The 115,343-nt window shown below is 72.7% G+C and carries 88 protein-coding genes (2 of these 88 cut by a window edge); 39 read left to right on the top strand and 49 right to left on the bottom strand.

What is annotated here, in order from left to right; all coding sequences use genetic code 11:
* The 3 genes in view from WMF26_RS13935 to WMF26_RS13925 are tightly spaced (at most 30 nt apart) and all read right to left on the bottom strand, a layout consistent with a single transcriptional unit that may run on beyond the window.
* Positions 1-1,300, bottom strand: partial view of a DUF6603 domain-containing protein gene (locus WMF26_RS13935; RefSeq protein WP_438000737.1) — the 5' portion only. 1,766 nt of this gene lie to the left of the window's left edge; only the first 1,300 of its 3,066 coding nucleotides appear in the window; the start codon lies at positions 1,298-1,300; its stop codon lies beyond the left edge, outside the window.
* Between the two features lie 30 nt (positions 1,301-1,330).
* Complete coding sequence (locus WMF26_RS13930; protein WP_438000736.1) at positions 1,331-3,322, bottom strand: phage tail protein; 1,992 nt, start codon at positions 3,320-3,322, stop codon at positions 1,331-1,333.
* Positions 3,323-3,352: 30 nt separating this feature from the next.
* The gene (locus tag WMF26_RS13925; protein WP_438000735.1) at positions 3,353-7,318 is read right to left on the bottom strand and encodes a hypothetical protein; all 3,966 of its coding nucleotides are present in this window, start codon (positions 7,316-7,318) and stop codon (positions 3,353-3,355) included.
* Between the two features lie 971 nt (positions 7,319-8,289).
* Between WMF26_RS13925 and WMF26_RS13920 the strand changes: the two genes are divergently transcribed.
* From WMF26_RS13920 to WMF26_RS13905, 4 genes are all read left to right on the top strand, one after another.
* The gene (locus tag WMF26_RS13920; RefSeq protein WP_438000734.1) at positions 8,290-9,255 is read left to right on the top strand and encodes a hypothetical protein; all 966 of its coding nucleotides are present in this window, start codon (positions 8,290-8,292) and stop codon (positions 9,253-9,255) included.
* Between the two features lie 251 nt (positions 9,256-9,506).
* Positions 9,507-10,724 (top strand): RNA polymerase sigma factor, encoded by a 1,218-nt coding sequence (locus WMF26_RS13915; RefSeq protein WP_438000733.1) that lies wholly within the window; start codon positions 9,507-9,509, stop codon positions 10,722-10,724.
* Positions 10,721-11,860 (top strand): hypothetical protein, encoded by a 1,140-nt coding sequence (locus WMF26_RS13910; RefSeq protein WP_438000732.1) that lies wholly within the window; start codon positions 10,721-10,723, stop codon positions 11,858-11,860. Before WMF26_RS13915 ends, WMF26_RS13910 begins: the two co-directional genes overlap by 4 nt.
* Positions 11,861-11,999: 139 nt before the next feature.
* A complete protein-coding gene (locus WMF26_RS13905) occupies positions 12,000-13,151 on the top strand; it encodes a hypothetical protein (protein WP_438000731.1) in 1,152 nt (383 codons plus the stop codon).
* Positions 13,152-13,181: 30 nt separating this feature from the next.
* Here the strand turns inward: WMF26_RS13905 and WMF26_RS13900 are convergent, their stop codons facing one another.
* From WMF26_RS13900 to WMF26_RS13890, 3 genes are all read right to left on the bottom strand, one after another.
* A complete protein-coding gene (locus tag WMF26_RS13900; RefSeq protein ID WP_438000730.1) occupies positions 13,182-13,799 on the bottom strand; it encodes a Uma2 family endonuclease in 618 nt (205 codons plus the stop codon).
* Positions 13,800-14,200: 401 nt separating this feature from the next.
* Positions 14,201-15,958, bottom strand: coding sequence for a DUF4041 domain-containing protein (locus tag WMF26_RS13895; RefSeq protein WP_438000729.1), 1,758 nt, complete (start codon positions 15,956-15,958; stop codon positions 14,201-14,203).
* A 158-nt stretch (positions 15,959-16,116) separates the two neighbouring features.
* Positions 16,117-16,293, bottom strand: coding sequence for a hypothetical protein (locus WMF26_RS13890; protein WP_438000728.1), 177 nt, complete (start codon positions 16,291-16,293; stop codon positions 16,117-16,119).
* A gap of 235 nt (positions 16,294-16,528) precedes the next feature.
* On the opposite strand from WMF26_RS13890, the gene WMF26_RS13885 reads away from it, so the two are divergent.
* Complete coding sequence (locus WMF26_RS13885) at positions 16,529-18,562, top strand: WD40 repeat domain-containing protein (RefSeq protein ID WP_438000727.1); 2,034 nt, start codon at positions 16,529-16,531, stop codon at positions 18,560-18,562.
* A gap of 189 nt (positions 18,563-18,751) precedes the next feature.
* On the opposite strand, the gene WMF26_RS13880 is transcribed toward WMF26_RS13885, so the two are convergent.
* On the bottom strand, positions 18,752-21,067 hold the full coding sequence (locus tag WMF26_RS13880; protein ID WP_438000726.1) for a hypothetical protein: 2,316 nt from the start codon (positions 21,065-21,067) through the stop codon (positions 18,752-18,754).
* A gap of 396 nt (positions 21,068-21,463) precedes the next feature.
* Between WMF26_RS13880 and WMF26_RS13875 the strand changes: the two genes are divergently transcribed.
* The 3 genes from WMF26_RS13875 to WMF26_RS13865 all read left to right on the top strand — a co-directional run bounded on the left by WMF26_RS13875 (position 21,464) and on the right by WMF26_RS13865 (position 25,358).
* On the top strand, positions 21,464-22,660 hold the full coding sequence (locus WMF26_RS13875; protein ID WP_438000725.1) for a lipase family protein: 1,197 nt from the start codon (positions 21,464-21,466) through the stop codon (positions 22,658-22,660).
* 217 nt (positions 22,661-22,877) lie between these two features.
* Positions 22,878-23,396: a peptidylprolyl isomerase gene (locus tag WMF26_RS13870; RefSeq protein ID WP_061629217.1), complete on the top strand. Its 519-nt coding sequence runs from the start codon at positions 22,878-22,880 to the stop codon at positions 23,394-23,396.
* 378 nt (positions 23,397-23,774) lie between these two features.
* Positions 23,775-25,358 (top strand): carboxylesterase/lipase family protein, encoded by a 1,584-nt coding sequence (locus tag WMF26_RS13865; protein ID WP_438000724.1) that lies wholly within the window; start codon positions 23,775-23,777, stop codon positions 25,356-25,358.
* A 183-nt stretch (positions 25,359-25,541) separates the two neighbouring features.
* On the opposite strand, the gene ureG is transcribed toward WMF26_RS13865, so the two are convergent.
* The 11 genes from ureG to WMF26_RS13810 form a co-directional block, all read right to left on the bottom strand.
* Positions 25,542-26,186 carry an urease accessory protein UreG gene (gene ureG, locus WMF26_RS13860; protein WP_438000723.1) on the bottom strand — a complete coding sequence of 215 codons (645 nt, stop codon included), beginning with the start codon at positions 26,184-26,186 and terminating at the stop codon, positions 25,542-25,544.
* Complete coding sequence (locus tag WMF26_RS13855) at positions 26,183-26,863, bottom strand: urease accessory protein UreF (protein ID WP_438000722.1); 681 nt, start codon at positions 26,861-26,863, stop codon at positions 26,183-26,185. Before WMF26_RS13855 ends, ureG begins: the two co-directional genes overlap by 4 nt.
* Positions 26,860-27,513: an urease accessory protein UreE gene (locus WMF26_RS13850; protein WP_438000721.1), complete on the bottom strand. Its 654-nt coding sequence runs from the start codon at positions 27,511-27,513 to the stop codon at positions 26,860-26,862. Before WMF26_RS13850 ends, WMF26_RS13855 begins: the two co-directional genes overlap by 4 nt.
* Position 27,514: 1 nt before the next feature.
* On the bottom strand, positions 27,515-29,236 hold the full coding sequence (gene ureC / locus WMF26_RS13845; RefSeq protein ID WP_438000720.1) for an urease subunit alpha: 1,722 nt from the start codon (positions 29,234-29,236) through the stop codon (positions 27,515-27,517).
* 12 nt (positions 29,237-29,248) lie between these two features.
* Positions 29,249-29,560, bottom strand: coding sequence for an urease subunit beta (locus tag WMF26_RS13840; RefSeq protein ID WP_438000719.1), 312 nt, complete (start codon positions 29,558-29,560; stop codon positions 29,249-29,251).
* Between the two features lie 18 nt (positions 29,561-29,578).
* Positions 29,579-29,929, bottom strand: a complete 351-nt coding sequence (locus WMF26_RS13835) for an urease subunit gamma (RefSeq protein ID WP_438000718.1) — start codon at positions 29,927-29,929, stop codon at positions 29,579-29,581.
* A gap of 10 nt (positions 29,930-29,939) precedes the next feature.
* Entirely contained in the window at positions 29,940-30,794 is an 855-nt protein-coding gene (locus WMF26_RS13830) for an urease accessory protein UreD (protein WP_438000717.1), read from the bottom strand.
* Positions 30,795-31,418: 624 nt separating this feature from the next.
* Entirely contained in the window at positions 31,419-32,525 is a 1,107-nt protein-coding gene (locus WMF26_RS13825; protein WP_438000716.1) for a phytanoyl-CoA dioxygenase family protein, read from the bottom strand.
* 196 nt (positions 32,526-32,721) lie between these two features.
* A complete protein-coding gene (locus WMF26_RS13820; RefSeq protein ID WP_061629207.1) occupies positions 32,722-33,534 on the bottom strand; it encodes an SRPBCC family protein in 813 nt (270 codons plus the stop codon).
* 200 nt (positions 33,535-33,734) lie between these two features.
* Entirely contained in the window at positions 33,735-34,532 is a 798-nt protein-coding gene (locus WMF26_RS13815) for an N-formylglutamate amidohydrolase (protein ID WP_438000715.1), read from the bottom strand.
* Between the two features lie 102 nt (positions 34,533-34,634).
* The gene (locus WMF26_RS13810) at positions 34,635-35,171 is read right to left on the bottom strand and encodes an RNA polymerase sigma factor (RefSeq protein ID WP_020734746.1); all 537 of its coding nucleotides are present in this window, start codon (positions 35,169-35,171) and stop codon (positions 34,635-34,637) included.
* Between the two features lie 100 nt (positions 35,172-35,271).
* Here WMF26_RS13810 and WMF26_RS13805 point away from each other — a divergent pair, with 100 nt between their 5' ends.
* Positions 35,272-35,646, top strand: coding sequence for a thioredoxin family protein (locus tag WMF26_RS13805; RefSeq protein ID WP_044988165.1), 375 nt, complete (start codon positions 35,272-35,274; stop codon positions 35,644-35,646).
* 260 nt (positions 35,647-35,906) lie between these two features.
* On the opposite strand, the gene WMF26_RS13800 is transcribed toward WMF26_RS13805, so the two are convergent.
* The 4 genes from WMF26_RS13800 to WMF26_RS13785 form a co-directional block, all read right to left on the bottom strand.
* Positions 35,907-36,272: a hypothetical protein gene (locus WMF26_RS13800; protein WP_061629219.1), complete on the bottom strand. Its 366-nt coding sequence runs from the start codon at positions 36,270-36,272 to the stop codon at positions 35,907-35,909.
* 528 nt (positions 36,273-36,800) lie between these two features.
* The gene (locus tag WMF26_RS13795; RefSeq protein ID WP_437337507.1) at positions 36,801-37,271 is read right to left on the bottom strand and encodes a hypothetical protein; all 471 of its coding nucleotides are present in this window, start codon (positions 37,269-37,271) and stop codon (positions 36,801-36,803) included.
* 22 nt (positions 37,272-37,293) lie between these two features.
* Positions 37,294-37,791, bottom strand: a complete 498-nt coding sequence (locus tag WMF26_RS13790) for a hypothetical protein (RefSeq protein ID WP_438000714.1) — start codon at positions 37,789-37,791, stop codon at positions 37,294-37,296.
* Between the two features lie 513 nt (positions 37,792-38,304).
* Positions 38,305-39,717: a sigma 54-interacting transcriptional regulator gene (locus WMF26_RS13785; RefSeq protein WP_438000713.1), complete on the bottom strand. Its 1,413-nt coding sequence runs from the start codon at positions 39,715-39,717 to the stop codon at positions 38,305-38,307.
* Between WMF26_RS13785 and WMF26_RS13780 the strand changes: the two genes are divergently transcribed.
* From WMF26_RS13780 to WMF26_RS13760, 5 genes are all read left to right on the top strand, one after another.
* Positions 39,698-40,012, top strand: a complete 315-nt coding sequence (locus WMF26_RS13780; RefSeq protein WP_438000712.1) for a hypothetical protein — start codon at positions 39,698-39,700, stop codon at positions 40,010-40,012. The genes WMF26_RS13785 and WMF26_RS13780 overlap by 20 nt on opposite strands.
* 63 nt (positions 40,013-40,075) lie before the next feature.
* Positions 40,076-40,615 (top strand): RNA polymerase sigma factor, encoded by a 540-nt coding sequence (locus WMF26_RS13775; RefSeq protein WP_437337503.1) that lies wholly within the window; start codon positions 40,076-40,078, stop codon positions 40,613-40,615.
* A complete protein-coding gene (locus WMF26_RS13770) occupies positions 40,612-41,439 on the top strand; it encodes a hypothetical protein (RefSeq protein WP_438000711.1) in 828 nt (275 codons plus the stop codon). The genes WMF26_RS13775 and WMF26_RS13770 overlap by 4 nt, the downstream gene beginning before the upstream one ends.
* 179 nt (positions 41,440-41,618) lie before the next feature.
* Positions 41,619-42,482 (top strand): EamA family transporter RarD, encoded by an 864-nt coding sequence (gene rarD, locus WMF26_RS13765; RefSeq protein WP_438000710.1) that lies wholly within the window; start codon positions 41,619-41,621, stop codon positions 42,480-42,482.
* A gap of 263 nt (positions 42,483-42,745) precedes the next feature.
* On the top strand, positions 42,746-43,582 hold the full coding sequence (locus WMF26_RS13760) for a matrixin family metalloprotease (RefSeq protein ID WP_438000709.1): 837 nt from the start codon (positions 42,746-42,748) through the stop codon (positions 43,580-43,582).
* 94 nt (positions 43,583-43,676) lie between these two features.
* On the opposite strand, the gene WMF26_RS13755 is transcribed toward WMF26_RS13760, so the two are convergent.
* Positions 43,677-43,817 carry a hypothetical protein gene (locus WMF26_RS13755; RefSeq protein ID WP_438000708.1) on the bottom strand — a complete coding sequence of 47 codons (141 nt, stop codon included), beginning with the start codon at positions 43,815-43,817 and terminating at the stop codon, positions 43,677-43,679.
* 138 nt (positions 43,818-43,955) lie between these two features.
* Between WMF26_RS13755 and WMF26_RS13750 the strand changes: the two genes are divergently transcribed.
* Together WMF26_RS13750 and WMF26_RS13745 are read left to right on the top strand one after the other, a co-directional pair.
* The gene (locus tag WMF26_RS13750; RefSeq protein WP_438000707.1) at positions 43,956-45,056 is read left to right on the top strand and encodes a TauD/TfdA family dioxygenase; all 1,101 of its coding nucleotides are present in this window, start codon (positions 43,956-43,958) and stop codon (positions 45,054-45,056) included.
* 198 nt (positions 45,057-45,254) lie between these two features.
* Positions 45,255-46,322: a lysylphosphatidylglycerol synthase domain-containing protein gene (locus tag WMF26_RS13745; protein ID WP_438000706.1), complete on the top strand. Its 1,068-nt coding sequence runs from the start codon at positions 45,255-45,257 to the stop codon at positions 46,320-46,322.
* Between the two features lie 49 nt (positions 46,323-46,371).
* Here WMF26_RS13745 and WMF26_RS13740 read toward each other — a convergent pair whose 3' ends face one another.
* Both WMF26_RS13740 and WMF26_RS13735 read right to left on the bottom strand, forming a co-directional pair.
* A complete protein-coding gene (locus WMF26_RS13740; protein WP_438000705.1) occupies positions 46,372-47,253 on the bottom strand; it encodes a Uma2 family endonuclease in 882 nt (293 codons plus the stop codon).
* Positions 47,254-47,793: 540 nt separating this feature from the next.
* Positions 47,794-48,591, bottom strand: coding sequence for a Uma2 family endonuclease (locus WMF26_RS13735; RefSeq protein WP_438000704.1), 798 nt, complete (start codon positions 48,589-48,591; stop codon positions 47,794-47,796).
* Between the two features lie 830 nt (positions 48,592-49,421).
* Between WMF26_RS13735 and pepN the strand changes: the two genes are divergently transcribed.
* Positions 49,422-52,034, top strand: a complete 2,613-nt coding sequence (pepN, locus tag WMF26_RS13730) for an aminopeptidase N (protein ID WP_438000703.1) — start codon at positions 49,422-49,424, stop codon at positions 52,032-52,034.
* A gap of 33 nt (positions 52,035-52,067) precedes the next feature.
* On the top strand, positions 52,068-52,715 hold the full coding sequence (locus WMF26_RS13725) for a class I SAM-dependent methyltransferase (RefSeq protein WP_061627518.1): 648 nt from the start codon (positions 52,068-52,070) through the stop codon (positions 52,713-52,715).
* A 63-nt stretch (positions 52,716-52,778) separates the two neighbouring features.
* Here WMF26_RS13725 and WMF26_RS13720 read toward each other — a convergent pair whose 3' ends face one another.
* Positions 52,779-55,025, bottom strand: a complete 2,247-nt coding sequence (locus WMF26_RS13720; RefSeq protein ID WP_438000702.1) for a molybdopterin oxidoreductase family protein — start codon at positions 55,023-55,025, stop codon at positions 52,779-52,781.
* Positions 55,026-55,337: 312 nt separating this feature from the next.
* On the opposite strand from WMF26_RS13720, the gene aroE reads away from it, so the two are divergent.
* Both aroE and WMF26_RS13710 read left to right on the top strand, forming a co-directional pair.
* Positions 55,338-56,162 (top strand): shikimate dehydrogenase, encoded by an 825-nt coding sequence (gene aroE / locus WMF26_RS13715; RefSeq protein ID WP_438000701.1) that lies wholly within the window; start codon positions 55,338-55,340, stop codon positions 56,160-56,162.
* Positions 56,163-56,464: 302 nt separating this feature from the next.
* Entirely contained in the window at positions 56,465-57,694 is a 1,230-nt protein-coding gene (locus tag WMF26_RS13710) for a vWA domain-containing protein (RefSeq protein ID WP_438000700.1), read from the top strand.
* Between the two features lie 75 nt (positions 57,695-57,769).
* Here WMF26_RS13710 and WMF26_RS13705 read toward each other — a convergent pair whose 3' ends face one another.
* The 3 genes from WMF26_RS13705 to WMF26_RS13695 form a co-directional block, all read right to left on the bottom strand.
* A complete protein-coding gene (locus tag WMF26_RS13705) occupies positions 57,770-58,258 on the bottom strand; it encodes an N-acetyltransferase family protein (protein ID WP_438000699.1) in 489 nt (162 codons plus the stop codon).
* Positions 58,259-58,327: 69 nt separating this feature from the next.
* A complete protein-coding gene (locus WMF26_RS13700) occupies positions 58,328-59,278 on the bottom strand; it encodes a hypothetical protein (protein WP_438000698.1) in 951 nt (316 codons plus the stop codon).
* A gap of 209 nt (positions 59,279-59,487) precedes the next feature.
* Positions 59,488-61,359, bottom strand: coding sequence for a DUF4041 domain-containing protein (locus WMF26_RS13695; protein ID WP_438000697.1), 1,872 nt, complete (start codon positions 61,357-61,359; stop codon positions 59,488-59,490).
* A 428-nt stretch (positions 61,360-61,787) separates the two neighbouring features.
* Here WMF26_RS13695 and WMF26_RS13690 point away from each other — a divergent pair, with 428 nt between their 5' ends.
* From WMF26_RS13690 to WMF26_RS13680, 3 genes are all read left to right on the top strand, one after another.
* Entirely contained in the window at positions 61,788-63,905 is a 2,118-nt protein-coding gene (locus WMF26_RS13690; protein ID WP_438000696.1) for a hypothetical protein, read from the top strand.
* Positions 63,902-64,531: a hypothetical protein gene (locus WMF26_RS13685; protein WP_438000695.1), complete on the top strand. Its 630-nt coding sequence runs from the start codon at positions 63,902-63,904 to the stop codon at positions 64,529-64,531. The genes WMF26_RS13690 and WMF26_RS13685 overlap by 4 nt, the downstream gene beginning before the upstream one ends.
* Before the next feature lie 77 nt (positions 64,532-64,608).
* Entirely contained in the window at positions 64,609-64,980 is a 372-nt protein-coding gene (locus tag WMF26_RS13680; RefSeq protein WP_061626487.1) for a hypothetical protein, read from the top strand.
* 86 nt (positions 64,981-65,066) lie between these two features.
* On the opposite strand, the gene WMF26_RS13675 is transcribed toward WMF26_RS13680, so the two are convergent.
* Positions 65,067-65,507 (bottom strand): CBS domain-containing protein, encoded by a 441-nt coding sequence (locus WMF26_RS13675; protein WP_437946612.1) that lies wholly within the window; start codon positions 65,505-65,507, stop codon positions 65,067-65,069.
* Between the two features lie 256 nt (positions 65,508-65,763).
* On the opposite strand from WMF26_RS13675, the gene WMF26_RS13670 reads away from it, so the two are divergent.
* Entirely contained in the window at positions 65,764-66,255 is a 492-nt protein-coding gene (locus tag WMF26_RS13670; protein WP_438000694.1) for an N-acetyltransferase family protein, read from the top strand.
* A 48-nt stretch (positions 66,256-66,303) separates the two neighbouring features.
* On the opposite strand, the gene WMF26_RS13665 is transcribed toward WMF26_RS13670, so the two are convergent.
* The 4 genes from WMF26_RS13665 to WMF26_RS13650 are packed head-to-tail and all read right to left on the bottom strand — an operon-like array spanning position 66,304 to position 70,074.
* Entirely contained in the window at positions 66,304-67,194 is an 891-nt protein-coding gene (locus WMF26_RS13665; RefSeq protein WP_438000693.1) for a hypothetical protein, read from the bottom strand.
* A gap of 19 nt (positions 67,195-67,213) precedes the next feature.
* Positions 67,214-68,224, bottom strand: a complete 1,011-nt coding sequence (locus tag WMF26_RS13660; protein WP_438000692.1) for a hypothetical protein — start codon at positions 68,222-68,224, stop codon at positions 67,214-67,216.
* The gene (locus WMF26_RS13655; protein ID WP_438000691.1) at positions 68,221-68,811 is read right to left on the bottom strand and encodes an RNA polymerase sigma factor; all 591 of its coding nucleotides are present in this window, start codon (positions 68,809-68,811) and stop codon (positions 68,221-68,223) included. The genes WMF26_RS13660 and WMF26_RS13655 overlap by 4 nt, the downstream gene beginning before the upstream one ends.
* 36 nt (positions 68,812-68,847) lie before the next feature.
* Positions 68,848-70,074 carry a hypothetical protein gene (locus WMF26_RS13650; RefSeq protein ID WP_438000690.1) on the bottom strand — a complete coding sequence of 409 codons (1,227 nt, stop codon included), beginning with the start codon at positions 70,072-70,074 and terminating at the stop codon, positions 68,848-68,850.
* A gap of 295 nt (positions 70,075-70,369) precedes the next feature.
* On the opposite strand from WMF26_RS13650, the gene WMF26_RS13645 reads away from it, so the two are divergent.
* Together WMF26_RS13645 and WMF26_RS13640 are read left to right on the top strand one after the other, a co-directional pair.
* On the top strand, positions 70,370-74,578 hold the full coding sequence (locus tag WMF26_RS13645; RefSeq protein ID WP_438000689.1) for a DUF6531 domain-containing protein: 4,209 nt from the start codon (positions 70,370-70,372) through the stop codon (positions 74,576-74,578).
* Positions 74,571-76,244 (top strand): hypothetical protein, encoded by a 1,674-nt coding sequence (locus WMF26_RS13640; RefSeq protein WP_438000688.1) that lies wholly within the window; start codon positions 74,571-74,573, stop codon positions 76,242-76,244. Before WMF26_RS13645 ends, WMF26_RS13640 begins: the two co-directional genes overlap by 8 nt.
* On the opposite strand, the gene WMF26_RS13635 is transcribed toward WMF26_RS13640, so the two are convergent.
* A complete protein-coding gene (locus WMF26_RS13635; RefSeq protein WP_438000687.1) occupies positions 76,241-76,660 on the bottom strand; it encodes a hypothetical protein in 420 nt (139 codons plus the stop codon). The two genes, WMF26_RS13640 and WMF26_RS13635, sit on opposite strands and share 4 nt — an antisense overlap.
* Positions 76,661-77,058: 398 nt before the next feature.
* Here WMF26_RS13635 and WMF26_RS13630 point away from each other — a divergent pair, with 398 nt between their 5' ends.
* Positions 77,059-81,111: a serine/threonine-protein kinase gene (locus tag WMF26_RS13630; protein ID WP_438000686.1), complete on the top strand. Its 4,053-nt coding sequence runs from the start codon at positions 77,059-77,061 to the stop codon at positions 81,109-81,111.
* Positions 81,112-81,120: 9 nt separating this feature from the next.
* Here the strand turns inward: WMF26_RS13630 and WMF26_RS13625 are convergent, their stop codons facing one another.
* Positions 81,121-84,009, bottom strand: coding sequence for a PQQ-dependent sugar dehydrogenase (locus WMF26_RS13625; RefSeq protein ID WP_438000685.1), 2,889 nt, complete (start codon positions 84,007-84,009; stop codon positions 81,121-81,123).
* 631 nt (positions 84,010-84,640) lie between these two features.
* Between WMF26_RS13625 and WMF26_RS13620 the strand changes: the two genes are divergently transcribed.
* From WMF26_RS13620 to WMF26_RS13605, 4 genes are all read left to right on the top strand, one after another.
* Complete coding sequence (locus WMF26_RS13620; RefSeq protein WP_020734683.1) at positions 84,641-85,165, top strand: hypothetical protein; 525 nt, start codon at positions 84,641-84,643, stop codon at positions 85,163-85,165.
* On the top strand, positions 85,146-85,523 hold the full coding sequence (locus WMF26_RS13615) for a hypothetical protein (protein ID WP_061622602.1): 378 nt from the start codon (positions 85,146-85,148) through the stop codon (positions 85,521-85,523). Before WMF26_RS13620 ends, WMF26_RS13615 begins: the two co-directional genes overlap by 20 nt.
* A 17-nt stretch (positions 85,524-85,540) precedes the next feature.
* The gene (locus WMF26_RS13610) at positions 85,541-88,012 is read left to right on the top strand and encodes a SpoIIE family protein phosphatase (protein ID WP_438000684.1); all 2,472 of its coding nucleotides are present in this window, start codon (positions 85,541-85,543) and stop codon (positions 88,010-88,012) included.
* A 359-nt stretch (positions 88,013-88,371) separates the two neighbouring features.
* A complete protein-coding gene (locus tag WMF26_RS13605) occupies positions 88,372-89,934 on the top strand; it encodes a 4-hydroxyphenylacetate 3-hydroxylase N-terminal domain-containing protein (protein WP_437337472.1) in 1,563 nt (520 codons plus the stop codon).
* Here the strand turns inward: WMF26_RS13605 and WMF26_RS13600 are convergent, their stop codons facing one another.
* On the bottom strand, positions 89,935-90,582 hold the full coding sequence (locus tag WMF26_RS13600; RefSeq protein WP_438000683.1) for a hypothetical protein: 648 nt from the start codon (positions 90,580-90,582) through the stop codon (positions 89,935-89,937).
* 31 nt (positions 90,583-90,613) lie between these two features.
* On the bottom strand, positions 90,614-92,827 hold the full coding sequence (locus WMF26_RS13595; protein ID WP_437946595.1) for a serine/threonine protein kinase: 2,214 nt from the start codon (positions 92,825-92,827) through the stop codon (positions 90,614-90,616).
* 156 nt (positions 92,828-92,983) lie between these two features.
* On the opposite strand from WMF26_RS13595, the gene WMF26_RS13590 reads away from it, so the two are divergent.
* The 4 genes from WMF26_RS13590 (at position 92,984) to WMF26_RS13575 (ending at position 96,779) form a co-directional block, all read left to right on the top strand.
* Positions 92,984-93,922, top strand: a complete 939-nt coding sequence (locus WMF26_RS13590) for an SIMPL domain-containing protein (protein WP_438000682.1) — start codon at positions 92,984-92,986, stop codon at positions 93,920-93,922.
* A 255-nt stretch (positions 93,923-94,177) separates the two neighbouring features.
* The gene (locus WMF26_RS13585) at positions 94,178-94,870 is read left to right on the top strand and encodes a hypothetical protein (RefSeq protein ID WP_438000681.1); all 693 of its coding nucleotides are present in this window, start codon (positions 94,178-94,180) and stop codon (positions 94,868-94,870) included.
* A 58-nt stretch (positions 94,871-94,928) separates the two neighbouring features.
* Positions 94,929-95,819 carry a tRNA1(Val) (adenine(37)-N6)-methyltransferase gene (locus WMF26_RS13580; protein WP_438000680.1) on the top strand — a complete coding sequence of 297 codons (891 nt, stop codon included), beginning with the start codon at positions 94,929-94,931 and terminating at the stop codon, positions 95,817-95,819.
* 111 nt (positions 95,820-95,930) lie between these two features.
* Positions 95,931-96,779 (top strand): PhzF family phenazine biosynthesis protein, encoded by an 849-nt coding sequence (locus tag WMF26_RS13575; RefSeq protein ID WP_061622005.1) that lies wholly within the window; start codon positions 95,931-95,933, stop codon positions 96,777-96,779.
* Between the two features lie 14 nt (positions 96,780-96,793).
* On the opposite strand, the gene WMF26_RS13570 is transcribed toward WMF26_RS13575, so the two are convergent.
* Positions 96,794-97,480: a hypothetical protein gene (locus WMF26_RS13570; protein WP_438000679.1), complete on the bottom strand. Its 687-nt coding sequence runs from the start codon at positions 97,478-97,480 to the stop codon at positions 96,794-96,796.
* Positions 97,481-97,692: 212 nt separating this feature from the next.
* Here WMF26_RS13570 and WMF26_RS13565 point away from each other — a divergent pair, with 212 nt between their 5' ends.
* Positions 97,693-98,130, top strand: a complete 438-nt coding sequence (locus tag WMF26_RS13565; RefSeq protein WP_438000678.1) for a nucleotide triphosphate diphosphatase NUDT15 — start codon at positions 97,693-97,695, stop codon at positions 98,128-98,130.
* Positions 98,131-98,459: 329 nt separating this feature from the next.
* Here WMF26_RS13565 and WMF26_RS13560 read toward each other — a convergent pair whose 3' ends face one another.
* The 9 genes from WMF26_RS13560 to WMF26_RS13520 form a co-directional block, all read right to left on the bottom strand.
* Entirely contained in the window at positions 98,460-98,651 is a 192-nt protein-coding gene (locus tag WMF26_RS13560; protein WP_438002406.1) for a type VI immunity family protein, read from the bottom strand.
* 85 nt (positions 98,652-98,736) lie between these two features.
* The gene (locus tag WMF26_RS13555; RefSeq protein WP_438000677.1) at positions 98,737-99,513 is read right to left on the bottom strand and encodes a PP2C family protein-serine/threonine phosphatase; all 777 of its coding nucleotides are present in this window, start codon (positions 99,511-99,513) and stop codon (positions 98,737-98,739) included.
* 123 nt (positions 99,514-99,636) lie between these two features.
* Complete coding sequence (locus WMF26_RS13550; protein WP_438000676.1) at positions 99,637-99,930, bottom strand: hypothetical protein; 294 nt, start codon at positions 99,928-99,930, stop codon at positions 99,637-99,639.
* 4 nt (positions 99,931-99,934) lie between these two features.
* On the bottom strand, positions 99,935-101,542 hold the full coding sequence (locus WMF26_RS13545) for a hypothetical protein (RefSeq protein ID WP_438000675.1): 1,608 nt from the start codon (positions 101,540-101,542) through the stop codon (positions 99,935-99,937).
* Positions 101,543-101,574: 32 nt separating this feature from the next.
* Positions 101,575-102,711: a PEGA domain-containing protein gene (locus WMF26_RS13540; protein ID WP_438000674.1), complete on the bottom strand. Its 1,137-nt coding sequence runs from the start codon at positions 102,709-102,711 to the stop codon at positions 101,575-101,577.
* 1 nt (position 102,712) lies between these two features.
* Complete coding sequence (locus WMF26_RS13535) at positions 102,713-103,453, bottom strand: hypothetical protein (RefSeq protein WP_438000673.1); 741 nt, start codon at positions 103,451-103,453, stop codon at positions 102,713-102,715.
* 26 nt (positions 103,454-103,479) lie between these two features.
* A complete protein-coding gene (locus WMF26_RS13530; RefSeq protein ID WP_438000672.1) occupies positions 103,480-104,178 on the bottom strand; it encodes a sigma-70 family RNA polymerase sigma factor in 699 nt (232 codons plus the stop codon).
* The gene (locus WMF26_RS13525; RefSeq protein ID WP_437946566.1) at positions 104,175-104,465 is read right to left on the bottom strand and encodes a hypothetical protein; all 291 of its coding nucleotides are present in this window, start codon (positions 104,463-104,465) and stop codon (positions 104,175-104,177) included. The genes WMF26_RS13530 and WMF26_RS13525 overlap by 4 nt, the downstream gene beginning before the upstream one ends.
* A gap of 161 nt (positions 104,466-104,626) precedes the next feature.
* Positions 104,627-106,555 carry a serine/threonine-protein kinase gene (locus tag WMF26_RS13520; protein ID WP_438000671.1) on the bottom strand — a complete coding sequence of 643 codons (1,929 nt, stop codon included), beginning with the start codon at positions 106,553-106,555 and terminating at the stop codon, positions 104,627-104,629.
* 704 nt (positions 106,556-107,259) lie between these two features.
* Here WMF26_RS13520 and WMF26_RS13515 point away from each other — a divergent pair.
* On the top strand, positions 107,260-108,159 hold the full coding sequence (locus WMF26_RS13515) for a hypothetical protein (protein ID WP_438000670.1): 900 nt from the start codon (positions 107,260-107,262) through the stop codon (positions 108,157-108,159).
* A gap of 368 nt (positions 108,160-108,527) precedes the next feature.
* Entirely contained in the window at positions 108,528-114,023 is a 5,496-nt protein-coding gene (locus WMF26_RS13510) for an AAA family ATPase (RefSeq protein ID WP_438000669.1), read from the top strand.
* Here the strand turns inward: WMF26_RS13510 and WMF26_RS13505 are convergent.
* The gene (locus tag WMF26_RS13505) at positions 113,992-114,474 is read right to left on the bottom strand and encodes a response regulator (RefSeq protein WP_438000668.1); all 483 of its coding nucleotides are present in this window, start codon (positions 114,472-114,474) and stop codon (positions 113,992-113,994) included. The genes WMF26_RS13510 and WMF26_RS13505 overlap by 32 nt on opposite strands.
* A 677-nt stretch (positions 114,475-115,151) precedes the next feature.
* Here WMF26_RS13505 and WMF26_RS13500 point away from each other — a divergent pair.
* Positions 115,152-115,343 carry the 5' end (the start) of a metal-dependent hydrolase gene (locus WMF26_RS13500; protein ID WP_438000667.1) on the top strand. Its footprint extends 636 nt past the window's final position, so only the first 192 of its 828 coding nucleotides appear in the window; the start codon lies at positions 115,152-115,154; its stop codon lies beyond the right edge, outside the window.

Here is a 115,343-nt window from a genome sequence, read left to right as displayed (position 1 = left end):
CCGCGAGGCCGATGGACGCGGGCGGCTTGCCGCCGCTCGCCTTGAGGCGGAGCTCCAGCGCGGCCATGCCGGCGTACTCTTCGTACCCGTCGCGCTCGCTGCGCAGGAACGCGCCGCCGACCCGCAGCGCGTCGTTCTCGTAGGCGAGGCCGAAGCCGTCGAGACGGAGCTCCGGGTCGCCCCCGGGCAGCGGGAGGCGCACCGAGACCCCGTTCAGCAGCAGGCGGAGGGGGCCCACCGAGAGGACGACCTCCGGGACGAGCTCCGCGGCCCCGTCGCTGTACGTCAGGCCGAGCCGCGCGAAGTGCACCGGGCCGACGGCGCGCTGCACGTCGATCCAGGCGCCGTTCTGGCCGACGGTGACGAGCGCGTCGTCCGGCGCGCTCCGCGGCGCGCGCCCGGCCGACCGCCCCGCCGCCGCGAGGAACGGGTTCCACGATCCCGAGCGCGGCCGGAGCGGCGTGTACCACGTCTGCCGGATGTCCCCGAACGCGGCGTACCCGACGAGGTGCGCCCCGCGCGTGAGGTCCTGCGCGCTGGAGCTCGACGGCCGGATGAGGAACGGAGACTCCAGGTCCTCCAGCACCCCGTTCAGCGCCTTGAGCTCCTTGTGCGTCCAGTCGTGCGTCGTCGCGAGCAGCTCGAGCGTGAAGTCGGCCTGCGCCTTCCCGTCCTCGAAGTACAGGCCCACGAGCGGCAGCTGCCCGAGGTTCACGCCGGCGTGGAAGCCCACGCCCACGAGGATCCTGCTCCCCAGGCCGCTGCCGGCGCGACCCGAGAGGACCGCGACGACGTTGCCCCCGAGGGGGATCGCGAGCTCCTCCGGGATCAGCGCGGCGAGGCCCGGCGCGACGCCGCCGAACAGGGCGTGCAGGGGGATGGCCGGCTCGCCGGTGACGTTGAGCTGGGCGACGTACATGTCGCCCATCTTGCTGGTGAACTGCCCCTCGAACGCGAGCCGGACGTCGTCCGAGACGGGGATATCGATCTTGCCCCCGTACTCGGCGGGGCGCTTCCCCCCGGTGTTCTTGTCCGGCTTGATAACGATGTTCATCCCGAGGATCAGGTGCTGGGCCTCGCCCTCGTCGTCCTCGGAGACCTTGATGCCGATCGCGAAGGCGATCTCGTACTGGTTCTTCTGGTGGTTGGCGTAGAACTCCGCGCTCTGGAGCGGGACATGCTCGTCGAGGGTGTCCAGGAAGCCGGGGAAGAAGTCCACCTGGAACTGGGCGTGCAGCGCCTCGCGCAGCGTCCGGATGCTGGCGAGATCGTCTTCGCCGATCACGATATCGAGGGCCATGGTCTGCCTCCTGGGTCCGCTGGCTGGGGGTCAGTATTTGATGATGTAGTTGACGACCAGGTACGGCGGCATGTTGTTGTGGGCCCGCCCTCCGCCGGCGCTGGCGAGCGTGATGCCCGTCGTTGCGCTCTCCGTTCTGGCGTGGCCGTCGGGACCACTGTCATCCCCGTCTGAATGTGTCGAATTGTCCCCGCTCCCGTGATACACAGGGCTGCGATGAGAATGCCCTGGATCTGTGAGTGTGTGATTGTGGTTCGGCATCTCGTCGATGGTCAGGGTATGCGTAGCCGATCCCCCGCTCGCCGCCAGCGCGAAGCCTGAACCGACCCCGACCGGGACTCGAGTCCTCAGGTCGGGGACACGGAACTTGCCCGCAGCGGCGGTTCCATAGGTCTCGCCGATGACGGCGAACAGATCCCCATAGGTCTGGCGCGACTCCTCTTGACCATGGCACATCAGCCATCCCTCGGGGGCCGTGCTGCCGCCGTAGGCGACGATGGTGCCCACCGGGGCCACGAAGCCGGTCTTGTCCTTGACCCGGCCGTTCGCGGTCAACGTCCCATCGCTGCGCAGCTCCATCAGGGCAGCCGTCTCGTTCTTCTTGAAGAAGCGCGCCGCGATCTCGTCATCGGCCCCGCCGTTCGTGGCCACGTCGGTACGGAACACGAACGGGCGCGCGCTCTGAAACTCCGAATAATACGGGTTCAAACGCAGCTTCCCGTAGGAGGACAGCTCCATCACGGGAGTCTCGCTGTCCCCGTGATAGAAGCTCGCGGCCTCCGAGCGACTGCTGCCCCTCGTATTGGACCGGAACGTCAACATGTCCACATGCTGGAGCTCCCCTGACTCGACCCGGATGTTCCCGTTGCGCACGTGGAGCTCGGCGTCGGGCTCGCTCACCCCCATCCCGACGCGGAGGCGCTTGTCGCCCCGGCCGAAGATCAGCGGCACCTTTTCGATCGGGCAGAGGATCTCCCCGTCCCAGTAGCCGGGCACGGCGCTGTAGCGGAGCTCGAGGTGCGCCGTCCCGCTCGGTTCCCCCGGCATCAGGTTGCTCAGCTTCAGCTCCAGAAACTCCTGCGGCGCCAGCGCCACGTCGCTCGCGGGGGTGAGCACCCACTCGAGCAGGTCGCCGTCGGCGTTCAGCACGGGCTCGGAGACCGTCCAGCCGGCGAGCGCGATCACCGCGTCGTCCAGCCAACTCGCCGTGCCGAGCGCCCACGGCTGGGTCCCCACCGGCAGCGCCACCACGAGGCGGGAGCTCTTCTCCGGCTCGCTCGCGTCGTGGCGGAAGCGCAGGATCTCCTGGGTCCGGGGCGAAGCGCTGTTCACCAGGCGAAGGGTCACCATGCTCTTCGCGTAGCTCCTGCTGAGGAGCGCCTGGTTCGGCCCGTCGAAGCGCGCCCGCAGCGGGATGTCCGGCCTCCCCCGCCGGTCGCGCACCCCGAGGGAGAGCTTGTCGGCCAGGAGGTAGTCCGAGCCCTGCCCGGGGCCGAGCGGGATGAGGACAAAAACGTCGGCATCGGTGAGGCTCTGCGCCACGGTGAGCTTCGGCCAGGCGAGGTCCAGCACCACCTCCGCGCCCGCGTCGGGCGTCGCGGACACGCCGTGTAGCAGCAGCACCAGCCGCTCCCCCGGGGCGATCTGGATCTCCGGGCTGCGCCAGGCCAGGTACACGTCCGTCGTGCCGTCCTGGCGGTCGATGCGCAGGACGTCCCAGTCCTCTCCGGCGACGCCCGTCTTGCGCCCGGCCAGCGCGCCCGCCGGGAAGTGCAGCCGGAAGTGGTGCTGGCCATTGGCCTCGCCCGCGGACCCCCGCTGCTTCAGGACGATCGCCGCGTCCGTCAGGATGTTGACGATGTCGAGCTGGAGCGCGTTGCCGGAGCCCGGGTTCTCGATGAGCAGCACGTTCCGCAGCCGCTCGCCGCGCGCGTTGAACAGCTCGTAGCTCACCTCGAACCCGAACGGCATCGGCTTCTCGGCCCCTTCGCTCACGGTCGCCGTCTCGGTCGCTTCACTCATGGTCGTTCCCTCTCCTCCAAACACGCCTGCTCAACCGCCCGATGCCTCGGTGCGCCGCAGCATCAGCCATCCCTCGCGGAGCTCCTGCGGCGCGGCGAACGCGGCGCGGGCGTTCGGCGGCGCGAGCTCGCTCGTCTCGGCCCAGCCGCCGCCGGCCTCCTGCGTCACCCACGACCACGCGTGCCCCGGCTGCCGCGGCACCTCCAGCCGGAGCGCCCCCTGGTCCGTGAGCAGCGGCGCCGTCAAGAAGCTCACCTCCATCGCGTCGAGCGCCTCGCGGTAGTGCGCCGGCGACAGGCGGAGCTGCGAGCTCGGCAGCACGCCCGTGGTCGCGTGCACCTGGCCCCCCGGGTCGAGCAGCAGCGTCACGCGCTGCTCCGGCCCGTCGGGCGTCCGCTCGACGTGCAGCGATCCGTCGGCGTAGGTGCGGATCTTGTCGTGCCCGATCGCGCGGAGCTGCGGCGAGTAGAACACCCCGTCCGCGTACGACCCGTCGTCCTGCTCCAGGAAGTAGCCCACGAGGCCGTCGTCGAGCTGCGCGAACTCGCCGAGGCGCACGGGGATCTTCACCTGCTCCAGCCCGCGGGTCGTGGTCGTGCCCTCGCCCGCCACCGCGCTCGGATCGAACGCCGGCGGACCCTGGAGCTCCAGGGCGAACGCGGCCCGCACCACCGCCACGGGCCGCGCCACGAGCAGCGCCCGGCCCGGGTTCGCGGCGGACGCCTCGGGATCGATGGTGTCGAGCGCCGTCCGCTGCGCCGAGAGGAAGAGGCGTAGGAACGCCGGGCCCTGAGCGCGCACGTGCTTGACCACCCGATCGAGGTGAGCGTTCGGGAGCTGGAAGTCGCCGCGCGCGTCCATCCGCACCCGGCCGCCGCTCTCCGGCGCGGTGCGCCACGTGCCGCCGCGGTCGACGGCGCCGAGCGCGCGGCCCTCCTTGTCGTAGACCGCGAGCGCGCCGTCCAGGGTATTGACCAGCAGGAAGCCACAGACCGGATTCGTGTCCGGGTGCTCGCTCGTGCGCTGGCGCGCGCCCTCCAGCGGCTCCGCCGGCAGCCACTCGAAGCGCAGGCGCGCCGGCTGCGACAGCCGGGGCGTGAGCAGGACGTGGTAGAGGAGCCCCGCGGGCGGCGTCTGGTCGGTCGTGGTGATGACCTTCGCGTCGCCGGACGACTCGATGTCGACCACGTCCTTCGCCTGCCCGAACGTGTCCACCAGCGTCAGGCCGGTGATCGACATGGCCCCGGCGCGCAGCGGGTTGAAGCGGTCGAACGCGAGCGGCCGGCGCTGGATGCTGCCCCCCATCGCGTCGCGCGCCGTGTCCGTGTAGAAGAGGTCCTCCGAGTCGTCGTAGGCCGTGGGCAAGGCGATCCCGAGCTGCATCGTCGGCTCGCGGAGGAGCAGCACCTTGTTGAAGTTGCCGAGCGACTGGGCCAGGCACGGCGCCTCTTGCAGCTCCTCGTAGGCCCACAGCGCGGTGAACACGGGGTCCTCGATCCCCGGCGCCGGCGTCGTCTGCCCGAGGTACCACGCCTTGATCTCGGCGAAGTGCTGCTCGAGGTAGCCCTTGCCTCGCTCGTCGTCGGGGACGTCGTGCGCCTCGTAGTAGTCCTGGACCACGCCGTGATCGAGGTAGTGGACGAGGCGCTCGCGCACCTCCAGGCCCGCCGAAGGCGTCAGCAGGCTGACGCCCGTGTAGCTGCTGACCATCGACGAGAAGCTGTCCTCCTGCCCCGGCAGGAGGGCGTGATCCACCGCCTGCGTGTCGAGCTTGTAGTGCGCGCGCACGAGCTCGGGGTCGTAGTCGCCGTTCTCGTCGCGGCCGCAGGAGGCGACGTGGAAGGACCAGTGCATCAGGAACGGGTTCCACGGCGGCTCCGCCCAGACGTTCCCCTCATCCACGCCGAGCCCCGCGAGGTAGGCCTGCAAGGCGGCGACGGTGGCGTCCGGCAGCGCCGCGAGGTCGAGCGCCGCGTCCACGCGGTCGCACGGGAGCAGATCGTCGTCTGCGCCGCCCTTCCAGATCGCGCCCGCCGCCGCCTCGCCCGTGATGAGCAGGACCGGATCGGCCGGCTCGTAATAAGGCGCCGCCGGCAGCGTGCGCACGGCGAACGGCGCGGCCGCCCCCGCCTCGGTCGCGTTGTACGCCAGCACGGCCGATTGCAGCGCCTCGAGCGCCGCCGCGAGCCGCCCTGCGATCGACGACGCCGACGCCGGGATCTCCAGCAGGAGCCCCTCGGCGTCCGCGCGCACGGGATAGACGACGCCGCGGTCGTGGATCTCCCACGCCTCGTCCCGCTGCAGCACCGCGACCGTGTGATCGGCGGACAGCTTGAACGCCTCGTCGATGCAGTTGGGGAACTCGACGGGCCAGACCCAGTAATCGTCGCCCGACTCGTCCAGATCGAAGGGGGCCCCCGCGTTGAGGCTCGCCACGTAGTCGGCGTAGTAGCTGCTCAGGCGGGAGACGATCCGGTGGACCACGGGCTCGACGCGGGCGTGGAAGCCGCCGGTCGCCTCGCCCTGCTCGAGCGCCAGCTGCCCCAGCGAGGTGCGCCGTCGCCGCACGGGCACGACGTAGCCCTCGAAGAAGTTGACGCCCACGACCTCCCTCGCGTTCACGAGGGCGTGCCAGCGGACGTACATCCGCTGGCGCAGGTGCTCGAGCTCGTCGAGCGCGCGCTGGTGCTCGTCCTGGAGCGTGTTCAGCGCCTCGAGCAGGCCCGCCCATTCGGGCGGCTGCGCCCGCGCCGCGCGCGCCGGCGCCCGGCGCAGCCGCGCGAACAGGTCCCCCGCGCCCTCGGTCTCCGGCTGGACCGCCCACCGGACGCCGGCCGCGTGCGAGGCGAACCCCCGCTCGTGGCGCGCCTCGTAGAGGATCGCGTCGAGGTCGAGCCGGTGCCCCTCCAGCCGATCCGCGAGCTGCAGCGCCTCGAGCTGGTCCTCGACGAGGCGGCGCTTCGCGAGCGCTTCCTCGTTTGTCTCGCCCGCATGCAGGTAGGCGAGGTAGGCGGCCAGCGCCTCCGTCTCGGTCTGCCCCACGGCGAGCGCGGGCGGGGGCAGATCGCGGACGACATCCCGCGCGGCCCGCGCGCCCGGCGCGAACGTGAGCCGCGCGTGGAAGAGCGTCGCCTGCGGCAGCGCCTCGCCCGGCGGGGCCGCCGCGAGCGTCCACTCGAGCTTCTCCTCGAGCAGCGCCTTGAGCTTCGCCGGCGTGTCGGCCGCGGCGAGCAGCGGGGCCAGGCAGTCGCGCTGCGGGTCGCCGTACCAGCCGATGACGTCGTAGCGCAGCCCCGCTGGCGGCGTGCGCGTGGGGAAGTCCTCGTCCCGGAACCCGAACACGGTGCGGCAGTTCGGGTAGAACGACGCGAACGTCGCCCGCACCGGATCGAGGACCGCGACCTCCGTCTCGGGCCCGACGGCCGTGAGCGCCGCGAGGTGCTCGTGCTTCGGATCCGCGTGCGTCGTGCGCCACTCCGCGAGCGGCAGGGCGCGCCCGAGGAAGCGGTAGCGGTACCCCTCTCCCGGCGCCGGATCGGGCACGGCCATCACGTTGACCGGCGCCTCGCCCTCGCTCTCGATGTCGTCGCCCCAGCCCTCCGGGTAGAGGTAATCGCTCTCCACCACCCACTGCCGCTCCGGCTCCCCCCCGCCGCTGCGCAGGACGAGCCAGCGGTTCGGCACCTCGGGGAACCGCGTCCCCTGCGCCTCGTGCTCCCCCCGGGCCAGGGCGTCGGGCAGGAGCCAGTGCAGGTGAATGCCGGGCAGGAGCGGCAGATCCCGCGAGAACGGCGGCGCGAGGATGTGCTCGCTCAGGTTGGGGTTGTCGTCGTAGTCGACCCCTCCGGCCCTGAACGGCAGCCGGCGGTAGTCCGCCATGGCCCGGACCACACGCCTCCTGTCGCTGGCGGCGTCGTCGTCGCCGTCGTCCAGGCACATGGCCTGTAGCCGGAGAGGAACCCGGAGAAAGCGCTGCGCGTTGCTCGGTGCCGTCATGTCTGCCCCGCTCCGCGATCCGTCGATCGGGGGTTGTTGGTGAAGCGTCGTCTGGTGGGCCCCGCCCTCGCCCCGAACGCAGGGCGGCGACCGGTGAGGCGCGCTGTCCGCGCATCGCCGAGGCGCGTCGTACGTAGCCGCGAGCGCCGGGCCGCTTCTATGGGACCTTGGTCCCATGGCGGCCGGCGCGGACGCGCGATAGCGAGGGCGCCGGGCCCTCCCAGCCGACCCACGCGCCGGACAACAGTGCGGCACATTGGGAAGCGCCAAGGCGCCAAGGACGCCAAGAGATCTGAACAATTTGGCGTCCTTGGCGCCTCGGCGGTTCGATCCTGTGCAGCGCTGTCCGCGGTAAGCACCGCACCACCGCCGCGCTGCCCTCGACCCATTGGACACGGTGGGGGCAAGGCTGCCGCGCTGCCTTCCCGCCACCGGACACGGTCCGGGAAAGGCTGCCGCGCTGCCTTCCCGCCACCGGACACGGTCCGGGAAAGGCTGCCGCGCTGCCTTCCCGCCACCGGACACGGTCCGGGAAGGGCTGCCGCGCTGCCTTCCCGCCACCGGACACGGTCCGGGAAGGGCTGCCGCGCTGCCCTCGACCTACCGGAAACGGTTCTGGAAAGGCTGCCACGCTGCCCTCGACCCACCGGAAACGGTCCGGGCAAGGCTGCCGCGCTGCCCTCCCGCCACCGGAAACGGTCTGAACAGCTTCGCTGAGCTTGTCCTACGGGACCGGAACCGCTCCTGGCGGGACTGCCGCGCTGCCCACGCGCAAGCTCACGAATTCACGCGGCCTGTCGTCAGGATCTTGCCAGGCGCGTTGACGCATGGAGACGCGTCGTTATGCCTGCCCGGAACGTCCGGCGCGCGCCGGGCGCTCAGAACAACATCCATCGCCGGGGGTAGAGGGCGTGTGTCCTTTGCTGTCCTCCACGGCTCGGCGATGGAGACAAGCGAGAGGTGATCCCCTCATGGCGAAATCTTCTTCGGTCAAGAAAAAGCCCTCTCCCAAGAAGCCCTCGGCCCCGCCCCAGGCGGCGGCGGCCTTCGACAAGGCGCTTCCCGAGATCGAGGCCCTGAGCCCGGACCGGCTCATCCCTCTGAACCTCGACGTGCCCCGCGTGGTCTCCCAGGTGCTCGGCGTGCTGCCCGGCCTCCGCGCGCTGCGCGCCGACATCACGGAGCACCTGCCGACGTTCGAGCTCGCGCGGCTCGACCGGCTCGAGACCTACGCGCTCGCCGCCTGGTATGCGCACCTCCTGTGGCTGTCCAGCGGAGATGCCGAGAGCGCGGTGAAGCCGCTGCTCGCCGAGGCGGCGCCGCTGCGCGAGAACCTGCTCGGCGACGCCGAGGCGCTCGCCCGACGCGGCCTGCTCGACGCAGAGGCGGTCGCGGACATCCGCGCGGGACAAGGGCACATCGACACGGCGAACGACCTCGTGGCGCTCTCGGCGCTCTTCAGCGCGAGCTGGTCCGAGATCGCCGGCAAGACGGCGGCGACCGAGGAGGAGGTGAAGCGCGCCGGGGAGATCGGGCCGCAGCTGCTCGCGGCCCTCGGAATCAGGGAGCACGGCAAGGGACCCGGGCCGACCGAGGCCGCGGACAAGCGGACCCGCGCCTTCTCGCTGCTCGTCCATGCCTACGACCAGATCCGCCGCGCCGTCGCCTACCTGCGCTGGGACGAGGAGGACGCCGACGTGATCGCCCCGTCGCTCTACAAGGGGCGCACGGGCCGCGCGACGCCGTCGACCGACACCGACACCGCGACAGCGCCGCCGGACGAGGCGCCGGCTGGGCCGGCGGCGCCGCCCGGCACGCCAGCCCCCGTCACGCCGGACGGCACGGCCGCGCCGCTGGCCCCCGGCGCCGCGCCGTCCGGCACGGCGACCCCGCCGGCTCCCAGCGCCGCGCCCAACGGCGCGCCGACCGTGGGCTAAACCCTCCCCAGACCGCTCCCGACGCCAGAGCCAAGCTCAGCTCGCCCGCCCAGACCGTTTCCGGTTCCCGGAGGGCCGCTCGACCGGTCCACGACGATCGCCGGCTGCGAGCAGGGCGCCCCCGGCCCGTGCGCCGGCGGTGCGTTTCCACAAACGGACCGGGAAAGCTCCCCGTAATTCTAGGTATGAGCAGATCCCGCGACGACATCTGGAACTCCATTCACGCTGCCGCGACGGAGCTTCTCCCCCGGTTGCTGCGACTCCTGGGGGTCGCCGAGGCCGACGTCGATGACCTGCAGCAGGAGGTCCTGCTCGCGGCGTACAAGAGCCTCGACCGTTTCCACCCCGACTGGACCCCGACGCCTCGCGAGGCTCCCTCCGCCGCCGGCCCGCCACGCGTGCAGGGCCAGCGCCAGCGGCGCAGCCCTGAAGCCCGATGGGTGATCGGGATCGCGTTGAACAAGGTCAGCCATCACCTGGACCGCGCCCACCGCCGCCGCGAGGTGCCGGCCGGCTTGCACCTGGTGTCGCAGCGCCAAGCGGTCGACCCCGCGCCGAGCGGCGAGGAGCACCTCGCGAACCAAGAGCGGCTGGAGCTCACGACCGAGGTTCTCGACACGCTCGATCCCGAACGGCGGGTCCTCCTCGTCCTGTACGAGGCCTACGAGGTGCCGCTCGTCGACATCGCCCGCGAGCTCGGCCTCAAATACAACACCGCCAGCAACCGGCTTCGCCTCGCCCGCGAGGACTACCGCGCCGCCGTCGAGCGGCTGCGCCCGGAGCAGCGCCAGGCGCTGCGCGCCTTCTGGCTCCCGTTTCCTCTGGCGTCGGGCTTCCTGGCGCAGGAGCACGACGCGGAGGCGCCGGCATCGCCAGCCCAGGCGCCGCCGTCCCCCGCGCTGCCCGCGTCGCGACCGCCGGCATCCACACCCCGTGCGCCAGCACCGCCGCTGGCTGCGCCCTCGATCCTGCGCCTGCGAGGCAGCTCGGTCCGGATCGCCCGCGCTCTCGGGTGGGCCGCGGCGGGCGCGGCCGTGACGGCGGCCGCGCTGCTCGCCCTGAGACCGCCGCCGCCGCGCTGGGCTCACCGCTTCGGGGCGGCGCTGCGCGCGCTGCCCGTGCGCGGCGCCTCCCTCGCAGCGACCGCGCCGCAGCCGGCGCCGGAGCCGCTGGCCGCCGCTCCGGCGGCCGAGGCGCTCCACCGGCCCTGCCGTCCCGCCCCGCGGGCGTCGCCGCCGGCCATCGAGCGGGAGGACGCGTTCATGGAGGAACGCCGGCTGCTGGACGCGGCGCAGGAGCGCCTCTCCGCCGGCGACCCCGCCGGGACGCTCCGGCAGCTCGACGCGCACGAGGAGCGCTTTCCCCTCGGCCGGCTGACGTCCATCCGCGAGCGGCTCCGCACGCTCGTCCGGACACGCTTCGCCGCCCCACCGGAGCAGGGCGCGCCTGAAAGGGAGCCGTCGCGATGAGCAGGCCCAGGGCTCGACCGGAGCTCGGCAGGCGGCCTCTCCGCTGCGCCGCCGGAGCGCTCCGGGGCGCGCGACGCCGGACGCGCGCCGCCGCCCTGGCCGTCATGGTCCTGCTCTGCGCCGCGGAGGCGCGCGCCGCGCCGGAGCCGCCTGCGGTGCGGATCGAGGTCCAGCGAGGGCCCGGCGCCGAGGGCTGCCCCGACGAGACGTTCCTGGGCGCGGAGGTCGCGCGCAGGCTCGGGGCCGACCCGTTCGAGGACGACGCGCCGCGGGCGCTCACGATCCACATCGCGCGGGAGGGCCCCGAGCTCACGGCCTCGCTGGCGCTGCGCGACCGCGAGGGGAAAACCCAGTGGGCCTACGGGTTCAGCACCCGGAGCGGCTGCGAGGAGCTGCTGTCCGGCGTGGCCCTCGCGATCGCGGCGCAGCTCCTCGGCGCGCCGGAGCAGGCGGGTTCGTCGCCCGAGCCATCGCCGCCGTCGGGGTCCTCGCCGCCGTCCGGGTCCTCGCCGCCGCCCGCGCCCTCGGCGCCGTCACCGCAGGCCCGGCGCGCCGCGCCGGATCCGCCCCGGCCGACCGAGCCGGGCGGGGCGCCGCCGCGGCCAGAGACACCGGCGGCTGCGCCGGAGCGGCTGCGCCTGGAAGCCGCGCTCGGAGCGAGCCTGAGCCTCGGGATCACGCCGGGAGCTGCGACCGGAATGACGCTGTCCTTCGGCGTTCGCCGGTCCGACTGGTCGATCGCCGTGGAAGGGCGAGGGCTCGTCTCCCTGGCGCAGGAGGTGGAAGGCCTCCTCATGGGCACCACGGGCTTCGCGGCGGTCACGCTGGCGTGCTATCGCGGCAGCCCGCTGTTCGGATGCGGACTCGCCACCCTCGGCGCCGTCCGGTTCTCCCCTCGGGACCCGTGGACCATGACTTCGCGCAGCGATCCCATGTTCGGTCTCGGGGCGCGCCTTGGTACCGAGTGGCCCCTCTCCCGCAGGTGGTCCGTGCAGGGCTACGCCGAGGCGATCTGGATGGTGAACGAGGCGGCGTTCACGCGCGTGACGCACGACAGCGCGACGCCAGCGCCGCTCCGCTGGACGTCATCGCCGCTCGGCGCAGTCTTCGGGTTGGGCGTCACGGCCACCTACTGAAGGAGCCTGAGATTCAATGAGTCTGTCACGAGCATGTGTAGAGAATCTTTGAAGGGTCTCGGGAATGGCAAGCACAACTGACGATCTGAACGAAACTACCCATTGTGCGGTTGCAGGGACACCCGATAGGCTGCTCGGCATGCGCATCTTCTCCCCTCTGCCCATGTGCGTTCTGCTGGTCCTCGGCTGCGGCGACCCTCCGGCCGTTTACGGTCCCTGTCAGCCGAGCGAATACGGCTACCCAGGCTGCCCCTGGCCCGAGGCGGGCCCAGGAGATGCGGGAGACGCAGGCGACACTGGGGGCGGCGGTGCCGGCGGCGGCGGTGCCGGTGGTGCCGGCGGCGGCGAGGAGCAGGCCTGCGCCGGCGATTGCATCCCGCCGGCGCCGCTCGGCTGGTTCGGCCCGGTGCTGCTCTGGTTCGGCCCGCCGGACCAGGCGCCGGGCTGCCCCGCCGCCGCGCCGAACGTCGGCTACGAGGGCTTCGCCGACCTGGCGCCGGAGCCGCTCGCCTGCGCGGCCTGCCGGTGCGACCCGCCGGACCCGGCGACGGCGTCGTGCCAGCTCCCGCTCCGCTGGTCCGCTCACACGGCGACGGCGTGCTCCGGCGAGGCCTCCGGCGCTGTCGTGACCTCCTTCGCGGCGCCCGAGGCCTGGGACGGCGCCTGCACCGCCGTGAACGCGATCCCCGCCGGCCAGGACTGCGGCGGGCAGCCGTGCGTGCGGGCGCTCTCGGTCGAGGCGCCGGCCGTGGCGGTGACCGGCGCGTGCACGCCCAGGGTCGACGAGCCGCCGCCGCCTGCCCGCCTCGATCCTTGGCAGACGCGCGCGCTCGCCTGCCTGCCCGGCGCTTACACCGAATGCCCGGGCGACCGGAGCACCTGCATGCCGTCGCCGGAGCAGCCCGGGGTCCCGCCGCCCGGCGGCTTCCTGACCTGCGTGTTCCACGAGGGCGACGTGACGTGCGAGGAGCCCTACCTCGATCGCCACGTCTTCTACGGCGGCGCCGACGACACCCGCGGCTGCTCCGAGTGCGGCTGCGGGGAGCCCGAGGGCGCGTCGTGCACGATCATGGCCTCGGTCTACAGCGACGGCGCGTGCGCGGACCAAGTCGCATCCAGCCTCGTCAGCTCCATGGCGTCGTTCTGCGTCGTCACGCCGCCCGGGGTCGCCCTCGGCAGCAAGTCGGCCGAGCTCGTGGCCGTCGACCCCGGCGGCTGCGCCCCGAGCGGCGGCGAGCCGGTCGGCGAGCTGCTGCCGGCCGAGCCGTCGACGTTCTGCTGCCAGGCATAGGGCTGCACCGCCGCCGCCGCGTCCGCGCGGTCAGCCGCCGCGCCGGCGCAGCTCGGCCTCGAGCTCGGCGATGCGCCGCTCCGCCGACGCGCGGGCGGCCTCCTCGGCCTCCGCGCGCCGGCGCTCGGCCTCCTCGGGGGTGAGGACGAGCTCCGCACCGTCGGGGGTGCGGGCGAGCCGAAGCGCCGCCGGCTGGCCCGCGGCCGGGACGACGACCCAGTGCAGATCGAGCACCGTGCACGGGCTGCGCTCCCCCTCGACGACCCGCTCGACCAGATCGCCGTCGATGCGATCCCAGACCCGCAGCCGCTCCCCGGGCGCGGCCTCGGGGTCGAACGCGACCAGCTCCAGCACGCCGAGCTCGTGGTACTTGCCGAGCTTCTCCGCCCAGATCTGCGGATCCGCGTCGTGCTCGCTCACGATCTCGACCGCGAGCTCGGGGGCCCCGCGCTCCCACATCTTCCAGGAGCCGAACGGCGTGTCCGGGGTGCCGAGCCGGACGAACGCGTCCGGCGCAAGGCACCGGCTCGGATCCGACGCGGACCAGTAGACGAACTGGTCGGAGCCGATCGCCGCTCGATCCGAGAAGGTCTTGAGCACGAGGTAGAGCAGGGTCCTCAGATCGAGGTGGCGCTTGGTCTCCGGCACGAGGGCCTCTTCCGGGAAGTGGAGCGGCGATGGCGCGCGGACGTGACGGAGACGACGCGCGTGCACGGCGGGTTGCATGGGGGGAGTATAGCCTCCCCGGTCATACCGTGCAGAGCAGCATCGCCGGGGCGGCTCGAACGGTCGCCCAGATGCGCCCGCCTCGGAAGGGCGGCTCCCCTGACGTGTCGCGCTCCCGGAACAGGTGCTTACCAGGTCCGCCGCGCCGCCGCCTACCTGCGCTGGGACGAGAGGGACGCCGACGCGATCGCCCCGTCGCTCTGCAAGCGGCGCACGGGCCGCGCGACGCCGTCCGCCTCGTCCGACACCACCACGGCGCCGCCGGACGAGGCGCCGGCGGCAGCGTGCTTACGCCGCTCTGCCGCCGGCTTGAGGGCGTCGTATCAGGCGGTGGCCTCGGCGAGATCGCGCTCGAACGTCGGTGCGGCTTCGGCCTTCGCCTGCGCCTCCAGCCAGGCGGCTTCGTCGAAGGTCTTGTTCGCCATTGCGCGCTCGATGGCCTGCGTCTCTCGGAACTCCCGCGCCTCGGCCGCCAGCGTCCACGTCACCTCCAACGACATCCGCTCGATCTCCTGGCGGATGTCGTGGAGCGGCACGCGGAAGAACTCCTTGCGGGGGTTCACCTTGTTCACCTGGTTCCGGACGAACCGCTGGTGAAGCACGCGCTCGAGGGACGGAGCATCCTGGCTCGAGATCATCGCGTGCACGTCGAACTCGAACGGCACGCTCGCGTCGCCCAGCTCACGGACCCGGTCCAGGGGCTCGAGCCGCCGCGTCATGCCGATCTTGTAGACGTGCTCTCCGAACGAGCCGACATTCGAGATGATGTAGACGTGCCCGGCCTTCGTCTGCTGCGCCATCGAGATGGCGCGCTGGTTCTTCTCCTCCGCCGCGCGGAGCCGTTCGGAGAGCTCGAGGAGCTTCTGCTCGTACCTGGCGCGCTCATCGTCGTTCGCCTTCTCCACGTCCCGACGCGCCTTTTCCATCGCCTTCCGGATCGTCTCCTCCTCCTTCTCGGCCTCCTTCTTCGCCTTCTCGAACTCGCGCTGCGCTCTCTCCTCCTCGCGGATACGCTCCTTGATCTGCCGCTGCTCCTCGCGCTCCTTTACCTTCAGCTCCTGCGCGACCACGGCCCATCGGAGCTCCTCGAGCCGAGCGTCGAGGTACTCGGGCAGGATCCGCGCCTCGCGGAAGGCGCGCCCGCCCTGGTTCACCAGCATGAACGCGTCCCGGATCTTCTGCTGCAAGGTCCCGAAGTTGTCGTGCCGAACGTCGGCGAGGATCGTGTCCACCTTGCCGTTGAATGCGTCGAGCACGAAGGCGATGGCGGTCGTGCGCCGGTTCGCCTCCGCGTACTCGCACGTCGCCGCCAGGCCGTCGCTGATCATGTCGCGGCACTTGCCGCGGGCCGCCTTGAGGCGCTGTCCTGCCTCGGCGAAGCCGAACTCCTCGGCGAGCTCGTCCAGGAGACCCGCCGTCGGCATGACGTAGCGATCGCCGTAGCCCTCGATCACGTTCTTCATCGCCTGCGCGGTCTGCTCGAGGCGCTTCGCTTCCCGTTGCGCGGTGAGCGCAGCGCCGGCGATCTCCTCGGCGCGCCGGTTCGCGCTGTCCACGATGCGCGCCGCGTCGGCAGAAGCCTGGGCCAGCGTCGCTTGAACGGAGGCGCGCGCCGCCGCCTGGGCGGCCTGCGCCTCCGCCGAGACCTGCGCCTTCAAGGCGTCGGCCGCGGTGTGTGCTTGCGCGTGCGCAGCGCGCGCGTCGGCGAGGAGGCGATCGGCCTCCCGTCGGGCGCCGGCGGCGAGCTCCGTCGCGGCGGCCTGCGCGTGCGCTCTGAGCTGCGCTGCCCACGTCTCCGTCTGCGCTCGTATCCCCGCGGCGGCGGCTTCGGCGTCGACGATCGTCTGGTAGCGGCTCAGATGCTGGAGTTGCGCCTGCAGGCTCGCGACGTGCTGGCAAAGACCTCCGTTCGTGTCGAGCGCCCGCTTCAGCTCGCCGTTCGCCTGCTGGAGGGAGCTCTCCATTTGCCGGAGCGAGCCCTGCGCTTGCCGGAGCGAGCCGCTCGTCTTGTGCTCCTTGGACGCGAAGAACGCCGCGGCCGCGAGCGCGACCACGAACAGAACGATGAGAACGAGCTCCACGATGCTCCTTCTGCGGACGGCAGTACGCCGCGCTTGCAGAGTACGCGACCGTCGTATCGCGCGTCCCGGCTCGAATCTGATGACGGCGCATCTTTGTCAATCGCCGGGGGCATCCCTCAACACTCTTCACCACATCAGGGGCGTCCCACATAGCGCCATCACACCCGACGTCCTACGCCGAACAGCGGCGCTCGCCCGGCGAGCGCCGTTCGCCCGTCCCAGAACGCCGTTTGAATGCAGAGCAGCGCCAGCACCGAGCGCGCCTCGACCTCACCGTGGCAGTGCAGATCGAGCACGGCGCACGGGCTGCGCTCCCCCTCGACGCCCCGCTCCACCAGATCGCCGTCGATGCGATCCCAGACCCGCAGCCGCTCCCCGAACGCGGCCTCAGGGTCGAACGCGACGAGCTCGATATGTCACGCACTCGAACCGTGACATGTCACGCACTCGAACCGTGACATGTCACGCCCCCGAACCGTGACATGTCACGCACTCGAACCGTGACATGCCACACCCGATACCCTGCTGGCCTTCCCGCAAACCGAGGACGTCGCTACACTGCCTCTCACCATGAGACAGCTTCTCGGTGCATCTTCAATCCTTCTCTTCTCGATCCTCACCGCCTGCGGCGAGTCCGGCGAGCCCCCCGCCGACCCGGGCGAGAGCGGCTCCGGCGGCGACAGCTTCGGCGGCGGAATCGACCCCGATGGCGGCTTCGATCTCACCCCCTGCCGCGACCTCCCGTCGGCCGCCATGAACGTCGACTTCTCGGGCGACGGCGAGCGCCTGCTCGTCGGCGATACGCTCGGGACGAGCGCGATCGACACGCGGACGTGGGCCGTCGAGCGCACCGCGGCGGATCACCGCGGCACGGTCTACGGCGCCGCTCTCTCGTCGGACGGCCGCGTGGCCGCGAGCTTCGGTGAGGACGAGGTCGTGCGAATCTGGGACGCCCCGTCCGGCAAGCGCCTCGCCGAGAGCCCGAAGATCGCCGGCATCACCGCGTTCGCCCGCTCCGAGGAGGGCGGCGTCATCCTGGTTGGGTTCGGCGACGGCACCGTCAAGGCGCTCGACCCCGCCTCATGGGAGGAGCGCTGGTCGGTCGACGTCGGCGAAGGCCCTGTCACGCCCCTGATCGCGTCGCCGCGCGGCAGCCTCTTCGCTCTTGGCAAGGACCGCGGCACCCAGCTCCGCGACGCCAGGGACGGGACGCTCGTCGGGGAGACGACCTTCGGCGACCGCGTGGGCGCCTTCTCCCCCGACGGGACGCGCTTCGCTTGGGCCGAGGACGACGACGTGATCGTCTTCGAGGCCAAGGAGGGTATCCCGGAGCGCGCGGAGGTGCGGGCGCGCGACGTCGTGCAGGCCCTCGCGCTGGGCCCTGACACCGGCGCCGTCTACGTCGCCCACCCGAGCCACATCGAGCGGCTCGCCCTCGAGGGCGGCGCGGTCGAGATGGAGTATCCCGCCGGGTTCTCGCCGCGCCAGCTCGCCGTGTCCCCCGACGGCTCGCGCCTCGCGGTCGCGGCGCAGAGCCTCCACATCTACGACACCGGCTCGGGCGAGGTCATCTACGAGCGGTTCGCCAACGGCTTCGTCTGGAGCCACGACCTGGACAGGACACGACCCTACGTCGCGTTCGCGGGCGTGGGACAGCCCGCCGAGGTGTGGGACTACGAGACGGGCGCCCGCCTGCGCGTCTTTCCGAGGCCGCCTGGCAACCAGCACCTCGTCGCCTTCCACCCTTCCGGCGAGCTGCTCATCAACCATGACGGCGTCGGTCGCTACTACGACCTCGAGAAGAGCGATCCGACGCGGACCGTCACCTATGAGACGGACGAGGACCTGCCCACGACCTCGTCCTCGGACCCCGAGTGGTCGGGAGACCTCAGGATGTCCCCCGACGGCACGCTGATGCTCGGCACCCATGACGCCAACACGAGGGGGATCTTCCGGGTATTCGACGCCGCGACCGGCGCGCGCGTCGCCACCTTCCCCGGCTTCGAGGGCAATCAAACAGCCTGGGTCTGGTCTCCGGATCAGAGGCTCATCGCGGTCGCTGGGTTTGCCGCGAGCGACGACTCCGCCATTCCCACGACGTACACTGGCATCGCCGTCCGCATCCACGACGCAGCGACGCGCGAGGTGCTCCACGAGCTCGTCGGCCACGAGCACCCGGTGCGGACGCTCGCCTTCTTCCCCGACAATCAACGCCTCGCCACCGCCGACGAGCGGGGCAGCATCCGCTTCTGGGACGTCCAGACCGGCGAGCTGATCGAGGAGTTCCTCGAGCGGAGCAGCGGCGGCGCAGGCGACATCGACATCCACGACGGCGAGATCGCCCTCTCGCCCGACGGCCGCTACCTGGCGAGCGCGGCGGCGAACTGGGGCCTCACCCCCGGTCACACGGGCACGATCACGATCTTCGACATCGAGAAGCATGAGCCTGTTCGTCGCCTGTACTCCTTCGCCGAGGCGAACATGGGGAACGTGAGCTTCTCCCCCGACGCGCGTCACGTCATCGTGGGCGGCGTCCCCGGCGTGCGCGTGTATTGCCTCGGTGACTCCCCCGCGTCTCCCTCTCCTGCTCCCCCGCCGCGCTGAGACGGCGTGGCCGACGATGGCCCCTCGTCGTCGAAGGCCCCGTGGGAAGCCGGGGACGCACCGCCGAAGTCGCCGTCGCGGCCCCGCTCGCCTATGCCGTGTCGCGCTCCCGGAACAGGCGCCTACCAGGTCCGCCGCGCCGCCGCCTGCCTGCGCGCGGCCCCCCCCCGCGCCGCCGTGGCGACCCGCTCAGTAGGGCGTCGCGCAGACGTTGTAGCCGCACCCGTGGACGAGGAAGGCGCCGGCGACGGCGTTCCGCACCCCCCCGAAGGTCGCGACCGCCGCCCCCGTCTCGATGTCGTAGAAGACGCCGTCGCCGCGCGAGTAGAAGACCGTCGCCGAGACCGGCTGAATCCCGTAGTAATCGTCGGTGCTGTACTCGGTGCGGACGGGGAGCCTCGGCAGCGACGGCGTGCCGACGACGTTGCCCAGCTCGTCGTAGATCGTCGATTTATCGTAGTTCCAACGAAAGGTGTCGTCATCCTTGACGTAGGTCTGGACGAGCACGCGGGTATCGTCGACCCAGCCGACCGCGCAACCGCGCACCGCGTTGACGAGCGCGCTGCCCTCATAGATCTGCGTGAACCCGCAGCCCTTCTCGGAGACATCATCGGTCACGACGAAGTGGCGGCCGTCGGGGGAGACGAACGGCGTCGGTGCACGCCTGGTGTCCTGGAAGATCACCGTTTCGCCCGACCAGTCGCTCACGATGCGCTGGTACATGGTGGTGCTCGAGGAGTAGGAGCGACCGAGCACGGCGCCGTCGAGGGACATCGAGAAGTCCCTCGCCCCCACGTCGCGCGACAGCGAGGCGCGCTCCTCGCCGTCCGGCAGGGAGAAGAGCCGGAGAGAGTAGTCCACGACGCTCGACCGGGCGCCATAGGCGCGCGCCGCGAGCAGGCTGCCGTCCGCCGAGAGCATCACCTTCTCGGTGAAGAACGGGACGGCCGCCGAGGGCCCCGCGTCGAGCGCGGCCGTGTCGTAGATGAAGACTTTCCCCGAAGCCGTCGCGACGGCCGCATGCCCCGATGGAGAGCCTCCGAGGGCGGTGATCCTGCCGCAGCCGAGCAGCCCCGCGTCCTCCGGATCGGTGAGGATGCCCTTCAGCGAGATCATGCCGAACGCGCTCGAGGCCACCCAGCGCAGGTCCTGGTCGATGTGGATCCTGCTGTTGTAGAACATGGGCATGTCGTGCTCGCTCCGGGTCACCTCGGCGCCGCCGAGATCGATGACATCGAGCTCCGGCCATTCTCTGCGCAGCACGCCGATCGCGCGCTCGTTCGGCACGAGGGTGTACGCGTTCCCGTAGGCGTACTCGGCGGCGGGGACGAGGCCGCCCCCGACGCGATAGATCGTGAGCGGATAGCCCGGTCTGTCGTCCTCGAAGGTCCAGAAGTAGTCGCGCGTCCCCCCGAGATGGCGGGTCGACGGCAGGTTGACGATGCTCTCCTGGGTCGCGGCCTTCGAGTACACGCGCACCGTGGTGCCGGTGGTGGTGAGAAACCGCCCTCCATCCTGGAACCAGGAGTGGAACGTGCCCGAGAAGGCGGGGGTGACGGTGAGAGGCGAGCCGTCGGCGGGGAGCACGATGACGCCCTGGTCGCCCCCGACTGCGATGCGCAGCGCGTCCGGCGCCGCGTAAAGGGCGCCGTGGTGGCTCGCCGCCGCGGACCAGCGCTCGACCCCCGCGGTGCTCCAGAGGGTGATGATATTGCCAGAATACCTGCGTGTCCAGACGTAGCTCCCGTCGGTCGCGAGCCCCACCTCGTCGTACTCGGCGGTGACGGTGGCCAGCAGGGACCCGTCGGCGGCGCTGCGCAGCTCGAAGACGTGCTGAGGGTCCGTCTGGATCAGCACGATGTCTCCGCGGAGCTCCACGCCCCCCGGCAGCTCGCGCGGCGGGGCTCCTGACAGCGGATCATCGATGAAGGTGCCGCCCGGCGCGTGGCCGTCGGCGATGGCGGCGCGGGCGTCCGTATCCCAGAGGATCCAGCGATCGTAGTCCCAGCCGAGGACGCGATTTCCGGAGAGGAAGAGCCGGGTGAGGTTTCTGTGACCGAGATCGAGAAAGGCATTCGGAGAGCCGAGCGCCAGGCGGCCAGTGCCGCACGGGCCCAGGGCGGCGCCGGAGCCCCCGTCGCCGCCGGTGCCGCCGGTGCCGCCGGTGCCGCCATCGCCGCCGAGGCCGCCGTCGCCGCCATCGCCGCCATCGCCGCCGAGGCCGCCGGTGCCGCCGTCGCCACCGAGGCCGCCGGTGCCGCCAAGGCCGCCGTCGCCGCCGGTGCCGCCACCGCCGGTGCCGCCGAGGCCGCCACTACCGCCGGTGCCGCCGAGGCTGCCACCACCGCCGATGCCGCCGAGGCCGCCACCACCGCCGATGCCGCCGAGGCCGCCATCACCGCCGGTCGCCGGCCCGGGAGTCGCTCCGCCGGAGCCCCCTCCCCCCGCGTCGGAGCAACCGAGGAGAGCAACGAGAGATGCCGCGAGAAGCTCGATCCGTTTCATGTGCATGGTCTCATGGATGCCGCCGGTGCCATGCCCGTTCATCGCCGAGCCAGCGCGCGCCCGACGCGCGCGGCAGGCGCCTGACATGGTTCACCATTCCTCGGCGCCGGCCAAGCCGCTCGACGCGCCTTTCGGGCCTCGATGGTCACGTGCAGGCCACGACGGGCAGGCGCCCCTACCAGCTCACGCGCCGAGGCAGCTCGAACGGCCAGGCCCAGATGCGCCCGCGCCGGAAGAGGGATCCCCTGACCCCCTGCGCGCCGCGACGGCCTCCATGGGACCAAGGTCCCATGGCGAGGCCCGGCGCTCGATTCTACAACCGGCCGGCCCGCGACAAACGGCCGGCCCCGCGACGGTGCGCGGAGGCATCGATTCACTTGCCCTGGAGAGGAAGCCATGACGACCAGCGTGACAGTCCCCGAGGACGACACATTCTACCATCCGCCACCGTCGCTGCTCGAGGGCGAGCACGGCGAGGTGATCTGGTCGCGCCCGCTCTCGGGCGAGGCGGCGATCGCGTCGGCGCGGCTCAACCAGCTCGTGCTCTACCGATCGAGAGATGTCCACGGCAAGCCGATCGCGGTCTCCGGCATCGTCGCGCTGCCTCGCAAGCCCGCCCCGGAGGGCGGCTATCCGATCGTGAGCTGGGCGCACGGGACGGTGGGCTGCGCGGACACGTGCGCGCCGTCGCGCGACACGGTCACGTCGCCGGCGCACCCCTGGAACGAGTACCCGCACGGGCTCCTCAGCGCGTTCCTGGACAGGGGCTGGGCCGTGGCGATGACCGACTACGAGGGGCTCGGCACCGACGGGCTGCACCCGTACCTGCTCGGCGAGTCCCAGGCGCACGGCATCCTCGACATCGCGCTCGCCGCGCGCCGGCTCTTCCCCGCGGAGCTCTCGAGGAAGCTGGCGATCGTGGGCCACTCGCAGGGCGGCCAGGCGGCGCTGTTCGGCGCGCACCACGCCCCGATCTGGACGCCCGATCTCGACCTGCGCGGGGTCGCGGCGATGGCCCCTGCCTCGGGGATCCACCTCCTCGTCGCCGCCGGCACCACCCTGGACTACGCGCAGCCGGGCTTCGCCTTCACCGCGCTGTTCCTGGCGGGCGCCATCGCCGGCAACCCGAACATCAATCCGGAGGAGCTCCTCACGGTGAAGGCGTACAGCGTGTGGCACCACATCCACGAGCGGGCGCGCGTCGAGCTGGCCAAGGAGGACTCCTGGGGCGGGCTCAAGGGGAACGAGCAGCTGCGCCCGGAGCCGAACCCCAGCAAGAAGGCGTTCTTCGACCAGCTCGAGCTGATGAACCCCGCCCTCCGCATCCTCGCCCCGATCCGGATCTCCCAGGCCGCGAAGGATCAACGCATCCGGGCGGACTTCACGAGGACGCTCCACCACCAGCTCGCCGCGCTGAACGGCCCCGTCAACGTGACCTACAAGGAGTACGAAGAGGTCTCCGCGACGCACGATCCGGTCGAGCTCGGCTTCCACTTCGGCCTGATGGACACGGACCTCCCGAGCCTGACGAGGTGGCTGGAGGAGCGGTTCGCCGACGCCGAGCCGGAGGCGCCGACGGCCAGCCCCCGGTAGCGGCCGGGCGGCCCGCGGGAGGCCGCGGCGGGCGCGGGCCGGGCTCGGCGTCGAGGCCGCCTCGGGGCTGTCAGGCGGAGCGGCAGCACGCCACGGCCGAGGAGCTGCGGGCGGCGCCGGCAGGGGAGCTCATGGCGGCCTCGGAGGCACCGGGGCCAGCTGGCGGCGCGCTCCCCGCGCTTGCCGCCCGCCCACGCTTTCACCTACCCTCTCGCCCATGGCCAACCCCACCGCGCTCCTCGAGACCTCCCTGGGCAACATCAAGATCGAGCTCTACGTCGACAAGATGCCCGTCACCGCCGGAAACTTCCTCAAGCTCGCGAAGAGCGGGTTTTACGACGGGCTGCACTTCCACCGCGTCATCGACGGCTTCATGCTCCAGTTCGGCTGCCCGCACAGCCGCGATCCGAAGAGCCGGCTGGCGGGCACGGGCGACGGGCCCGACGGCTGCATCAAGGACGAGCACCCGGCCGGCGCCAAGCTCTCGAACGAGCCCGGCACGCTCTCCATGGCCAACACGGGCTCCCCCAACAGCGGCTCGTGCCAGTTCTTCATCAACACGGTCCACAACGCCTACCTCGACTGGTTCACGCCCGGCCCCTCGAAGCACCCCGTGTTCGGCCGCGTGATCGAGGGCATGGACGTCGTGCACAAGATCGAGAAGTCGCCCACCGACGGGAGCGACCGGCCCGTGACCCCGATCCGCATGAACCGCGTCGTCGTGCAGGACGCCTGATCCGCGCGGCCGCGGTCGCGGCGCGCGCTTCCCGCCCCATCCCCCCATCCCCCCAGCCCCGAGACTCGGCGCCGGCTCCGCGCTCTCGCAGCGCCTCGTGAGCCAGCCCTTCCCGACACATCACATCGTCTGCCTGCGACGCGCCTATGGGACCAAGGTCCCATGGCGCGATCCCAGCTCCCGGGACTAGATCCAGCGGGCCGCGCGACGGTGCGCGGAGGCATCGATTCCCATGCAGGGATCGCGCCCTTGAGCGCGCTGCCGCCCGGGACGTGCGCTCCGCCGGCCGCGGCGCGCGCGGTCCATCTCCCCAGCTTTCGCGGGAGCGCGCCTCGGCGCGCCAGACGAGCAACCATCGAATTCCAAGGAGGCGAGTCCATGACGAGCAACAGCACGCCGATCATCAACACGGTAGAGGGCCCGGTCCAGGGCGTCGTCGAGAGCGAGATCCTCGTGTTCAAGGGCATTCCATACGCCAGGCCGCCCGTGGGCGACCTGCGCTGGAAGGAGCCCCAGCCGGTCGAGCGCTGGAAGGAGACCCGCAAGGCCGACACCTTCGGCCTGGCCTGTCTCCAGCCCACCTATCCCTCGATGGATGGCGCGGGCAGCGTGGGTCCGCAGAGCGAGGATTGCCTTTACCTGAACGTCTGGACGAGCGGCGTGGACCCCGGCGCGCTGAAGCCCGTCATGGTGTGGATCCACGGCGGCGCCTTCAAGATCGGCGTCGGCAGCGACAAGATCTACGGCGGGGGTCCGCTGGCCAGGAAGGGCGCGGTGGTGGTGACCTTCAACTACCGCGTGGGCCTGCTCGGGTTCTTCGCCCATCCGGGCCTGGACAGGGAGCTCGGGCCGGTCAACTTCGGCCTGCTCGATCAGATCGCCGTGCTGGAATGGGTGCAGCGCAACATCGCGGCGTTCGGCGGCGACCCTGGCAATGTCACGATCTTCGGCCAGTCGGCGGGGGCCGAGAGCGTCCTTGCCCTGTTCGCCTCCCCGCTCTCGAGGGACAGGAGCCCGGCCCTGTTCCACAAGGGCATCGCGCAGAGCCCCTACGCGATCCCGGAGCAGACCCGGGTGAAGGCGTCGGAGCTCGGCGTGAAGGTCGCCTCCGGGCTGTTCGGGCTCAATGGCGCGCAGGCCACGGCCGAGGAGCTGCGGGCGGTGCCGGCCGAGAAGTTCAGCGAGAAGTTCATGCCGACCCCGGAGAACCCGCGCGGCCAGGTGCCGTTCCTGGGGCCGAGCCCGGTGCGCGGCGACACGGTCCTGCCGACGGGGCTCAGGGCGACCTTCGAGGCCGGCGAGCAGGCGAAGAAGCCGCTCATCGTCGGCACCAACAGCGACGAGGCGAGCGTCCTCGACGCGTTCGGCATGAACCCGGCGGAGATCATGCAGATGATCATCGACGCGGGCGGGGAGGAGGCCGAGAACGCGCTGGAACAGCTCAAGGGTCTTTACCGCAGCGACCCCGAGGTGACCGAAGAGGACCTCAAGGACCCGAGCCGCTTCGCCGGCCTGGTGCTGCGCGACATGCTGTTCACCGCGCAGGCCCGGTGGCTCGCGGACAAGCACTCGAAGGCGGCCGAGACGCGGTGGTACTACTTCAGCTACGTGCCCGAGGGGGACCGCCAAGACCAGCCCCACGGCGTCCCGCACGGCGGCGAGATGATGTTCCCGTTCGGGGGCATCAAGCCAAGGTTCACCGCGGCGGATCGGACGATGTCCGAGAAGGTCAGCAAGTACTGGTTCTCCTTCGCGAGCAAGGGCACGCCGGAGGGCGACGTGGCGTGGCCCAAGCACGAGACGGGGGGGTTGCTCATGCGCGACAAGACCCTGAAGCTCGGCGAGACGATCGAGGTCGCGTACGACTTCAGGAAGATGCGCCTCGACGCGCTCATCGCGCAGTACCCGAAGCTCGAGGCGGCGCTCGCGGCGGGCGCTGGCTCGGGCGGCGGGCCGCGGTAGGGAGCTAGCCGGCCCTCGCCGACTCGCTCCCGCGCTGCGCTCGGTGCTGGTCCGGCACGACGTTCACGAGATCGGGATGAAGGACGTCGCGGACCTCGAACCGCCAAGAACGCCAAGAAGAGAATCCTATCTTGGCGTCCTTGGCGTCCTTGGCGCCTCGGCGGTTGATTTCTCGCTCGCCCTTCAGCCGCCCACGGAGGCGAGGCTCTTGGGCTCGAGGCCGCCCTTCTTGACGATGAACGCGGCGATCTCCTCGACCCCCTTGTTCTCCTTCAGGTTGGTGAAGAGGAACGGCCTGTCTCCCCGCATCTTCCGGGCGTCCCGGTCCATCACCTCGAGGCTCGCGCCGACCATGGGCGCGAGATCGATCTTGTTGATGATGAGCAGGTCCGACCGGGTGATCCCGGGGCCGCCCTTGCGCGGGATCTTGTCGCCGGCGGACACGTCGATGACATAGAGGGTCAGATCGGCGAGCTCGGGCGAGAAGGTCGCGGCCAGGTTGTCGCCGCCGGACTCGACGAACACGAGATCGAGCGGGGCCAGGCGCTGCGCGATCTCGCGGACGGCCGCCAGGTTGATCGAGGCGTCCTCGCGGATCGCCGTGTGGGGGCAGCCGCCGGTCTCCACGCCGACGATGCGCTCGGGGCTGAGCGCGCCCGAGCGGGTCAGGAACTCGGCGTCTTCCTTCGTGTAGATGTCGTTGGTGACCACGGCGACGCGCCACTCGTCGCGCATGCGCTTGCAGAGGCGATCGACGAGCGCCGTCTTGCCGGAGCCGACCGGCCCTCCGATACCGACGCGGAGGGGACCGTGAGTGCTTGCTGTCATGATCGAAACAACCTCGTGTGTTGGGTTTCGTGGTGCATCGACGAGAGATCGACCCCCGGCGTCGCGGCGCCGATGCGATCGAGCGGCGTGTCGCGGGCGCGCCGGGCGGCGGCGACGATGACCGGCTCGAGCGCCGCCACGACGCGCTGGCCGTCCGTCTGGCCGAGCGGGACCAGGCGGATGCCCGCCGAGACAAGGCTGGAGCCGAAGGCGTGCAGGTACGCCGTCAGCGTCGGATCGAGCGGGACGCCGTGCGCGGCCGCGGCGAGCCCGACCGCGACCGGGAAAGGCGCCTCGCCGGCGTGGCGCTCCGCGAAGGCGTCGAGGCGGGGGTGCGGCCAGGCGGCGCGCGTGATGGCGAGGAACGCGGCGCCCTGCTGCGCGCTCTCCAGCGCGAGCTCGCGGGTGCCCCGGAGCGCCGCCCCGAGCTCGGCCACCTCGTCGAGCTCCCGGTCGTGCTCCGCGCGGTAGGCGGCCGCGAGGAGGGCCGCGTCGACCCGGCCAGAGCCCTCGCCGAGGATCGCCGCGACCCAGACCCGGAGCTGCTCGGCCGTGCGCAAAAGGCCTGCCTCGACCGCCCACTCCAGGCCGTGGCTGTAGCTGAAGCCGCCGACCGGGTAGGCCGGCGACATCCAGCTCATCAGGCGATAGAGCGCGCCCTCACCCACGGCGATCACCTGTGTCCGCGCCCGTGATCGTGCGAATGCCCGTGTGCGTGGGGGTGTCCATGATCGTGAGCGTGCCCATGATCATGGTCGTGCGAAGGCTCGTGAGCATGGGAGTGCCCATGATCGTGGGAATGGGCGTGGTCACGCTCGTGAGCATGAGAGTGCCCGTGCGCATGGGAATGCCCATGTTCGTGGGCGTGCGAGTGCCCATGCCCGTGAGGCGCCTTCTGGTCGTACGCGCCGCGCTCCGGCGTGAACGGCGCGCGGAGCGGCGTCGCCTCGGCGCCGAGCCCCCGGACCATGTCCACGATCACGTGATCGTACCGGATGAGGATCCGCGCGCCGTCGAAGGCGGCCGGGATATGACGGTTGCCGATGTGCCAGGCGATGCGCGGCAGGTCCGCGGCCTCGCGGCACGTGACCGCGACGAGCTCCTCGTCCGCCGCGCGGACCAGGAGCCAGCCGCCGTCCTCGAGGCGAAGGCCGTCTCCGTCGCCGAGCACGGTCGCCTCCGGCAGGTCGAGCAGGAACTCCCACCCCGCGTCGGTCGCGAGCCGGATCCGCCGGCGGTGGCGGTCGTCGTAGGCGAGCGTCACGCGCGCCTCGGCGGCGGTCTCGGGCGTGCTCCCGCGGGGGATGACGTGGATGGCGCGTCGCATGTCAGAACAGGAAGTAGCGCTGGGCCATGGGGAGCACCTCCGCCGGCTCGCAGGTGAGCAGCTCGCCGTCGGCCTTCACCGTGTAGCGCTCCGGGTCGACCTCGATGCACGGCGTGGCGCTGTTGTGGATCATGCTCGCCTTCGAGATCCCGGACCGGGTGTTCTCCACCGCGACGAGCGGGCGCGACAGCCCCGCGGCCGCCCCGACCCCGCGCGCGAGCGACGCCTGGCTGACGAACAGGACCGAGCTCTCGATCGCGCTCCGGCCATAGGCCGCGAACATCGGCCGGTAGTGCACGGGCTGCGGCGTCGGGATCGCGGCGTTGGGCTCGCCCATGAGCGCCATGGAGATCGAGCCGCCCTTGAGCACCATGTCCGGCTTGACCCCGAAGAACGCCGGCGACCAGATCACGAGATCGGCGAGCTTGCCGACCTCGACCGAGCCGATGTGCCGGCTGACCCCCTGGGCGATGGCCGGGTTGATGGTGTATTTCGCGACATACCGCTTGGCGCGGAAGTTGTCGTTGTCCTGCGTCTCCTCCGGCAGCTTGCCGCGCTGGCGCTTCATCTTGTCGGCGGTCTGCCAGGTCCGCAGCACGACCTCGCCGATGCGCCCCATCGCCTGGCTGTCGCTCGACATGATCGAGATGGCGCCGAGGTCGTGCAGGATGTCCTCGGCGGCGATCGTCTCCTTCCGGATGCGGCTCTCGGCGAACTTCACGTCCTCCGGGATGTCCTTCTTGAGGTGATGACAGACCATGAGCATGTCGAGGTGCTCGGCCACCGTGTTCTTGGTGAACGGCCGGGTCGGGTTCGTGGACGCCGGCAGCACGTTGGGCACCCCAGCCAGCTTGATGACGTCGGGCGCGTGGCCGCCCCCGGCCCCCTCGGTGTGGAACGAGTGGATCGTCCGGCCCTTGAAGGCCCGGATCGTGTCCTGGATGAAGCCGCTCTCGTTCAGCGTGTCGGAGTGGAGCGCCACCTGGACGTCGTACGCGTCGGCCACGGAGAGGCAGTTGTCGACGGCCGAGGGCGTGGTGCCCCAGTCTTCATGGAGCTTCAGCCCGCAGGCGCCAGCCTCGATCTGCTCGATGAGGCCGGCGGGCCGGCTCGTGTTCCCCTTGCCGAACAGGCCGATGTTGATCGGCAGCGCCTCGGCGGCCTGGAGCATGCGCCGGAGGTGGAAGCGGCCGGGCGTGCACGTCGTCGCGGTCGTGCCCGCCGCCGGCCCGGTGCCTCCGCCCATCAGCGTTGTCAGGCCCGAGCAGAGCGCCTCCTCGACGAGCTGCGGGCAGATGAAGTGGACGTGCGTGTCGATGCCGCCGGCGGTGACGATCTTCCCGGCGCCCGCGATCACCTCGGTGCCGGGGCCGATGACGATGGTGACGCCGTCCTGCACATCGGGGTTGCCGGCCTTGCCGATGGCGGCGATCCGGCCGTCCTTGAGGCCGATGTCCGCCTTGACGATGCCCCAGTGGTCGAGGATGACGGCGTTCACGATCACCGTGTCGACGGCGCCCTCGGCCTGCGTCCGCTGGGACTGGCCCATGCCGTCGCGGATGACCTTGCCGCCGCCGAACGTGACCTCCTCTCCGTATCCGTGGAGAGCGGTGAGGTCTTGCTCGACCTCGATGAAGAGCTCGGTGTCGGCGAGCCTCACCTTGTCGCCGACGGTCGGGCCGTACAGGCTCGCGTAGTTGAAGGGAGTGATCGTGGAAGCCATCGCCCGGGTCTCCTAGAGTGAACCGTTGATCTTCCCCTGAAACCCCACGGCGGCACGGTCGCCGCCGTAGGCCACCAGGGGCACGTCCTCGTACGTCTGGCCCGGCTCGAAGCGCCTCGCCGTGCCGGCCGGGATGTCGAGCCGCATGCCGCGGGCCCTCTCGCGGTCGAACTCGAGCGCCCCGTTGACCTCGAAGAAGTGGTAATGGCTGCCCACCTGGATCGGCCGATCGCCGGTGTTCTTGACGGTGACCGTCGCGCTCGGCCTGCCTTCGTTGAGCACGATCAGGTCTTTTCTTCTGCTGATGATCTCTCCGGGGATCATGGGACCTCCTCCTCGCCTCTACGGCTTGTCGTGCTCGTCCTGGGGCGCCGACGTGACCCCGAGCCGCGGGCCGATCGGGTTGTGGACCGTGACGAGCTTCGTGCCGTCCGGGAACGTCGCCTCGACCTGGACGTCGTGGATCATCTCGGCGACGCCCTCCATCACGTCTTCGAGGAAGACCACCCGCGCGCCCCTGCGCATCAGATCCTCCACGGAATGGCCGTCGCGGGCGCCCTCCATCACGAAGTCGGAGATGAGCGCGATCGCCTCCGGGTAATTGAGCTTGACGCCGCGCTCCAGCCGCCGGCGCGCGACCATCGCCGCCATGGAGATCAGCAGTTTGTCCTTCTCTCGCGGGGTGAGATTCATCGACTCCTCCTCAGATCGACCAGAAACGCGGCATGCGCGCCGGGTGGCCCGAGCGCGCCGCCCTGAGCCACGAGACCAGATCGGCGAGATCGCGCCGCACGTGCGCCGGCTCCGCGCCGAGCGCCCGGGCCACGAGCGCCCCGCCGACGAGCGTGACGCCCGCGCGGGACGACCCCCGCGAGAGCCGCGCGCGCGCCTCGTCGACCCACGCCGCCGCGTCGTCGGCGACGAGCAGCAGGAGCCCCGCCGCCGTGGCGCCGCCGAAGCCCGCGGGATTCGCGATCTGCGCGGCGACGTCGCCCGAGAGGTCGAGCGCGTCCGCCCACGTGAGCCGCCCTCCGCGCCGGAGGCGCCACACGTCGTGCAGCGCGCCGGCCGTGAAGCGCTCGCCCCGCGCCAGCCGGCCGAAGACGACGAGATCCAGCGCCAGGAGGCTCCCGCCGGGCGCGACGTCGAGCTCGACGCGCCGCTCGAGCCGGGCGCTGTCGAACAGGATCGTCTCCTGGGGCAGCCACTCCAGCTCGGCGCCTTCCTCCGCGCGGAGCCGGAGCGACAGCTGGCTCGGGGCGCCGAGCGACGGATAGATCTTCTCGGCGGCCTGGCTCGTCACGGTGGCCGTGGCGCCGCGGGACGCCTCGATCGAGACCCGGAGGACATCGCCGCCGGCCGTCCCGCCGGAGGTCGTGATGAACACCCCGAGCAGCGGCTCGTCCGGCTCTTGCCGCGGGAAGAGCATGCGACACGGGGAGCGGTGCGCGACGTGCACCGGCCTCGTGCGGTCGTGCCGCTCGAAGCGGACCTCGAGAAACCCGTTGTCCCGTTGCAGCCCCAGGCGGCGCTCGGGGTAGTCCGTCGGATCAGCCAATGAGAGCCCCTGTCGATCGTGCAAAGTGCCCCGCCTCGCCGCTCGCCGATCCGGCCTCGGGCTTGTACTCCAGCCGATGCAGCGCTGTCCATAGGACTTTGGTCCCATGCCGGTCGCCTCTCTCGGCGAGCGGGCCAGCCGTGCGCATGCGGGGCTCGCGCTTGCCGCGGCTTGCCGCGACGTGCGACGCGCAGCCGGTGCTCTGGCGTCAGGAGGCCGAGGATCGAGCCGGATGTCCGTCGTGTAGCCGCCCGGTCACGGTCCTGTCATCTCCGGCGCCGCGATGGAGAAGAATTTGAGCCACAGAGGCACAGAGGGCACAGAGGAGAGAGAAATAGCCTTTCTCTCTCTTCCCTCTGTGCCTCTGTGGCTCATTCTTTCATTCTCTCGTGAAACCAGGGATGAGCTCGGGCGACGCCTCGAGGGGCCAGAGCCGTCGCCGCGATCTCGTCTAGAGTGCGGCCGGCATGCTCGGCCAATCCCCCTTCCCCTGCGGGCGCCTGCGCGTCGCCCTCGCGCTCGGCCTCGGCGTGGCCCTCGCGCCCGCGCCCGCCGCGGCCGACCTCCGGGCGCGCGGCGTGCCGGCGATGCGCGTCTTCGACGTGGAGGACGGCATCCCCCAGATCACCGCGACAGCCGGTGCTCGCGGTCGCGCGTGGGGGTCCTCGCGCGCCGGTTGTCCGGGTGCGCCATCCGTCCCAAGGACGGGTCGTACGTGAAGAACGCATCGAAGAGGTTCAAGAACGCGTGCTTCTCCCGGACCAGCCGGGAGCACACCTCGGGGCCGAGATCGGCGGGCGCCCCGCCGCGCAGGATCTGGAGGTTGAGATCGGCGCCCGGGTTGGCCTCGTCGCGGCTGGGCGCGGGCGCGAAGTTCAGGAGCCACGAGGCGCGATCCACCGCGGAAGCGTTGGCGCGGCTCCCGTGCCATACGTAGTTGTGCAGGAACAGCGCGTCGCCGGCCCGCATCGTCACATCGAGGGACCGCTCCGGCGCGTCGAACGGATCGACATAGAGGCACGCCCGCGTCTCGTCGATGTCGACGAGGGGGATCCAGAGGTGCACGGAGCCCTTGTGGCGCCTGGACGCCTCGGAGAAGCCTTCCTTGCCGCCGTCGACGTCCCGGTGGCGCCGGGTGGCGTACGATGAGCCCGCGCGCACCACCATGACCTGCTCGTACTCGAGGAACACCTCGTCCCCGACGATGCTCCGCAGGAGCGGCCCCAGCTTCTCGGCCAGCGCCTGGAGCAGATAAGGGACCTGGAGCAGCACCTTCTCCAGGTTGATCTTGTCGCGGTAGGCCGCCCTGTCCTCCCCCCACACGTCGGCGATCAGGGGGTGCACGACGGCGCGCAGGGCGCTCACCACGTCCGCGGACAGGACGCCTCGGACCACGGCAAACCCGCGGCGCTCGAAGTGACGCTGGACCTCGGCCGTGTAAAAGGCGTTGTCGACGGCGCGGATCCCCTCCCACACGTCCACGGGCCCTCCCTGATCGAGCGAGTGGGCGAAGTACCGCTCCGCCCTCTCGGTCCCGTCCGCGCCGCGCACCACGTACCGAAACGGCTCGCCGGGAGCCAGCTGGCCCGCGTCGACGGTGTAGAGATGCGGCAGATCGGGGTGCGGCTCGCAGCCGACCGACGTTCCCCCCTCGGAGCGAGCCAGGAGGCTCTCGCCGTGCTGCAGGTGCATCTCGATGAGTCGCTGGCACCTTGGATTCATGGCCGTCATGACGATGGCATATACACCGCCAGCGGCGGGCACAGGGCTCGCCTCTCGCGGTGCATGTCGCGGCCATGGTGGGGTCATGGCGGCCCTGCGCGCCATGGGACCTTGGTCCTACGCCGCAGCGCCGCCGCGCTCGCGTGAACGAGGCCAGGCGTCCCCCGGGAGCTCCCGCCCCTTCCGCCTCGGCGGCCTCCCCGGCTCACGGACCAGGAGAGAAGCGCTCGGCCATCCACGCCTGCCACGACGGCTCGGCGCGGGCGGCCGCGGCTTTGGCCTGGTCGCCGTACAGGTAGAGGCGGATCGGCAGGAAGATCTTGCCGGCCATGGGGAGCGCGAAGATGTGGGCGATGCCGGGCGCCGGCTCGTCGAGCCGCAGGAGCAGCTCCGGATGCTCGCTCGGCCCGGCGCGCTCGACGACGCCGGCGAGGGGCGGCGCGCCGGCGGAGGTGCTCACCCGCTGGCCCTCGGCGGCGCCCGCGAGCCCGAGCTGGCCGACCAGCGCGTCCCACGTCGCGGCGAGCGGCGCGGGGCCGGCGCCCATCACCTGGAGCGCCGCGCTGGGCTCTCCGCGGAAATGGGAGAGATAGAGCCGCAGGATGCGGAAGAAGGCGACCCAGCCCTGCTCGTGACCCTCGAACTGCTTGTCCCAGTCGTCGGTGCTCGCGAACCAGCTGTGCACCACGCGCACGACGCAGCTCCCGCCGGACCGCGCCTCGACGATCCACTCCGTGGCGACGGCGGGGCTCCCCGGCCCCATGTCCTCCGGGCTCTCGGCGGCGAACCGGCGCGGCGGATCCCAGGCCGTGATCTTCGACACCGAGTCCATGCTGTTGCCCGGGCCGAAGTGAGACACGGCGGCGCCGCCCTCGCGCTCCTCCACGTCGCTCGGCACGAACCACGACGAGATCCCGGGCCCGGTCGCGATGGCTCGCCACACCTCCTCGGGGCTGCCGGGGACCTCGACCTCCGCTTGGACGCTCCGGCGGCCGGACGCGTCTTTTTTCACTGGCATGTTGGCTCCTTTCGAATTGTCGCGATCCGGGAGCCGAGCTCCGCGAGCAGCCGGCTCTCGACGAGCTCGACGGCCGCCGTGGCCGCGGCGGATCTCGACGTCAACGTCAGCCACACGTCAGGCTTAACCTTGACAACTTTTTTTGTCAATGACGTCGGCCCGGCGGTCCCCGCGGGGGGCGGGGCCGCGCGCGGCCCCGGTCACGCGCCGCCGGCCCCGGGGAAGAGCCCGGGCTCGATCTCCCGGTAGATCGCGGCGAGGCGCTGCGCCCAGGCCTCCACGCCGTCGTCGCTCAGCAGCCCGTCCTGGCGGATCTCGAGGAGCACGCACGGCAGGCCGCGGGCCTCGCCGTGCACGGGGATGCCGTAATCGCCCCCATCGGTCACGCGGTACGGCTCGTTGTCGCCGACGCAGAGCCCGGGCTCGCGGCGCATCGCCTCGAGGAAGGGCGCGGCGAGCCGCCGATCGCGGCCGTAGAGGACCGCGGCGTGCCAGGGCCGGTCCTGGCCGGGCATCGACGGGGTGAAGCTGTGGACGCTGAGGATCGCCGTGCTCTTCCGGCGCTCCCGCCGCTCGTCGAGGAGCGCGTCGATGGCGCGGTGGTAGGGCCAGAAGCACGCGTCCGCGCGCGCCGCGGCCTCCGCGGCGTCGATGGCGTTGCCGGGGATGGGCACGCCGCAGCTGATCTCGGGGATGGAGGTCGGCGAGCCCAGCGGCCGGTTGCAGTCGATGACCAGGCGGGAGTAGCCGGAGAGCACGAGCGCCGCGTCGAGGAGGGCGGACAGGCGCCGCGCGAGGCGCGCCGCGCCGATGTCCCAGCCGGTGTGCTGGCAGAGCGCTTCCTTCTGCGCGCCCAGCTCGGCGAGGCGCCGCGGGACCGCGTTGGAGGCGTGATCGCAGAGCAGGACCGCGCTGGATCGCCCCTGGGGATTCACCACCTCGAACGCGGGCGGCTCGTCGGGCGCGAGGATGCGCAAGGCAGGCGGGGAGGAGCTCATGGCGTCTCGCCCGAGACATAGCAGACCCGAGCGCCGCCGCGCCGCGCGCGATCGGGAGCGAGCGCGCGCTCCCGATCGCGCGCCGCCCGCGATCGGCCGCGATCAGGGCGGCGCCGTCATGCAGGCGCGCAGCGCGGCCTTGGCGCGGTGCAGGAGGACCGCGACGTGGCCGGCCGAGATGCCGAGCGCGCGCGCCACGTCCTCCCCCGGCTGCTCCTCGAGCATGCGCAGGGTCACCACCGCCTTCTGGATCTCGCAGAGCTCCTCGACGCACGCGCGCAAGCGCACGTGCTCCTCCGCGCGCGCGATCGCCTCGTCGGTCGCCGGGACGACCCCGGCGGCCTCCGGGTGCGCGTCGAGGTCCTCGTGCGGCCGGGCGCGGAAGTGCCGGCGGCGCCGGTTGCGCGCGGCGTTCCGCACCATGCCGGCGAGCACGCCTCCCCACGCGCCGGCGTCCTCCGGGAGCTCGCCGCGCTGCGCGACGGTGAGCAGCGTGCAGAGGCCCTCCTGCACGCAGTCGACCGCATCCTCGGGCGTCACCCCCTCGGCGCGCGCCAGCGCGGCGAGCGCCGCACGCTCGACGCGCACAAGGTGCGACACGCGACCCAGGATGTCGTCCGCGTCCTTGATGGCTTCCATGGTCTACGGAGGTCAGGTCTCGAGCCGCGCCCACATTACACCGGCGCGCGCTGTAATGGATGCCGGCGTCGAGACCTGCCAAGGCATGGAGGCTCGCGCAATGTCCACGAATCCCATCCACGAGATCAACGAGCTCGACTTCGACGCCGAGGTGCTGGAGGCCGGGGTGCCCGTCCTCGTCGAGTTCACCGCGGAGTGGTGCCCGCCGTGCCGCGCGCTCGCGCCGATCCTGCACAAGGTGGCGGAGGAGGGCGCAGGTCGCCTCAAGGTGGTGGCGGTGAACGGCGACCGGAGCCCGGCGCTCGCCCGCCGCTTCGGCATCCGCGGGCTCCCCACGGTCGTCGCGTTCGCCGGGGGCAAGGAGGTGGCGCGCCACGTGGGGCTGACCACGAAGGAGAAGCTCCTGAAGCTGGTCGAGGGGCGAGAGCTCTCCGCGGGGGCGCGGCGAGACCGGGCGGCGCCCTCGCCGCTCTGAGGGCGTCTCGCCGAGGACGACTCGCCGGTGGGTAGCGGTCAACTTTGCCCAGAGAGAGTCCACACGAAGGCGGGAAGGCGGGAAGATCATGAAGGTTTTCTTCCCGCCTTCCCGCCTTCATGTTCACATGTGACCACGACTCGCCGGTGCTCCTTTGGCCTGGCGGCGGCGCGGCGGCTCGGCCCGATCCTGCCGCGGCGGCTCGGCCCGCGATCTGGCTCGCTCCGGGGGCCGCGCCGGCGGCGCGCCCCGCCCGCGTTCTACCGTCGTTGCCGGTCGCGCGGTCGATGCGTACCGCGCTGCCCCTGGTTGTCCCGCTGCCCCTCGGCGGCGGGGAAGCTGACCCGGCGCGTCGCCTGCTCGGTTGCGGAGACCTCGAACGGCCCGACCGGCTGCGGTTCGCTGACCGGCCTACCGTTCTCGTCGACGAGCGTGATCGTCCCGACGTAGTCAGCGGCGGTGACCTGGACGCTCGTGTCGAACCGCTCGCACGGGACCACCTGCCTGGTGACCTGGTTGTTCTTCGCGTCGATGAGCATCAGCTCGACCGCGCTCGCGCCGTACGCCTTGCATTGAGAGGCGTCGGTCTTGTCCTCGATCGACCACTGGACGGTGACGAATCCCATCTTTTCGGGCTCTGTCTCCCCCGGCCGTGTCTCTCCAGGCTCCGTCTCGTCGCTCGTGTTGTGCATGCACGCGACCATCATCGCTGCGCATGCGCATAGCCCTGCCACAGAGTAGATACTTCGCATTCTCAACCTCGCTGTGCTCGGCGCAGATCCCGGCGCCGCGCTCCGCGCCAGCAACGCGGGTGCCACGCTGGTCTCGCGGCGCGGCGGCGAGCGACGAGAGCTCGCCCGCCGGGCGTGAGCCGCGGCCTTGCCCGCGTGGCTGCGCGCCGGCGCGCACAGGGCCCACGCCGTCGGGCCCGGCGGGCGCTGGGCTCGGCGGCGCGCGCGCTGCGGCGCGCACGCGCTGCGCGGCGGCGGACGCGAGCACGGCGGATCTCCGGCGAGCGCACGGAGCGGGCGCGCAGGACTGCCCTGGAGGCCTGCGCCTCGTCGAGGCGCCGCCGACGCCGAGGCTTGCGGGGAGGGCGCGCTCCTTCCCATGCGGCCGGTCGCCCGAGCGTCGCCCTGGGCCGGCCGCCGCGGCTACCCGGGTGGACGGCTCAGGTAGACACGCGTGCGGCCGGGGAACCGCTGAAAGTTGGTGCCCATATCGCCGACGACGGCGCGCGCGATCAGCTTCTCCACGAGGGCGCTCGACAGCGTGTCCATCTGCGGGTGCGAGAGCTCCAGGCGGCACAGCGTCGACGCGCACGCGAGCGCGGTCACCTGCACTTCCCGCGGCAGCGCCTCGCGCAGCTTCGCGCCGAGCTCCTCCTCCGCCTCGGCGCGCCAGCGTGGATCCGGAGGTTCCCTCTCCACCCGATCGCTGAGCTCCTGATAGAAGGCATCCATCGCCCGCGCTCGCGCGGCCGGATCCTCTCCGGCGGAAGGTCCACCCGGCCCGACCGCCGCGAGGGTGGCCTGATCGACCGTACGCAGCCGATGCTCGACGTACCCCACCGCGCCGATCGAGCAGGCGACGGCCACGAGGCTCAGCATAGTTGAGTAGCGCACGGCCTTGCCAGACGGTGAAGGGTTAGAACGCACGAACGGAGCGAACACCCGACTGAGTGTTGCTGCTCGTGCCGCCCAGCACCGGCGGAAGCACGCACTCGACCACGTAGCTGTTCGACGCCGAGCCGGTGCCGATGTTGACGCTGAAATTCAGCGTCGCGACGCCGGTGAACACCCCCGTCGTGCTCGCGAAGGGGGTCGTCCCCAGCACGTTCCCCGACCCGTCATAGACGCGGCCTCGGCACGACATGACGCCCAGAACCTCATCGCCCGTCTGATCGTCCACGACAGCAGAGAAATTGATCGTCCCCGATCCGAGGTTCGCCTCGATCGGCACCGGACACAGCAAGGAGGCGCCCTGAAAACCGTAGGTCCCGCTCAGCAGGTGGCTCGTGACCTCCTCGTCCGTCCCATACTGAGGCTGGCAGATCGATCCGTGCACCGCGGCGTCGGACGTCGTCGTCGCGAGCACCGCCCCGACGAGGAGCGACCCCGCGAAGAGCACCCTCGGCAACGTCAAACGAGCCGAAAAACCGGCACACCGCTCCCTCAACGCGCGCATTCTCGCCATGGAGATACCCCTCATTCCACAATCCAAAGAGTGGACCACGAATCGGTGGCGGACCGACCCCCGCGAGCCTGCAGAGCGCCCGCAGGAGGACCGAGAACCGGGCTCCTCGCGACGGCCTAGACCCTCCGGCCGTCCTCGACTCGCGCTGACGGTCTAGCGCGAGCTCCTATCTACGTCAAGCCGACAACATGAATGCTTCGATCATGAACCATCATGTCACGCTCGCATCGTGACATGTCACGATCGCAGACCGATTCGTCACGTGACATCTCACGATCGCCGTTCGCGGACATGGGCTCGGCGTTGCGCTCGCCGCCTGCGACAGCGCCATTTTCCCCCAGCGATGGACGGATCCAGCTCGGCGGAAGTTGCCGCCCGCGCGCGTCGACGCGCGCGGCGATGAGCCATCCGCTCGCCCCTCCGGCCCGCGATCAGCCGGCCTCGATCACCGCGCCGCGCGGATCAGCGGAAGTCGTCGATGTTCATGTTGAATCGCCGGATCCACCGGTGCACCTGCGCGCGATCTCTCCCGAGCTCGCGCGCCACCGCGGCGACGTTCCCCCGCCGCTGCACCAGGAGCTCCCGCAGCACCTTCTCGTCCGGGGAGATCCTCGGCGGCAGCGTCGCCCTCGGCGCGTACGCCCCCTCGCCTGCAGGCATCGGCGCCTCGTCCGGGATCGGCGTGGCGCGGGCCTCGTCCGCGGGCGGCGGCTGCGACGCCGAGCTCCGGGCGCCGTAGCCCCGCATCGTGCGCCGGATCTCGTCGCTGAGGTCCTCGACGTCGAGCTCGGCGCCGCGATCCCTCGCGGCCCAGCGCTTGATGAGCGCCTCGAGCTCCCGCACGTTGTAGGGGAAATCGTGGTGGAGCAGGCCCGCCATGAACGCCATGCTGGGCCGCGCCACGGGCCGACCGTGGCGCCTCGCGAGCGCGATGCACAGCGAGAAGATGTCTTCCTTGCGCTCGCGCAAGGGCGGGAGGGTGATGCGGAGCTCGTTCAGGCGAGCGAACAGGTCGGCGCGGAAGGCGCCCGTCTGCTGGAGCGCGTCGAGATCGCGGTGGGTGGCGGCGACGATCCGCACGTCGACCTGCTCGGGCTGCGACGCGCCGAGCGGCGTGATCTCCTTCGACTGGATCACCCGGAGGAGCTTCGCCTGGGCTTCGAGCGGCATATCCCCGATCTCGTCGAGCAGGAGCGTGCCCTGGTGGGCCGCGCGGAGGATGCCGAGCCGGTCGCGGTCGGCGCCCGAGAAGGCGCCGCGCTGGTGCCCGAAGAGCTCCCCCTCGATGAGCGCGGCGGGGATCGCCGCGCAGTTGACGGCCTGGAGCGGCCCGCGCCTGCCGCTCCAGTCGTGGAGCTGCTCGGCGAAGATCTCCTTTCCGGTCCCGCTCTCGCCGAGGATCAGCACCGACAGCTCGCTGCGCGCGATCTCGCGCAGGCTCCCGGCGAGGCGCTGGCTCTGGTAGCCGCCGACGATCCGGCTCGTCGAGGCGCGCGGCCGAGCCCCCGCCGGCGCGTCCGGATCGTCGAAATACGCGCCGTCGATGCGGTAGTGCGCGTAGCTCTCGGCGTCGCTCTCGACGAACTTGAAGATGGCGTCGCCGATCCGGATCTCGTCGAGGTGCGCGAGGACGGCGTCGGCGACGAACTCGCCGTTGTGCAGCGTGCCGTTGCGGCCGCCGAGATCGAGGAGCTGCCAGACGCCCCCGCGCCGCTCGATGCGGGCGTGGTGGCGCGACGCGGTGCGCGTCGGTATGTAGATGTCCGCGCTCGGGTCGCGGCCGAGGACCGAGCCCGACTCGGAGAGGCTGTACGCCGGGCGAAACTGCTCGTAATTGGGCGCATAGAGCAGCACGATGCCTGCCCCCGAGCTCACGCGCCCGGCGGTCGGCGCGCCAAGTCGCATCGATGCCGTGGTGCTCAACGTCGCTGTCGATGCGCTTCTGTCGCCGGACATCGTGTGGGCCATGCTACCAAACATCCCCCGCGCGGCGCAGGCTTTGTTCCGTTCACACCAGCTCTCGTCGCGTCGGTTCCGTGCCTTCCATGCGACACCGCTCGCGCGGGACACGTTTTGCTACATCGACGCACAGGACCGGGACCGCCAGGTCTTCCGGGCGGCCCCGCTGGCGGGGACGGCCGACGTCGTTCTCGACGTTCACTTTCCTTGATAAAGGCTCGCCCCCCGGGCCATCCAGGGAGGGCCGCGGGCGTCGCTGCCTCGGCCCCTCCGGATGACCCTCCAGCAGATTTTCGAAGAGAACGCGGCCTACGTGTGGCGCGTGCTGCGAAGGCTCGGCGTTCGCGACGCCGACGTCGAGGATGTCTGCCAGGAGGTGTTCCTCGTGGTCCACCGGAAGCTCGACACCTTCGATGGCAGCTCGGCGCTGCGCACATGGCTCTACGGCATCTGCCTGCGGCTCGCGTCGGAGTACCGGCGGCGGCCGCACCGGAGGCGCGAGGAGGTGGCGGGCACCGTCCCCGAGCAGATCATGGCGGCGCCGCAGGACGAGACGCTCGACCGCCGCCGCGCGCTCGATCGGCTCGACGCGGCGCTCGATCAGCTCGACGACGACAAGCGCGCCGTGTTCGTCCTGTACGAGATCGAGCAGATGCCGATGGCGGAGATCGCGCAGGCGGCGGGGTGTCCGCTGCAGACGGCGTACTCGCGGCTGCGCGCGGCGCGGGCGCAGATCGAGGCGACGATGCGCCGGCAGGAGCTCGTCGCGGCGCCGGCCGAGGCCGCGCGGATGACCGCGAGGAGCAGCGCATGAGCGACGAGCTTCCCAGGTTGATCGACGCGGACGGCAGCCCGGACGCGCTCCGGCTCGGGCTCGAGGCCGCGCGGCGCGACGGGCCGGACGAGGCCCGGCTGGCGCGGCTCGCGGCGCGGCTCCCGCTCGGGGGGCCAGGCCCGTCGGGCGGCTCGGCCGCGCCGTCGGGCGGCTCCGCCGTGCCGGCGGGGCTCGCTCCAACCGTGGCCGTCGCGCCGCCGACGGTCCTCTCCGGCCTGGCGATCGGCGCGGCCGTGGGCGCCGTGCTCGTCGGGGCCGTGTGGCTCATGCCGTCGCGCTCGCAGCCGCCGCCCGGACCGCCCCGCGCCGCGGCGGTGGCGACCGCGCCGAAAGCGGCGCCCACCGCCGCCCCCGTCGCGGAAGCGCCGGCGGTCCCCGCGGACGCCCCCCCTGCGGCGCCGCCGGCGCGCGGGCTCGATCCGGAGCCGCCGCGCCCTCCGGCGAGCGCGCCGGCGCCCCCGCGCGCGCCCGCCCCGGCGACCGACGCGAAGGTCGCGGGGGATCCGGCGCAGGCGGCGCTGCCCGACGCCGAGACGGAGACCGGCCTGCTGCAGCGCGCGCAGGACGCGCTCGGCGCGCGCCCCGCCGAGGCGCTCGCGCTCACCGACGTCCACCGCGCGCGCTTCCCGAGCGGCGCGCTCTCCCAGGAGCGCGAGGTGATCGCGATCGGCGCCTTGAAGGCGCTCGGCCGCGGCGGCGAGGCGCGCGCCCGCGCGGAGCGCTTCGTCGCGGAGCACCCGAGCTCGGCCTACCGCCGCCGGATCGAGGTCCTCGTGCCGGAGCTGAGGAGCGACCCGCGATGACGGCGGTCCCGCCCGCACAAGACGCTTGAAATCCGGGAGCAACCTGGACATGTTCGCCGCGGCTGGACGCGAGCGGCGCCCCGCGACGGCTGCGCCGGGCCGGAAGGATCGCGCCCGGGAAGGCATCACCGTTCATGCGCACGCCCGAGAACGCTCGCGAGAGCCGCCGAGAAGCGGCCTTGGGCGTCGTTTACGGCATCGCCGCCTACAGCGCGTGGGGCGTCGTTCCCGTCTTCTGGAAGCAGCTCCGGCACGTCGGCGCGGTCGAGATCCTGGCCCACCGCACGGTGTGGAGCCTGCTCGCGTTCGCGGCGCTCACGCTGGCCACGGGGCAGCTCCGCGCGCTCGTCGCGGCGCTCCGCGACCGGCGCGTCGTCGGGGCCATGGCGGCGACCGGCGCGCTCGTCTCGGCGAACTGGGTCCTCTTCATCTACGCCGTCGCGGTGGGGCGCGTGCTCGACGCGAGCCTCGGCTACTTCATCAACCCGCTGCTCAGCGTGCTCCTCGGCATGGTCTTCCTGCGCGAGCGGCCGCGCCCGGCGCAGTGGATCGCGCTCGGCCTCGCCGCCGCGGGCGTCGTACACCTCGCCGCGCGCGCCGGCTCGGTCCCCTGGATCGCGCTCGCCCTGGCCGGGACGTTCGGTGTCTACGGCCTGCTGCGGAAGGTCGTGGCCGTCAACGCGCTCCCGGGCTCCACGCTGGAGACCCTGTTCGTCGCCCCGCTCGGCGCGGCTTACCTGGCCACCCTCCACGCCCAGGGCGCCGGCGCCATGGGCCACGTGGATCTCCGCACCGACCTCCTCCTCGCCGCCACCGGCATCATCACCGCGCTGCCGCTCGTCTGGTTCACCAACGCGGCGCGACGCCTGTCGCTCACCACCCTCGGCTTCCTCCAGTACCTCGCGCCCAGCGGTCAGTTCCTGCTGGCCGTGCTGGTCTATGGCGAGCCGTTCACGGCCACCCAGGCGGTGAGCTTCGCCTGCATCTGGACCGGGCTCGCCGTGTTCAGCGCCGACGCCGCGCTGCGCGCCCGCCGCGCGTGATCTCGCGGCCCTGACCTGCCGGCCGATCGCGCGCGCGCTGATCGTCCCAGGCTCAGGCCAGCTGCGGCCGACCGAGACGCGCGCAGTCCGTACCGCGCGATCGTCGGCGAGTTCGCCCCGGTCGTGCGACTCGTGTTCTGGATCCGGTCTTCCGTGGGACAGCGCATTTTCCTGAGCCGCGCCGGGCGCCCGCGAACGACTTTGCTGGCTGTCCTGTCACCCGCAGGCGGCGGGCGCTGCCCGCCTCCGGAGGAGCGATGTCGATGAACTGGACCCCTTTTCACCCCGCCTTCTCGACCTTCAATCGCGCAGCATTGACCGTAGGTGCGGCGCTCCTCGGCGTCGGCTGCATCGCCGAGCCGGACCTCGCCGGCGCCGAGGCCGTGGGCGATACCGCGGAGAGCTTCGAGGCCTTCGCCGCGACGGTGTACCGCGAACCGGAGAGCGGCCTGTACATCGTCGACGGTGACACGCCCCTCCAGGATGAGCTCGAGCTCCGCCGGTTCTTCGACCGGCACGTACGCGACGGGGCGCTCATCGTGCATCAGGTGAGCGGCGTCGACGCGAGATGGAACGACGTGGAGAAGCTGAACATCACCTACTGTGTCAGCACGAGCTTCAACGCCCGTTACGACGCCGTGGTCGAGGCCATGACCGACGCAGCTGGCGCCTGGGAGCAGGCGGCGCAGGTCGACTTCGTGCACGTCAGCGCGGAGGACGCGCGCTGCAGGGCCAGCAACAACAACGTCGTGTTCGACGTCCGACCGGTCCGTTCCGGGAAGTACCTCGCCCGCTCGTTCTTTCCGAGCTTCTCGCGCGCCGATCGCAATGTCCTGATCGACGCGTCGTCGTTCGACACGGCCCCGCCGCTCACGCTGGCGGGCATCCTGCGCCACGAGCTCGGCCATGCGCTGGGCTTCCGCCACGAGCACACGCGACCCGAGTCCGGCACGTGCTTCGAGGACAACAGCTGGCGCGCGCTCACGACGTACGACTCGAGCTCGGTCATGCATTATCCGCACTGCAACGGGACGAACACGTGGGCGCTCACGCTGACCCAGAAGGACAAGGACGGCGCCGCGCTGCTCTACGGGCCCTGAGCAGGACGAGCCTGGGCGGCTCGCGACTAGGCGCCGGCTCCGGCGGAGAGCAGGCCCTCGCGCAGGCGCCGCTCCACCGCGAGATCCACGGTCGTCACGACGTCGCCGGGGTCGGCGACCGTCGCGCCTTCGACGTCACGTCGCCCGGAGCGAGGCGCCGCCAGAACGGCAGCATGCGCTCGCTCGCGACCTCCTCCAGGAAGGCGCCCACGCGGGCCAGATCGGGGATCGGCATCGCGGCAAGATACGTCCCCTGATATTGTCCGCTCCAGGCAAAGCGGCACGAGGATCGCCTTGCGACGCCGGCGGCAGCGCGCTCCCTTCCCGCGCGCGGGAAGCGAGCGCCCGCCGCGCCGCGACCCGAGGGCAGACGATGAGCTCCGAACCGACCGCACCGATCGCCGACCTCTCGCAGATCCCGGCGCACATCGCCGGCCCCGCGGCCTGGTACGGCCCCGCGATGGCGCGGGGCGACGGCTGGATCGAGCACCTCACGCCCGCGGAGGTCGAGGAGGTCGAGGCCGCCGTCCGCCGCTTCGGCGAGACGGGCGCAGATCCGGCGCAGATCCGCAGCGAGGGCTTCCCGCTGCCGACGCTCGCCGCGCGCCTCCGCCGCGTGCTCGACGAGGTGCTCGACGGCCGCGGCTTCGCCCTGCTCCGCGGGCTGCGCGGCCGCTGGCTCGACCGCGGCGGCCGCGACGACCTGCGCGCGGCCGCGATCGCGTTCCTCGGCATCGGCAGCCACCTCGGGAGCGCGCGCTCGCAGAACGCGCGCGGGCACGTCCTCGGTCACGTCAAGGACCTCGGCCTGTCGAGCCAGGACCCGAGCGTGCGTGTCTACCAGACGCGCGAGCGGCAGACGTTCCACACCGACTCGTGCGACGTCGTGGCGCTGCTCTGCCTCCGGACCGCGCGGGCGGGCGGGCTCTCGGCCCTGGTCAGCTCGATCACGCTGTACAACGAGATGCGGCGCGCGCGCCCGGACCTCGTGGAGGCGCTGTTCGCGCCGATCGAGACCGATCGCCGCGGCGAGGTGCCGGCGGGCGAGAGGCCGTATTTCCGCATCCCCGTGCTCAACTGGCACGCTGGGCTCCTGTCCGCGATCTACCAGCGACAGTACATCGAGTCGGCGCGCCGCTTCCCCGACGTCCCGCCGCTCACGGCGCGTCAGGTCGAGGCGCTCGACCTGTTCGACGCGCTCGCCAACGACCCGGCGCTCCACATGACCATGGAGCTCCGCCCGGGCGACATCCAGCTCGTGCATAACCACACGCTGCTGCACGATCGCACGGCGTTCGAGGACTGGCCGGAGCCGGATCGCAAGCGGCACCTGCTGCGCCTGTGGCTCGCTCCGCCCGGGGCGCGGCCGCTGCCGCCGGTGTTCCGCGAGCGCTTCGGCTCGCTCACCCCCGGCGACCGCGGGGGCATCGTGGTGCCGGGCGCGCGCCTCCACGCGCCGCTCGCGCCTGCGTGAGCGGTCGCGCGCACGCGGGCCCGCCGCGTGCGCGCGCTGCTCGCTCAGGGCGCCTGCGCTCCGCGAGGCAGCTCACTACCGCGTCACGACCGCGCGCGCGTTGCCTGCCCAGGGTGCCTGCTCCGCGAGGCAGCTCACCGCCGCGTGCGCACGCCGCGCCCACATGGCGCCGGCATGCGCCTCGCAGCCCCTCTCCGCATGGCTCCCTTGCCTCCGGCCCGAGCGGCAGAGGAATGCTCCGGCGGCGACCCCGGGCCCGCGCCGGTCGGCGGGGCGCTCGTCCCGGTCGCTCCGCCCGCCGCCCTGAACGCGCCCGCCGCCCGCCGCGCGCGGTGGAGGGCGCTGCTCCACGCGGCGCTCGCGGCCTTCGGTCTGGCCGCCTTGGCCGCGCTCATCCGCCATGTCGGCGCGGCGGAGATGCTCGCCGCGGTGATCCGCGCCGCGCCGTTCTTGCCGTTCCTGGTCGCGCTGGAGGCGGCGCGCGTCGGCTGCGAGGCGCTCGCGACCGGCCTGCTCTGCGCCCCGCGGCGCGTCCCGGCCGCCGAGCTCCTTCGCATCCACGCGGTCTCCTACCCCGTCATGACGCTGATGCCGGCCGGCCGCGCAGCGGGCGAGGCGGTCAAGGGCGCGCTGCTCGCCCCCTACGTCGGCGCCCCGCGCGCGGCGGCGATCGCCACGGCGAACCAGTCGCTCGCGCTCCTGGGCGCGGCGCCGCTGTCGCTCCTCGCGGCCGCGGCGCTCTTCCGGATCGGCGGCGGCGCCTCCCCGTTCGCCCTCGGCGTGCTCGCGCACGCCGCGCTCCTCGTCGCGAGCGGCCTCGGCGTCGCCTTCGCGGCGCGGCAGCGCGCCGCCTCGGCGTGGATCACCCGGCGGTTCGCCCGCGCCGGCCAGCTCACCGCCGCCTTCCAGGAGGCGGTCCGCGAGCGCGCGCCCGTCCCGGCGTGGCCGTTCGCCGCCTGCGTCGCGGGCCGCGCGCTCCAGGCGGCGCAGTACGCCGTGCTCCTCGCCGCCGTCGGCGCCGAGAGCGGCCCGCTCCGCGCGCTCGCCGCGTACGGCGTGGGCGCGGCGGGCACGGCGGCCGGCGACCTCATCCCGGGGCAGATCGGCGCCACCGACGGCGCCTTCACGCTCGCCGCCCCGCTGCTCGGGCTCACCGCGAGCTCCGCCATCGCGGTGTCGCTGCTCGTGCACCTGCTCCAGGCGGCGTTCGCGCTCGCGGGGATCGCCGCCGCGCTGGCGTGGCGGCGCAGCCCGCCGGGGCGGTGAGCCGAGCTCGGCTGGGGCCAGGGAGGTCGCGCGCGCCTCCGGCGGGCGCTCAGCGGCGCTCGCGCTTGAGGCGCGTGAGCTCGGCGAGGGCCTCGGCCAGCCGCCGTTCGGCCTCGTCGGCGCGCTGCCGCTCCTCGTCGGCGCGCTGCCGCTCCTTGTCGGCGCGCTGCCGCTCCTCGTCGAGCCGCCGTCTCTCCTCATCGAGCCGCCGTCTCTCCTCATCGAGCCGCAGCTCGGTCCGCTCGATGCGCGCCTCGAGGTCGCCCACCATCGTGCCGAGCCTGTCGAGCAGCTCGCGCGTCTCCGGCAGCGCATCTTGCCCGTGAAAGAAGCGCAGCCGATCGCCGTCCAGGCCGAGGTCCAGGGCGAGCACCGCGCTCGAGAGCCGCCCCTCCTGCGGGACGATCGGCTGGTAGCGCCCGCTGCCCTGGACGAGCCGGAACCCGCGGAGCTGGCGGCGGCGCCGGTCGAAGACGAAGTACTCGGAGATGCCCAGCGACGCGTAGCGGGTGACGTTGTCCTCGAGATCCTTCTTGCTCTTTCCTCTCCATAGGATCTCCAGCGCAAAGTCGACGCCCTTGCCCTCGGCGCTCACGGACCAGTGGGCCCGCTCCTTCACCTCCACGTCGAGCACGGCGATGAGATCCGGCGCGAACATCCGCTCTGCCGGGTAATAGACCGGCAGCTCGCACGCGAGGTACACGCGCCGCCCGATGCGCTGGAAATACCCGCCCAGCGTGTCCCGGGCCGCCACCTTCGGGTTGAAGTGGAAGTCGCCTTCGGGAGGGCTCGCCTCCGAGACCTCGAACTCCGACGGGAGCGTGTCGAGGACCCACTGCCGCTCCTCCGGCGTCATGCGATCCCAGAGCTCCTGCGGGGGAGCCCGAGGATCGTCGGGGTCGATCTCCCAGGACGTCGGCGCGCGCTGCATGGTCCGAATCATAGCGAGCCCGCGCGGGCGCGACCAGCCAGGGGCTGGCAGCCCCGCGCGCGAGCCACGCGATGGAAGCAGGCCGCCGTTCGGAAGAACGCCGCTCGCCGGCTTCGGGCCCGCAGCGCCGTGCAGCCGCGCGCGCTCGAGGATCTGTAGACGCCGCAGAAGCGACACGTGCGCGTCCGAGGATGCCTCCGGTGCAGAGGCGTTTCCAGTGGAGGGACGGCCGAACAGCGACCTTCTCGGGGAGCTGCAATGGTGCCTCGATGGCTTCCTCGATTATCCGTTCTCGCCGGAGACGGATCACGCAGAGCGCGTCCTCACGGCGCTGCGCGCGTGGGGGCAGCGGGCGTTCCAGGCGCTGGCGCTCGAGATCAATGAGAAGCACGGCGACGAGCGCGGTGCGGGGGCACCTATCACTAGCTCGGGATCGTCGCGCAGGAGCGCCGGCTGCAAACCCACGTGCGCTTCGAGCGGGACCTGGAAGGTGCTGGTCGATAAGCCGAGCGTGATGCCACGCAGGCGCTCCGCGCGCACTCAGCCGCGCTCACGCCTGAGGCACTCCAGCTCGGCCAGAGCCTCGGCCAACCTCCGCTCGGCGTCGTCGGCGCGCTGCCGCTCCTCATCGAGCCGCTGCTCCGCCTCTTCACGCAACGCCATGAGGTCGTTCACCATCGCGCCGAGCCTGGCGAGCACCTCGCGCGGCTCCGGCAGACGGGCCAGCGCGTGGTAGAAGCACAGCCGGTCACCCTCCAGGCCCAGGTCCAGGTCGAGCACGGCGCTCGCGAGCAGGCCCCCCTTCCGGGCGATCGGCTCGTAGCGCGCGCTGCCCTGGGCGAGCCGGAAGCCGCGCAGCTGGCGGCGCCGGCGATCGAAGACGAAGTACTCGGGGATCCCGAGCGACGCGTAGCGGACGGCGAGGTTCTCGAGCTCCTCCTGGCTCCGCTCGTTCCAGAGGATCTCCAGCGCCAGGTCGACCCCCTTGCCCTCCGCGCTCACGGACCAGCAGGCGCGTTCCTTCACCTCGACGTCGCGCACCGCGATGAGATCCGGCGCGACCATGCGCCCTGCCGCGTAGTAGACCGGCAGCTCGCACGCGAGGTACACGCGCTTGCCGATGCTCTGGAAGTGTCCGCCCAGCGTGTCCCGGGCCGCCAGCTTCGCGTTGAAGTGGAAGTCGCCCTCGGGCGGGCTCGCCTCGGAGATCTCGAGCTCCGACGGGAGCGCATCGACGACGCGCTGCCGCTCCTCCGGGGTCATCCGGTCCCAGATCTCCTGCGGCGGGGCCCGCGGATCGTCGGGGTCGATCACCCAGGATACCGGCGCGCGCTCCATGGCCCGAGCATAGCGAGCCCGCGCACGCGCCACCACGGCACGCGCCCGGCCTGGTAGGCGCTCGGGCTCGGCCCGTCGGGGCGTTCGAGGGCCGCGCCGAGCCAGCGCCGCGCTCCCCCACTCGCGCGGCCTTGCGCCAGGAGGGGGTCCGGCACCTCCGCGCGTGCTCTGCATTGCGTCCCGGGAGGGGTCCGGCACCCCCGCCAGCGCTCTGCGTTGCGGTCCGAAGGGGTCCGGCACCCCCTTCTGGCACAAAGAGGAGGGGGTACGCGGGGTCGTTGGCACAGAAAATCCTCAAAAAACGCGTTTTCTGGCACAATCTTGCCCTGAAAATCGCTCCGCCGAGCGTTCTCGAGGGGTCCGGACCCCGGTGTGTCGCAATGCATTGCGTTTGTGCCGGTGCCGGACCCCCCTCCCCTGGCACAAAACAACGCCGTTCTGGCACAGAACCAGGGCGCGCTGCTCCGTCCGGAGGCCGCCCGCGGCGTCGGCAGCACCCCAACCTGGGTCGGTACCTCAACCTGGGTCGGCTCCCCAACCTGGGTCGGTACCCCAACCTGGGTCGGCTCCCCAACCTGGGTCGGCACCCCAACCTGGGTCGGTACCCCAACCCGGGTCGGTACCCCAACCTGGGTCGGTACCCCAACCCGGGTCGGTGCCCCCAGCCGCCGGCCGCGCGGGACGGCTCTCTCACCCGGCCGTCCGCTCCCCCATCCCTCCACCGGCCGCCCGCCGGCGGCCTCCCTCCCGCCCCTCGCGGCGGGGCGGCGCGCGCGACCGCGCCAGATCGCTGGCCACCCTCCGGGGGTTCGTCCTAGGGTGTGCACGTCATGACGGAAAAGACCGGCGGCCCTGGACGGGACGTGCTCACCCAGAAGGAGGCCGAGGAGCGCGCCGCGCGCATCGGCAACGCGCGCTACGAGCTCTCCCTCGACCTGTCGCGCGGCGACAGCGGCTACCGCGGCGAGGCGATCGCCTACTTCGACGTCCGCGGCAGCGGCGACACCTTCATCGACTTCCGCGGCCGGCGCATCGAGCGCCTCGAGATCAACGGCGTCCCGGTCGAGCCCGAGTGGTCCGACTGCCGCATCCGCCTCCCGGGGAAGCTGCTCGACCCGGAGACGCGCGTGCGCGTCGTCTACGAGAACGACTACGACCATACCGGCGACGGCTTCCACCACTTCCGCGACCCGGAGGACGGCGAGGACTACGTCTACTCGGACCTCGAGCCGTTCAGCGCCCACCGCCTGTTCCCCTGCTTCGACCAGCCGGACATCAAGGCGAGCTACCGCCTCTCCGTCACCGCGCCCGAGGACTGGGAGGTCATCGGCAACGCCCGCATCCGCCGCACCATCGGCGCCGGCCTGGGGCGCTCGACGCGCGTGTTCGAGGAGACGACCCGGTTCAGCACCTACATCTTCGCGCTGATCGCCGGCCCCTACAGCGGCGTCCGCGACGAGCACCGCGGCATCCCGCTCGGGCTCTACTGCCGCAGATCGCTCGAGAAGCACCTCGACCCGGACGAGCTCTTCACGATCACCAAGCAGGGCTTCGACTTCTACCCCGAGTTCTTCGACTACCCGTACCCCTTCACCAAGTACGACCAGGTCTTCGTCCCGGAGTTCAACGCCGGCGCCATGGAGAACGCCGGCGCCGTGACCCACAGCGAGCGGATGATCTTCCGCGACCCGCCGACCGACCACCAGCGCCTCACGCGCGCGGAGGTGTTCCTCCACGAGATGGCCCACATGTGGTTCGGCAACCTCGTGACCATGCGGTGGTGGAACGATCTCTGGCTCAACGAGAGCTTCGCCACGTACATGGCGTTCCTCGCCATGGAGCAGGCGACCCGGTTCCAGCCGGCCGTGTGGAAGGCGTTCAACGTCATGAAGAGCTGGGCCTACCGGCAAGACCAGCTCGTGACGACGCACCCCATCGCCGGGGAGCTCGCCGACACCGAGCACACGTTCCTGAACTTCGACGGCATCACCTACGGCAAGGGCGCGGCCGCGATGAAGCAGCTCGTCGCGGCGATCGGCCTGCCCGCCTTCCGCGACGGGATGCGCCGGTACTTCAAGCGCTACCAGTACGGCAACGCGACCCTGCGCGAGTTCCTGTCCGCGCTCGAGGAGGGCTCCGCCCGCGACCTCGGCGCCTGGTCGCGCGTCTGGCTGGAGCAGGCGTCGCTCAACACGCTGACCGCCGAGTGGGAGCCCGACGGCGACCGCATCGGCCGGCTCCGCGTGCTGCAGACGGCCCCCGAGGACTACCCGACCCTCCGGCCGCACCGCATCGACGTGGCGCTCGCGCGCGAGGAGGGCGGCGCGCTCGTGGTCGACGCGGTGCCCGCCGAGATCGAGGGCGCGGCCACCGAGGTCGCCGCGGCGCGGGGGCAGCGCGCGCCGCTCTTCGTGTTCCCGAACCACAACGACCTCACGTTCGCCAAGATCGCGCTCGACCCGGGCTCGCTCGCGTTCGTGCGCGAGCACATGGGTCGCGTCGAGGATCCGCTCCTGCGCCAGCTGCTCTGGTCGTCGCTCTGGAGCATGGTGCGCGACCAGAAGCTCGCCTCCCCCGCGTACCTCGCGCTGGTGAGGGACAAGCTGCCCGTCGAGCCCGACCTCTCGCTCGTCGAGCCCGTGCTCTCGAACGCGGTGACGGCCCTCGCGCGCTACGTGCCCGACCCGATGCGCGAGGTCGAGGCGAGCGCGTTCACCGCCCTCGCCCTCGCGGCGCTCCGGGCGGCCCCCCGCGGCGACGCGCAGATCGTGTGGGCGCGGGCGCTCCTCAACGCGGCCTACGCCGCGCCGGATCTCGCCCTGGCCGCGCGCCTCGTGGACGGCGAGATCGAGGTGGAGGGGCTCGAGATCGACCAGGAGATGCGCTGGACGGTCGCCGTGAAGTGGATCGCGCGCGGCATGGCCGGCGCGGACGCGCGGCTCGCGGCCGAGCGCGAGCGCGACCCGTCCGATCGCGGCCAGCGCGCGGCGCTGCGCGCCGAGACGGCGCGCCCGGATCCGGCGGCGAAGGCCGCGGCGTGGGAGCGCTTCCACGAGGGCGGGTACGGCTCGCTGCACCTGACGAGCGCGGCCATGTCGGGCTTCAACTGGTCGTTCCAGCGCGCGCTGCTCGAGCCGTACGCGCAGGGGTTCTTCGAGCGGGTGCAGCAGGTCTTCGAGACGCGGACGCACGAGCTCGCGTCCGCGTATTTCACCCACCTGTTCCCGTCGTACCGCGTCGATCGGGACCTCCTCGCCGCCGCCGAGGCGCGGCTCGCGGCGCTCCAGCGGGCCCCGGACGGCGCGGCGCCGCGGCTGCCGATGCTGGTCCGGATGCTGCGCGAGGCGATCGACGACCTCGCGCGGGCGATCGGCTGCCGGGAGCTCGCGGCGGCGAGCGCGCCCCAGAGCGCCCGCGCGGGGAGCGGCGGCGCCCCGCGCTGAGCGGGCGGCCGGGAGGGCGGCCTCGAGGCGGCGATGATCGTGCAGCTCGGCAAGGCGTCCGTCACGTGGACGCGCGCGGACCTCGAGGCGAAGCTCGCCGGCCACGCGCGCGTGCTCATCGACGTCGGCACGGGCGACGGGCGCTTCGTGTACCGCTCGGCCGGCGCCCACCCGGACACGTACTGCATCGGCGTGGACCCCGCGGGCGAGCGGATGCGCGAGGTGTCGTGGCGCGCCAGCCGCAAGCCCGCCCGCGGCGGCCGGCCGAACGCGCTCTTCGTGGTCGCGTCGGTGCAGGCGCTGCCCGAGGAGCTCGCCGGGCTCGCCCACACCCTGACCCTGAACTTCCCGTGGGCGTCGCTGCTCTCGGCCCTGGTGCTCCCGGAGGCGCCCGTGCTCGAGGCGCTGCGCCGGCTCGTCCGGCCGGGCGGGGAGCTCATCGCGCTGCTCAACCAGAGCGTCTTCGACGACCGGCCCTACGCGGCCCGGCTCGGCCTCCCCGAGCTCTCGGACGCGTGGATCGACGACGCGCTGCGCCCCGCCTACCGCGCCGCGGGGTTCGAGATCCGGGCGAGCGAGATCGTGGACGGGGAGGTCCCGCACCAGACGAGCTGGGGGCAGCACCTCACGCTCGCGTCGGGCCGGCGGACGCGGCTGCTCACGGCCGAGGCGATCGGCTGAGCGGGCGACGGCCGCGGCGGAGGCGGCGCGCTGTGCGTCGACCGGTCGACGGGGGCGGCCGGGCTACGCCGGCGGGGTGCCGGCGGGCTCGACGCGGACCGGGACGCCGTTCAGCGCGGCGGTGCCCGAGAGCGCGTCGATCGCGAGGTCGTCCGTCAGATCGTTGACGCTCTCGCCGGCGTGCCGCCGCGCCGTCTCGAGCCGGACGCCGTCGCGGCCGTGGCCCCAGCCGTGCGGGGCGCTGACGACGCCGGGCATCACCTCGTCGGTCAGCTCGACCTCGAGGTCGATGCTCCCGACCCGCGAGCGCACCCGGACCCGCTGCCCGGCCGCGATGCCGCGGCGGGCGGCGTCCTCCGGGTGCATGAGCAGCGTGCACCGGTTCCTGCCCTTCACCAGGCGACGGCTGTTGTGCAGCCACGAGTTGTTGCTCCGGAGCTGGCGCCTCCCGATGAGCTGGAGGTCGTACCCCGCCTCGCCCCGCTGCCCCGGCTCGCCCGCCTCCCCCGCCCCGCGCTCCTTCTGGCCGGGCCCCCCGCGCTCCTCGCGGCCGAGCGCCGCGCGCGCTCGCTCGAGATCGGCGACGAGGACCTCCGGCGCGAGCTCGATGCGCCCGGACCGCGTGAACAGCCGCTCGGGCAGGCACGGCACGAGCGGCCCGAGATCCACGCCGTGCGCCTCGCGCTCGAGCCTGCGCAGCGAGAGGCCGCCCGACAGCGGGCGCACGCCGGCGCCATAAGGCCCGAAGCGGAGCGCGGCGTCGAGCAGCCGCGTCGGCGGGAGCACCCGCGCCAGGAGGCGCGCCGCGCGGCCGGCGAGCGGCGCCGCGGGCCCGGGCGCCGCGAGGCGCGCGCCGAGCTCGACGAGGATCTGCCAGTCGTGGCGCGCGTCGTCCGCCGGGGCGAACAGCGCGGGGGCGTACTTGGCGGTGTTCCGGACCGCGAACGCGTGGAACGCGAGGTCGTAGTGATCGCGCTCCAGGGGGCCGGTCGGCGGCAGGATCACGTGGGCGTGCCGGGTCGTCTCGTTGATGTAGAAGTCGATGCTGGCCATGAAATCGAGGCCGGCCAGCGCTCGATCCAGCGTCCGGCCGTTCGGCGTCGACAGCACCGGGTTGCCCGCCATCGTGAGGAGCGCGCGGACCTGCCCCGGGCCCTCCGTGAGGATCTCCTCGGCGAGCGCGGCGGCGGGGTACTCCCCGGCGAACGCGGGCAGCTGCCGCACGCGGCTGCGGCTCCGGCCGAACTCGCCGCGCTGGCCGAGCAGGTCCTGCATCGCGACGACGTCGACGGCCGGTCGGGCGAACATCGCCCCGCCGGGGCGATCGAGGTTGCCGGTGACGAGGTTGAGCACCGCGATGAGCCACGTGGTGAGCGCGCCGAACTCCTGGAGGCAGGCGCCGATCCGGCCGTAGCAGACGGCCGGGCGCGCCGCGGCGAAGGCGCGCGCGAGCTCGCGGATCTGCGCCGCGGGGATGCCGACCTTCGGGGCGACGCGCTCGGGCGTGAAGTCGCGGACGAGCCGCTCGATGTCGGCGAGCCCGTTCATGAAATCGCCGAGCCGCCCCGGCGAGACGAGGCGCTCGGCGAAGAGGGTCGAGAGCAGCCCGAGCATCAGGAAGACGTCGGTCCCGGGGCGGATGAAGTGGTGGCGATCGGCGATCTCCGCGGTCTCGGTGCGCCGCGGGTCGACGACGACGATCGTGCCGCCGCGCGCGCGGATCGCCTTGAGCCGCCGCGGCATGCCGGGCGCCGACATGAGGCTGCCGTTCGAGACGACCGGGTTGGCCCCGACGATGAGCAGGAACGAGGTGCGGTCGATGTCGGGCACGGGGACGAGCATCTGGTGCCCGAAGAGCAGCGTGGAGACGAGGTGGTGCGGCAGCTGGTCGACCGAGTTCGAGGAGAAGCAGCTCCGCGTCCGCAACGCCTCCAGGAACGGGGTGATGTAGAGGAGCGACGCGTAGTTGTGCGTCCTTGGATTGCCCAGGTAGACCGCGACGGCGTCCCTGCCGTGGCGCCCCTGGACGTCGCGGAGCCGCCCGGCGACCTCGTCGAGGGCGTCGTCCCACGAGATGCGCTGGAAGCCGGAGGCGGTGCGCCGGACCGGAGCCCGGAGGCGATCCGCGTCCTCGTGGAGGTCCTGGAGCGCGAGCGCCTTCGGGCAGATGTACCCTCGGCTGAACGGGTCGCGCTCGTCGCCGCGGATCGAGGTGATCCGGTCGCCGTCGACCTCGATGTCGATCCCGCACATCGCCTCGCAGATGTTGCAGGTGCGGTGGTGCGTGCGCGCGGTCCCGTGGCTCGGCATGGGGCGCGAGGGTATCAGCGCCCGGCGCGGCCCGCGAGCGACGGAGCTCGAGCTGCGCGGGGCGGCGCGGCGCGCGGCGGGGCGAGGCTCGCGCCGGGGCGCGCTCGGGCGACGGCGATCGCTCGCGGCGTCAACCTCGGGTTGACGCTGTGTACATGACGCGCGTGACGGCGAAGGGCGCGGCGCTGGACGGAGGGGCGCCGCCGCGCGCGCTTGGCGAGAGGCGCGGCGCTGTCGTAGATCTGCGGCGCGCGCTGGCGAGGTTGCGTGTGGCCCGCGCGTTGCTCGCGTTGCTGAGGCGTGGAGACGACCATGACCGACCGCTATGCCATCATCGGTAACCCGATCGCCCAGGCCAAGTCGCCGGCGCTGCAGACCGCCTTCGCCAAGCAGTGCGGGCAGGACATGGAGTACGGCGCGATCCTCGGCGAGCTGGACGGCTTCGCCGCCGCCGTGCGCGAGTTCCAGAGGAGCGGCGGCAAGGGCATGAACATCACCATGCCCTTCAAGCTCGAGGCCTTCGCGCTGGCCGACGAGCTGACGCCGCGCGGCCGTGCGGCCGGGGCGATCAACATGTTCACCTTCCGGGCCGACGGCACCATCCTCGGCGACAACACCGACGGGGTCGGCATCCTGCGCGACATCACGTACAACCTCGGCCGCGAGCTCATGGGCGCGCGCGTGCTGCTCCTCGGCGCGGGCGGCGCGGTGCGCGGCGCCTTGCTGCCGCTCTTCGAGGAGCGGCCGGCCGAGATCTTCATCGCCAACCGCACCGCCAGCAAGGCGGCGGAGCTCGCCGCCGAGTTCGGCGCGCAGGCGGGCGCCGCCCGGCTCGCCGGCGGCGGCTTCGCCGATATCGTCGGGCGGTTCGACGTGGTCATCAACGGATCGGCCTCGTCGATGACCAACGAGGTGCCGCCCCTGCCCGACGGCGTGTGGGACAAGGACTCGCTGGCGTACGACATGGCGTACAAGAAGGAGCCGACCGCGTTCGTGCGGGCGGCGCGCGCGGCCGGCGTGAGGCAGACCGCCGACGGCCTCGGCATGGTGGTCGAGCAGGGCGCGGAGTGCTTCGCGCTGTGGCGCGGCGTGCGGCCCGACACCGCGCCGGTGATCGCCGCGCTGCGGGGGGCCTGAGCGGAGCTCGTCTTCCGGGGGGCGCTCCGCCGTGCGCAACCTCGCCGTGCGCAACCTGGGTCGGTCGCCCCAACCTGGGTCGGTCGCCCCAACCTGGGTCGGTCGCCCCAACCTGGGTCGGTTCCCCCAACCTGGGTCGGGTTGCCGGTGCCGCGCTGGCGCGTCCTGGCACAGAACGTTCACCACACAGCCGCGTAAGTGCCCGAAATCGCACGATTCGAACTCGGCACGCAGCATGCAACCTGGCACGCCCGGCCGCGTCCGACGTGGGCACGTGAGGCCCCGGCGGCCAAGGAGACCCCATGCGCATCCGTTTCCGCTTCGCTTTCATGGTGGGAAGCCTTCTGGCGCTGGCGGCGTGCTCGGGCGGCGCGAGCTCGAGCGACCCGAGCTCGGACGAAGGCGGCGACGGCGAGATCCCGGGCAGCGGCGCCGGCGCTGACGTCGGCGCTTCCGGCTCGGCCGCTGCGGGCGGTGTGTCGGATGGGGGCGACTTCTCCGGCGGCTCCAGCGGCACCGGCGCAGGCGTCGGCGCCGGCGGCGGCACTGGCGTCGGCCCCGGCCCCGGCGCCGGCACCGGCGGCGGCGGCGGCGCTGGCGGCGGCGGCGGCGCTGGCGGCACCGGCGGCGGCAGCGCCGAGCCTGGCACGCTCACCGCGGGCGTCTGGGACGACAACCGCAACTTCGACTTCTTCCTCTCGTACCGGAGCACGCTCTACGCGCAGCAGCTCCCGGGCTTCTTGCCCTTCACCGAGGCCGACCACCAGGCCGCCAACAGCCTCTTCGCGACGCCTCCCGGACCGAAGGAGACGCTCGACGTCTCGCTCATCATCGACACGACCGGCAGCATGGGCGACGAGATCACGTATCTCCAGACGGAGTTCATCGCCCTCTCGGAATCCATCTTCGCCAAGTACCCGAACGCCGCGCAGCGCTGGTCGCTCGTCGTTTATAGAGACACCGAGGACGACTACATCGTTCGGTGGTTCGACTTCCGCGACGATCCCGACGAGTTCCAGGCGAAGCTCGCCGCGCAGGCGGCCGGCGGCGGCGGCGACTTCCCGGAGGCGCCCGACATGGCGCTGTTCAAGGCGGCCGACCTCGCCTGGCGCACCGGCGACGACACCGCGCGCCTCGCCTTCTGGGTGGCGGACGCGCCCCACCACGACGCCAACGCGGGCGCCATGGCAGAGGGGATACGCGCCCTCAAGGACCTCGGCGTGCATGTCTATCCCGTCGCGTCGAGCGGCGTGGATGAGCTCACCGAGATCACCATGCGCTCAGCCGCGCAATTGACGGGCGGCCGATACCTCTTCCTGACGGACGACTCCGGGGTCGGCGGTGCCCACAAGGAGCCGACGATCCCCTGCTACTACGTGACCAAGCTCGATCGCGCGATCCTGCGCATGGTCGACATCGAGCTCTCCGGCGTCCACCGCGAGCCAGCGCCGTCCGAGATCCTCCGCACGGGCGGCGATCCCGAGGACGGCGCGTGCGCGCTCTCGTCCGGCAGCGAGGTGCTCGCGTACTGAGCCGGAGGCCGCGCGTCGCTCGCATGCATCATCGCGCGGCCGCCGCCGCCGCTCGCGGCGCGGCGCGGCGGCGCGCTACGGCGACGATGCGCCGTCGAGCGGCAGCTCCATGACCACCTCCGTCCCGTCCATGCGACCGTTGGGGCGGAAGCCCAGGCTGCGGTAGAACCCCTCGGGGCTGCCCGGGCCCGGGACGTAGGACAGCAGCAGCGACGAGAAGCGCCCCAGGCGCCGCACGTGCTCGATCACCTGCAGCATCGCCGCCCGGCCGACGCCGCGCCGCTGGAAGCGCTGGTCGACCATGAAGCGCCACACGCCGATCTCGGGCCTCTCCGGCGGCGGGGACGCCATCGACTGGTCTTCCAGCATGACGAAGCCGGCGGGCTCGTCGCCACAGTAGATGGCGCGGTACCAGGCCTCGGGCGCGAAATGCGCCTGGGCGAGCGAGACCGCGTTGGTCGCGACGAAGCCCTTCTGGCTCTCGGCCACGGAGAGCTCGAGGATGGCGCCGAGGTTATCGCGGGTGATCTCGCGCAGGGTAACGGGCGGCGTGGCGTCAGGCATGGCGTCTCCCGGAAGAAGCGAGGCGCCGGCTCGGCTCAGCGCTCGTCGCGCGGCAGGGTACCACGGGGCTCACGAGGGGCGGATCGGCTCCGCGAGCCAGCGAACCAGCGCCTCGGCCTCGAGATCGAGCAGGGCGTCCTCGACCTCGCCCGGACCGAGCGCGCGGGCTCGCTCGACGATCGAGCGCTCCTCCTCGGCCGTCGGTCGTCGCCCGATCCGCCGCGCGAAGAGGCGGCCGAGAAGCTCGGCGATCGCCTTCTCCTCGCCGCGCTCCTCCCCGCGCTCCACGCCTCGCTGCTCTCCTCGTCGCTCGGCCTCGAGGATCATCTCCCCGATGATCGGCGTGCGACGGAGCAGCCCCTCTTCCTCGTCCTCGACCATCATGATGAGCTCCTTCAGCAGATTATGCCGCCAGGGATCGATCGTCGCCATCACCAGGAGCGCCGTGTAGAGCTCGGCCCGCTCCTCCGCGGTCTTCGCGCCCGCGTGGATCTCCGCGACCACCTCCCGCAGCGCCGCCGCGGTCGCGTTGCGTGCAAGCGGGGCGAACACCAGCCAGAGCACGCTGCCGCGCGCTCGCAGCTCGGCGACCGTGCGCTGGTAGACGGCGTCGACCCGGAACCGCGCGCCGCTGAACGGCCGCCCCGGCCAGGCGATGCGGCGCTCCGCGGCCTTCGGCAAGCGCCGCCTGCGCCCCGAGAGGACCACGGCGACGCTCTCGATCGGCGGCACCGGCTCACCGGGGGCTTCGAGACGGAGCGCGGCGAAGAGGAAGCCGAGGTACTCGAAGATGCGATCCGGCACGTCGCCCCGGAGCGCGAAGCAGAACTCGACATGCAAGACTCGCGGCTCGCCGCCGACCCGAAGGCGAAGGGCCTTGTCGAGGCGGCGCTCGATGTTCGTGACCTGGCTGTCGAGCCAACCGAGGACCTCGATGGATCCCTCGGGGACCAGGGCGCGCACCAGGTCCTCGGGGCGCCGTCGGGCGAGGTGGCGCAAGGTGATGTCGGCGTCTCCCATGCGCGGCGCCCATGGCAGAGGGCATACCAGCCGCTCAGACGGCTGAAACCACGGGCTTCCGCGGTCTGGCGCGACGCCGGCCGGGTGGCGGCGCCATGGCGGGCGGCGGCCCCTGGAACGGCTCCGCGAGGAGCCTCGGCCGCTGCGATCCCGCCCGGGCTACCCCAACCTCGATCGGGTCGTTGCGCGGGGTGGGGGTCGCTGCGCTGCTACGCGGGCGCGTAGGCCGCGACCGGCTGCGCCTCGGGTGCGAGGCGCACCCGCGTCGAGGTCTGCTGTGCAGCCTCCCTCTCTTGCCTCATTGCAACGGTCTTGCGGTACTGCTCCGCCTCGGCGACGCGCGTGATCTCGATCTCTCCGTGCATTCTCCGAACGGTCTTGGCAATCTCATCAATGTCGACCTGGAAGAACTCCTTCTTCTCATTGATGAGGTTGATCCGTCGCTCGTGGAAAGCACGATGCAGGGCGGTTTCCAGCGCCGGAGCGTCCTCCGAATAGATCATCGCATGAACATCGAACTCGAACGGCACCGACGCATCGCCGAGCTCATGCACTCGATCGAAGGGATCCAGACGGCGCGTCATACCGATCTTGTAAACGTGCTCTCCGAACGAGCCGACATTGGAGATCACATAGACGTGCCCCGAGCGCGTCAGCTGCGCTCGAGAGATCGCCCGCTCCTTGTTGGCGTGCGCTTCTTCGAGCTTCTTCTGTAGCGCCTCGATCTGCGATTGAAGCTTCAGCTGCTTGGCGCCGGCGGCCCTCTCGACCTCCTCCTGCGCCCTTCGCAGCGCCTCCTCGTAGCGCTGCTCCTCTCGCTCCGCCTCCAGCCTCGCCTTCTCGAGCTCCCGCTGCGCGATCTCCTCCTCCCGCATCTGCTCACGGATACGCCGTTGCTCCTCTTTCTCGGCCTGGACCTTCTCCTGGTACTCGTACGCGAGATACAGCTCTTGAAGCTTGAGATCGAGGTATGCCTTCGTAATCTCGCAGGCCTGTACCCCGACAAGCCCGTTGATGACCTCCCACGACTTCTTGATGCGAGACTCCATCACGTTCACGTTCTTGTAGCTCACCTTCGCGATGGCGGCATCAGACTCGCCGTTGAAGGCACGCAGTATGAGCTTGAGGGTTTGACTGACCTGCTTCCGCCCTTCCGCGGCGCTTCCGTTGACCGTCCACACGGTACGGCAGATGGCGGCGGACTTGTCCTTGAGCATCTGCTTCTGGCGGTCGCGGATCTGCTCGAGCTTGCCCTGGTAGATCTCCGATGATGAGAAATCGTACCGCGGCCGGTAGAAGCCGAAGGACTGGAGGTTCGACTCCTCTTCCAGCGCGCGCTGCTCGGCACGGAGCTTCGCGATGCTTGCCTGGAGCGACGCTAGCTCAGCCGTCCCCTGCTGGAACTGGCCCCGGAGTCCCTGCAGCTTCTGCTCCCACTGGACGCTGGCCTGTGTGACCTCTCCCTGGAGACGTGCTCGATCTGCATCGAGCTGAGCGACGGTGCGCTGCTTCTCCTGCTCCGTTGCAGCGACGCGCCCGAGGCGCTCGCTCATGATGTGAAGGTCATTCTGCAACAGCGCTTGCTGAGACGCCAGGTGATCGACTGCGCTCCGCTTCTCCCTCTCGGCTGCGGCGAGGCTGGCATGGGCGTCGCTGAGGGCAGCGTGGGCCAGGCGCAGCTTCTCCAGCTCGGTACCCGTGGTGAGATGTTGCGTCTGCACGGCCCGAAGGGCGTGCCCCCACTCGGCTGTGCTACGGTCGATGTCGTTCTGCAAGCGTGACCGATCTGCCTCGAGCTGAGTAAGCACACGCTGTCGCTCGGCTTCGGCATCGACGATGCCGCGGAAGCGGTTGAGCATGGTCGCATGCGTCTGCTGGAGTGCAGCGAGCTCCGAGAAGACGCGGTCGTGCCGCTCCTGGAGACCCAAGAGGGCCTGCTCTCGCTCGGCCTTCATCCGCTCGGCAGCATCGCGGGCTCCTTGAAGCTTGTTCTTCTCGTTCCTCAGCTTCATGAGCCGTCCGACGAGCACGGCAACCACGATGAGCGCGAGACCGAGCAGGGCTCCCAGCAGTTCTTCCATGGCCGAGCACACTCCTGCGAGGGACAGATTTGCCAGGAACGATCGTAGGCCCCCCGCTAGCATCAACGTACAGGGCGTGTCAGCGCAATGAAAGCGTTTCCTCCTGAGCTGCGTTCTTCGTACCTCTGCGCACCTTCCGGATCAGCTGCGCGCTCGGCGGGGTCGCGCCGGCCGCCAGGACCAGCGTCGTTCAGGTCGCGCGGGCGTCGCCGGTGGTCGGTCCCCCTAGCGGCTGTGGGGTTCCGGGCACCCGTTCAACGCCTCGCCCGCCGCCGCGCTCGACAACGCGCCACGCGCCGAGCACCTCGACGCCGGAGAGCGCTCCGTCCGGAGCCCGCACCCGCTCCCGGCGCTCCGCCCCCCAGGGTCCCAAACCCGGCAACTCCTGGAATACCCCCACCGAGCGGCGTCGTTGTTGCGGGCGCCCGATGAACCCCCGAACACCGACTCTCCTTCTGGCCGCCGCCCTCCTCGCCGCGGCCTGCTCACCCCCCTCCAGGCAACCCGCGCCGGACGAGCGGAATGCCGGAGCCGAGGAGACCGCGACGCCGCCGCCGTCTCCCCCCCAAGCGCCGTCCACGACGCCGCCGTCCGCGAAGCTCCGCGCGGCCCTGCGCGCCGGCGGCGCCCTCGTGCGCGCGCCCCAGGGCGACGCGCTCTACCTGGCCGACGAGGACCACCGCGTCGTCCGCCGCATCCCGCTGCCCGTGGACGTGAGCACACCGCCCGTCGCGATCGCCATGCCGGGGCGCCCTGCGCAGGTCCTCGCGCTCGACGACCGCGTGCTCGTCACGATCCGAGACCCCGGGCTGCTGCTCGTCATGCGCCCGGATCCGACCGCTGGCCTCGCGGAGGTCGCGCGCGTGCCGCTGCCGGCCGACGCCTGGGGGCTGGCCATCACGCCGGACGAGCGCACCGCCATCGTCACCAGCGCCTGGACCGCCAAGGTCTCCGCCGTGGATCTCGCGACCGCCTCGACATCATGGTCGATCGACGTCGCGCGCGAGCCCCGCGGCGTCGTGGTCCGCGAGGACGGCGCGGCCGCGTACGTCACGCACCTCACGTCCGCGGCCCTCACCCGGATCGAGCTGCGCTCTCCGCCCAAGGCGCGCTCGATCGCGCTCCCCCCGTCGCCGTACCGCGCCCCGCCGGACGAGCCGCGCGCCGCCTCCCTCGGATACGCGGCCGCGCTCTCCCCGGACGGCCGCCGCCTGTTCGTCGCGCGCCACGCGCTCGGCGCGATCGGCGAGCTCTCGTGGTTCGGCGCCGCCACGGTCGACGCCCTGCAGACGGGCAACGACGAGCCCCTCGCGCCCCGCCGCCGCGAGGGCGCCCCGAGCCGGATCGCGCGGGACTTCGAGCTCGACATCGCCGGCGACCCGGAGCTCGAAGCGCCGAAGACCGAGCTCGCCCCGTTCGTCCAGCCGCGCGCCCTCGTGGTCCGCGAGAGCACCCGCACGCTGCTCGTCGCCAGCGAAGGCACCGACGCCCTGGTGGAGCTCGACGCGCTCTCGATCGATCCGGCGCTCCGGCCCCTCGGCACCTACCGGCTCGGCAACTCGCCGGCGACCGTCGCCGCGGCGCCGGGGTCCGTGGACGCCCTCGCACGCGACGTCGGCGCCGCGACCCTGTGCGGCGCGCCGAGCGGCGTCGCCCTCTCCGGCGACGAGTCCGTGGCGTGGGTGTACTGCCGCTCGACCGACACGCTCGCCATCGTCCGCCTCGACGAGCACAAGGCGGGCGCGCGCTACGAGCCGGGGCCCGTGCCGTTCATCCGGCTGGCCGAGCCCCCGCTCGTCGAGCAGGCCGCCGTCGGCCGGAGGCTCTTCTACAACGCGACCGACTGGCTCACGAGCGGCGGGCTCGGGTGCGCCGGGTGCCACCCCGACGGGCGCGACGACGGCCACGTGTGGCACGAGGTCAGCGGCGGCGACTTCGCCAATTTCTTCGGATCCGCCGACAACCGGCCGATGGAAGGGCTCGCCGGAGGCGTGGCGCGACAGACACCCATGCTCGCGGGGCGCGTCTCGGCCGTGGGCCCTTATGGCTGGAACGCCCAGAGCGAGAGCCTGGCCGCGCGCATCCTGGAGGGCTTCGGCCTGCATCGATGGGGGACGGGCGGCGCCAAGGACGGCGCGCTCGGGCTGCGCGCGACCTACCTCGCCAGCTTCCTGCGCGAGGGCCTCGCGCCCCCGCCGCGGGAGGATCGGCCGCTCACGCCGCAGGAGAAGCACGGATTCGCGCTCTTCACGAGCGAGGCGGCCCAGTGCTCCCGCTGCCATGTGCCCGAGACCGAGTACACCGACCGGATGGGCTACCCGATGCCGCGCTTCGTCGCCCAGCCGGGGTTTTACAGGGAGAAGAAGGACCAGGTGTTCAAGACGCCATCGCTGCGCTTCGTCGCCGGGACGGCGCCCTATTACCACGACGGCTCCGCGAGGACGCTCGAAGAGCTCGTCGAGAACAACGAGGATCGCATGGGCCGCACAAGCCACATGTCGAAGAAGGACAAGGCGGCGCTCGTCGCCTTCTTGAGGACGTTATGAAGAAGCTCCTTTGGATCGGGACAGTCCTGCTCGGCGCGCTCGCGCCGGCGCAAGCCGCAGAGCCGCAGAGCGCTCACACCGCGGCGCCGTCCGGCGCCGTGGCCGCCGCGCCGGACGGCGCCGCGGCCGGACCTCGGGCAGAGACGGGGGCAGCCCTCCCGGACGGGGGAGAGGGAGCGCCGGACGGGGGGGACGGCGCGGCGGCGCCCGAGCCGCGCGCGCTGGAAGAGGCGCCGCCCGCGCCCGAGCGGACGCCGCGGCCCGCGATGGCGGAGTGGGACGACGCCGAGCCGGTGCGGCTCGCGAGGGACAAGAGCGGCGCCGCGTGCAAGGCGCGGATGCGGCGCGAGTGGCTGCGCATCGACTGCACGGCGCCCTCGCTGGCCGCCGTGAGGACGCTCGGAGCGAGCGCCGGCGAGGCGTGGTTCCGGCTGGACCAGAAGAACGGCGAGGAGCTCGCGAGCGGCGTCTCCGTGGTCTTCCCCGTCCGGCGCGGCGACCGGAGGGTGATCGAGATCCTCACGGGCGTGTGGGCGTACCGCGGCCAGCTCGGGATCTCGACCAACTTCATGATCTCCGAGCAATGGCTCGACGGCGACGCCGGGCCGCTCGTCAGCGTGCTGTGAGCCCGACGCGGGCCGCGGAGAGCGATCGCGCTCGGACCGGCTTGCCCGGACGCGCGCGGCGTGCCTTGATCGGGCGCGTGACGACGGGGATCTTCGAGGCGCGTGGGTTGCGTTTCCGGCTCGATCGCCAGGGGGCCGAGGTGAGCGGGGGGCCGGCGCGCCCGGTCCAGGCCAGGATCGAGCCCGACGAGGCAGGCCTCGGCGGCGACGAGCCGCTGGCCGAGCTGCTCGGCCGCCGCCTGTCGGCGCTGCTCGGCGCGCCGGTGAGCGACGAGGAGGGGATCTTCGACCTGGCGGTCGAGCGCGATGGCGCCGTGGTCGCGGCCGTGCAGCTCTCGTGCGGCGAGGACGACGAGGACGTGCTCGAGCTGCTCGGCGAGCGGGCGCCCTCGCTGCCGGTGCGCGCGCTGGTGGAGGCCCTGGTCGAAGCGCTGCGCGGCCCGGGGTGATCGCGCAGCGCCGCTGAGGCCGGATCGCCCCGCCGCAGGCCCCGGGGGCGGTCGAGGCGGCCCCCTTCGCGAGCGCCGCGGCGCCGCTACGACGCCCCTGCGCCGTGCGCCGCCTCCCGCTCGGTCACCCGGCGGACGGTCTGCGCCGTGGTCTTGTCGTCCTCGCGCTGCGCGATGTCCGACAGGCTGATGATGCCGACCAGCCGTCCGTCAGCGTCCGTGCACAGGACGCGCGACTTGTGGTGCTGCCCCATCAGCTGCTCGGCGCGGTGCACCTCGTCGTCAGGCCGGCACGCGACCACCGCGCGGGTCATGACGTCGCCCGCCTTCGTGCTCAGCGGGCGGCTGTCGGCCAGCACCCGGATGGCGAGATCGCGGTCCGTGAGCGTGCCGAGCACCTTCCCCTCGTCGTCGCACACAGGAAGGAAGCCGACGTTCGCATCGCGCATCTTGCGCGCGGCCGTCTGGATCGTGTCCGAGGTCATGACGCACTGGATCTCCCTCTTCATGATCTCCTTGCACAGCATGGTTTCCTCCTTCGGCTCCGTTTGCAGCGCTCGGTTGCGTCACCGCGCACACCCGGACCTTAGGGGACCGGCGCCGGCAGGGGATGGAGCAGCGGGATGAATGCGGCGTCAGGCACCGCTTGACGGGGCGGCCGGCTCGGGCGAGCGCCCTGGACCGCGCGGCGGCAGCGCCGCGCGCCGCGCCGAGAGGCATACTGGGACGCGAGGCACCATGTCGGAGCGGATCACGAGGGCGGTCATCCGCCGAGCGCAGCCCATGGACGCAGCGACCATCGCGCGCGTCGAGGTCGACTCCTGGAGGGCGGCTTACCTCGGCCTCGTTCCGGCGGCCGACCTCAACGCCCTCTCCGTGCGGGCGCGCGAGGCGAGCTGGCAGCGGATCCTGTTCCACGGCGCCGCGACCGGCACGCGGGCCTGGGTGCTCTGCGCCGACGACGCCGCGCTCGGCTTCGCGAGCGCCGGACCGACGCGCGACGACGACGACGATCCCCGCGCGGTGGGCGAGCTCTACACGATTTACCTCCTGCCCGCCGCGTGGGGCCGCGGCCTCGGCGCCGCGCTGCTCGACACCGCGCAGGCCGACCTCGCGCGGCGCCGCCACCGGACCATGACGATCTGGGTCCTCGAGGGGAACACCCGCGCGCGCCGCTTCTACGAGCTCTCCGGCTTCACCCGCGACGGGGCGCGACGGGGCGCGCGCGTCGGCGCGGGCAGCCTGCCGGAGGTCCGCTACCGGCGCGCGCTGTAACGCCCGCTGCCAGCGCGCGCCGCGGCAGCCGACGGGGTTCGGCTCGCCTCACGCGTCGCTGTCGGGCACGCAGATCCCGCCGCCGCAATCGGCGGTGCAGATCCACACGCCGCGCGCCGTGTCGCATCCACACGCCGAGGGCGTGCAGCCCTCTTCGACGCAGGTCTGCCCCGCGGGGCAGCCGTGGGTCTTGCAGCCGGCGGGGCTCGGGTCGCGACACTCGGTCTCGTCGGGCTCGTCGGGCACGCACGTCCCGCCGCCGCAATCGTCGGTGCAGACCCACGATCCGGTCGCTGGGTCGCATCCGCACCTCGACGGCGTGCAGCCCTCTTCGACGCAGGTCTGCCCCGCGGGGCAGCCCTGGGTCTTGCAGCCGACGGGGTTCGGGCCGCCGCACGCGGGCTCGTCGGGCACGCACGTCCCGCCGCCGCAGTCGTCGGTGCAGATCCACGATCCTGTCGCTGGGTCGCATTCGCAGCTCGACGGCGTGCAGCCCTCGTCCACGCAGCTCTGCCCCGCGGGGCAGCCCTGCGTCCTGCAGCCGGCGGGGTTCGGGCCGCGACACGCGGGCTCGTCGGCCACGCACGTCCCGCCGCCGCAGTCGTCGGTGCAGTACCATGATCCGGTCGCTGGGTCGCATCCGCAGCTCGACGGCGTGCAGCCCTCGTCGACGCAGCTCTGCCCAGCGGGACAGCCCTGCGTCCTGCAGCCGGCGGGGTTCGGGCCGCGGCACTCGGCGCCAGCGCCGCCCGAAGAGCTCGAGCCGTTGCCAGCGCCGCTCGAAGAGCTCGAGCCGGTGCCTGCGCCGGAGTTGCTGGTGCTGTCGCTGCCGCCGTCGCCTCCTACGCCGCTGCCGAGAGAAGATATCCCGCACGCGGCGACGAGCAGCGAGAGCACCGAGGAGCAACAGAGTGTGGATACGGTGTTCAAGAGCCTCATCACAAAGCCTCCTGCCGGTTCAATCTCCGGGTTCGCTCCGCCGGATCACGGTTTCTTCGCGCGCGCCGATGCCGGCGGCCGACTCGACGCGGTCGGCGTGCGGGCTGCCGGGGTGCGCTTCGAGGAAGCGCCGCGCCGCCGCTCGCGCGCCCGCGCGATCTCCCTGGCTCGCCAGCGCCTCGACGCGGATCGCCGCGGCCTCATCGGCGAGCTGCGCGTCGTCGAACTCGCGCGCGTGGCGATCCAGCAGCGCGAGGGCGGCCGCCGGATCGCCGCGCCGCAGCGCGCGCCGCGCGGTGTCGAGCAACGCCAGCTCGGAGGCCAGCGTCGACGTGTTCCGTTCGGGCGCGCGCGGGCTGCTCGCGGCCGGCGCGGCTTTCGCCAGCGCGGCTCGACCCGGGGCGGCTCGACCCGGGGCGGCTGGCCCGGACAGGGGCGGGCCCTCGTCGGCGCGCTCCTCCGCGACGTGCCGTGGCTCCGCCTCTGCCGCGCCGGAGGCCGGCGGCGGAGCGAGCTCTGCCGGCGCCTTGGCGGGCGGGTGTACCGGTGCCGCCGGCGCGGTGGGCGCCTCCTGCGAGCGCCGCGCCGGCGACGTGACGTCGGTCCAGTGCACGACCCCGAGCGTGAGGACGCCCGCGAGCGCGCCGATCCCGAGCGCGCTCGCGATCCCGCCTCCGCTGGCCGCGCCCGCCACCTTCAGCGCGGCCCCCGCGGCCGCCCCGCCCGCGGCCGCCCCGCCCGCGGCCGCCCCGCCCGCGGCCGCCCCGCCCGCGGCCGCCCCGCCCGCGGCCGCCCCGCCCGCGGCCGCCCCGCTCGCGGCCGCCCCGCCCGCGGCCGCCCCGCCCGCGGCCGCCCCGCTCGCCCCCGCCTCGGCCGCGCTGCCCGCGAGCGTCGCGGCCGTCGCGACGCCGAGCGCGGCGAGCGTACGCCTCGTCAGGCCGCTCGGCGGGCTCTCGTCGAGCGCCGCGCGGAGGAGCGCCGTCTGCAGATCACCCTCCTTCTTGTCCAGGAGGCGCTCGGGATCGGTCATGGCGATTCTCCTCGGTGATGGGCCCGCGCCTCCAGCCGCTTCACGGCGGCCTGAAAGTGCTCGCGCGCGCGGCGGAGCCGGGACGCGACCGTGCCCGACGGGAGCTCGAGCAGCGCCGCGATGGCCGCCGTCGGCATCTGCTCCAGCTCGAACAGCACGAAGACGGCGCGCAGATCGAGCGGCATCGTGTCGAGGATCGCGTCGAGCGCCGCACGGGCGCGCGCGCGATCCATCATCTCCTCGGGCCCCGGCGCCGGATCGGCGCGCTCGCGGGGCTCGTCCTCCAGGACCTCCCGGCGCCGCTGCTGCGTCCTCCGCGCGCGCGACGCGATCCGCAGCGCCGTGCTGAACAGGAACGCAGGCTCCCGGCCCGCTTCGATGTCCCCGAGCCTCCGGGCCGCCACCAGGAAGACCTGCTGCACCGCGTCCTCCGCGTCCGCGCGCGGCACGCCGAGCCGCACCAGCGAGCGCCAGACGAAGGCCGAGTGCTGCGTCACGAGCGCAGCGAGGCGCCCGGCCGCCGCCCGGCTCTCGGGTGGGACGGCGGCGGGGAGCTCCGCCAGGGTCAGCGCTTCACCACGGCTCACGCCTCGTGCAATCTCCGGATCCAGGCGACCGGATCATCAAAACGACAGGCCGGCGCCGGCGTGCAGCGTCCACGTGACCGCGGGCACCTCGTGGACGAGCTGCGCGGGGCTCTCGAACACGAACGAGCGCCGCACCAGCGGGAGCTGCGGGCCGCCTTGCAGGTCGGCGCGCACGCGCGCCCCGAGCGAGGCGGTCGCCCGCGCGAGGAGCCCGAGGCTGGCCCAGGGCACCGTGGCCTGCTTCGCCTCGGCGATCGCCTCGCCGACCCGCCCGGCGCCGCGGAGGAAGCCGCCCTCGGCGCCCACGCAGGGCGCGAGCGCGAGCCAGCGCGCCGGGCGGAAGAGGTCCGCGCAGGCGTCGAGCCGTCCGATCCCGCGGGTGAAGCTGGCGCCGCCCGGCCCGACGTCGACGGCGCCCGTGGCGGCCAGCTCGATCGCGCCGCGAAGCGAGAGGCCGACGCCCACGTCGGCGCGCAGCTCGAGGAAGGGCCCCCCGCCGAGGAGGGCGAAAGGGGTGACGCCGGACGCCGCGCTCGCGTGCAGGCCGAGCGTCCACCGGCGCTCCTCGGGCAGCGGCTGCCGCGGGGAGCCCGAGGACACGCGGGCGGCAGGTGACGGCGGGCGGGCCGACGCGGGCGCGGCGCGCGCGACCTGCGCCGGTGAGGCCGGGGGGGCGGCGGGCGGCGGCGCGGCGGCGCGGGGCGGGCTCGATGATCCCGGCGCTTCGCCGACGGCGGCCTCCGCCGCGCCGGCCGCGCGCGCCGCGCCGGCGGGGTCCGCCGCCCCGCCGACGGTCGCCGCCCCGCCGACGGTCGCCGCGCCGCCGGGCGCCGGAACCTCGGTCGAGCGCGGCTCAGCGGCCGGCGGCTTCGGATCGAGCGACGCGGTGGGGTCGACCCGGAGGGCGGTGATGAGCGCCAGGGCCGCGACGACCTCCGCGCACGTGACGCCGCCGACCTCGCGGACGCGCGCCCCCTCCCCCGCGCCGAGGGTGATCCGGCCGCGGGTAGCGCCCGCGCTCCCGGTGATGCGCACGCGCACCTCGAGCGCCGCTTCGTCCGGCGCGGCGGCGCGCGCGCGGCTCGTGCGCGCGGTCAGCTCGCGCAGGAACACCTCGGGGCTGGGACAGCCCTCGTGCGCCTCGTAGGTGATGCGCAGGGGCTGGTCCTCCGCCCGCGCGTCCGACCCGGCCAGGGCACCGGCGAGCACGGCGACGGCCACGAGACGGCGCGGGTGGAGCACGGCGCTCCCGGAACATCGCACGGCGGCGCAGCGTACACGAGCCGCCGTGCGTGGCTGCGCCGATCACACGCCGCCACGAACGCCGCGCCGCCGCGCGAGGACGACAGCTCCCCAAAGCGGCGACGAGGCGGACGAGGGTCGTGGCGGGCGCCCCGTCGATCGGGCCGAGACGGATACCCGCGCTTCGCCAAGGTGCCGCGGAACAGCGCGCGGGACACACCTTGCCACATCGCGCCGCTTTTTCTACCGTGGTGTGGGACTGCCCTACCAGCTCCACCAAAGCTTGATTTTTCCCACCGGCGCGAGGGAGTCGGGCATGGCGCACAACTTTCACGACATCAACGGCTGGCTCATCGTCGGCATCGAGGGTCACAGCGGCTTTCACATCTTCCCGCCCGCGCCGATGTGGTTCTGGAAGCTGACGCTGCTCCACCCGTTCACGCTGGGGGACAGGCAGCACCCGACGGTGCTGTTCAACGGCGTCCCGTCGGTCACGCACCAGCATGAGCCGATGTTCCTGTGGCCTCACCTCGGGATCATCCCCGATCCGCTCGACGCCCTGACGCCGCTCCACATCCTCTTCGGCTCTCACAAGTGCTGGCTGCCGCGGGGAGCCGTCGAGATCTGCGGCGAGAAGGCGACGTGTTGCGTGATCGGCGGCCCGGTGTCGCTCAACGCCGATTGCTGGGAGTACGGCAAGTGGCCCACGTCGCTCGTCCTGAACCCGGGGACGGTGCAGACGACGCCGACGTTCAGCGATTTCGCGCAAGGGGCGCTGACGCTGGCGATCGATCTGGTCCTGGATCTCGCCTTCGAGGTCGTGGCGAGGGCCGGCGGCGCGCTCCTCGCGAAGTTCGCGGGCGACCTGGTGAGGCCCCTGTTCCGGAAGGGCGATGATGTCGTCGGCGACGGGCTCCGCGCGGCGACCAAGAACGCCGACGAGGCGGGCCAGGAGGCGGCCGAGAAGGGCGCCAAGGACCTCGCCGACCAGGGCGCCTCCGCGCCGCCGCGGAGCAAGTGCACCGAGGCCGGCCATCCGGTGGACGTGACCTCGGGGCGCGTCGTCGACTCCAGGGTGGATCTCTCGCTCCCCGGCGCCATCGAGCTCTCCTGGGAGCGCCATTACTCCTCGGCGCGGGCCCTCGAGCGGACGTCGCTCGGCCGCGGCGGGTGGGTCCACAGCTTCGAGCAGCGCGTCGAGCGCGGCGAGCAGCGGATCACGCTCCGCGACCAGGAGGGGCGCGACGTCTATTTCAGGGCGGTGAAGCCGGGCGAGCGCGCCTTCCACCGGGGAGACCGCCTCACCCTGACCGCGCTCCCGGACGGCGCCTTCACCGTTTACGATCACGAAAGCCGCCTGACCCGGCGCTTCGCGCCGGCCGAGCCCCAGGGGCCGGCGCTCCTGCGATCGATCGAGGACGCGTATGGCAACGCCATCGCGCTGGAGTACAGCGGGGCGAGGCTCCGCCGGGTGATCGACACCGCGGGCCGGGAGGTGCGGGTCAAGCTGACCCACGGCGGCCGCATCGCGCGCCTCGAGGTGTGGGCGGGCGACAGCCTCGAGCAATGGGTCGATTACGGCTATACCGCCATGGGCGAGCTCGCGAGCGCGACCGACGCGCTCGGGTACGCGGACCGCTACGCGTACGACGAGGACCACCGGATGGTGAAGACCACGCTGAAGAACGGCGTGAGCTTCCATTATGAGTACGATCCCGAGACCGGCTGGTGCTGGAGGACCTGGGGCGACGGCGGGATCCATGCGGTCGAGATCGTGCCCGATCTCGAGCGTCGCATCACGCGGCTGAGCGGCAACGACGAGCCGCGGATCCTCCACTGGAACGAGGACGGCCTGGTCGTGCGCGAGGAGACGCCGGACGGGATCCTGATCCGGACGTGCGCGTACGACGCGGACCTCTACCTCCTCGCCGAGGCGAACGGGGCGGGCGAGACGATCCGGTACGAGTACGACGCGCGCGGGAACAAGATCCGGGAGATCGACCGCGCCGGGAACGTGATCACGTGGGATCACGAGGACGACCTGCCGGTCGCTCGCGTCGAGTCGGAGGGACGGGTGGTGGAGCGTTACGGGTACGACGAGCGCGGCCGCCTGCGCGAGATCGTCTATCCCTCCGGGCTGAGGTACGTCTTGACGTGCGACGAGCGCGGCCGGGTCCGCGCGATCCACGGCGAGCAGGGCCTCCTGGCATCCTTCGCGTTCGACGCGCGACACAACGTCGTCCAGCAGGTCGACGCGCGCGGCGCCAGGACGGAGTACGCCTATGACGCCATGGGGCGCCCCGTCGCGCGGACCGACGCGCTCGGCCGGCGCAGCTCGGTCGAGTACGACCGGCTCGGGCGCCTGCTCGCCCTCCGCCGCCCGGACGGCACCGTCGAGCGCTGGGAGTACGGCCCGCTCGAGCGGCCGATCCGGTCCACCGACGCCATGGGGTATCGCCACGAGATGGAGTACGGCGGCACCGGCGTGCTCACGAAGGTGACCGAGCCGGGCGGGGGCACGTGGAGCTTCGCGTACACGGCGCGAGAGCGGCTGCGGCGGGTCAGGAACCCGCGCGGCGAGAGCTACGAGTTCACCTACGACACGGCGGGGCGGATCGCGACGGAGACGTCCTTCGATGGGCGCGAGCTCGCCTACGCGTACTCGCGCGCCGGGCGGCTCGCCCGGATCGACTATCCGGACAGCACCTTCCGCGCGTTCTCGCACGACCCGCTCGGCAACATCGTGCGCGACGACTCGCCGGACGTGACCGCGGTCTTCCACCGCGATCCGAAGGGCAGGCTGCTCGGCGCGGTGAGCGAGCAGGGGGGCCAGCGGGTCGTCACCGTCTTCGAGCGGGACGCGCTGGGGCGGATCATCGCCGAGACGCAGGGCGCCCGCCGCATCCGGTACGGGTACAACCCGCGCGGCAGGCGGACCGAGCGGATCATGCCGGACGGCGCGACCACGCGGTACGAGTACGACGCGGCGTACAGCCTGACGGGCGTGCAGCACGACGGGTATCGGCTCGACATCCGCCTCGACCGCCTCGGGCGCGAGGTCGCGCGGCACGCCCCGGGACAGGTGACGATCCAGAGCGAGCGCGACGCGCTGGACAGGCTGATCGAGAGGACGGTCAGCGTCGGCCCCCCGGGCGGCGCGCTGTCCTCGGTGCTGGCCCAGCGATCCTGGCGCTACGACGAGAACGGGGTTGTGAAGCGGCTGGACGACCGCCGGTGGGGCGCGACCGCGTTCGCGCACGACGCGATGGGCCAGCTCGTCGCCGCGCAGCGGGGCGCCCGGCGCGAGGTCTTCGATTACGACGTCGCTGGCTCCCTGAGGAGGATGCTGGAGCGCTTCGAGCCGGCGCCTCAGGCGGAGCCGGCGGAGCAGGAGCCCTGGCAGATCGCCCCGGGCAACCGCCTGGTCCACACGGAGCGCGCGACGTACAGCCATGACCGGCGGGGCCGCCGCGTCCTCAAGCGCTCGGCGCGCAGCGGAGCGGACGGGCAGCCCGACGACACGACGGCGTACGTGTGGGACTGCCGCGATCAGCTGCGGGAGGTGAGGCTCCCGTCGGGCGCCAGGGTCGCGTTCACCTACGACGCCTTCGGGCGCCGGATCCGCAAGGAGGTGTTCGACGACGGCACGGACCTGCGCGAGGTCGTCGAGTTCGTCTGGGATGGCGACATGCTCGCGGCCGACATCCACGGCCAGCGCGGGACACGGACCTTCGTCCACGCCCCCGGGACGTTTCTTCCGCTCCTCCAGGCCGAGCAGGGGGAGGTGTTCTGTTACGTCACCGACCACGTGGGCACGCCGAGGGAGCTCATCGACGCCGCCGGCCGGGTGGCGTGGTCCGGCGCCTACTCGGCCTGGGGCGAGCTACGGGAGACGTTCGTGGACGGCGAGCGCGCGGCGCAAGGCCGGACCGTGGAGCCGCCGTTCCGCCTGCTCGGGCAGTACGAGGACGAGGAGTCCGGCCTGCGCTACACGCGGTACCGCTACTTCGATCCGGAGGTGGCGCGGTGGTGCAGCCCGGATCCGCTGGGGATCTACGGCGGCAACGACCTGTACGGGTTCGGCGGAGCGCCCACGTGGTCCGTCGATCCGTTCGGGCTCAGCCACGATATCGACGTGAGGATCACGCTCGCGGACGGCACCGAGATCCCGGAGTTCCGCGTCGGCAACGTCCCCGGGAACCGGCTCCTGGACAGCGAGGTCATGCTCGTCCAGCAGCTCACCGGGCGCACGGATCTCGCGGGCTCCACGATCCGGATCTTCGGCGAGTGGCACTCCTGCGCGAACTGCGTCAACGCGATGGACAACTTCAGGCAGCTGCCCGAGAACCAGGGTATGGCCATCCAGTACACCGGCCTCGGGGCGGGCAGGGGCGGCCAGGGCATGCCGGTAACGCTCTACCTGGGCCCGGATCCGGTGCCTCCCAACATGCTGGGGAGGGACGATTACAACGCCGAGCGCGACCGCAGGCAGCGGGCGGCGAGGCGACGAGGCGGATGTGGTTGAGCTCGAGGGTCTCGACGCCGTCGACTGGGGAGCCCTCGAGACGCCCTGCGGGCCCGGCGACGTCATCCCGGAGATCCTGCACGATCTGGCCTCTCCGGACGCCGACGTGCGCGAAGACGCCTGGCTCGATCTCCTCGAGCGCCTGGTGCACCAGGGGACTTTGTGGCCGGCCTCGCTCGCGGTCGTCCCGTTCGTGATCCAGCTGCTGGAGGCCCCCGAGGTCCCGGACCGACACCGGTTGCTGCTGCTCGTGCGGGAGCTCCTCTCGCCGGAGGGCGACCTCGGGACGCCCGCGCGCGAGCGCTCTCCGCTCGCCGACGCGGTCGGCGAGGCCGCGCGCGCCGGGGCCCCGCTCTACGTGCGGCACGCGCTCCACGGCGATCCGCAGCTCCGGGCCAGCGCGGCCTGCGTGCTCGCCGCCCTCCCCGGGCCGACCCTCGAGCACCGCGAGGCCGTCGAGCGCGCCGTCGAGGCGGCAGGGGAAGGCGCCCACGGGGCGAGCGCCGTCGTGGCCCTGGGGCTGATCGGCCGGCGGCTCGGGACCACGATCGGCGCGCCGCGCTTCGAGGCTCTCCTGCGCTCCCGGGATCCGCTGGTGCGCGGGAGCGCCGGCATCGCGCTCGCGCACGTGGCGCCGCGGGACATGCCGCGCGCGGCGCTCGAGGCGATCGGCGACGCCGCGGCGCTCGGCCCGCTCGCCCGGTGGGATTTCCCGTGGGGCGACGGGCACGTCGGCGCGTACGCGGCGCGGGTGCTGGGCCGGCTCGGCGAGGCGCGGCCGGCGGAGGCGCTCGGCGTCCTGCGCGCCGCCGTGGAGCGCCGGCTCGCCGCAGGGCAGCGGCTCTTGCCGCGCGTCCGCGGCGAGCGCGTCGAGCCGCCCGCGCCGCACCGCGAGTCGCTGGCCGCCCTGCTCACCGCGCTGTTCGACGTGGCGTTCCGGCAGTACGAGGGGCGCGAGCACGACGAGGTGCTGCCCGAGGAGCTCTCGGCGCCGCAGCGCGCGACCCTCGAGCTCCTGGTCGCCGAGGGCGCGCTCCAGGCGCTCGCGCGGGAAGCGTCCTCGATGCTGGCCCGGCGGGGGCTATGGCTGCCGCAGGAGGGCGCGCGGTTCCTCGGGCTGTCGCCGCCGGGGCCGCTCGACGCGCGGCTGACGATGCCGGTCGACGGCTCGCCCCGCGACTGGCCGACCTGGAAGTGGCTCCGGGCGCTCCGCCGCGGGCAGGTGGACGAGGCGGCGCTGCTGGAGGCGCTCCACGGCCAGCGCTCTCCGGAGCAGATCTTCCGGCTCTGCCTCGACATCGTCTCGGGCGCCTATGCTCCCCTCGCCTTCCCCACCTTGCTCGCGGACCGTGGCCCTGGGCTGTTGCTGCGGCTCGTCGAGCCGGTGCGCCGCGCGCTGACGGCGTGCCTGCGCGAGCGCGCCGAGCACCTGCTGGAGATCGGGCGGTCCTCCAGCCCGAACGCGCAGGAGTGCCTCCTCGTGATGCTCCCGATGCTGCGCACGCTGCGCGAGCGCGGCGAGGAGGTCGACCCCCGGTACGATCCGCTGATCGCGAGGGCGCTCTCGCCCGCGGTCCTCGATCTCGGCCGGGAGATGCTCGGCCTGCTCCCCCGGGATCGCAGGGAGCCTCTCGAGCGCGCGCTCGCGCGGATCCAGGGCGCCTAGGCGAAGCGCACGACGATGCTGCTGTAGCCGCCCCGCGGGTCGTGCTCCGAGGTGACCTTGCCCCAGGAATACTCGTACGGCGGCGCGCCGAGCATCGACTCCAGCCACGCGTCGTGGTTCGCCTTGCGCTCGGCCTCCTCCTTCTCGGACCAGTCGTTCCAGAAGGCCTTCGACTCCGCGCCCACCTCGAAGAGCTCGACCGACGCGAGCTTGCCGCTGAAGAAGTGCAGCGTGATCCGGAAGGTGCGGAAGCCGATGCGCTGGCGCGCCGTCCGGTAACCGCTCCGCGGATGCGCCTGGCTCAGGGCGTTGGCCGTCCGCGCGAGCGGCGACGACAAAAACTGCGCTTCCGAATACGAGGGGCCGATGCGGAGCCCGGACGCGAGCTCGATCTCGCCTGTCTGCCGATGGATCATCCAATCCTCCGACCGCTCGCGGCAGCATACACCACGGCTCCCGGCCCCGTGTGGCCCGCCGTGCCACCCCGGCGACCGGACTCGGCCGTTCCTCGAGCGCGAGCGACTCCGCCTCTCCTCGGGTAGGTGCTCGCCGGAGACTCGCCCCCTGCCGGATCCCTCGCCGCTCCGCGGGAGATCGCGAGATCCGCCGCGCATTTCGCGCAATGCGACGGTCGCCGCACCTGTCCCCCGGTGTCGACACGACGCCCACGCTGTCGCCGCGATCCGCGACGTGCGCTTTTACCAGGGGCGTAAAGCTGCGCGGGCAACGCGGCTTTTCCCACTTGTGATGAGCAGAGACCCGGTAATATCGGCCACGGTTCGCGCCGCCCCATCCGAGGTCATTCGAGGTCTTCTTGCCGCGCTGCCCATCCTGCCATCGCCGACTCGCAGCCTTCGCCCCCTGCCCAGCGGACGGCGCCCTGGCGCCGCTCCGCGCCGCGCCCGTCGAGCTCGGCGCCGAGACGCCGCCGTCGCTCGCGGGCTTCCTCATCGGCCCGCCGCTCGCGGCGGGCGCGTTCTCGATCGTCTGGGACGCGACCCGGCTGGAGGACGGCGCGCCCGCCGTGCTCAAGGTCAGCAGGGCCCACTCGCTCCTCGCGCGCGAGCGCTTCCGCAGCGAGGCGTGGGCGCTCGAGCAGCTCGGCCCCCCGGTCTCGCCGCGCCTGCTCCAGAACGGCGTGCTCGAGGACGGCCGCGCGTACATCGCCATGGAGCGGATCGAGGGCCAGACGCTGGCCGCCCGCCTCGAGGGCCTGCCCGCCGCGCTCGACCTGCGCGCCGCGCTCGACGTCGCGCTCGCCGTGCTGAGCTGCCTCCAGGTCGTGCACGAGCGCGGCCTCGTCCACCTGGACCTCGCGCCCGAGAACGTCTTCCTCGAGCCCGGCGGCGGCGTGCGGCTCCTCGACTTCGGCCTCGCGCAGCGCGATCGCGGCGTCGTCTGCCACCCGGCGGACAGCGCGCTCACCACGCTGGGCGCCATGCTCGGGGCGCCCGAGTACGCGTCGCCCGAGCGGCTCCGGGCCGAGCCGCTCGACGGGCGCGCGGACCTCTACGCGTTCGGCGCGCTCCTCTTCGAGCTGCTCACGCTGCGCCCGCCGTTCGCCGGCGATCGCGAGGACGTCGCGCAGGGGCACCTCGGCCGGCGGCCCCCGCGGCCGAGCGAGCTCACCCCGGCCGCCGCCCCCGTCCCCCCGGCCGTCGAGGCGCTCGTCCTCGCCTGCCTCGCCAAGGAGCGGGCGCTCCGCCCCCGCGACGCCGCCGGCCTGCGGGCCGCGCTCGCGTCGGCGGGCGCCCCCGGCGCCGCGGAGGCGGCGCGGGACGACGCCGCGAGCTCCGCGGACCGGCACGACACCGTGGTGCTCGCCCTGGAGGCCCGCGGCGCCGAGGCCGAGGTCCGCGCCGCCGTGGCCCGGCACGAGGGGCACCTCGCGCGGCAGCGCGGCTACCGCTTCGTCGCGATCTTCCCGGGGCCGAAGGAGGCCGCGGCCGAGCGCGCGCTGCTCGCGGGGCGGGAGATCGTCGCGTCGGTCGGCGCGCCGCTCGCGATCCACGTCGCGCCGCTGAAGCTCCGGCGCGAGGCCGACGGGGGCCTGGCCGCCACCGGGCTCGCCGTGGAGCGGCCCGAGGCGTGGCTCCCCGCGGATCCGTGGCGCGGGATCGCGCTCAGCGCCGAGCTCGTCACCGCCCACCCCGGCTTCGACGTCGCCGCGGCGAGCGAGGACGGCCGCTACTTCTTCGCGCAGGAGGCGCCGCTGTCCGCGGGCGATCGCGACGCCGCGCGCGCCGCGACGCCGCTGCCGCTCGTCGGGCGCAGCGACACCCTGAGCGCCCTCGAGGAGAGCCGCGAGCGCGCGCTCGCGGGCCTCGGGCCCGGCCTCTGCGCCCTCGTCGGCGAGCGCGGCCTCGGCAAGTCGCGGCTCGCCGAGGAGATCGCCGCGAGCAGCCGGCGCGCGCACCCCGGCGCGCTGGTGATCGCGCTGCGCGCCGAGCCGGAGCACCCCGGGCGCGCCGCCGGGGGCCGGCCCGGCCAGGCCGCGGCCGCCCTGCTCGCCGGGGTGCTCGGCGCGGAGGGCGGCGCGCTCGCGGCGCCCCGCGATCCGCGCGCGCTCTGCGTCGAGCGGCTCGGCGAGGCGCTCGGCGGCGACGTGTGGCCCGCCGTGGCCGCCTTCCTCGGCTGGCCCGACGGCGCGCGCCTCGCGGAAGAACCGCCGCCGGCGCGCCGCGGCAGCGTGATCCGCGCGATCGCCGAGGGGCTGCGCCGCCGGGCGGCGGAGCGCCCCGTCGTCGTGATCGTCGACGACGCGCACCTCGCCGACGGCGCCGCGCTCGACGCGCTCGACCTCGCGACGCGGCGCGAGGCGGATCTCCCGCTCTGGGTGCTCCTCGCCGGCGCGCCGGAGCTCGCGGCGCGGCGCCACGCGCTGAGCGCCCGCGATCACGCGCGCGACCGGGTCGCGCTCTCGCCGCTCGACGACGCCGCCGGGCTCCTCCTCTGCGCCGAGCTCCTCCGGCCCGCGGAGCACCCGCCCAGCGCCGCCCTCCGCCGCCTCTGCGCGTGGGCCGGCTACAACCCCCGCTGCCTCGTGGAGCTCACCCGGGCGATCAAGCGCGCGGGCCTCGTGCGGCTGCGGGCGCGGTCGAGCAGCTACCAGCTCGCGACCGCCGAGCTCGACAAGCTCCCGCCGTCGGTGGCGTGGCAGTGGTTCGCGACGCGGCAGCTCGAGGCGCTCCCGCCGGAGCTCGGCGCGTGCGCGAGGCTCTGCGCCGTGCTCGGCTTCGAGCTCTCGGAGGACGTGGCCGCGGGCGTGCAGCGGGCGCTCGAGGGCGAGGGCGCGGCGGCCGCTCGCGGCGACGGCATCGACGTCCCGAGCGGCCTGCGCGCGCTCGCCGCGCGGGGGATCCTCGTCCCCCGCGGCGCGCAGGACGCCGCGCGCGAGGGCACCCCGTGGGGGGGCGCCCGCTACGCCTTCCGGAGCGCGCTGTTGCAGGAGGCGATCTACGCGCTGCTCACCGAGGAGCAGCGCGCGGGGATGCACCGGCACGCGTTCGCCGTCTGGGAGCGCCTGGCCGAGGCCCAGCCGATGGCGCCGGACCTGCTCGAGCCGATCGCGCGGCACGCCGCGGCCGCCGGCGCGCGCGCCCGCGCGGCGCACGCCTACCTGCTCCTCGGCGACATGCACCGCGACCGGCACAACAACGCCGTGGCGGAGGGCCACTACTCGTCCGCGCTCCTCTGGGCCGACGGCGACGATCAGCGCCAGCGGTACCTCGCGCTCCTCGGCCGCGCGCGCGTGCGCTACCGCGTCCTGCGCACCGGCGAGGCGCTCGACGATCTGCGCTCGGCGGGCGCGCTCGCCCGCACCATGAAGGACCCGCGGATGATCGCGGAGGCGCTGCTCGAGGAGGCGACGGCGCTCGACTGGGCCGGCGCCTGGGAGGAGTCGGCCGCGCGGGTCGAGGAGGTGATCCCGCTGCTCGACGTCCGCGAGGATCACGCCGACGCCGGGCTCGCCGCGCGCTTCGAGGTCGCGGCCGGCCGCTCGTCGTACCGCAAGGGCAACCTGGAGGACGCCCTGGAGCGGCTGACGCTCGGCGTGGAGCGGGTGCGCGAGGCCGACCACGACACGCACGTGATCGGGCTGACGCTCCTCGCGTGCGTGCTCGTGCGGTGCGGCCACCTCGACGAGGCGGAGCAGCGCTTCGGCGAGGCCGTGCGCGCCTGCGAGGCGCGGGGCGACCGGGTCCACCTCGGCGCGGCGCTCGTCCGGCGCGCGGAGCTCTGGCCGGCGCTCGACGCGCCGGATCGCGGGATCGCCGACCTCAGGCGCGCGGTCCAGCTCGCCCGTGAGGAGGCCAACGCCTGGGCGGAGCGCGAGGCGACGATCAAGCTCGCGGAGCAGCTCTACCTCTGGGGGCGCGAGGACGAGGCGCTGCCCCTCGTGCGGCAGGTGCGCTCGCTGGACGAGCAGTTCAAGGACCGGCCGGTCTACAGCAGCGCGCTCCTGCTCGCGCGGATCCACGCGATGCGCGACGAGCACGCGGACGCGAGCCGGCAGCTCCGGTGGCTCCGGGCGCAGGGCGCGGTCGCGGACCTGCCGCCCTATGCGCAGGCGCTCCTCGGCGTGATGCAGCTCGCCGTGAAGGACCCGAGGAACAGCATGGAGAGCGCGCGCACGCGGGCGGCGTTCCGCGAGGAGGGCGAGCCCTCGGGCGAGCTCGGGAGCGGTCTGAGCGCCGACCAGCGGGTCGAGCTGCTCTACTGGCGCGCGCGGGCCCTGCTCGACGCCGGCCGCCCCGACGACGTGGCGCTGCTGCTCGCGCGCATCGCGCCGCTGCTCGCCGAGAGCAGGGCCTGGCGCCCGCGCTTCGCGAAGCTCCGGGCGGGGTACGGGCAGCTCGCGGGGTAGGCCGCGGGCTCACCTCGGGTCGACGCGGAACACCTCCCCGGTGAGCATCACCACGTACAGCTCGCCGGCGGCGTCCTCGCCGAACGAGGCCGCCGGCAGGCTCGACGCGAGGTCCGCCGTGATCTCCACGTGATCCCGCACGGCGCTGCCGTCCCACCGCAACGTCCAGAAGCGGTGTGTCCCGTAGTCGCCGTAAACGTACCTCCCCTGCAGGCACGGGATCGCCGAGCCGCGGTAGACGTAGCCGCCCGTGATCGAGCCGCCCTCCCCGCTCGAGTGGCTGTGCTCCACGGCGGGCGCCACGCCGACGCGGGAGCACCCGGAAGCGACGCAGTGGTCGCCCTCCATCGTCGGCCAACCGTAGTTGCGCCGGCCGGTGCGGGCCGGCTCGATGTTGAGCTCCTCCCAGGCGTTCTGCCCCACGTCGGCGATGTAGAGGTCCCCCGTGCGCCGATCGAAGCTGAAGCGCCACGGATTGCGCAGGCCGTAGTCCCACACGAGCGGGTTCACGCCTGCGCCGGAGAGGTTGCCGGACGGCCCGAGCCCGGTATTCACGTCGATCCGCAGGATCTTGCCGAGGGGCGACGAGAGGTCCTTGGCCGGAGAGGTCGAGTACGGCGTCACGGCGGAATCGCCGACCGACGCGTAGAGATGGCCGTCGGGCCCGAACGCGAGCGTGCCGCCCGCGTGGTTCCAGCCGCCGTGCTTCGCGTCGAGGAGCGTCCGGACAGGCACGCTCCCGGCCGAGGTGTCGGCGACATCCGGGTTCGTGGCGGAGCGGCGGAACTCGGCGATCGTGACGTTGCCCCTGGGCGCCGCGGTGTAGAAGAGCCAGAACCGTCCGTTGCTCGCGTAGCTCGGGTGGAACGCCATCCCGAGCAGCCCGCCTTCCGCGGTCGGGCTCGGCGTGCACACGAGCGGGCGCGCGCTCGCCGGGCGCGACGGCGGGCACGAGGTCCCGCCCCGGATGTCGAGGAACGGCGTGGCCAGGAGGACACCGTTCTTGATGAGGCGGACGACCCCGTCCTTTTCGAGGACGAACATCCTCGAGGTGTCGCCCGGCGGGCTCGTGAGGAAGAGCGGCGCTTCCAGGCCCGACGCGACCTGCGTGAGCTTCAGCCGCGGCACCCCGGCGCACGCGGGGCCGGCGCCGCCGCTCCCGCCGGCGCCGCTGCCGCTGCCGCTGCTCGCGCCGCTGCCGGCGCTCCCGCCGCCCGCGCCGGAGGTCGCGCCGCTGGCGCTCGCGCTGCTGGCGCTCGCGCTGCTGGCGCTCGCGCTGCTGGCGCTCGCGCTGCTGGCGCTCGCGCTGCTCGTGCTCGCGCTGCTTCCGCCGCTCGCCGCCCCGGCCGCCGGCCGCACGTCCTCGATCCACGCGCGGACCGCCGCGAGCCCCGCCGCGTCGGCGACCTCCGACCCGATCGGCGGCATCTGCGCCCTGGAGCCGCGGTGCGCCATCCGGCGCACCACCGCGCTCGACTCGGGGTCTCCCGCCGTGATCCGGTGGACCACGCCGGTCTCCCAGAAGCTGGGCCTCACGCCCACGCCCGTCGTGTACGTGTCGGTGCTCTCCACCGTGGTGTCCGCCGCGAGCAGGCGAGTCCGCAGCGTCGCGACGCCGGTGTCGTTGTGGCAGTTGCCGCAGTTCGCGTGGAGATAGCCGAGCGCCGCGGCCGCCGTGGCGTCGCCCGGCGGGCGGAACCCGCCCGGCATCGGCACGGTGAGCCACCCGGCGTTGCTCAGCGACCGGATCGTCTCGCCCGGTCCCGCATGGCTCAATTGCAGCGCGCTGAAGCCGAGGATGCGCTCCGGGAGCTTGCCGTGGCACTCCCAGCAATCCGCGGTCCGCGGGATATCGTGCTTGGTCCCGCGCGCGTCCTCGACGCCGTCCTCGACAAGGAACGCGTCGCTCCCCGACGGATCCCACGCATAGGCGGCGAACACCCAGTCGTCGATCCCCGGCCCGAACCGGTGGATGAGCCGCGTCTCCACGGCCACGCCCTCGGCGCGGAACTCCTTCCAGAACCGCGTCCCCACCGGCAGCGACCAGTGATCCATGTCGCTCGTGTCGATCGTCGCGCAGCGCGGCAGGTACACGAAGCGCCGCTTGGCCGCCCCGTCCGACCAGAGCTCGTAGGCAGGGCGGAACTCGCGCGTGTTCGCCGCGCGCGACCGGGTCGCGATGTCGGCGTAGAGCCCGGTCTCGGAGAGCCGATCGGGCGGCACCGGATCCGGCGGGAGCGCGGCCGGGTCCGCGCAGGCGTCGCCCGCCGAGCTCGCCCCGCCGGTCGAGCTCGACGTCGCGACGCTCGACGCGGCGGTGCTCGCGGCGCCCGTCGTCGCGCCCGTGCAGGGCGCGCAGTGCGGCCCGCCGCAGTCGATGCCCGCCTCGAGGCCGTTCATCACGCCGTCCGAGCAGGTCACGTAACAGACGTCGAGCCGGGGGCGCTCCTCCGCGCGGTCGATCTCGCTGCTCCTCAGGCTGGTGGAGCGCGCCGGCGCCTCGTCGAGGAGCACGCCGTGGTTCGGCGCGGTCCCGAGCACCCACGCCTGGACGAGCGACGACACGTCCGCCGCGCGCGGGCCGACGCCCGCCTCCGCCGCGATGGTCGCCGCGCTCTCCCGCTCGAAGCCGCCGTCGCCGAAGGTCCGCCACGCGACGGTGCGCTCCTCCCACGGGATCATGACGCGATGTACGCCGATCGCGCTGCCATCGACCTTGTACGTCTGATGAACGATCATCGAGGCGGAGACGACCGTCGCGCCCGTGGGCACGGGAGAGAGGTCGAACTGCACGACGGACCGGCGGCGGCCGGCGCTCCCGGCGGCTCCCGTCGAGAGGTTCGGAGAGGCCGAGTCGCTCCACGCCGGAGCGTTTTGCCACAGTGTCGCATCTCTCACCGTGCCTCGCTCTCCACGCTGAATCGAGACGCACACCTTGGCTTCGCTCGAGAGCGCCGCGCGCGCTACCCCGAGCCCGAGCCCGAGACCGAGACCGAGGGCAGGCGAATCGCCGAGATCGCCCTCCCCCACGTCGTCGACACCGCCGGTGCCATGCGCGATGTCTCCCTCGGCGCCGGGCCCGGTGCTACAGTTGACGGTCGCGACGGCGGCTCCGGCGAGGACGCCGCGCATCATGAGGGAGTGAACGCGCGATCTCGCCGCCCCGCGGCGAGATCGGCAGTCGGATGGCCCGGGCAGCCCGGGCGCGAGGGGTCGTTTCATACGGCGAGAACCTCCTTGTGGGGTTGCCCGACGGGATCTCTCCCGCAGGTGACGGCGGTTGTGCGCGAGGCGCTCGGTGGCCGGACCGGATCCACGGACACACCTCACCATCGGTGGGCGCCGAGATCGAATCAACGAGCGTGCCACTCGGCTCGGCCAGCTCGGCTCGGCTCGGCTCGGCTGGGCCAGCGCAGCGCAGCGCACCGCGTCGCACCACGTGGGGCGCGGTGCTCGCCGGCCTGCGATGCACATCACACCGTTCAGACGCGGTTGGATTCCGCGCGAGGGCCGCGTAGAGTCACAGATTGTGTCATCCCCCGAACCGACGCAGAGCGCTTCGCTATTCCTCTGCATCACCTTCTTTCCGAGCGAGCGCCTGGCGACGGCGGTGCTGCGGCTGGTGTCCAGCTTCTGCGGCGCGGTGCTGGACGACGCGAACGTGAGCTCGCGGTTCTACATGGCCGCGCACGAGCTCGCCGAGAACATCACCAAGTATTCCACCGGCCCCCGCGTCAGCCTCGAGCTCGCGCTGGAGGAGGACGAGCGCTCGCACATCATGAAGATCCGCGCGCGCAACGAGGCGTCCCCGGAGCGCCTGCGGGAGGTCGAGAAGCGCCTGCTCGATCTGAAGACCGCCATCGATCCGCTGAAGCACTACGACGAGCTCATCACGGAGACAGCGATGGTCGAGGGCGTCTCCGGCCTGGGCCTCGCGCGCGTCCGCGCCGAGGGGGGCCTCGACGTCGACTACAAGATCGAGGGCAACGAGCTCACGATCATCGCGCACGCGCCGCTCGAGCGGTGGAGGCCCAATGAGCAGCTTAAGGGTTGAGCCCGTCGTCACCGAGAGCTTCGGCATCGAGCCGACGCTCGCCGGCGATCGGCTCAGCGTCAAGCTCACGGGGACGGGCGACATGGCGGCGGCCGGGCCGCTCGCCAGCTATTGCAACGAGGTCCAGCTCGAGGTGAAGCGCCTCTCGCTGACCACCGTCGAGTTCGACATACGCGCCTTGTACTTCCTGAACTCGAGCTGCCTGAAGGCGTTCATCGCCTTCATCTGCGGCATCTCCGCGCAGGGGCTCGGGTGCGAGATCAAGTTCCTCACGGACGCGAGGCTCGGCTGGCAGCGGCGCAGCCTGGCGGCCCTCCAGCGCATGTCCCCGAGCCTCGTGTCCATCGACGAGGCGTGAGCCGGGAGCGACGGCGCATGGCGACGAAGCGGCCCACGATCGCCCTCCTGACCGACTATCTCTGCGGCGAGTACCAGTCGGAGGCGCGCTTCGGCGTCGAGCGCGCCGCAGAGGCGCACGACGTCAACCTCGTCATCGTCTTCGGGGAGACGCGCGCCCGCCGGGGCTACTCCCTCCTGGACGCCCGGGGCAGCATCTACTCGCTCGTCGGCGCGGCGACCGTCGACGGGGCGGTGATCATGTCGTCGGCGCTCACGAACGCCCTCGGCGCCGACGGCATGCACGAGTTCTGCCGATCGTACGCGCCCCTGCCCGTCTGCAGCGTGGGGGTCGCGCTGGAGGGCATCCCGAGCGTCGTCGTCGACAACGCGCTCGGGGGGGAGGTGGCGGTCGCGCACGTCGTCGACGACCACGCGCGCCAGCGCGTCGCGTACATCAGCGGGCCGCCCGGCAACACGGAGGCGAAGCTGCGCGCCCGGGCCTACCGGAGGGCCCTCGAGGCGCGCGCGCTCCCCTACGACGAGCGCCTCCTCGTGCACGGCGATTTCTTGATCGACGGCGGTCGCTGCGCGATGCGCGAGCTCCTCGCGCGCGGGGTCCGCTTCGACGCGGTCGTCGCCGGCAACGACAACATGGCCCTCGGCGCGATGGACACGCTGAAGGCGCACGGCATCGGCGTCCCCGGCGACGTGCTCGTGTGCGGGTTCGACGACGTCGCCGTGTCGCGCGTCGCGCGGCCGTCCCTGACGACCGTCCGCCAGCCGATCAAGGAGCTCGGGGCGCTCGCGGTCGCGACGGTCCTGCGCCAGCTCGCCGGCGAGCGGGTGCCGGAGTGCAGCCTCCTCCCGGTCGAGCTCACGCGGCGCGAGTCGTGCGGCTGCGGCTACTACGCCGCCCTCCCGCGCGCGTTCGCCGAGGCGCCGTCGCGCCGCGCGCCGCGCTCCATCGCCGAGCAGCGGGAGGACCTCACGCGCGCGCTCGAGCGGGCGGTGACCGCCTCGGCCGCGTCGCTCAGGGACTGGCCCCGCGAGCTGCTCTCGGCGCTCGAGGAGGAGCTCGCCGGGCAGGAGGGCCGCTTCCTCCGGGCGCTCCAGGACCTCCTCGACGCGGCGGGGCGCGAGTGCGTCGCGCTCGATCAGCTCCAGGGCGCGATCACGCTGCTCCGCGCGCGCGTCCGCCGGGCGCCCGGCGTCGCCGAGGACGACCTCGAGCGGCTCTGGCACACCGCGCGCGTCCTGATCGGCAACGCCTCCGTGCGCGCCGAGGGCGAGAAGCGGCTGCGCCTGGAGCGAGCCTCGATCGACCTGAGCTGGACCGGCATGAGCTTCTCGACAAGCCTGAGCATGCCCACGCTCCGCCGCACGCTCGCCGCGGAGCTGCCCAGGCTCGACCTCAGGCACGTCGCCGTCTCGCTCTACGACGACCCGCGGCGCGCCACCTTGCGGTCGCTCTTCCTGATGGAGAACAGCCGCGAGGTGGAGCCGCCGCCCGCGAGCTTCGCCTCCTCGAGCCTCGCGCCGCCCGGGTTCCTGAGCTCCGCCGAGCGATGGAGCGTCATCGCGATGCCGATCACGTTCGGCGAGGCGGAGCACTTCGGCATCGCGCTCGTCAACAGCGGCGCGAACGAGGTCGTCTACGACGCCGTGCGCCTCCAGATCGGCTCGGCGATGAAGGCGGTCATGATGCACCGCGAGATCGTCCGGCAGGTGGAGATCCGCGAGCGGCTGGAGCAGGAGCGGGTCCGTCAGGAGAGCGTCGTCGCGGAGCGCATCCAGACCACGCTCGTCCCGCCGCGGCTGCACGTCGAGGGGCTCGAGCTCTGCGCGGCGATGAGGCCGGCCGCCGAGGTCGGCGGCGACTACTACGACGTGATCGCGACGCCGGAGGGCGGGTGGCTCGGCATCGGCGACGTCGCGGGGCACGGGCTCGCGGCGGGCCTCATCATGCTGATGATCCAGAGCATGGTCGCGTGCATGGCGCGCAAGGACCCGACGGCCAGCCCGGGCGAGCTCATCTCCGCGCTCAACCGGGCGATCCACGAGAACATCCGGGATCGCTTGAAGCGCGACGAGCACGCGACCCTGCTCCTGCTCCGCTACGAGCGCAGCGGGCGGGTGACGTTCGCCGGCGCGCACGACGACCTCGTCGTGTGCCGCGCGGGCACGCGGCGCTGCGAGTGCGTCGCGAGCTCCGGCGTGTGGATCGGCGTCCTGCCGTCGGTCGACGCGATGACCCGGGACGCCGAGCTCCTCCTCGAGGACGGCGACCTCCTCGTGCTCTACACCGACGGGGTGACGGAGGCGCGGAACGCGCAGCAGGAGCAGTTCGGGCTGGAGCGGCTCTGCGCCGCCGTCGAGGCCTCCCAGGACGCGCCCGTCGACGTCATCCGCGACCGCCTCCTGAGGGACGTCGAGAGCTGGTGCTCGAGCCCGGACGACGACATCACGCTCCTCGTGGCGCGGCACCGCGCGCCGCCGGGCGCCGCCTAGGGCACCGAACGGGCAGAAAATCATCTAAATTCAACAGGTTGCGGCGCCTGCTGGATCCGCCGAGGGGCCAGCTGGAAGAGCGCGGCACGCCGCGAGCGGAGAGACCTCAAGGGCGCAAGAGGCGCAAACTAACAGAGGTATCGTTGTATTCTTCTCTTCCCCTTGCGTCCCTTGCCTCCCTTGCGCCCTTGCGGTCCTCTTCGAGTCGACGGCCGCCGCCGGATGTGGTGAAATCCGCCGTATTCCCTTGAGCAGCCCGCCCCGGCGTCGGGCGCCGGACCGCCGCGCGACGGCGCCGCGGCGGACCGCGCGCGGCGTGACGGCGACGGGGCGGCCCAACCATAGAACGAGGTACCTTTATGAGCCGCGCTTCCTTCGCGAAGCCCCGGATGCCGATGACCGGGGAGGAGTTCCTGGCGAGCCTGCGCGACGAGCGCGAGGTCTGGGTCTACGGCGAGCGCGTCCGCGACGTGACCGCGCACCCGGCGTTTCGCAACGTCGCGCGCATCCTGGCCCGGCTCTATGACGCCTTGCACGACCCGGACACACAGCCGGTCCTGACGGCGCCGACGGACACCGGCTCAGGTGGGCTTACGCACAAGTTCTTCCGATCGCCGAGGAGCGTGGACGATCTGCGGGGGGCCCGGGACGCCATCGCTGCGTGGGCGCGCATGTCGTATGGATGGTTGGGCCGTAGTCCAGACTACAAGTCAAGCTTCCTCGCCACGCTCGAGTCCAACGCCGAGTTCTATGCTCCCTACGAGGCGAACGCGCGGCGCTGGTACCGGGAGGCCCAGGAGCAGGTCCTGTTCTTCAACCATGCCATCGTGAACCCGCCCATCAACCGCGGGCTGCCCCCCCACGAGTCGCGCGACGTCTTCGTCCACGTCGAGAAGGAGACCGACCGCGGGATCGTCGTGAGCGGCGCCAAGGTGGTGGCGACGGGCTCTGCGCTCACCAACTACACGTTCATCAGCCAGTACGCGACGCTGCCCATCCAGGACGAGGGGCTCGCCCTGGCGTTCATCGTGCCGACGGGCGCCCGCGGGGTGAAGCTGCTCTGCCGGCCCTCGTACGCGATGACGGCCGGCGTCATGGGGAGCCCGTTCGATTACCCGCTCTCCAGCCGCTTCGACGAGAACGACGCGATCCTGGTGCTCGAGGACGTCCTCGTGCCCTGGGAGGACGTCCTCATCTACCGCGACATCGAGCGGGCGCAGCAGTTCCTGCCGCGCTCGGGCTTCGCGCCGCGCGCCTTCTTTCATGGGTGCGTCCGCCTCTCGGTGAAGCTCGAGTTCATCGCCGGCCTGCTGCTCCGGGGCGTCGAGGTCATGGGCAACAAGGACTTTCGCGGCGTCCAGGCGGAGGTGGGCGAGGTCATCGCCTGGCGCAACGTCTTCTCGGGCCTGGCCGACGCCATGGTGCACGCCCCGACGCCGTGGAAGGACGGCACGGTGCTGCCCAACGCGGAGTACGCCATGACCTACCGGGCCCTCGCTCCCTCGATCTACCCGCGGATCAAGGGGATCCTCGAGAAGGTCCTGGCCAGCTCCCTCGTGTACGTGCCGTCGCACGCGATCGACTTCGAGGTCCCCGAGCTCCGCCGGCACCTCGACCGGATCGCCCGCGGCTCGGACGGCAGCTCCGCGCTGGAGCGCGCCAAGCTGATGAAGCTGACGTGGGACGCCGTGGGCACCGAGTTCGGCGGGCGGCACGAGCTCTACGAGCGGAGCTACGGCGGCAACGAGGAGAACTGCCTGGTGGAGCTGCTGCACACCGCCGCCGCCGCCGGCGCCACGGAGCGCTGTAAGGAGCTCGTGGCCCGGTGCATGGCCGACTACGACGAGAAGGGGTGGACCGCGCCGGACCTGATCGACGCGAAGGACATCAGCCTCATCGGCGGCCGCGCCGGCGCGCGGTGATCACCGGAGCGCGGGGCCCGGCCGCGCGGCCGCCCGCGCCTCCGCGAGCGCGCGGTGCACCGCGGCGACGAACGCCGGCGGGAACAGCTCGGGGTCGGTGAACCACGACGCCACGCTGTCGACCGCGCTCCGGATGCCGGAGCGCTCGTCCGCGACCGCCCCGGCGAGCAGCCACCCGGTCCCGAGGGCGAGCCGCGTCGGCGGCAGCCCCGCGTCACGCGCGAACGACCGGGCGATCGCGCGGCAGACCTCGTCGGGCAGGTGCGCGCGCCGGACCTCGCGCAGCAGCTCGGCCGCCTCCAGGAGGCGCTCGTAGGACGCGGCGCGCCGGGGGATCGCGCGGCAGAGCGCGCGGTGGAGGACCCGGAGGTGCTGCTCCAGGAGCACGCTCGGCATGCCGCGGTTGGAGAGCAGGCCCGCGAGCCAGCGGATCTGGCGCTCCACGACCGGGCGCGTGTGGGTCGAGAGCGTCACGAGGAACGCGCTGTCGCTCCCGGTGAAGCGCCGCCCCCGCTCGCCGTAGCGAAACCCGTAGTACGGCGAATGGCCGAGGGAGAGCTCGCCCGCGCGCAGCGCCGCGGCGACCTCGCGCGGGTCGTCGGGGACCGGGGTCGAGCCTGCCTCGGGGTTCAGCGGGTGGCCTGGCATCGGAGCGGAGCGCGGCGCGCGGACGGGCCCGTCAGCCCGTGACGCGCCCCTCGATGATACCGCCGTCCGCGGTGATGGCGACGACCACCTCCGAGTCGACGAACAGCGACACCACCGGGCCGACCCAGGCGTCGTTCTCCCAGACGCACTCCCACGTCCCCGCCATCGGCGGGATGCCGCCGCGCCGCACCCAGATGCGGCCCGCGCTGCCCGCCCAGGCGCGGCCCTCCGCGTCGATCGTCGCGGCCGACAGGGCGCGGCGCGGCTCGATGTGCTCCGTGAAGACGCTCTGCCCGTACCGCCAGACGACGCTCCCGTCCGCGCCGACCGCGATGCCCACGCCGAGATCGGGCCGCCCGGCGCAGGCGACGAACGCCCGCGCCGGCGGCGCGGGGAGGCGCTCCATGTGCCAGTCGAGCGGCGCGTAGAGCGCGACGAGCCCCTCGCCCGCGGTCGACCGGCCGACGAGCAGCCACCGCTCGTCCTCGACGCGCGCGACCGCGGCGAGGAGCGCGACCCCCTCGGCCGGCATCGGCCGCAGCCAGCGCTTGGCGATGAACGCGTGCAGGAGCGGCCGCGGATCGTTCGGCGTCGTCGAGACGAGGATGCCCATGTCCTCGAGGTCGCCGCTCAGCGCGACGTGGCTCTGCGGCTCGCCGGGCAGCTGGAAGACGCCCGTGACGCCGCCCGTCGTGTACACCGCCAGCGTCGAGCCGTCGCCGCCGAGCAGCCAGCGGCCGGGCCCGATCCGGTGCACGAAGCGCACGCCCTGCGGGCTCGGGAGCCCGCCGGACGACGCCTCGCTCCAGCTCGTCCCGTTCCAGAAGAGCAGCCCGCCCGTCGCCGCCGCGAGGCACCGGCCGTAGCCGTCCCAGGCCACGCTCCGGATGACCGAGTCGAGGCTCGGGTGGTGGAGCACGCTCCACGTCCAGCGCTCGACGATGAACGACGGCCGAGGCGGCGGCGCCTCCCGGCTGAGGCGCGGCGGCGCGCTGATGAGCTCGGCCTCGATCGCGCGATCGGGGCTCGGGCGGTCGACGGCGCGATCCACGGCGGCGGGCGCGGCGGCGGGCGCGGCGGCGGCCTTGGGCTGGCGCGGCGAGAGCAGCGTCTGGCCGAGCTCCCCCTTGAGCTGCGCCGGCGCCTTCACGTGCGTCGCCGGGATGGTCATGGGCGCCATCTCGTCGTGGGCGCGCGTGCGCTGCTCGCCCGCGCTCGCCACGATCCGCTGCTCCAGCGCGGAGACCGGCGAGGCGGGGCGGAGGTACGGCGAGAGCATCGCGGCCACGGCCACGGCCTCCTGGAGGCGCTCCTGCGCCTCGCCGGCGGAGGCCCAGCGCAGCGCGAAGTCGATCGACTTGCACGCCTGGTCGTTGCCGCGCAGCGCGGGGTGGAGCCACCGCGTCTCGAGGATGCTCCGGCGCGTGCGCGCCATGGCCGCCATGAGCGCCTGCGCCTGCGACTCCGCGACGATGTACTGCTCGCCCGTGAGCAGGAAGAAGATGACGGACGCGAGGTTGAAGATGTCGGTCCAAGGGCCGATCGTGCTCGGATCGGCGGACAGCATCTCCGGCGGCGCGACCCCGGTGTTGCTGACGACGCCGGCCATGATCGTCTCGCGGATGCCGCGCGGCCGCGCCATGCCGAAGTCGCTGATCTTGAACAGCTCCTCGTCGCCGGAGCCGCAGCACAGGATGCTCTCCGGCGTGAGCTGCCGGTGGACGACGCCCACGTCGTGCACCGCCGACAGCCCGCTCGAGATGCACTCGATCGCGCGCGTGGCGCGCGCCGGATCGAACGCGTGGCCCGTGGCCTGGATGGTCCCCTGCACCCGCTGGCGGAGCGTCACGCCCTGCACGCCGCCGTGCACGTACTCGATGGTGATCCAGGGCAGGTCGAGCGTCTTCGTGCCGCGGCGGACCGCGAAGGTGCCGGTGTCGATGAGGCGGACCACGAAGGGGGTCGGGGGGACCTGCTCGTTGAGGCGGCCGAGGGACACCGCCTCCTTCTTCACGATGACGGCCGCCGACGGCCCCATCTGCCTGAACAGCGACGGCCTCAGGATCTTGACGACGACCGGGGTCTCGCCCTCGGGCGCGGTGCGGACCGCGTAGTACGAGACGAACATCGTCCCGGCCCCGGCGCGCGACACGATCCGGTAGCCGATGCTTGGCGAGAGGTCGCTGGGGATCGTGGCCCCCTGCAGTCCTCCGAGGGCCTCTTCATCGCTGGGTATTGTGAGCACGTGAACGACCATAGCGCACCCGGCGCGCCGTGGAACAACTTGACGAAGGGGGGCAATGCGGCCCGCTCTGACGTGGCCCGCGCGTGGCCCGCGCGTCGCCCGCGCGGCCTGCCGGCGCCCCTGTAAGGTGGCGCGGGGCTCGCGCGTTGCACGGCCATGAAGAACCAGAGCTCTCTGTCGCGCCGGCTGTGCCTCGCCGGGTTCCTGCTGTCGACCGCGCCCCTTCTCGCCGCTTGCGCGGCGCAGGCGACGCCGCCTCAGGCCGTTCATCCGGAGTCCCACACCATCACGGTCGTCGGCCGGGGCGAGGTCCACACGAAGCCCGACGTCGCCCGCGCCCAGCTGGGCATCGAGGTGCTGGCGCCCAGCGTGAACGAGGCGACGAGGTCGGCCGCCGCGCGCATGAACGAGATCCTCGCGGCGCTCAGGAAGCTCGGCGTCGCGGACAAGGACATCCAGACCAGCAACTACTCCATCCAGCTCATGCGGCAGGCCGACGTGCCGCCCTGGATGCTCCCCCCGCAGCCCCTCGCGGCGCCTGCGGCGGCCGCGCCCGCCGCGCCCGCCGCGCCCGCCACGGCGCCCGCGGCGCCCGCGGGGCGCGGGCCGAAGCCGGCGCCGCCTCCCGCCCCGAAGCCGCCGGCGCCGCCCGATCTGGCGCCGCCCCAGCCGGCGCCTCCGGCGTACTACTATCAGGTGAGCAACACGGTGACGGTCGTCATCCGCAACCTCGATCAGGTCGGGCCGGTGCTCGACGCCGTCGTGGCCGCGGGCGCGAACAACGTGTGGGGCGTCTCGTTCGGCCTCGACAAGACCGAGCCGCTCGAGGCGCAGGCGAGGGAGAAGGCGATCGCGGACGCGCGCGCTCGCGCCGAAGCGCTCGCCAAGCTGCAGGGCGTCTCGCTCGGGGGCGTCGTCGCGATCAGCGAGATCGTCGACTCCGGCCCGCGCGGCCCGATGTACGCCCCCCGCCTCGCCGCCGGCGCGATGGCCGCGGACGCCGCCACCCCCGTCGCGCCCGGCGAGGTGCAGTTCGGCACGCAGGTGAAGGTCATCTACGCCCTGGAGAACGCGCCCGCGGGCCCGCGCAAGTGATCGCCCGCCCCGGGCCGCCGCGCCACGACGGCCGTCGCGCGCGCCCGCCCCGTGGGCGGAGCCTCGGCCTCCGCGGCTGAGCGGCCTGCGCTTCGCCCGCCGGCAGGCCGGCGCCGCCGGCAGCCCGGCGCGGCTGGCAGCCCGCCGCGGCCGCGGTCGGATTACAGCTATAGCCAACCCGCGCGTCGCCGCAGCGGATAGAGTTCCAGCGTCCCGCTTCGGCTCCTACACCGCTCCACCCTCACCAGCGCCACCATGACCGCTCCGACCTGCCCTTCCCTGCTCCGCGCTGCCGTCCTCGCGGCGCGCCCGCGCTTCGCCACCGCGCTCGCGCGCTCGCTCGGGGCCGCGGCGCTCGCCGCGTCGGCGACAGGCTGCCTCGTGATCTCGCCGCCGGAGTACGATCACCCCGAGAGGACACCGCCGGTGCTCACGGCGGTCTTCCCGCCCCCGCACACGCCCGTGCACATCGACCCGGTGAACATGATCACGAACTTCCACGCGACGGTGCTGTCCGAGGACAACGGCGATCCCGTGAAGGTCAATCTGTACCTCGATTATGGGCGGCTCTTCATCGATACGCACCCGCACCGGGGCGTCGTGGGCCGGGCATCGGTCGAGGCGGGGACCATCGCCGGCGGACAGCGCCCGGTCACGGCCACGTTAGACCGCAACTTCGACCGCCTCCCGAACGACAGTATGACGGAGGGGGAGTGTCATACGATCACCATGATGGCGTCGCACACCTTCGACGATCGCAAGTGCGATTGCCCGGACGACCCGAACGACATGAGCTGGATCACCTGGCAGCTCATCGACTGCCGCCCGGACGAGCAGTGCCCGACGTCGTGCCCTGCGCTGGACTGCCAGACCACGCGGTGCCGCTTCTGCGATGATCCCGCGCTCGCGACGGACTGCGTCCGCCCGGAGGTCGACGCGGGCCCTTGACGCCGCGCCGGAGGGCGGCGCCGGCCCCCGGCGCCGCCGGGCGTGGTACATGGGGCCGATGACCGCTCCCCCTGACGTCCAGCCCTCCCTCGCGCCGACCGGCGGGGTCGTGCGGCCTGCGCGCCGGCCGCCCGGCTGGGTCGCCCCTGGGCCGCGGCCGGTAACGCCGGAGCGGCCGGACGTCTGGCCCGGCCCCGGCGAGGATCTCTGCTACCTCTCCGGCGATTTCCGCATCCTCCAGCGGCTCGACGGCCACCGCTGGTCGGCCGACGATTTCCTGACCGCCTGCTTCGCGGCCGAGCAGGTCGCGCACGCGCCCCCGCGCCGCGCCGTGGATCTCGGGTGCGGCATCGGCACGGTGCTCCTGTTCACCGCGTGGCGCTTCCCGGACGCGCGCTGCGCGGGCGTGGAGGCGCAGGAGGTGAGCATGGCGATGGCGCGGCGGTCGGTCGCATGGAATGGCATCGACGACCGCTGCGAGGTCCGGTGGGGGGACCTGCGCGATCCGGCGGCGCTCGACGGCCTCGGGCCCGCGGACCTCGTGACGGGGACGCCGCCCTACTTGCCGGTCGGCACAGGCATCGAGTCCTATCGGGTCCAGTGCGGGCCGTGCCGCTTCGAGCACCGGGGCGGCGTGGAGGACTATTGCCTCGCGGCGGCGCGGCTGCTCGCGCCCGGCGCGCCGTTCGTGGCCTGCGCGGCGGCGCGGCAGCGGGGCCGCGTCGAGGCGGCGGCGGCGGCGGCCGGGCTCGCGCTCGAGGCGTGGCGCGACGTCGTCCCGAAGCCGGGCAAGGCCGCCCTCTTCTCCGTCTACGCCCTGCGCCGCGCCGGGGCCGCGGCGCCGTGCCGCGACGAGCCGCCGCTCCTGCTGCGCGGCCAGAACGGACGCTTCACGGAGGAGTTCGACGCGCTCCGCCGGACGATGGGAATCCCGGTGGTGAGGACATGACGGCGTGACGGCGGGTCCGCGCACTACGGATCTCGAAGTTCTCCAGCATATGAGTCCGGGATCGGCCGCTTCGGCGTGGACTGCGGCGCACGACCGCGGTAGTCGATGGCGATGAGCCTCCGGATCACGCAGGTGGACGCGTTCACGGCCAAGGCGTACCGCGGCAACCCGGCGGCGGTCTGCGTCCTGCCCGAGGCGCGCCCCGCGGCGTGGATGCAGGCCGTGGCGCGCGAGATGAACCTCTCCGAGACGGCCTTTCTGGTCGCCCGCGGCGACGGCGGCTTCGATCTCCGCTGGTTCACGCCGACGGTGGAGGTCGCGCTCTGCGGCCACGCCACGCTCGCGAGCGCGCATGTGCTCTGGGAGACAGGCCTGCTCGCGCCCGACGAGCAGGCCCGCTTCTTCACGCAGAGCGGCCTGCTCACCGCGTCTCGCCGCGACGGCGGGTGGATCGAGCTGGATTTCCCGGCGAAGCGGGAGGAGAAGGCGGAGCCGCTCCCCGGCCTCGATGAGGCGCTCCGCGTTGAGCCGCTCTACATCGGCAGAAACGCGTCCGACTACCTCGTCCTCCTCGGCTCGGAGGACGAGGTCCGCGCGGCGCAACCCGACTTTGGCCTGCTCGCGACGGTGCCCGCCCGGGGCGTCATCATCACGAGCCGGAGCTCGTCCCGGGAGTTCGATTTCGTCTCGCGGTTCTTCGCCCCCGCCGCGGGCGTCAACGAGGATCCGGTCACCGGCTCCGCGCATTGCTGCCTGACGCCGTTCTGGGCGGCGCGCCTCGGCAAGGCGGAGATGCTGGCCTATCAGGCCTCGGCGCGCGGCGGCGTGGTGCGCGTGCGCCTGCGCGGCGATCGCGTCGACCTCGGCGGCCAGGCCGTCACCGTCCTGGAGGGCGAGCTGCGCGCCGAGCCGAACATCCGGGGCGAGGGCTCCCCCTCGGACAGCCCTCCTCCGCGCTGACCCTCTCGCGCGCGTCAGCTCGGCTGCGACACGAGCGGCAGGGGCACGGTCTGCGCCCGGAACAGCGGCCGTCCGTCGCGCCCGAGGAGCCCTTCTTTCGCCGGCTGGCCCTGGGCCGGCCGCTGCTTCGCCGGTCGCGCCGGCTTGTCTCCGGGCGCTGCTGGTGCCGGCGCGGCGGGCGCCATCTCGACCGGGGCTTCCCATGCGTTTCGGGTCCCGCCCGCCTCGTTGGCCTGGAAGAACACCGCGCGGAGCGCCCTCCCCTCGACGTCCGTCTCGACGGCCATCATCCAGAACCAAGGGCCGTCCGGCTCGGTCTCTTGCCCCATGAACGAGAAGGCCATCTGTCGCGCCTCGCCCCGCCGGCCGTGCTCGCTGCGCGCCGCCTCGAGGTGCCTCTGCGAGGGCTTGTCGGCCGGACCGCGGTACACCCGCACCGCGATCCCGTCGATATGGGGCATCAGGTACAGGCCGTCTCGGTGGACGGTCAGCCACGGGTGCTTCCCGCTGTCTGCCAGCTTGCAGAGGGCGTGACCGAACCGCTCGTGCGCCTTGCAGCCGATCCCCCAGCTCGTATCGCCCTCTTCGCGGTTCGCCTCGCTGAACGCCTTGTTGCGGACATCGACCGCCGTCTGCGCCAGGAGGACGAGCCGGCTCTCGTGCAGTGCGGGGTTCAGCTCCCAGGGAAGGGCGACATCCATCGGAGCTGGCACGGTACGCGCGTTCACTGAAAAGTCAACCGGTCCCGGCGGTCGTACCGTACGCCCGCGAGGTGGCTCCGCGCGCCGCGGGCGGCGCGGCGGTCGGTCTGCCGGGCGGCGCGCGTTCTAGCACGGCGCATGGCGCCGCTGCGCCGTGGCGCCGTGCTAGAGCGCGCTCCGCGCGCGCCTGCGTCGCGTGCGAGGAGGTATCCTTGGGAGAGGCGATCGTCGGAGGGAGCGCCGCGGAGCGGCCGCTGGTGGGCGTGGGCGTCATGCTGGTGCGCGACGGGCGCGTGCTGCTCGCGCGGCGGCGCGGCAGCCACGGCGACGGCAGCTACTCGTGGTGCGGCGGCCACCTCGAGTTCGGCGAGTCGTTCGAGTCCTGCGCCATCCGCGAGGTGCGCGAGGAGAGCGGCCTCGTGGTCAAGAAGCTCTCGTTCCTGTGCCTGAGCAACATCCTCGCCTACGGGAAGCATTACGTGGACATCCAGCTCCTTGCGGAGGAGTTCGAGGGCGAGCCCGAGGACCGCGAGCCCCACAAGATCGCCGGCTGGGGCTGGTACTCGCTCGACGCGCTGCCCGAGCCGTTGTTCCGCCCGGTGGAGCTCGCCATCGCGAGCTACCGCAGCGGCCGCCGCTACAACCCCTGATCCCGCCTGTCGCGCCCGCGCCTGGCCCAATCTTGGAGAGGCGCGAATCCCGCGGATCCGCCTCGCAAGGATCCGACGGCTCCTCCCCGCCGGGGCCGTGCGGGCGTGCTTCCTCGCCGCCGCACGACCGGACCGAGAGAATGCAGCAGAAGAGAACGATGCCCACCCCCCGTCGGTGCTCGGCGCTTCGCGCCTGCGCGCCGCCGGCCCCTCCCATAGCCCGCGCTCCGCGCGGGCTGGGAGGGGTGCGTCCGTCGCCAGCCTCTCGCGTCGTGCTCATGCGGGTTGGCCGCTTGGCCGTGGTCCTCATCTCGATCTCTCCTTCCTACTCACCGTTCATCGAAGCGGCGAAGCCACGCCTGGCTGCGCTCCAGATCGAACCGGAGCCCCGGACCGGCGTATTGAAAGGGCCGGTGCTTCGTGATGCGGATCGGCTTCAGGTACTTCGACAGCTTGACGTACAGCTCCGGCCAGACGTTGCGTTCCGCGTCGCCGAGCTGCGGACGCGAGTCCGCCTGGATCAGGATCCCGCGTCAAAAACGGCGAACAACGAACCTGCTATTCAACGCACCCACCTCGCCGCCGCGCATGTCGCCGCCGCGCACGTCACCCGCCTCCCAGCCGCGCCAGCACGCATGTCACGTTGTCCGGCCCGCCGTGCTCGTTCGCGAGGTCGACCAGCAAGCTCGCCGCAAGGCTCAGCTCCCCGTGCGCCCGGAGCACGCCCGCGATCCGCTCTTCCGGCACTGGCCCCCACAGCCCATCCGAGCACACGAGGAACACATCCCCCGGCGCCGTCGCCTCCACCCGCGACTCGATCGCCACGCTCTCGTCGCACCCCAGCGCTCGCGTCACCGCGCTCGCCCGATCGCTCAGCGCCTCGAGCGTCTCCAGCGCGCCGTCGCCGTCCCGGAGCAGCTCCTCCAGCAGCGTGTGGTCCTGCGTCAGCCGCTCCAGCTTCCCCTCGCGCATCCGGTAGACCCGCGAGTCGCCCACGTGCGCGATGTACGCCATCCCCGGCCCCAGCAGCACGCCCGCGAACGTCGTCGCCATCCCGCGCATCTCGTCCTTTTGCTGGCTCGCCTCGTAGATCGCCCGGTTCGCCCGCCGCACGCTCAGCACCAGCCGCACCTCGTCCTGATGGCGCGGCCTCGCCGCGCCGTACGGCCACGTGTCCTCCAGGTCGTCCTCCTCCTCGAAGCAGCTCTTGACCACCTCGATCGCCATCCGCGACGCCACCTCGCCCGCCGCGTTTCCTCCCAGACCATCGGCCACCATGAACAGCCCCAGGTACGGCAGCGCCGCGAAGCTGTCCTCGTTGCGGCTCCGGCGCCGCCCCACGTCCGACTGCGCCGCCGCCTCGATGGCGAGCTGTGGATACACGATCGTCCTCCTCGCATGCTCGTCGACAAGACGAGCCGAGCCATGGCGCGCCGTCCTGCGCGGCGCGCGTTTCCCTGATTGGTGAGGCCGCGCCGCGCGCGGCCCTCTCGTTACGTCGCTACGTCACCGCAGGCGCAGCGCCACCAGCGCCACGCCGCACAGGATCGCCAGCACCAAGACCACGGTGCCAAGCGACTCCACGAGCGACCTGTGCTTGTCGGCCTCACACGCCGCCGGCACCGCCCTCACCCACGCCTCGTGGGCCTCCGCCTCGGCCTCTTGCTCGGCGGCAATCTCGGCGGCAGCCAGCTTCGCCACCCAGCCTCTCATCTGGACGATCGCCCTCTGGACGTCGGCGTCGTCCGCCAACATCGACAGCAGGACCTCGTGCGGCGTCATCGTCTTGGAAGCCCTCATCGCTTCAGCCTCCACACGGCGACCGCTTCGCGAAGTCCCAGCAGCTCCCGTCGCTCCCCGGCGCTCCGGCGGTTTCCATCGCGCCTCCGGGGCCGGCGTTGCCGCCGAGGCCGGGTGTACCCGCGGCGAATTGCACCGCAGGCGCTTCGCTGGGCGTCACCGCATACGCAACGCCTACGGCATAGCCGCCCCGGCCGCCACCACCGGCGCCACCTGGGCCGCCGAGACCGCCGTTTCCTCCCTGGCACCCGGGCCTGGAAGGTGCCGTCCCCGAAGCCGTCCCACCCGCGGCCCCATTCCCACCAGCGGCGCCGCTTTGCCCCGCCGCCCCGGCGCCTCCGTTGCCGCCCTTGCCCACCGCGATCGTCACACCGGTCAGCTTCAGCCGGTTGCCCAGGCTCACGATCCCCACGCTCGAGCCGCCCGCCTGCCCGCCGCCGCCTCCCTTCCCGCCACAGCCCCCGGCTCCGCCCCCTCCGCCGCTGGCTCCCACGCCGTCGATGGTGTCCGGTCCGAGCTTGCAGAACAGCCCCGCCTTCGCCCCGCCGCCCCCGCCTCCGCCTTGACCCCGGCCGCCGGTTTTGCCCGCGTCGCCGTCGCCCCCGCTCAGGCCCGTCAACGCCAGCGTCGCGCCCGTCCCGCCGACGCCGGCAGGGCCAGCGGTGCCGCTCTTGCCGTCATTTCCTCTCTCACAGTCTTGAGACGCCGTTTCCCCCACGCCTCCGAGGCCTTTACGCATCGGATTCTCCTCCGGCACCGGCCCCCCATCCTCCCCCACCTGCCCGTTGCCCTCGTCCGTCTCCCCGCTCCCCCCCAGCCCTCCGCGCCCGCCGGCCGTCTCGCCGTCCTCGCAGCTCGTCACGCCCGCGGCCCCGCCCAGCACCGCGTTCTCCGCCACGCACGCGTTCGACGCGCCCCCGGCCTCCGCGCTCGCCCCGGCCACCGGCGCCTCTTCCGGCGTCGTCCCTCTCGCCCCGTCCTTGCCGTTGCCCGCGGTCACCTCCACCTCCGCGAGCTCCGCCTCCACGTCGGCCACCACCACCCCGATCGACGACCCGCCGTCCTGCTTCGCGTCCGCCGCCCGGATCGCGAACCCCTCCACCCGCGCCCCCTCCGCCCCTTCCCCGAGCGTCAGCGCCACCTGATCCGCCGGCCCCGCGAGCGCGCTCTTCCTTCCCGCCTCCAGCGTCCACCCCGCGCACGCGAAGCTCCCGATCACCTCCAGCCCCGCCTCGACCTTCACGCTCTCCTCGAACGCCGCCTCCCCCTCCGCGCACGCGTACACCCGCTTGCCCTCTGCCGTCGCCTTCTCGATCGCCTCCTGCAGCGACCCGTACGGCCTCTGCCGCGTCCCCTCTCCTCCTTCCTCAGCCCCCGCCCGCGCGAACACCCCGCACCCCTCGCTCACGACGCTCGGGTCCTCCCGCGGATCCGCCTCGCAAGGATCCGGCGGCTCCTCCCCGCCGCTGCCGCCCGTACCGCCGCCGCACACCCCGCCCGGGTACTCCGCGCAGTCGTTGTAATCCACGCCGAACACGCACCCCGTGCCGGGCACCATCGCCGCCCCGAAGGCCATCGCCGTGATGCCCATCAGCCCGCGCCAGTGACGCATGCGTCGCTCCTCCTCACGCCCCGCTTCGCCCTTCACCACGTCCCCCGGATCAAGAGCGCACCGCCGCCGGCCGTCACGACCGGCGCCGCCGTCACGACGCGCGCCGCCGCCACGCCCTGGCGCGGCGCGCCGCCGCCCCAGAGCGCGTACGCCCCGGTCGCGAGCCCCACGGCCCCGGCGCCCACGAAGGTCCACAGCGCGGCGTTCTTCAGGTCCGCCGCGCCCTCCAGCGCGTCGCGCAGCGCCGCGCACTTCGGCGAGTCCACCGCGCACGCCGCCGGGCCGCCCTCGCGGACGAGCGCGTCCCGCTGCTCGTCCGCGTCGCCGTCCCGCCCGACCGCGAGCGCCGTCAGGATCACCCCCGCGACCACGCCGGCGCCGGCGACCGCCCCGCCCGCGATCAGCACCTCCGGCCGCGGCCCGACCGTGTCCGCCCCCTCGCGCGGCGCGGGCGCCAGGGCCTCGGCGCCCGGCGGCGGCGGCGCCGACGGCGCGGGCCGCTCCGCCGCCGCCGGCGGCAGCAGGGTGAGATCCGCCGTGTTCACCTCGCCGGCGGGGATCTCCAGCGTGACGCGCGCCGGCTCGTGCCCCGCGAGCCGCGCCTCCACCGCGACCGTCCCCGGCTTCACGAACACCTCGTGCCGGAACGGCGTGCGCCCCACCGCGGTCCCGTTGAACGACACCTCGGCGCCATCCAGGTTCGCCTTGACGACGATCGACCCCACCTCCTTGCGCACGGCGCGGAACTGCGCCCGGATCTGCTCGTGCTGCGCCGCATTGCCCGTCGCCGGGAAGCTCCGCAGGCAGAACGCGAGGTGCTCCGCCGCCTCGACCTTCATCCCGCGCTGGAGCTCCGCGTTGGCGAGGTTCGCCGCGATGTCGTAGCTCTGCTTCAGCGACCACGCCGTCCGGTACTGCTCGTACGCCGCGTCCAGCTTCCCGAGCCGGTACAGCTCCTTGCCCCGCGCGAACGCCGCGTCCGCCTCGCGGGATGCCTGCGCCGCCTCGGCGCTCGCGGGCGCCGGCTGCGCGCTCGCGGGCGCTGGCTGCGCGCCCGCCGGCGCCCCCTGCTCTCCCTGTGCGCGCGCAGCCGTCGGCGCCACCGCCAGCGCACCCACGACCAGCACCAGCCAGCCCGCCGCGCGGGCCTTCCTCGCTCTCGCCTTCATCTCAGAACACCTCCGGTGGCAGTGGACCAGGGACCGCGCTGCTATCCGGCGGCGGCGCCCCTGCGCGCGCGGAGCTTACTCCGGCCGGCGCGGCCTGGGGCATCGCGACATGGCCCCCCGGGCTGGGCGCGGCGGCGTCCACCGTTCGCTTGGGCGATGCCGGCGGCGCGGGCGCACGACCCGCGGAGGCAGGCGACGCGGGCGCAGAAGCCACCGATGCAGGCGGCGCCGGCGCAGGAGCCGCCGACGCAGGCGGCGCCGGCGCCAGCGCAGGAGCCGCCGACGCAGGCGGCGCCGGCGCCAGCGCAGGAGCCGCCGACGCAGGCGGCGCCGGCGCCAGCGCAGGAGGCGCCGACGCAGGCGGCGCCGGCGCCGCCCCCGCGTCCGCCGACGGGGCGCGCGCCGGCGCCTCGCCACGCACCGCGCGCGACGCCGGCCAGAGCGCGATCGCGCCGGCGACCGCCGCGACCACCGCGAGCACGACCGCCGCCTGGCGCAGCCCGGCGCGCGGCGAGCCCGCTGCCGCGCGCGCCGGCGCCGCCGCTCCCCCCTGCCCCTCCGCCCCCCGATCCCCCGGCTTCGCCGCGCGGCGGCCCGCCTTGCGCACCGCCACGAGACCCGCGCGCTGCTCGACGGGATAGAACGGGTCGCCGCCCTGCCCGTCGTGCCGGAGCTTCTCGATCAGCGAGTCGAGCCTGGGATCGTCGCCGGGCTTCACCACCGGCCGCTTCGGGTCGTCCATGCGCATCACTTCCCCTCGTTCGTCGCTCATCCGCGCGGCGGCAGCGCCGTCACCCCGCGCTCGACGAGCGCCGCCGTCACGCGGTCGAGCAGCGCGTCGTGGCGGCGCCGCGCCGTCGAGACCGAGACGCCGAGCTCCGCCGCCACCTCGTGCATCGGCCGCTGGTCCACGTAGTACAGGGCATACAGCCGGCGATCGGCGTCGCCCAGCGCGGCGTACACGTCGCGCACGTGGCCGATCGCCCAGCGCCGGTCCTCCACGTCGATCGCCACGTCGTCGAGGGAGTCCCCGGCCTCGACGATCCCGAGGACCATGGTCGCGACGAGCTTCATCGCGTAGTCCGCGAGCTTGCCGGTGTTCGTCGCCTCGTCGTCCCAGATCACGTCGAACCGATCGGAGGTCTCCGCGACGAACGTGCGCGCCGCCAAGCTCGCCGCGCGCATCAGCCGGCGGACCTTCCGCTCCCGCTTCAAGCAGTCGAGGATCTCACCGGCGATGAACGCATACGCATAGGTCGTGAAGCGCGTCCCCCTCGCCGGAGAGAAGCGCGACGCCGCGTCCACCGCCCCCCAGTACCCCCAGGCGATGAGCTCCTCCCGCTCCTCGGGCCGCGCGTACGGCGCGAGCTCCGCCACCCGGGCCCGGACGAGGTCCATCGCGCCCACGACGAGCGCCTGCTGCTCGGGCGTCAGCGGCCGGGGAGGACCCTTGCGGTCCCTGCTCATCCCTTCCTCCCGCGGCGTCGCCCTGATTCCCGGCGATCGCCGCGCTCGGCTTCCTCCTTGCTGCCGGGCGCGCCGCCCCGCGCGATCTCGTGGCTCTCGTCGGGCGGCGGCCGCTGCTGGATCGACCCGAGCAGCGCGGCCGGATACGGGTGCGTCGACATCTGCACGAGCGCCTCCTCGCGCATGTGCTCGATGAGCTCCGGCGACAGCTTCCCGCGGTACGGCGCCAGCGCGCGCTCCACCACCTCCACCAGCACGGGATCGAACTCGCACAATTTCGTGGCCATCGTAAACCTCTCGCGTGACCGTCCAGGGTGGTGCCGGGACGCGCCGTCCCGAGCCCTCTCCTACCAGTTGTCCAGCGATCCTTCGGGGATTGCTCATGAACATCGAGCCGGGCCGCCGGCATCGCGGCGTCCCCGGTCGGACGCCGCTCCCGGCCAGGCCGCTACTCCAGGAACTCGTCATAGAACTTGGGGTCTCGGATGACCGGCCGCCGCCTCGGCCTCGCCTTGGTGGCCGGCGGCGCGGCGACCGGCGCGACCGGCGTCGGTACGGCAGTCGGCGCGGCCGCCGGTACGGCAGCCGGCACGGCCGTCGGCGGGGCGGTGCTTCCTTCGCTCTGCCGGGCTCCGGCGTCGCCGTCGGCGGGGGGCGCCTCGCGTGGCGCCGCGGCGCCCGCGCCCTCCACAGTCCCCGTCGCGGCGGGCGGCTCGATCGCCGCAGGCCCCGCGGCGCGCGCGAGCGGTGCTCCTGACGCCGGCGTCGACGGCGGCGCGTCGATCGCACGCGCCGGCGAGGGCGCCGCCGGCGCGCTCTGGAGCCGGAGGATCACGTCGAGGAGGAGCAGGCTCACCACGACCCCCAGCGAGAGCCCGATCGCCAGCGTGCGCGGTGTGATCCGCGGCCGCGCTCCGGTCGCGCCACGCGCGCTCGCCGCCGCCGGGCGCGCCGCGACCGGCCCCGCCGGCGCAGCGGCCCGCGCGGTGCTCGCGTGGGAGCCGCCGGCAGGCGGCCGCGCGCCCGCGCGGGCGTCCCCGGCGACCGGCGCCCTGCGCGGCAGCGGCACGGTGTGCTCCACGGGCACCCACGCCGCCGCGGCCTGCTCCAGCGGCGGGTCCGGCGCCCGCTGCGCGAGCGCCGCGACGCAGCTCGGGTCCCGCAGGCGCTCCGGCAGGCGCTCGGTCATGCCCCAGCCGGTGCCGGGCTGCCCGGGATCGGCCTCGCCGCCGGCCTGGCGGCCGGCCTGCGGGTCGCGCGGCAGCAGGCGCGTCGCTGCTCCTCCCGGCGATCCCGCCGCGGCGGCCGCGGGGACGGCGGCGCGCTCGACGCTCGCCCGAGGTCGGTCGGGCGCCGCGGGCCCCGTGGTCGCCGCGGCCTGCTCGTTGCCCCACCGCAGGACCTCCGAGATCTCCGGCTCGCCCGGGTTGGTGTCGCGCGTGCTTGGCGCATCGCGCATAGCGAGGAACGCGTCCCACAACGCGTCGGCGAACGCCAGCCCGTCCCGGTGCCGCTCGCGCGGGACCTTGTTGACGGCCCGCGCGATCACGTCCGAGATCTCCTCCGGCACGCCGACCCGCGTCAGCGGCGGCGGCACCTCGTTGAGGTGCTTGGCGAACAGGGCGTCCACCCGCCCCGCGGCGCGGGCATCGCCGAACGGGTGGAACCCGGCGATGGCCTCGTAGGCGATGAGCCCCAGCGCGTACACGTCCGTCGCCGGCGTCGGCACCTCGTCGCGGATCTGCTCGGGCGCCATGTAGAGCGGGGAGCCGTGGGTCTGCGCGTCCAGCGTGTCCGGGGCGCCGCTCAGCCGCGCGAGCCCGAAATCGAGGAGCTTCACGTCGCGCGGTCCGCGCACGATGAAGAGGTTCTCCGGCTTGATGTCGCGGTGGATGCCGCCGAACAGGTGCAGGTGGCCGGCGCCGAGCGCGGCGGCGCGGACGGTGGCGCACGCGAGCGGGAGCGAGAGCGCCCTGCGGCGGCGGAGTTCCTCGCGGAACGTCACGCCGTCGAGCAGCTCCATCCGGTACCAGGCGGTGAGGTTGTCGGTGAGGCCTACCTCGTGGACCTGGACCACGTTCGGGTGCCGCATCCGCGCGAGCACCTCTCCCTCCCGCAGCAGCCGGCGGCGCTGGTCCGGGTCGTCGAGGAACTCGGACCGCACCAGCTTCAGCGCCCAGCTCTGGCCCTTCTCCGTGACGGCGTACACCGCCCCCATGCCGCCCTGGCCGAGGAGCCGATCGACGCGGAAGCGGCGCACGAACCAGGTGCCCGGCTTGAGGAGCGGGGGACCGGTCCGGCCGATCGCCGCCGGAGGCGCCTCGCCGCGGCGCCCCTCGGCGACCACCTCGCCATCGTTCTGTGACCTCCGCTTCACCGTAGACCTCCGCGTCCCGGGTCGGACGCCCTTGGACGACGGCCCGGCGCCGCGGGTCCTGCCCTCCCGCGGCGCCACATCGCGTCCGTGCTGGTTATCCGCGAACGGTTCACGATGTGCTCACGCCGCGCGTCGGCTCCGCCCTCCGGCGCGCGGCGCCACGGAGGACGCCCGCAATGGTCCGGTCCAGCCCTCTCCGGCGCACCCCGGCGTCATGTCCCCGGCGCGGCGCGCCGCCATCGGTCCTCGGGGGGCAGCTGGCCGCCTCCGCGACATCGATGACGGTCCTCGGGAGGCAGCTGGCTGCCTCGCGCGCGCCGGCTCCGGTTCCGGGAAGGCAGCTGGCTGCCTCCGGGACATCGATCCCGATCCCGGGGAGGCAGCTAGCTGCCTCCGGAGCACCGATCCCGATCCCGGGGAGGCAGCTGGCTGCCTCCGGAGCATCGATCCCGATCCCGGGGAGGCAGCTGGCTGCCTCCGGAGCATCGATCCCGATCCCGGGGAGGCAGCTGGCTGCCTCCGGAGCATCGATCCCGATCCAGAAGAGCAAATCAGCGACGTTGACGGCCTGACCGGGGTGATTATCCCAGGCGGACCGCCCGGCGCACGCCGGACGGTCGTATCGAACCCAGGGCGGGGGACTCAAGAGCACGACAGGGCTCTTCGCCTCTCCGCGCCCGACATCAACGAGAGGTGCTCCCCTCATGACCAAGCCTTCTCCGCTCAAGAAAAAGCCAGCTCCCAGGAAGCCCGCGGCGCCGCCCCATGCGGCGGCGGCGTTCGACAAGGCCGCGCCCGAGATGAACGCGCTGGAGCGGGACGCGCTCATCCCGATCAACATCGATATCCCGCGCGCGGTCTCTCAGGTGCTCGGGGTGCTCCCTGGCTTGCTGGCGCTGCGCCCTCTCATCGCCGAGCGATTGCCGACGCACGATGTCGGTCTGGTCGACCGGCTGGAGACCTACGCGCTCGCCGCTTGGTATGCGCACCTCGCGTGGCTGTCCAGCGGAGGATCGCAGAGCGGGCTGAAGCCGCTCCTCGAGGAGGCGGCACCGCTGCGCGCGAATCTCCTCGGCGACGCAGAGGCCCTGGCCCGCCGCGGCCTGGTCGACGCGGAGACGGTCGCGGACATCCGGGCGGGGAACGGTCACATGGACACGGCGAGCGACCTCGTCGCGCTCTCGGCGCTGTTCAGCGGCAGCTGGTCCGAGATCGCGGGGAAGACCGCCGCGACCGAGGATGAGGTCAGGCGCGCCGGCGAGCTCGGGCCGGAGCTCCTCGCCGCCCTCGGCGTGAGGGAGCACGGCGCCGCCCCGGGCCCGAGCGACGCCGCGGACAAGAGGGCGCGCGCGTTCACCTTGTTCGTGAACGCCTACGACCAGACCCGCCGCGCCGTCACCTATCTCCGCTGGAACGAAGGAGACGTCGAGACGATCGCGCCGTCCCTCTACAAGGGCCGCGGCGGTCGCGGGGCGTCGTCGAGCGACACGAGCGCCGCGCCGCAGGTCGCTCCGCCGGCGCCGCCCGGCGCGGCGGCGCCTGCACCGCCCGGCGCGGCGGCGCCTGCGCCGCCCGGCACACCGGCCGCTGCGCCGCCCGGCTGAGCCGCCACCGCCGCTCCGCGCCCCCGCGGGGTGCGGGCTCGCCGTCCGGGCGAGCGTCGCCGGACCCGGCTTGCCTGGTTGGCTGCTTTTCCTTTTATGGAACGCAGACTCATGACGCCTGCGGCGTGAGGCACAAGATCCACACCCATGTCGACAGCGCATGGCATCACGGTCCGTCAGGTCTTCACAGGATCCTGCCGGCACGGGGCGCCGAGCCCGGCTGGTATGGATTCGAGCCCGCGCGACGCGCTCAATCACGTTCTCGGTCCGGCTCGTCGGCCCGGCCGACGATGCCCGAGCCCCGTGGAGCGCCGCGCACGCGGCCTCATCGCCCTCGCCGAGCGTGTCGCGCATCAGGAACCGTCTCCATGCCCCTCGCCTCCCAGTACACGATCACCATGCCTCTCTCCCTCGATGGCAGAGCCGTCGTCTATCGTGCGGTCAGGAGCGCCGATCGCTGCCCGGTAATCCTCAAGGTGCTCGATCCGCGGCGCAGCCGCCCGAAGGACCGCGAGCGGCTGAAGCGCGAGTATGAGCTCGGACAGCTGCTCGACTCCCGGGCCGTCATCAAGCCGCTCGCCCTCCAGACGTACCACGGCATGCCGGCCCTCGTCCTGGAGGACTTCGGCGGCCAGTCCCTCGATCGCCTGCTCGGGACGCCCCTGGGGATCGAGCGCTTCCTCCCCCTCGCGATCCGCATCGCGGCGGCGGTCGCGGACGTTCACCAGCAGGACATCATCCACAAGGACCTGAAACCCGACAACATCCTCGTCAACCCCGCCTCCGGCGAGGTCAGGATCGCCGACTTCGGGGTCGCGTCCCGCCTCCCCCGCGAGCAGCAGCGCGCGCAGCCCCCCCGGCTCATCGAGGGCTCCTTGCCCTATCTATCGCCGGAGCAGACAGGTCGGACGAGCCGGGCCATCGACAACCGCACCGATCTCTACTCGCTCGGCGTGACGTTCTATCAAATGCTCACCGGCAGGCTCCCCTTCGAGGCGCGCGACCCGGTCGAATGGGTCCATTGCCACGTGGCCCGCGTTCCCGCGCCGCCGTCGGAGCTCGTCCCCGAGGTGCCCGAGGCGATCTCGCGCATCATCCTGAAGCTCCTCTCCAAGATGCCCGAGGATCGCTACCAGAGCGCTCGCGGCCTCCAGCGCGACCTGGAGAGGTGCCTCGCAGCGTGGAGCGCGAGCGGGCGGGTGGAGCCGTTCGCGCTGGGCGAGCGAGACACGACAGGCCGGCTCCAGATCCCGCAGAAGCTCTATGGCAGAGAGGCGGAGGTCGCCGCCTTGCTGCAGGCCTTCGGCCGCGTGGTCGCCACGGGGACGCCGGAGCTCCTGCTCATCTCGGGATACTCCGGGATCGGCAAGACCGCGCTCGTCCATGAGCTGCATAAGCCGATCATTCGGGAGCGGGCCTTCTTCCTTTCGGGCAAGTTCGATCAATACAAGCGCGACATCCCCTACGCCACGCTCGTCCAGGCCACCCAGGAGCTCGTGACCGAGCTCCTCGCCGAGAGCGAGGAGCGGATCGCGGCCCGGAGACGGCAGCTGCTCGACGTCCTCGGGGTCAACGCCCAGCTCATCGTGGAGGTGATCCCGCAGGTCGAGCTGGTCATCGGACGGCAACCGCCGGTCCCCGAGCTGCCGCCGACCGAGGCGCAGAACCGCTTCCGCATGGTGTTCCGGCGCTTCATCGGGGTGTTCGCCCAGAAGGAGCACCCCCTCGCGCTCTTTCTCGACGATCTCCAGTGGGTCGATGCGGCCAGCCTCGGGCTGCTCAAGGACCTCTTGGTCCACCCTGAGATGCGCTATCTCCTCATCATCGGCGCCTACCGCGACAACGAGGTGTCCCCCACCCACCCGCTCCTGCTGACGTTGGACGAGGTGCGGAAAGACGGCGCGCTGGTCTCGAACATCGTGCTCGGCCCGATACCGCACGAGCACCTCGCCGCGTTCGTCGGCGAGGCGCTTCGCTGCCGCCTCGAGGACGCCGCGCCGCTCTCCGAGCTAGCCTACGAGAAGACGGCCGGCAACCCCTTCTTCGCCATTCAGTTCCTCCTCTCGCTCCATGAAGAGCGCCTGATCGAGTTCGACGAGCGCACGGAAGCCTTTCGGTGGGACGTCGCGAAGATCCGCGAAAAGGGCTACACCGACAACGTGGTCGACCTGATGGTCGGCAAGCTCAGGCGGCTGCCCGTGAAGACGCAGGAAGCGCTGAAGCAGCTCGCCTGTCTGGGAAATACCGCCGAGGTCGCCCTCCTGGCGACGGTTCGCGGCAGCGCGGAGCACGACGTGCACGCGGACCTCTGGGAGGCCGTCCGCGCGGGCCTCGTCATCCGCGTGGACGGCACGTACAAGTTCCTCCACGACCGCATCCAGGAAGCGGCCTATTCGCTCATCCCGGCGGAGCTGCGCGCCGAGATGCATCTTCAGCTCGGCCGGCTCCTTTCGTCTCGGTTGCCAGAGCAGGAGATCGCAGAGCGGGTCTTCGACGTCGCAAACCAGCTCAATCACGGTGCCCACCTCCTCACCGACCCGCGCGAGAAGGAGGCGCTCTGCCGGCTCAACTTCCTGGCGGGGACCAAGGCGAAGGCCTCGGTGGCCTACGCGTCGGCGCGCAGCTACCTGGCCCAGGCGACATCCCTGCTGCCACCGGACGCCTGGAGCGCACGGTACGAGGATGCATTCACGCTCCACCTGGAGCTCGCCGAATGCGAGTACCTCGTCGGCCGCTTCCAGCGGGCCGACGAGCTGTTCGACCTGATCCTCCAGAACGCCCGCTCCAAGCCCGACCGGTCCAGGGCGTACCGATCGCGCCTGCGGCTCTACCAGATCGCCGGACGGCACCGCGATGCCATGGCGGTCATGATCCAGGCCCTGCAGCTCTACCGGGTGATATTCCCGGAGTCTGACGAGGAGATCGAGACGGCCGCGGAGGCCGAGATCCGGCAGATCTCGATCAACCTGCGCGGGCGCCCCATCGCCGACCTCGTCGATGCCCCTGTAGCCACCGACGAGAGCGTTCGGGCGCTCATCGGCCTGATCGCCGAGTCGTGCCCCATCGTATACACCTCGCGACCAGCGCTCTGGGTCCTGCTCACCGCCACGGGCGTGAACGTCTCCCTGCAGCGCGGGCACGCCGAAGAGTCCTCTTTCATCTATAGTAATTACGGCATGGTGCTGGTCTCGATCTACCGCGACATCCAGCGCGCGCTTCAGTTCTCCGAGATGGCGCTCAGGTTGAATGAAAAATTCAAGAGCGCCACGGCGACACTGAAAGGGAAGCTGCTCTTCCAGAATGCAAGCGTCATCAAGGTCTGGTACGGGCGCTTCGCAGCCAGCATCCCGCTCATGGAGCAGGCCTTCCTCGCTTGCCTCGACATCGGAGACCTCGTCTTTGCCGGCTACTTGACCTACAACATGACATGGCTTGTTCTGGAGAGCGGAGAGCCGCTCGTTCATGCCATCGACGTCGCCCGGAAGCACATCACGTTCGCCCGGCAGACCCACAATGACGTGGTGTACCATATCCTCCGGCTCGAAGAGCAGTTTGCAGCGAGCCTGAAGGGAGCGACGCGCGCGCCCACGAGCTTCAGCGACGGCACCTTCGACGAGGAGAGCTGTATCGCGGCCCTCAAGAAGGCGGGCTTCGGCGTTGGAATTACGTACTACCATATCATGAAGCAGATCGCGACATTCACCCATGAACGATATGCCGAAGCGCTGGAGTCCGCGGCCAGCGCCACGTCGATGCTGCGCCAGGTGGCGTCCATGGCGATCGAGGCGACGCATCACTTCTACCACGCGCTCACGCTGACGGCGCTCTATGCGCAGGCCCCTGCCGAGCAGCAGCGGCAGTTCGCGCAGACGCTCGCGAAGCAATTGCAGAAGCTGGAGCTCTGGGCCGACAACTGCCCCGAGAACTTCCGGACCCGCTACGCCCTGGTATCAGCCGAGGTCGCCCGCATCGAGGGCCGGGACCTCGACGCCATGCGCTTCTACGAAGAGGCCGTCCACTCGGCGCGCGACAGCGGCTTTGTCCACGTTGAAGCGCTTGCCTACGAGCTCGCATCTCGGTTCTACCGGGCGCGAGGGTTCGTGCGCTTCGCCGATACCTACTTGCGCGAGGCCCGCTCCTGCTATGTCCGCTGGGGCGCCGACGGGAAAGTCCAGAACCTCGACCGATGCTACCCCGAGCTCGTCGAGCGACCATCGGTCGCGCTCACCGGCACGTTCGTGGCCGCGCCCGAGCAGCTCGACCTGTTCTCGGTGGTCAAAGCCTTGCAGAGCATCTCGTCCGAGATCCTCTTGCCGAAGCTCAGCGAGACGCTGCTGCAGATCGTGCTACAGCAGGCGGGCGGGCAGAGAGGGGCGCTGATCCTGGTCCGCGACGGCGAGCTCGCCGTCTACGCCGAGACCACGACCGACGGGACGGAGATCCGCGTCGCGAGCCACAAGGGCGTCCCGGCCTCGGCGGCGGCGTTCCCGATGTCGATCCTCCACTACGTCGCGCGGACGCGCGAGCCCGTCATCCTGGACGAGGCCGCCGTGGCGACGCGGTTCGCTTCGGACGAGCACCTCACCCGGAGACGGCCGCACTCGCTGCTGTGCCTCCCCATCGTACGGCAGGCGCGCCTGAGCGGCCTTGTATACCTGGAGAACAACGTCGCGACGGGGGCGTTCACGGCCGGCACGATCCGGGTGCTCGAGCTGCTCGGCGCCCAGACGGCCATCTCGCTCGACAATGCCATGCTCTACGCCGACCTCGAACGGAGCCAGATGGAGATCAAAGCGGTGCTCGACAACATGGTCGACAGCGTCTTCGTCGTCGACCGGACCGGGCGCGTCACCCTGGCCAACCATGCGGCGGCGCGCCTCGCAGGGCTCGCGAGCCCGGACGAGGCGCGCGGGCCCATCGTGGAGCTGGCGCGGCGGCTCCGCTTCGACCGCCCGAACGGGACGCCCTACGAAGCGGAGCAAATTCCGCTCGTGCGCGCGCTCGGCGGCGAGACGGTGGTCCTGGATGAGGGGACGATCTCGCTCCCCGGCGCCGAGCGGACCCGCTACGTGCACACGAGCGCGTCGCCCATGCGCGATGCGGGGGGGCAGGTGGTGGGCGCGGTGGCGGTCGTGCGGGACGTCACCGAGATCGTGGAGCTCGACCGGCTCAAGGACCAGTTTCTCCGCGTGGTCGCGCACGAGCTCAAGACGCCCGTGACGGTGATCATGGGCTACGCCGAGATGCTCTTGCGCGCGGCGACGGAGCTGCCGCCGAGCCAGCGCCGGATCCTGGACGGGCTGCTGCGGGGCGCCGACCGGATCGAGCGGATCGTGGCCGATCTGCTGTTCCTTTCGCAAGTCCAGCTCGGCCGGCTGAATCTGGTGCTCGAACGCGTGGATCTCGGGGAGCTGGTCGGCCGCATCGCGGCGCGCCTGGAGCAGGGGGCGCGGTCGCGCCGCATCCGGGTCACGTGCGCCGAGCCCGTGGTGCTCCAAGGGGACCGCGAGCTCTTGGAGCGGGTCGTGGCGCACCTGCTCGACAACGCCCTGCGGTACTCACCGGAGGGCGGCGAGGTGGAGCTTTCCGTGCGGATGGCGGACGCGCTCGACGCCCTGGTGTCCGTGCGCGATCAGGGGGTGGGGATCCCCGTGGAGAAGCAGGCGCGGATCTTCGAGCGCTTCCATCGCGCCCACACCGATACGCCCCACGATTACGGAGGGATGGGGACGGGGCTGTACCTGTCGCGCGCGATCGTGGTGCGCCACGGAGGCGAGATGTGGTTCGAAAGCGAGGAAGGCCGTGGCAGCACTTTCCACGTCCGCCTGCCCCTTACATGCGAAGGTGCGACCGTACCATCCTGACCAGCTGGTCGCAGTGGAAGGGCTTCGCGATCCACCCTGCGGCGCCGATCTCCTGGGCTCGAAGGGCGGCGTGCTCGGCCGCGGTCAGGACCATGATGGGCACCGACCGGCCGTATCGGATCTGAAACTCCCGCGCGAAGGTCCGGCCGTCCATGACCGGCATCTTTATGTCGAGCAGGATGAGGTCGGGCATGTTTTCACCTATCCTCTCCAGAGCCTCTTGTCCGTGCCGCGCTGTCTGCACATGGAACCCCTCCACCGAGAGCATCATCGCCATGAGCTCGCGCAGGTCGTCGTCATCTTCCGCAACGAGAATATTGATCGTCACCTTGTTCTCCATGGCCCCCCAGAGTGACCGATAGGGCTCAGGCCACCTCTCCGTCCACTCAGCGCGGGAGCCCGATGCCTCCGTCGAGCTCTCTTCGATGTCGATCCGCTGGCCGTTAACCACCAACACTCATTTCCTATACTGTACTGTACAGCCATTCCTCCCTCCTGGCGCCAGCACAGGCGGGCTCGACCGAGAGCATCCTCATGGCCATTTGAGTATAGCCATTCCGATTCACGTCGGCCTTCAAAAAAGCCCCTCATCGTCGGACGGTTACTCCCTCTGCGACCGCCTTTCCGCCTACAGGCAGGCATGCGGCCTGGCTCTGCCTGCAAGCCCACGACCGAGGTGATCGTGACCACCCTGCCCGCCGTGCTGGCTCGCCCGTCGCTATGCTCGGCGGGGAAAAGGCGAAGCTCGCCATGGAGTGACGAGAGGGATCGCTGCTGGACGGCTGAAGCCATCGAGGCCGGCGACGCGGGTCAAGGCCATCGCTCCTTCGGCGTGCCCCGAGCAGCGTGAGCCAGCCGCCCGCTGCGCTGGAGAGCGCCCCGCGGTGGAGCTCGCCATCGCGAGCTGCCGCAGCGGCCGTCGCTACAACCCCCGATCCCGCCCGGCCCCCCGGCGCGGCGCCGCGCCTCGCCCGCGGCACTATTGACTCCAGTTCAATAGCTGGTATGAACACGGATCGGCGCCCGTGCCCCGCGCCGCGCTGCCGCGCGCCCGGAACGGGCTCCCCCGGCCCCGCGACCGGCGCCGGAGGAGGACACCTCGGGAGGATCGGGAGGACGGAAAGCTCGATGATCATCGCTCAGTCACCCCTCAGGCCGCGCAAGCCGCCCGTGTCGTTCGAGCAGGGCCTCACCCGCCACTGGCTCGGCGGGCACGTGGTGCCGACCCACGTCGCCAACGCCGTCAACCTGCTGTTCCCCGCGGGCGAGCGCTTCTTCATCCGCAGCGTCGCGCGCTACGCCGACCGCGTCGAGGACCCG

It is taken from the genome of Sorangium sp. So ce185, from assembly GCF_051526825.1.
GTDB classification, from domain to species: domain Bacteria; phylum Myxococcota_A; class Polyangia; order Polyangiales; family Polyangiaceae; genus Sorangium; species Sorangium cellulosum_D.
The sequence above is the reverse complement of the archived record's forward strand: the minus strand, read 5'-3'. Positions and strand labels throughout refer to the sequence as shown.

What these genes read in the sequence shown, in the direction of transcription:
- WMF26_RS13875 (WP_438000725.1), top strand. Translation starts at nt 21,464, where the DNA reads ATGACGACCAGCGTGACAGTCCCCGAGGACGACACATTCTACCATCCG.
- WMF26_RS13685 (WP_438000695.1), top strand. Translation starts at nt 63,902, where the DNA reads ATGAAGAAGCTCCTTTGGATCGGGACAGTCCTGCTCGGCGCGCTCGCG.
- WMF26_RS13800 (WP_061629219.1), bottom strand. Translation starts at nt 36,272, where the DNA reads ATGGGATTCGTCACCGTCCAGTGGTCGATCGAGGACAAGACCGACGCC.
- WMF26_RS13535 (WP_438000673.1), bottom strand. Translation starts at nt 103,453, where the DNA reads ATGGACGACCCGAAGCGGCCGGTGGTGAAGCCCGGCGACGATCCCAGG.
- WMF26_RS13695 (WP_438000697.1), bottom strand. Translation starts at nt 61,359, where the DNA reads ATGGAAGAACTGCTGGGAGCCCTGCTCGGTCTCGCGCTCATCGTGGTT.
- WMF26_RS13545 (WP_438000675.1), bottom strand. Translation starts at nt 101,542, where the DNA reads ATGCGTCACTGGCGCGGGCTGATGGGCATCACGGCGATGGCCTTCGGG.
- WMF26_RS13840 (WP_438000719.1), bottom strand. Translation starts at nt 29,560, where the DNA reads ATGATCCCCGGAGAGATCATCAGCAGAAGAAAAGACCTGATCGTGCTC.
- WMF26_RS13770 (WP_438000711.1), top strand. Translation starts at nt 40,612, where the DNA reads ATGAGCGACGAGCTTCCCAGGTTGATCGACGCGGACGGCAGCCCGGAC.
- WMF26_RS13675 (WP_437946612.1), bottom strand. Translation starts at nt 65,507, where the DNA reads ATGCTGTGCAAGGAGATCATGAAGAGGGAGATCCAGTGCGTCATGACC.
- WMF26_RS13590 (WP_438000682.1), top strand. Translation starts at nt 92,984, where the DNA reads ATGAAGAACCAGAGCTCTCTGTCGCGCCGGCTGTGCCTCGCCGGGTTC.
- WMF26_RS13570 (WP_438000679.1), bottom strand. Translation starts at nt 97,480, where the DNA reads ATGGATGTCGCCCTTCCCTGGGAGCTGAACCCCGCACTGCACGAGAGC.
- WMF26_RS13635 (WP_438000687.1), bottom strand. Translation starts at nt 76,660, where the DNA reads ATGATCCATCGGCAGACAGGCGAGATCGAGCTCGCGTCCGGGCTCCGC.
- WMF26_RS13690 (WP_438000696.1), top strand. Translation starts at nt 61,788, where the DNA reads ATGAACCCCCGAACACCGACTCTCCTTCTGGCCGCCGCCCTCCTCGCC.
- WMF26_RS13510 (WP_438000669.1), top strand. Translation starts at nt 108,528, where the DNA reads ATGCCCCTCGCCTCCCAGTACACGATCACCATGCCTCTCTCCCTCGAT.
- WMF26_RS13810 (WP_020734746.1), bottom strand. Translation starts at nt 35,171, where the DNA reads ATGGAAGCCATCAAGGACGCGGACGACATCCTGGGTCGCGTGTCGCAC.
- WMF26_RS13885 (WP_438000727.1), top strand. Translation starts at nt 16,529, where the DNA reads ATGAGACAGCTTCTCGGTGCATCTTCAATCCTTCTCTTCTCGATCCTC.
- WMF26_RS13870 (WP_061629217.1), top strand. Translation starts at nt 22,878, where the DNA reads ATGGCCAACCCCACCGCGCTCCTCGAGACCTCCCTGGGCAACATCAAG.
- WMF26_RS13700 (WP_438000698.1), bottom strand. Translation starts at nt 59,278, where the DNA reads ATGGGAGACGCCGACATCACCTTGCGCCACCTCGCCCGACGGCGCCCC.
- WMF26_RS13740 (WP_438000705.1), bottom strand. Translation starts at nt 47,253, where the DNA reads ATGCAGCGCGCGCCGACGTCCTGGGAGATCGACCCCGACGATCCTCGG.
- WMF26_RS13920 (WP_438000734.1), top strand. Translation starts at nt 8,290, where the DNA reads ATGGCGAAATCTTCTTCGGTCAAGAAAAAGCCCTCTCCCAAGAAGCCC.
- WMF26_RS13660 (WP_438000692.1), bottom strand. Translation starts at nt 68,224, where the DNA reads ATGACCGATCCCGAGCGCCTCCTGGACAAGAAGGAGGGTGATCTGCAG.
- WMF26_RS13780 (WP_438000712.1), top strand. Translation starts at nt 39,698, where the DNA reads ATGCCTGCCCCCGAGCTCACGCGCCCGGCGGTCGGCGCGCCAAGTCGC.
- WMF26_RS13825 (WP_438000716.1), bottom strand. Translation starts at nt 32,525, where the DNA reads ATGACGGCCATGAATCCAAGGTGCCAGCGACTCATCGAGATGCACCTG.
- WMF26_RS13925 (WP_438000735.1), bottom strand. Translation starts at nt 7,318, where the DNA reads ATGACGGCACCGAGCAACGCGCAGCGCTTTCTCCGGGTTCCTCTCCGG.
- WMF26_RS13725 (WP_061627518.1), top strand. Translation starts at nt 52,068, where the DNA reads ATGATCGTGCAGCTCGGCAAGGCGTCCGTCACGTGGACGCGCGCGGAC.
- aroE (WP_438000701.1), top strand. Translation starts at nt 55,338, where the DNA reads ATGACCGACCGCTATGCCATCATCGGTAACCCGATCGCCCAGGCCAAG.
- WMF26_RS13930 (WP_438000736.1), bottom strand. Translation starts at nt 3,322, where the DNA reads ATGAGTGAAGCGACCGAGACGGCGACCGTGAGCGAAGGGGCCGAGAAG.
- WMF26_RS13775 (WP_437337503.1), top strand. Translation starts at nt 40,076, where the DNA reads ATGACCCTCCAGCAGATTTTCGAAGAGAACGCGGCCTACGTGTGGCGC.
- WMF26_RS13670 (WP_438000694.1), top strand. Translation starts at nt 65,764, where the DNA reads ATGGACGCAGCGACCATCGCGCGCGTCGAGGTCGACTCCTGGAGGGCG.
- WMF26_RS13805 (WP_044988165.1), top strand. Translation starts at nt 35,272, where the DNA reads ATGTCCACGAATCCCATCCACGAGATCAACGAGCTCGACTTCGACGCC.
- WMF26_RS13525 (WP_437946566.1), bottom strand. Translation starts at nt 104,465, where the DNA reads ATGGCCACGAAATTGTGCGAGTTCGATCCCGTGCTGGTGGAGGTGGTG.
- WMF26_RS13835 (WP_438000718.1), bottom strand. Translation starts at nt 29,929, where the DNA reads ATGAATCTCACCCCGCGAGAGAAGGACAAACTGCTGATCTCCATGGCG.
- WMF26_RS13760 (WP_438000709.1), top strand. Translation starts at nt 42,746, where the DNA reads ATGAACTGGACCCCTTTTCACCCCGCCTTCTCGACCTTCAATCGCGCA.
- WMF26_RS13600 (WP_438000683.1), bottom strand. Translation starts at nt 90,582, where the DNA reads ATGCCAGGCCACCCGCTGAACCCCGAGGCAGGCTCGACCCCGGTCCCC.
- WMF26_RS13585 (WP_438000681.1), top strand. Translation starts at nt 94,178, where the DNA reads ATGACCGCTCCGACCTGCCCTTCCCTGCTCCGCGCTGCCGTCCTCGCG.
- WMF26_RS13735 (WP_438000704.1), bottom strand. Translation starts at nt 48,591, where the DNA reads ATGGAGCGCGCGCCGGTATCCTGGGTGATCGACCCCGACGATCCGCGG.
- WMF26_RS13710 (WP_438000700.1), top strand. Translation starts at nt 56,465, where the DNA reads ATGCGCATCCGTTTCCGCTTCGCTTTCATGGTGGGAAGCCTTCTGGCG.
- ureC (WP_438000720.1), bottom strand. Translation starts at nt 29,236, where the DNA reads ATGGCTTCCACGATCACTCCCTTCAACTACGCGAGCCTGTACGGCCCG.
- WMF26_RS13755 (WP_438000708.1), bottom strand. Translation starts at nt 43,817, where the DNA reads ATGCCGATCCCCGATCTGGCCCGCGTGGGCGCCTTCCTGGAGGAGGTC.
- WMF26_RS13850 (WP_438000721.1), bottom strand. Translation starts at nt 27,513, where the DNA reads ATGCGACGCGCCATCCACGTCATCCCCCGCGGGAGCACGCCCGAGACC.
- WMF26_RS13820 (WP_061629207.1), bottom strand. Translation starts at nt 33,534, where the DNA reads ATGCCAGTGAAAAAAGACGCGTCCGGCCGCCGGAGCGTCCAAGCGGAG.
- WMF26_RS13515 (WP_438000670.1), top strand. Translation starts at nt 107,260, where the DNA reads ATGACCAAGCCTTCTCCGCTCAAGAAAAAGCCAGCTCCCAGGAAGCCC.
- WMF26_RS13880 (WP_438000726.1), bottom strand. Translation starts at nt 21,067, where the DNA reads ATGAAACGGATCGAGCTTCTCGCGGCATCTCTCGTTGCTCTCCTCGGT.
- WMF26_RS13750 (WP_438000707.1), top strand. Translation starts at nt 43,956, where the DNA reads ATGAGCTCCGAACCGACCGCACCGATCGCCGACCTCTCGCAGATCCCG.
- WMF26_RS13745 (WP_438000706.1), top strand. Translation starts at nt 45,255, where the DNA reads ATGGCTCCCTTGCCTCCGGCCCGAGCGGCAGAGGAATGCTCCGGCGGC.
- WMF26_RS13865 (WP_438000724.1), top strand. Translation starts at nt 23,775, where the DNA reads ATGACGAGCAACAGCACGCCGATCATCAACACGGTAGAGGGCCCGGTC.
- WMF26_RS13905 (WP_438000731.1), top strand. Translation starts at nt 12,000, where the DNA reads ATGCGCATCTTCTCCCCTCTGCCCATGTGCGTTCTGCTGGTCCTCGGC.
- WMF26_RS13705 (WP_438000699.1), bottom strand. Translation starts at nt 58,258, where the DNA reads ATGCCTGACGCCACGCCGCCCGTTACCCTGCGCGAGATCACCCGCGAT.
- WMF26_RS13580 (WP_438000680.1), top strand. Translation starts at nt 94,929, where the DNA reads ATGACCGCTCCCCCTGACGTCCAGCCCTCCCTCGCGCCGACCGGCGGG.
- WMF26_RS13530 (WP_438000672.1), bottom strand. Translation starts at nt 104,178, where the DNA reads ATGAGCAGGGACCGCAAGGGTCCTCCCCGGCCGCTGACGCCCGAGCAG.
- WMF26_RS13665 (WP_438000693.1), bottom strand. Translation starts at nt 67,194, where the DNA reads ATGAGGCTCTTGAACACCGTATCCACACTCTGTTGCTCCTCGGTGCTC.
- ureG (WP_438000723.1), bottom strand. Translation starts at nt 26,186, where the DNA reads ATGACAGCAAGCACTCACGGTCCCCTCCGCGTCGGTATCGGAGGGCCG.
- WMF26_RS13645 (WP_438000689.1), top strand. Translation starts at nt 70,370, where the DNA reads ATGGCGCACAACTTTCACGACATCAACGGCTGGCTCATCGTCGGCATC.
- WMF26_RS13720 (WP_438000702.1), bottom strand. Translation starts at nt 55,025, where the DNA reads ATGCCGAGCCACGGGACCGCGCGCACGCACCACCGCACCTGCAACATC.
- WMF26_RS13610 (WP_438000684.1), top strand. Translation starts at nt 85,541, where the DNA reads ATGGCGACGAAGCGGCCCACGATCGCCCTCCTGACCGACTATCTCTGC.
- WMF26_RS13575 (WP_061622005.1), top strand. Translation starts at nt 95,931, where the DNA reads ATGAGCCTCCGGATCACGCAGGTGGACGCGTTCACGGCCAAGGCGTAC.
- WMF26_RS13910 (WP_438000732.1), top strand. Translation starts at nt 10,721, where the DNA reads ATGAGCAGGCCCAGGGCTCGACCGGAGCTCGGCAGGCGGCCTCTCCGC.
- pepN (WP_438000703.1), top strand. Translation starts at nt 49,422, where the DNA reads ATGACGGAAAAGACCGGCGGCCCTGGACGGGACGTGCTCACCCAGAAG.
- WMF26_RS13550 (WP_438000676.1), bottom strand. Translation starts at nt 99,930, where the DNA reads ATGAGGGCTTCCAAGACGATGACGCCGCACGAGGTCCTGCTGTCGATG.
- WMF26_RS13540 (WP_438000674.1), bottom strand. Translation starts at nt 102,711, where the DNA reads ATGAAGGCGAGAGCGAGGAAGGCCCGCGCGGCGGGCTGGCTGGTGCTG.
- WMF26_RS13615 (WP_061622602.1), top strand. Translation starts at nt 85,146, where the DNA reads ATGAGCAGCTTAAGGGTTGAGCCCGTCGTCACCGAGAGCTTCGGCATC.
- WMF26_RS13605 (WP_437337472.1), top strand. Translation starts at nt 88,372, where the DNA reads ATGAGCCGCGCTTCCTTCGCGAAGCCCCGGATGCCGATGACCGGGGAG.
- WMF26_RS13815 (WP_438000715.1), bottom strand. Translation starts at nt 34,532, where the DNA reads ATGAGCTCCTCCCCGCCTGCCTTGCGCATCCTCGCGCCCGACGAGCCG.